The organism is Actomonas aquatica (assembly GCF_019679435.2).
In the GTDB taxonomy this organism is placed as follows: Bacteria; Verrucomicrobiota; Verrucomicrobiia; order Opitutales; family Opitutaceae; genus Actomonas; species Actomonas aquatica.
The window spans coordinates 2,882,122-2,997,464 of record NZ_CP139781.1; the positions used below are offsets into that span (position 1 = coordinate 2,882,122).

At 63.5% G+C, this 115,343-nt stretch carries 75 protein-coding genes (2 of these 75 only partly in view); 31 read left to right on the forward strand and 44 right to left on the reverse strand.

The features are described from left to right. The 7 genes from drt3b to K1X11_RS11315 all read right to left on the reverse strand — a co-directional run. Positions 1 to 913, reverse strand: partial view of an antiviral reverse transcriptase Drt3b gene (gene drt3b / locus K1X11_RS11285; protein ID WP_305082556.1) — the beginning only. Its footprint begins 1,019 nt before the window's first position; 913 of the gene's 1,932 nt are visible here — the first part of the coding sequence; its start codon is at positions 911 to 913; its stop codon lies off the left edge, out of view. Next, entirely contained in the window at positions 906 to 2,090 is a 1,185-nt protein-coding gene (gene drt3a, locus K1X11_RS11290) for an antiviral reverse transcriptase Drt3a (RefSeq protein WP_305082555.1), read from the reverse strand. Before drt3a ends, drt3b begins: the two co-directional genes overlap by 8 nt. A gap of 636 nt (positions 2,091 to 2,726) precedes the next feature. Continuing rightward, on the reverse strand, positions 2,727 to 6,458 hold the full coding sequence (locus K1X11_RS11295; RefSeq protein WP_221032082.1) for a TonB-dependent receptor plug domain-containing protein: 3,732 nt from the start codon (positions 6,456 to 6,458) through the stop codon (positions 2,727 to 2,729). A 783-nt stretch (positions 6,459 to 7,241) separates the two neighbouring features. After that, on the reverse strand, positions 7,242 to 8,924 hold the full coding sequence (locus K1X11_RS11300; RefSeq protein ID WP_324726164.1) for a glycosyl hydrolase family 28-related protein: 1,683 nt from the start codon (positions 8,922 to 8,924) through the stop codon (positions 7,242 to 7,244). A gap of 95 nt (positions 8,925 to 9,019) precedes the next feature. Then, positions 9,020 to 11,314 carry a glycoside hydrolase family 65 protein gene (locus K1X11_RS11305; protein ID WP_221032080.1) on the reverse strand — a complete coding sequence of 765 codons (2,295 nt, stop codon included), beginning with the start codon at positions 11,312 to 11,314 and terminating at the stop codon, positions 9,020 to 9,022. 13 nt (positions 11,315 to 11,327) lie between these two features. Then, a complete protein-coding gene (locus K1X11_RS11310) occupies positions 11,328 to 12,836 on the reverse strand; it encodes an MFS transporter (RefSeq protein WP_221032079.1) in 1,509 nt (502 codons plus the stop codon). Between the two features lie 18 nt (positions 12,837 to 12,854). Then, a complete protein-coding gene (locus K1X11_RS11315) occupies positions 12,855 to 13,676 on the reverse strand; it encodes an HAD family hydrolase (RefSeq protein ID WP_221032078.1) in 822 nt (273 codons plus the stop codon). A 172-nt stretch (positions 13,677 to 13,848) separates the two neighbouring features. Between K1X11_RS11315 and K1X11_RS11320 the strand changes: the two genes are divergently transcribed. Continuing rightward, on the forward strand, positions 13,849 to 14,955 hold the full coding sequence (locus tag K1X11_RS11320) for a LacI family DNA-binding transcriptional regulator (protein ID WP_221032077.1): 1,107 nt from the start codon (positions 13,849 to 13,851) through the stop codon (positions 14,953 to 14,955). Positions 14,956 to 15,183: 228 nt separating this feature from the next. Then, a complete protein-coding gene (locus tag K1X11_RS11325) occupies positions 15,184 to 15,870 on the forward strand; it encodes a TorF family putative porin (RefSeq protein ID WP_221032076.1) in 687 nt (228 codons plus the stop codon). 90 nt (positions 15,871 to 15,960) lie between these two features. Here K1X11_RS11325 and K1X11_RS11330 read toward each other — a convergent pair whose 3' ends face one another. Then, positions 15,961 to 16,530: a hypothetical protein gene (locus tag K1X11_RS11330; protein ID WP_221032075.1), complete on the reverse strand. Its 570-nt coding sequence runs from the start codon at positions 16,528 to 16,530 to the stop codon at positions 15,961 to 15,963. Positions 16,531 to 16,734: 204 nt separating this feature from the next. Here K1X11_RS11330 and K1X11_RS11335 point away from each other — a divergent pair, with 204 nt between their 5' ends. Beyond that, entirely contained in the window at positions 16,735 to 17,700 is a 966-nt protein-coding gene (locus tag K1X11_RS11335) for a hypothetical protein (RefSeq protein ID WP_221032074.1), read from the forward strand. Positions 17,701 to 17,805: 105 nt separating this feature from the next. Then, positions 17,806 to 19,458, forward strand: coding sequence for a hypothetical protein (locus K1X11_RS11340; RefSeq protein ID WP_221032073.1), 1,653 nt, complete (start codon positions 17,806 to 17,808; stop codon positions 19,456 to 19,458). Positions 19,459 to 19,506: 48 nt separating this feature from the next. Here K1X11_RS11340 and K1X11_RS11345 read toward each other — a convergent pair whose 3' ends face one another. Beyond that, on the reverse strand, positions 19,507 to 20,766 hold the full coding sequence (locus tag K1X11_RS11345) for a tetratricopeptide repeat protein (RefSeq protein ID WP_221032072.1): 1,260 nt from the start codon (positions 20,764 to 20,766) through the stop codon (positions 19,507 to 19,509). A gap of 20 nt (positions 20,767 to 20,786) precedes the next feature. Continuing rightward, positions 20,787 to 22,577, reverse strand: a complete 1,791-nt coding sequence (locus tag K1X11_RS11350) for a hypothetical protein (RefSeq protein WP_221032071.1) — start codon at positions 22,575 to 22,577, stop codon at positions 20,787 to 20,789. Positions 22,578 to 22,767: 190 nt separating this feature from the next. Here K1X11_RS11350 and K1X11_RS11355 point away from each other — a divergent pair, with 190 nt between their 5' ends. From K1X11_RS11355 to K1X11_RS11365, 3 genes are all read left to right on the forward strand, one after another. Further along, positions 22,768 to 23,616, forward strand: a complete 849-nt coding sequence (locus K1X11_RS11355) for a sugar phosphate isomerase/epimerase family protein (RefSeq protein WP_221032070.1) — start codon at positions 22,768 to 22,770, stop codon at positions 23,614 to 23,616. After that, positions 23,616 to 25,583, forward strand: coding sequence for a lactonase family protein (locus K1X11_RS11360; RefSeq protein WP_221032069.1), 1,968 nt, complete (start codon positions 23,616 to 23,618; stop codon positions 25,581 to 25,583). The genes K1X11_RS11355 and K1X11_RS11360 overlap by 1 nt, the downstream gene beginning before the upstream one ends. Positions 25,584 to 25,862: 279 nt before the next feature. Then, positions 25,863 to 26,852 carry a hypothetical protein gene (locus K1X11_RS11365; protein WP_221032068.1) on the forward strand — a complete coding sequence of 330 codons (990 nt, stop codon included), beginning with the start codon at positions 25,863 to 25,865 and terminating at the stop codon, positions 26,850 to 26,852. Between the two features lie 12 nt (positions 26,853 to 26,864). On the opposite strand, the gene K1X11_RS11370 is transcribed toward K1X11_RS11365, so the two are convergent. The 3 genes from K1X11_RS11370 to K1X11_RS11380 form a co-directional block, all read right to left on the reverse strand. Continuing rightward, positions 26,865 to 27,653, reverse strand: a complete 789-nt coding sequence (locus K1X11_RS11370; protein ID WP_221032067.1) for a 3-keto-disaccharide hydrolase — start codon at positions 27,651 to 27,653, stop codon at positions 26,865 to 26,867. Positions 27,654 to 27,752: 99 nt separating this feature from the next. Next, entirely contained in the window at positions 27,753 to 28,544 is a 792-nt protein-coding gene (locus K1X11_RS11375; protein ID WP_221032066.1) for a hypothetical protein, read from the reverse strand. A gap of 112 nt (positions 28,545 to 28,656) precedes the next feature. Beyond that, on the reverse strand, positions 28,657 to 30,633 hold the full coding sequence (locus K1X11_RS11380; RefSeq protein ID WP_221032065.1) for an alpha-L-arabinofuranosidase C-terminal domain-containing protein: 1,977 nt from the start codon (positions 30,631 to 30,633) through the stop codon (positions 28,657 to 28,659). Between the two features lie 99 nt (positions 30,634 to 30,732). Here K1X11_RS11380 and K1X11_RS11385 point away from each other — a divergent pair, with 99 nt between their 5' ends. From K1X11_RS11385 to yjfF, 6 genes are all read left to right on the forward strand, one after another. Further along, complete coding sequence (locus tag K1X11_RS11385; protein ID WP_221032064.1) at positions 30,733 to 31,596, forward strand: helix-turn-helix transcriptional regulator; 864 nt, start codon at positions 30,733 to 30,735, stop codon at positions 31,594 to 31,596. A 17-nt stretch (positions 31,597 to 31,613) separates the two neighbouring features. Then, the gene (locus K1X11_RS11390) at positions 31,614 to 31,964 is read left to right on the forward strand and encodes a hypothetical protein (protein WP_221032063.1); all 351 of its coding nucleotides are present in this window, start codon (positions 31,614 to 31,616) and stop codon (positions 31,962 to 31,964) included. A 57-nt stretch (positions 31,965 to 32,021) separates the two neighbouring features. Beyond that, positions 32,022 to 33,008 (forward strand): ABC transporter substrate-binding protein, encoded by a 987-nt coding sequence (locus K1X11_RS11395; protein ID WP_225919576.1) that lies wholly within the window; start codon positions 32,022 to 32,024, stop codon positions 33,006 to 33,008. 296 nt (positions 33,009 to 33,304) lie between these two features. After that, positions 33,305 to 34,822, forward strand: a complete 1,518-nt coding sequence (locus K1X11_RS11400; RefSeq protein WP_221032062.1) for a sugar ABC transporter ATP-binding protein — start codon at positions 33,305 to 33,307, stop codon at positions 34,820 to 34,822. Beyond that, entirely contained in the window at positions 34,819 to 35,814 is a 996-nt protein-coding gene (locus K1X11_RS11405; RefSeq protein ID WP_221032061.1) for an ABC transporter permease, read from the forward strand. The genes K1X11_RS11400 and K1X11_RS11405 overlap by 4 nt, the downstream gene beginning before the upstream one ends. Then, entirely contained in the window at positions 35,811 to 36,773 is a 963-nt protein-coding gene (gene yjfF, locus K1X11_RS11410; protein WP_221032060.1) for a galactofuranose ABC transporter, permease protein YjfF, read from the forward strand. The genes K1X11_RS11405 and yjfF overlap by 4 nt, the downstream gene beginning before the upstream one ends. 593 nt (positions 36,774 to 37,366) lie before the next feature. Here yjfF and K1X11_RS11415 read toward each other — a convergent pair. Together K1X11_RS11415 and K1X11_RS11420 are read right to left on the reverse strand one after the other, a co-directional pair. Continuing rightward, positions 37,367 to 42,013, reverse strand: a complete 4,647-nt coding sequence (locus K1X11_RS11415) for an immunoglobulin domain-containing protein (RefSeq protein WP_221032059.1) — start codon at positions 42,011 to 42,013, stop codon at positions 37,367 to 37,369. A 1,030-nt stretch (positions 42,014 to 43,043) separates the two neighbouring features. Further along, positions 43,044 to 43,550, reverse strand: a complete 507-nt coding sequence (locus tag K1X11_RS11420) for a TlpA family protein disulfide reductase (protein WP_221032058.1) — start codon at positions 43,548 to 43,550, stop codon at positions 43,044 to 43,046. Between the two features lie 202 nt (positions 43,551 to 43,752). Between K1X11_RS11420 and K1X11_RS11425 the strand changes: the two genes are divergently transcribed. Then, positions 43,753 to 49,839 (forward strand): immunoglobulin domain-containing protein, encoded by a 6,087-nt coding sequence (locus tag K1X11_RS11425; protein WP_221032057.1) that lies wholly within the window; start codon positions 43,753 to 43,755, stop codon positions 49,837 to 49,839. Positions 49,840 to 49,926: 87 nt separating this feature from the next. On the opposite strand, the gene K1X11_RS11430 is transcribed toward K1X11_RS11425, so the two are convergent. From K1X11_RS11430 to K1X11_RS11465, 8 genes are all read right to left on the reverse strand, one after another. Further along, positions 49,927 to 54,264, reverse strand: a complete 4,338-nt coding sequence (locus tag K1X11_RS11430; RefSeq protein ID WP_221032056.1) for a hypothetical protein — start codon at positions 54,262 to 54,264, stop codon at positions 49,927 to 49,929. 103 nt (positions 54,265 to 54,367) lie between these two features. Then, positions 54,368 to 58,744 (reverse strand): immunoglobulin domain-containing protein, encoded by a 4,377-nt coding sequence (locus tag K1X11_RS11435; protein WP_221032055.1) that lies wholly within the window; start codon positions 58,742 to 58,744, stop codon positions 54,368 to 54,370. A 21-nt stretch (positions 58,745 to 58,765) separates the two neighbouring features. Continuing rightward, complete coding sequence (locus tag K1X11_RS11440; RefSeq protein ID WP_221032054.1) at positions 58,766 to 64,384, reverse strand: matrixin family metalloprotease; 5,619 nt, start codon at positions 64,382 to 64,384, stop codon at positions 58,766 to 58,768. Continuing rightward, the gene (locus tag K1X11_RS11445) at positions 64,381 to 64,962 is read right to left on the reverse strand and encodes a hypothetical protein (protein ID WP_221032053.1); all 582 of its coding nucleotides are present in this window, start codon (positions 64,960 to 64,962) and stop codon (positions 64,381 to 64,383) included. Before K1X11_RS11445 ends, K1X11_RS11440 begins: the two co-directional genes overlap by 4 nt. 180 nt (positions 64,963 to 65,142) lie before the next feature. Further along, positions 65,143 to 65,814: a nitroreductase family protein gene (locus tag K1X11_RS11450; protein WP_221032052.1), complete on the reverse strand. Its 672-nt coding sequence runs from the start codon at positions 65,812 to 65,814 to the stop codon at positions 65,143 to 65,145. A gap of 40 nt (positions 65,815 to 65,854) precedes the next feature. Beyond that, on the reverse strand, positions 65,855 to 66,061 hold the full coding sequence (locus K1X11_RS11455; protein WP_221032051.1) for a hypothetical protein: 207 nt from the start codon (positions 66,059 to 66,061) through the stop codon (positions 65,855 to 65,857). A 230-nt stretch (positions 66,062 to 66,291) separates the two neighbouring features. Next, the gene (locus K1X11_RS11460) at positions 66,292 to 67,818 is read right to left on the reverse strand and encodes a sensor histidine kinase (RefSeq protein ID WP_221032050.1); all 1,527 of its coding nucleotides are present in this window, start codon (positions 67,816 to 67,818) and stop codon (positions 66,292 to 66,294) included. Between the two features lie 56 nt (positions 67,819 to 67,874). Beyond that, positions 67,875 to 68,624, reverse strand: coding sequence for a response regulator transcription factor (locus tag K1X11_RS11465; RefSeq protein WP_221032049.1), 750 nt, complete (start codon positions 68,622 to 68,624; stop codon positions 67,875 to 67,877). Between the two features lie 196 nt (positions 68,625 to 68,820). On the opposite strand from K1X11_RS11465, the gene K1X11_RS11470 reads away from it, so the two are divergent. Next, the gene (locus K1X11_RS11470) at positions 68,821 to 69,060 is read left to right on the forward strand and encodes a YgaP family membrane protein (protein ID WP_221032048.1); all 240 of its coding nucleotides are present in this window, start codon (positions 68,821 to 68,823) and stop codon (positions 69,058 to 69,060) included. A 4-nt stretch (positions 69,061 to 69,064) separates the two neighbouring features. Here the strand turns inward: K1X11_RS11470 and K1X11_RS11475 are convergent, their stop codons facing one another. Then, positions 69,065 to 70,672 carry a TIR domain-containing protein gene (locus tag K1X11_RS11475; RefSeq protein WP_221032047.1) on the reverse strand — a complete coding sequence of 536 codons (1,608 nt, stop codon included), beginning with the start codon at positions 70,670 to 70,672 and terminating at the stop codon, positions 69,065 to 69,067. Between the two features lie 264 nt (positions 70,673 to 70,936). Continuing rightward, entirely contained in the window at positions 70,937 to 72,328 is a 1,392-nt protein-coding gene (asnS, locus tag K1X11_RS11480; RefSeq protein WP_221032046.1) for an asparagine--tRNA ligase, read from the reverse strand. A 133-nt stretch (positions 72,329 to 72,461) separates the two neighbouring features. Between asnS and K1X11_RS11485 the strand changes: the two genes are divergently transcribed. Then, entirely contained in the window at positions 72,462 to 73,622 is a 1,161-nt protein-coding gene (locus tag K1X11_RS11485; RefSeq protein WP_221032045.1) for an iron-containing alcohol dehydrogenase, read from the forward strand. 85 nt (positions 73,623 to 73,707) lie between these two features. On the opposite strand, the gene K1X11_RS11490 is transcribed toward K1X11_RS11485, so the two are convergent. Both K1X11_RS11490 and K1X11_RS11495 read right to left on the reverse strand, forming a co-directional pair. Then, positions 73,708 to 74,967 (reverse strand): hypothetical protein, encoded by a 1,260-nt coding sequence (locus tag K1X11_RS11490; RefSeq protein WP_221032044.1) that lies wholly within the window; start codon positions 74,965 to 74,967, stop codon positions 73,708 to 73,710. A 189-nt stretch (positions 74,968 to 75,156) separates the two neighbouring features. Beyond that, positions 75,157 to 76,635, reverse strand: a complete 1,479-nt coding sequence (locus K1X11_RS11495) for a hypothetical protein (protein ID WP_221032043.1) — start codon at positions 76,633 to 76,635, stop codon at positions 75,157 to 75,159. 142 nt (positions 76,636 to 76,777) lie between these two features. Here K1X11_RS11495 and rarD point away from each other — a divergent pair, with 142 nt between their 5' ends. After that, entirely contained in the window at positions 76,778 to 77,752 is a 975-nt protein-coding gene (gene rarD, locus K1X11_RS11500; RefSeq protein ID WP_221032042.1) for an EamA family transporter RarD, read from the forward strand. Here the strand turns inward: rarD and K1X11_RS11505 are convergent. The 3 genes from K1X11_RS11505 to K1X11_RS11515 form a co-directional block, all read right to left on the reverse strand. Then, on the reverse strand, positions 77,697 to 78,173 hold the full coding sequence (locus K1X11_RS11505; protein ID WP_221032041.1) for an FKBP-type peptidyl-prolyl cis-trans isomerase: 477 nt from the start codon (positions 78,171 to 78,173) through the stop codon (positions 77,697 to 77,699). The two genes, rarD and K1X11_RS11505, sit on opposite strands and share 56 nt — an antisense overlap. Before the next feature lie 56 nt (positions 78,174 to 78,229). Continuing rightward, the gene (locus K1X11_RS11510) at positions 78,230 to 78,865 is read right to left on the reverse strand and encodes a uracil-DNA glycosylase family protein (protein ID WP_221032040.1); all 636 of its coding nucleotides are present in this window, start codon (positions 78,863 to 78,865) and stop codon (positions 78,230 to 78,232) included. A 133-nt stretch (positions 78,866 to 78,998) separates the two neighbouring features. After that, positions 78,999 to 79,433: an RNA recognition motif domain-containing protein gene (locus K1X11_RS11515; protein WP_221032039.1), complete on the reverse strand. Its 435-nt coding sequence runs from the start codon at positions 79,431 to 79,433 to the stop codon at positions 78,999 to 79,001. Positions 79,434 to 79,736: 303 nt separating this feature from the next. Between K1X11_RS11515 and K1X11_RS11520 the strand changes: the two genes are divergently transcribed. Both K1X11_RS11520 and K1X11_RS11525 read left to right on the forward strand, forming a co-directional pair. Then, positions 79,737 to 80,039, forward strand: coding sequence for a hypothetical protein (locus K1X11_RS11520; RefSeq protein WP_221032038.1), 303 nt, complete (start codon positions 79,737 to 79,739; stop codon positions 80,037 to 80,039). Between the two features lie 111 nt (positions 80,040 to 80,150). Beyond that, positions 80,151 to 80,789, forward strand: coding sequence for a response regulator transcription factor (locus K1X11_RS11525; RefSeq protein ID WP_221032037.1), 639 nt, complete (start codon positions 80,151 to 80,153; stop codon positions 80,787 to 80,789). Positions 80,790 to 80,813: 24 nt separating this feature from the next. Here the strand turns inward: K1X11_RS11525 and K1X11_RS11530 are convergent, their stop codons facing one another. Continuing rightward, entirely contained in the window at positions 80,814 to 82,925 is a 2,112-nt protein-coding gene (locus K1X11_RS11530; RefSeq protein WP_221032036.1) for a sensor histidine kinase, read from the reverse strand. After that, positions 82,922 to 84,988 (reverse strand): sensor histidine kinase, encoded by a 2,067-nt coding sequence (locus K1X11_RS11535; protein WP_221032035.1) that lies wholly within the window; start codon positions 84,986 to 84,988, stop codon positions 82,922 to 82,924. The genes K1X11_RS11530 and K1X11_RS11535 overlap by 4 nt, the downstream gene beginning before the upstream one ends. A 165-nt stretch (positions 84,989 to 85,153) precedes the next feature. Between K1X11_RS11535 and K1X11_RS11540 the strand changes: the two genes are divergently transcribed. Next, positions 85,154 to 87,571: an ABC transporter permease gene (locus K1X11_RS11540; RefSeq protein WP_221032034.1), complete on the forward strand. Its 2,418-nt coding sequence runs from the start codon at positions 85,154 to 85,156 to the stop codon at positions 87,569 to 87,571. Positions 87,572 to 87,587: 16 nt separating this feature from the next. On the opposite strand, the gene K1X11_RS11545 is transcribed toward K1X11_RS11540, so the two are convergent. Together K1X11_RS11545 and K1X11_RS11550 are read right to left on the reverse strand one after the other, a co-directional pair. After that, on the reverse strand, positions 87,588 to 89,048 hold the full coding sequence (locus K1X11_RS11545; RefSeq protein ID WP_221032033.1) for an ATP-binding protein: 1,461 nt from the start codon (positions 89,046 to 89,048) through the stop codon (positions 87,588 to 87,590). Between the two features lie 28 nt (positions 89,049 to 89,076). Then, on the reverse strand, positions 89,077 to 90,303 hold the full coding sequence (locus K1X11_RS11550; RefSeq protein ID WP_221032032.1) for an LL-diaminopimelate aminotransferase: 1,227 nt from the start codon (positions 90,301 to 90,303) through the stop codon (positions 89,077 to 89,079). Between the two features lie 128 nt (positions 90,304 to 90,431). Here K1X11_RS11550 and panC point away from each other — a divergent pair, with 128 nt between their 5' ends. From panC to recD2, 8 genes are all read left to right on the forward strand, one after another. Beyond that, entirely contained in the window at positions 90,432 to 91,274 is an 843-nt protein-coding gene (gene panC / locus K1X11_RS11555; RefSeq protein WP_221032031.1) for a pantoate--beta-alanine ligase, read from the forward strand. 29 nt (positions 91,275 to 91,303) lie between these two features. Continuing rightward, positions 91,304 to 91,810, forward strand: coding sequence for a GNAT family N-acetyltransferase (locus tag K1X11_RS11560; protein ID WP_221032030.1), 507 nt, complete (start codon positions 91,304 to 91,306; stop codon positions 91,808 to 91,810). 45 nt (positions 91,811 to 91,855) lie between these two features. Further along, positions 91,856 to 93,433 (forward strand): L-aspartate oxidase, encoded by a 1,578-nt coding sequence (gene nadB / locus K1X11_RS11565; protein WP_221032029.1) that lies wholly within the window; start codon positions 91,856 to 91,858, stop codon positions 93,431 to 93,433. A 106-nt stretch (positions 93,434 to 93,539) separates the two neighbouring features. After that, the gene (locus K1X11_RS11570; protein WP_221032028.1) at positions 93,540 to 94,436 is read left to right on the forward strand and encodes a DMT family transporter; all 897 of its coding nucleotides are present in this window, start codon (positions 93,540 to 93,542) and stop codon (positions 94,434 to 94,436) included. Between the two features lie 152 nt (positions 94,437 to 94,588). Then, a complete protein-coding gene (locus K1X11_RS11575; protein ID WP_221032027.1) occupies positions 94,589 to 95,737 on the forward strand; it encodes an acyltransferase family protein in 1,149 nt (382 codons plus the stop codon). A 100-nt stretch (positions 95,738 to 95,837) separates the two neighbouring features. Continuing rightward, positions 95,838 to 96,083: an antitoxin gene (locus K1X11_RS11580; protein ID WP_221032026.1), complete on the forward strand. Its 246-nt coding sequence runs from the start codon at positions 95,838 to 95,840 to the stop codon at positions 96,081 to 96,083. A 3-nt stretch (positions 96,084 to 96,086) separates the two neighbouring features. Continuing rightward, a complete protein-coding gene (locus tag K1X11_RS11585; RefSeq protein WP_221032025.1) occupies positions 96,087 to 96,485 on the forward strand; it encodes a type II toxin-antitoxin system VapC family toxin in 399 nt (132 codons plus the stop codon). 94 nt (positions 96,486 to 96,579) lie between these two features. Continuing rightward, positions 96,580 to 98,781, forward strand: coding sequence for an SF1B family DNA helicase RecD2 (gene recD2 / locus K1X11_RS11590; RefSeq protein ID WP_221032024.1), 2,202 nt, complete (start codon positions 96,580 to 96,582; stop codon positions 98,779 to 98,781). 6 nt (positions 98,782 to 98,787) lie between these two features. On the opposite strand, the gene K1X11_RS11595 is transcribed toward recD2, so the two are convergent. The 7 genes from K1X11_RS11595 to K1X11_RS11625 all read right to left on the reverse strand — a co-directional run bounded on the left by K1X11_RS11595 (position 98,788) and on the right by K1X11_RS11625 (position 105,386). Then, positions 98,788 to 99,519, reverse strand: coding sequence for a class I SAM-dependent methyltransferase (locus K1X11_RS11595; protein ID WP_221032023.1), 732 nt, complete (start codon positions 99,517 to 99,519; stop codon positions 98,788 to 98,790). A 338-nt stretch (positions 99,520 to 99,857) separates the two neighbouring features. Next, entirely contained in the window at positions 99,858 to 100,982 is a 1,125-nt protein-coding gene (locus K1X11_RS11600) for a hypothetical protein (protein WP_221032022.1), read from the reverse strand. A 173-nt stretch (positions 100,983 to 101,155) separates the two neighbouring features. Next, the gene (locus K1X11_RS11605) at positions 101,156 to 102,385 is read right to left on the reverse strand and encodes an ABC transporter permease (RefSeq protein WP_221032021.1); all 1,230 of its coding nucleotides are present in this window, start codon (positions 102,383 to 102,385) and stop codon (positions 101,156 to 101,158) included. Between the two features lie 42 nt (positions 102,386 to 102,427). Then, positions 102,428 to 103,204: an ABC transporter ATP-binding protein gene (locus K1X11_RS11610; protein WP_221032020.1), complete on the reverse strand. Its 777-nt coding sequence runs from the start codon at positions 103,202 to 103,204 to the stop codon at positions 102,428 to 102,430. A 47-nt stretch (positions 103,205 to 103,251) separates the two neighbouring features. Further along, positions 103,252 to 103,413 (reverse strand): hypothetical protein, encoded by a 162-nt coding sequence (locus K1X11_RS11615; protein WP_221032019.1) that lies wholly within the window; start codon positions 103,411 to 103,413, stop codon positions 103,252 to 103,254. Between the two features lie 45 nt (positions 103,414 to 103,458). Further along, the gene (locus K1X11_RS11620; RefSeq protein ID WP_221032018.1) at positions 103,459 to 104,184 is read right to left on the reverse strand and encodes a LytR/AlgR family response regulator transcription factor; all 726 of its coding nucleotides are present in this window, start codon (positions 104,182 to 104,184) and stop codon (positions 103,459 to 103,461) included. Then, positions 104,181 to 105,386 (reverse strand): sensor histidine kinase, encoded by a 1,206-nt coding sequence (locus K1X11_RS11625; RefSeq protein ID WP_221032017.1) that lies wholly within the window; start codon positions 105,384 to 105,386, stop codon positions 104,181 to 104,183. The genes K1X11_RS11620 and K1X11_RS11625 overlap by 4 nt, the downstream gene beginning before the upstream one ends. Positions 105,387 to 105,542: 156 nt before the next feature. Here K1X11_RS11625 and K1X11_RS11630 point away from each other — a divergent pair, with 156 nt between their 5' ends. Together K1X11_RS11630 and K1X11_RS11635 are read left to right on the forward strand one after the other, a co-directional pair. Beyond that, positions 105,543 to 106,502 carry a ribokinase gene (locus K1X11_RS11630; protein WP_221032016.1) on the forward strand — a complete coding sequence of 320 codons (960 nt, stop codon included), beginning with the start codon at positions 105,543 to 105,545 and terminating at the stop codon, positions 106,500 to 106,502. A 93-nt stretch (positions 106,503 to 106,595) separates the two neighbouring features. Then, entirely contained in the window at positions 106,596 to 109,409 is a 2,814-nt protein-coding gene (locus K1X11_RS11635; RefSeq protein WP_221032015.1) for an insulinase family protein, read from the forward strand. Between the two features lie 57 nt (positions 109,410 to 109,466). Here K1X11_RS11635 and K1X11_RS11640 read toward each other — a convergent pair whose 3' ends face one another. Further along, positions 109,467 to 112,319, reverse strand: a complete 2,853-nt coding sequence (locus tag K1X11_RS11640) for an ATP-binding protein (protein ID WP_221032014.1) — start codon at positions 112,317 to 112,319, stop codon at positions 109,467 to 109,469. A gap of 83 nt (positions 112,320 to 112,402) precedes the next feature. Further along, positions 112,403 to 113,584 (reverse strand): WD40 repeat domain-containing protein, encoded by a 1,182-nt coding sequence (locus K1X11_RS11645; protein ID WP_221032013.1) that lies wholly within the window; start codon positions 113,582 to 113,584, stop codon positions 112,403 to 112,405. 150 nt (positions 113,585 to 113,734) lie between these two features. On the opposite strand from K1X11_RS11645, the gene K1X11_RS11650 reads away from it, so the two are divergent. Further along, a complete protein-coding gene (locus K1X11_RS11650) occupies positions 113,735 to 114,895 on the forward strand; it encodes a redoxin family protein (RefSeq protein WP_221032012.1) in 1,161 nt (386 codons plus the stop codon). A gap of 83 nt (positions 114,896 to 114,978) precedes the next feature. On the opposite strand, the gene K1X11_RS11655 is transcribed toward K1X11_RS11650, so the two are convergent. Further along, positions 114,979 to 115,343 carry the end of an alpha/beta hydrolase family protein gene (locus K1X11_RS11655; RefSeq protein WP_221032011.1) on the reverse strand. It continues 1,636 nt past the right edge of the window, so only the last 365 of its 2,001 coding nucleotides appear in the window; its start codon lies beyond the right edge, outside the window; it ends in the stop codon at positions 114,979 to 114,981.

Genomic DNA, 115,343 nt, shown 5'->3' on the forward strand with positions numbered 1-115,343 from the left:
CTTCATTCAAATGAAGCTTGAAAAACGCCAACTCCTCTTCAAGGGCCTGAATAAATCTACCGTAGACACCCTCACCATTAGTGAAGATAAAGTAATCATCTACATATCGCCGAAAATCATAGTCCCTATTCTGTTCTATTTTAGAACTTGATAGCTTTCGAATCACACGAACATCGACCTCCTGAAGAATAATTTCAGCAAAAATTCGAGACATTTCAGGGCCAATAATTATGCCGTTAGTTTCCCGATAGTTGCTGTTTTGCATCAGTTGGTCGAATCTTCGGTCAAATCCGCCCTTTTTAGCTTTGTCGCGCTTTGCGACCCTTCGGCTCTTTGTCGCCCAGCTGATCGAATGAGTGTAGATTCCGTTAAAGCACTTAGCAACGTCCACCTGGGACATCCTCCGGAATCGTTTCTCAAGAGTCTGGTATTCGTATGACTCGTAAAAACGAAAAAGAAAGGAATACCTACCGTAGGCGAAGTAGGAACTACATTGAATGCTGTCTCTCCCCTCCTCTTCTACTCCGAGTGGTGAATTCGATTCACCAGTGGGGTTCTTACTTTTGAAAGAGCTCGCGATCTTCGAGGGAAATCGAAGCGAACACTGCGACTTTCGGCAATAGAAGGTTATCAAGTCGCCAAAGGACTCGTAAAAATCACAAGCTTCGAGCTGTGCAACGGGATGCATGATCGACAAGGTTCTCAACCCAGAGTTGGTCCGCTTAATACGATAATCGAGTGGCTTGAGAGCTCCGAGGGATCCAGTGAACAACTTCTCTAAAAAGTTCCGATTTCTGGTTGCTCGTTGATGAATCAAGGTATTCGAGAACCAAAGCGGGATCTCGTAAGGAAGCACTTCGGTAAGCAAGGGACGAAGCGCATCATTCTTGTTAATTTGTTGAATGCTACTCATCTGACCATGCCTGCTTCAGCCGGTTGACCTTCCTCCTCGTGTAACTGACAACAGTTCCGTCTCGCGATGCGCGGTAAAATGAGATCCTTCGAAGGCGGTCTCTCTGATCGGCTGTCAACCTGCTTCCAAATCTCGTGCCACCGGAAAGTATCTTATTCATGAATCCATCGAAGACTTTCAGTTTCTCCAGCGAACTAATATAACGGTAATTGTATTTCAACCCCGACAGGACATCACCGGTATCGCTCTTCTTCACAATCTTTGAACACGAGAGATATCTGCACCGCGCAAGCAGGGTTGAGAAGTCGCCGTCATTTTCAAAAGCGATAAATGACTTGATAATCCTCCGCTTGACCTTATTGATTTTATTTTTCGAGATCGAAATGATGACTTTCGGCGCATTGCTTCCGGTAGAAACTGTTTTGAAGTGGTATCCTAGGTAGGAGAAATCTGCGCTTCTCACATCACAAACAAGACTCCGGGTTCCATCATTTCGCAGTTCAAGCTCAAGCTTCTGTAGCTCTTCGGCAATGAAATGCTTAACGTCGTTGACGGACTCAGAATCGGTAAGGACTACGATGTCATCAACATATCGCGCAAAGTAGAAGGTGCACGGCATCGCTTGAATGGCTCGATCAAAGGGCTCCATGTAGAGCTCTGACAATGTCGCGCTTAGCGCAATTCCCCTTGGAAGTCCCGAATTGCCATTTTCGAGCAGTTTCCCATTAAGTGATTCAATCATTGATAGGCTGCGATTGCTAAGGAGCATGTCACTCCGTAGCTTCTCTATCAGCTTCTCGAACCTTATGCTTTCGTAGAAGGCTCTGACATCTTCTCTAATGATAGAAAGCTGCCCACCATCGCCAAGTAGCGCGCGAATCTCGCGGATGATACGATTCCGATCTGACTGAACAACTTTGTAGATTCTTCTCAGGTGCCGATCGATGAGCTTGAGACCAAAATGATCTTTAGCCTGGTTGAGCTTGATTGTGGTGTTCCCATTATGGGAACTCATAGATATGCCATCTATACGGAACGAGGATTTTTCGAGGGCAAGAAACATCGAACGCATCACTGAGTCGATCTCGCTGGACCGAGACCATAAATCCCAGCGTTGCACGTCATTCCTCGAAATGACCTTTAACAAACTATCAGGACCTAGAGTTTGTTGAAGCATAGATCATTAGCTTGATTGGAGGGCTGGCAAAGGGCTGATGCCGTCACTATCAACATAGCAGCCTAACTTGTAGTCCTCGCTTCTGCAGCATTTGTTTTGGGAGAGAGCTGAAACCCCTTGACCGAACTCAATGGTCAGAGGAGGGAACTGGCAGAGATGGTAGTGCGGATCGTGCATGGGAAAGCGTCATGCCGAGTCTAGTGTTGCGGACGCGGAGGCCAGTGAGCCTGCAACGGCAGCAGAAGCTGCTCGATTCGAACCGCTTTGGCGAGTCGGAATCAGGTAATTCCCCTACATTTGTAGCGCGAAGCCGGGGAGAGCCGGGAGGGGTCAGGATCAGCCGGGAGGGGTCAGGCTTTGTGGGGTTGTAGTTCAATGCTCCAATCCGACTCCAACTCGGGGCTCGGAAAGCGGCCCTGGTCTGCAGCGGCCGGACCAAGAGGCACGCCCACCTCGTTTTGAAATCCTCTCCGTGCGGCTCGGCTCGGTTCGTGGCGCGGTTTCCCCGTGGGCATCGCCGAACTATGGACGTCAGGCTCGGAACGCTTCGTTGCATGCCCTCCAAACGAAAACGCCGGGCGGCCTTGGGAGGCGCCCGGCGGGGGGGAGGATGATTCGCGGGGAATCGACCTGGGCTTAGAACTCGAAGGTGTTGGACAGGGTCCAGCTGCGCTTCGGGGCGATGCGGTAGGCGGCGAAGCTGCCGTCCGGCTGGGCCGAGATCGGGATGAGCTTATTGTCGCCGCTGAACGCGTTGTAGACATTCAGCTGCACGCGCCAGTCGATGCGGTCGGTCAGCTTGCGGCGGTAGCCGAGCCAGAGGTCGACGTTGGTTTCGGCCGGGCCCTTCACCGGAGCGGCGAGGTTATACTCCACCGTCGTCGGATCGGTCGGATCACCCATCGGCGGGTAGGCGATGATCACGCTGCTTTGGTAACGCAGGCCACCACCAACGTTGAAGCCTTTGAGGCGGCCTTCGGAGAAGCTGTAGTTGGTGATCAGGTTGGTGCGCCATTCGCGCAGTTCCGGCACCGTGGTGTTTTCCACGAGCTGAGCGAGGCGCCATTCGGAACCCGGCGCGCCGGCGAGGCCTTCGCCGTCGAACCAGTTCTTGCCCGCCGTGACGACGTCTTCGGTGCCCCAGAAGTGCTGGAGGCGGCCCACGCCGTTGCCGTCGGCGATGCGCAGTGAGTCGGCCACGAGGGTCATGAACTCGCGGATGTGCGCGTTGCCCACGTTGGTGCGACGGGCGTCGGTCTTGCTGGCGTTGAAGGCCACGCGCCAGTTGTCGGTCGGCTGGGCGGCGAGCTCGATCTCCCACCCCTTGGAGACGTTGTCTTCAATGATGGCGAAGCCGGTCGGCACGCTGTAGGTGACTTCGTGCGTGGAGGGCCCGAAGTCGCCGAAGGTGTCGATGCGCCAGGCATCCCAGAAGCGCGGATCCACGGCACGCTGGAAGGTGCGCACGGCGTTGATGACTTCGGCTTCGAGGGACGGCGACACGACCCAGGAGCCGTCGGCCGACACGATGTCACCGGGGCGCAGCGGACGGCCGTCGTTGAAGAGGTGGAAGTTGTAACGCATCGGTTCCCAGATGCCGGTGGCGCCATCGGTGATGTCTTCGTCGTTGGCCGTCTGACCGGCGATGGTGGCGTCGTAACCCCACGGACGAATGTTGTATTCGAAGACGTTGGCGTAGTTCTGCGTGAGCTGCATCCAGCTGCCGATGGCGGCGGCGTTGATCTGCGTGCTGGTGGCGTTGTAGTTGGAAGTTACATACCGATTTACGCGCAGGGAGTATTTGCCGTCCTTGGTCTCGATGCGGACACCGCGGTCGACGGTCTTGCCGGAAGGTGCGGGGTGCGACTCGCCGTAGATGTCGACGCGGGAGGAGTCCGGTTTGAAGTTGGTCGACTGGCTGTAATACAGGCTGAGGTTGAACGGCATGCGGTCCATCAGGCGGTCGAGCACCGGAAGGTCATCGACGTGGGCAACGATGCTGTAGGAACGCGACTGCACCTCGGCGCGGGCGCCGTTGGTCGGCAGGTGGTAGTAGCTGTCGCTCAGGTCCACCGCACCGCGATCCTGGCTGGGATCGAAGTCGTTGGGCGACATGTCGAAGGCCCAGGACTTGGCGATGTCCTTGCGCCAGCCGTAAGTGCCGACGATGGCGTTGTTGAGCATCTTGCCCTGCCACACGAGGGCCTGCGAATCGGTCGTGGCCTTGTTGAGGGTGGCGCGGGTGGTGAGACGGTCGCGGTTGGCCGCGGAGGCGTTGGCGTCGACGATGTTGAGGTTCGTCGTGGTCCAGCCGACGTAGTTGGCCGGGTTCTCCGCCTCGGTGGAGCTGTATTCGGCGCTGCCCGGCTGATAGAAGTTGTTGTTCCACGGCGTGCTCGGATCGATCGCGCTGTTCCAGGTGGAATCGAAGTAAGTGATCGGACCGCCGGTCATCACGACGTTGCCGGTGACGACGGGGAGATTGGCGGTGTCCATCGACTGCCCGAGCAGGGAGTCGCCGAGGTAAACGATCTGGGTTGGCGTGAGCGAACCGTTGAAGCGCTCGTTCGGGAGGCCGGCCAATTGATAGAAGGCGTCGTCGAAGATGCCGTAGCGCTGCCACTGGCGGCTGTCGGATTCGACCGTGTCTTCGGCGAGCAGGCCGGTGAAGGTATGCGAACCGAGCAGGTTGCTCAGCCAGGTGTCGCGGCCTTCGGTGAAGTCATACTTGGCAAAGGCGGTGGCGCGCAGCGACTCGCGGTCGGCGTCGTAGGAGCGGTTGGACCAGGCGTTGTTGGTCGAGACAAAGGCGCGACCGACATTGGGGTTGGGCGTGCCATCGGAGTAAGGCTCGGTGGCGCTCGGGCTGCCGTCGCCGTAAACCGCCATCGGGTCGACCTGCAGGCGCACGTCGCCGGGCAACAGGGCGTTCTGGCCGTTGGCGTAGTTTTCGTTCGAGTAGTCGAGCGAGATTCCGACGCGGTCGTTGAGGTAGGTCTGCGAGAGGCTGAGGTTGAGCACGTCGAAGTCCTGCCATTCGCGCTTCGTGTCACCGTCGATGAGATGGTGATAGAAATCGAAGAGACCGTCGTTGGTCATGAGGTTGTTCTTCCACAGACCGGCGGTGGAGTAATCGGCGCCGGAGTTGATCGCCCACTGCGCGGTGCCGTGCAGCGAAACCCAGCCATTGTCCGGCATGGCGGCGATACCGCCGTCGACCGCGCCATCGGAACCGATGCCACCGCTCACGAAGGCGCCGACCACATCGGTCACCATCATGGTTTGCACCCCGTCATTGAAGAACACGGCGGGCCCGGAGCGGGCGGACGGGAAACCGAAGGTGCCGATGTAGGGCTCGTAAGCCGGATTCGGCGAACCATCGGCGGCGAGGTTCACGCGGAACTGGCCGTGGTTGGCCCGACCGGAGAGATGGTCGAAGGCTTGGAACTGGTTGTAGGTCGCCTGCCCCAACTCGGTGAACCACGGCGTGATCGCATCGGAAGGCGGCAGGAAGCGCGGATTGTTGCTGTTCACTTCACCCGTCTCGTAGTTGGCCTTGAAGGTGGTGCGCAGGCCGTTCTGGTTGAGAAACTCCGGCTCGTAGCGCAGCGCGGCGTAGAGACGCTCGTCGCGCGAGAAGGCCTCTTCCTGACGGAAACCTTCGTCCTCGGTGAGCGCGTTGATGCGCACGGCCAGTTGGCCCGGCAGCAGCTCGCGGTTGAGGTCGAGCGTGGCGCGCATGGTGCCGTAGCTGCCGACGCGGAACTCGGCCTCGCCGAAGTTGCGGAACTGGGCGCTCTTGAGGCCCGTGTTGATGATACCGGCCGGACTGCCCTGACCGAAGAGAATGGAGTTGGCGCCGCGTTGCAGATCGACGCGATCAACGTTGTAGGCGTCCCACGGAATGTCGGAGCGGAAGAAGTCGCGGGTATTGTCGGCGGCGGCGAGACCACGCACGCGGTTGTTCTCGCTCGGGCGAATGGTGTCTTCGTTGAGCGCGGCGGCGTCGCCCACGCCGGCGAAGTTGCCGCGATAACCACTCACCTCGGTGCCGGTGGTGTATTGCAGCAGGGAGGCATTGTCGGTCGCGCCGACGTCCTGGAGGAACTCCTTGGTGACGACGGAAACCGCACTGCCGATATCGCGCAGCTCGGTGTTGAGGCGGTTGCCCGCGAGAGTCTGGGAGGCAGTGTAACCGACATCGGAGTCGGCCGTCACCTCAAACGGCGAAAGGACCACAATGGCCTCCTCATCGGACGACGCCGGATCCGGCGCATCCTGCGCGCGGAGCGCCAGTGGACTCAGCGCGGCGGTGAGGCCGACGGCGCCACTGATGATCCGGTGATAAAACGAACCTTTGGTTTTCATGGAGTATGCTGATTGGTGCTAGGAGTGCCACGATGCGTCCGATACCTGCTGGCGAAACGTCCGGAGATCCGACGGCCAAATCGGCGACCCGCTCCGGCGAAACAGTTGTCATCACAAACTGAATACGCCGGGCAGCGAGGCGGGATATGGGGTGCGGGGTGTCGGCCAATCACGAGGAGCGGCCGAGCAGAGGGGGACGGGTAACTAACCGGAAATCAAAACGACGATCAGAGGCGGGGGTTTAGGGATTTTTCCGGCCCGCACGCTGCCGATCCAGTGATCGAGTCAGCCCACGGGCCTGGGGTTAAGGTGGGGAGGAAATGAGACCTGAGTGCTCATGCATCCGCCGGCGGGAACCGGCAGGTTCTGCAGAATGCGAAGACTGTGGCGCGCCCCTCGCGCGGACTCAGCTCCATCTGCTGTTTACGTAAACTGCCGGGTAAACCGGCTGGTTCTAATTCGTTAGATGGAAAAAGGGGCCACGGATCACACCGATAAACACGGATTCGTGTCATCGAAACCGGAGAATGCCCAAAATGTGTCTGTGCCGGTGGGTGGGTCGGAGCTCAATAGTCTTGTGTCCGCAGGATGGTCGCACTCGGGCCACGCTTTCACCTCCGGCTCAAGCGCAGCTACTCTGGAGGAACAGGGCATATCCATCCGTGCATATCCGTGGAATCCGTGGCTGAAAAACGACGTAACTCAGTAGAACTAGGGGCACAAAAAGACCGGGCGCGGCGGCCCGGTCGGATGGTTTGGCAGGCGGCGTCGAGGCGCGCGCGACTACGGGCGATGCACCTCAAAATGCTCCGACTCGTTGTGCACCTCCACGGCGGTCGCGGTCTCCTCGAGTGTCAGGTCGCCGCGCGCATCAGCGCGCACGAATACCGCGTGACTCGAGTCAGTGCCGAGGCCTACGCCTTCCACCGATAGGGCCGAGATTTTGGTGTCGCTCAGGATGCCCTTGCCGTCGACGGAACCGGGGCCGACGACCGTGAGGCCATCGGAGAAGCTGTCGACGATCTTGATGCGTTCGATTTGCAGTCCCGCGATGTTTTGGTGGTGCATGCAAAGCTGCATCGAACCGCGCCACGCCCAGCCGTGATCGTAGCCGCCGCAGCGTTCGAGCACATTGTCGCGCACCACGGTGGTGCCGCTGAAGTTGTTGTTGATGCCGCGCTCCTCATCGACCGTGGGAAAGGTTGTGCTGATGAGAATACCGCAGCCGGTCCCGATGTCGGTGAAGTGGCAAAACTCCACGCGATTGTTGGCGCCGCCGTAAACGGACGCTCCATTCGCGAGGAAGGTCAGTTGGCCGGTGCAGTGCCGGATGACGTTGTTGCCGGGCACAATGTTTTCGTCGACGTAGCCCTGATCCGCCGGGGCCGGCCAAATCGCAAAACAATCGTCGCCAGTGCCCCGTGCGCTGCAGTTTTCGATGACGGAATCGGTCGTGGCCACGCAGAGGTTCACGCCGTCGGCAATCAGGTTGCGGAAGCGGCAGCCCGTGATGGTGAGCCGCGCGCCGTTGTAGATCCAAGCGCCCGCTTTGGTGTGCTCGATCCAAAGGCGCGCGATCGTGGCGTCAGCACAACCGGCTCCGACGACGCCGTCGTTTTCCTCCTGGTCGTTGCGGTAATTGAGCGCACCAGTGATGGCAAAGTCGGCCAGGGTCATGCCCTCCCCTTTGAGTTTAAACCGCACCCGCCGATCGGCCTGATCGTAGAGCGCCGGGGAACCTACAAACGTCGTATACCACATGCCGGCTCCCTGGATGGTGACGCCGGAGGGCACGTCCAAATCTCCGGTCACCAAATATTGCCCGGCCGGCACCCACAGCGGACGCCCGGTGGCGGCGGCTTCTGCAATAGCGTTGCGGAGCGCTCCGGTGTCATCGATCACGCCGTCCCCCACCGCGCCAAACTGACGTGCGTCAAGCGCCTGCTCCGGGGCGGACACGGGCGCGCCCATGGTTTCAATATCCACGAGGTCCAGCACGACCGGCACGTCATCCGCAACGATCGCCTTGGCCAGACGCACCGTATCGCCGGCCGCGATGACCACCCCCGGCACTCGCACCTCATCGTAGAAGTTGCGCGGCTTACCCTTCGCCGCGTCGTTGGAGAACGGATACGTGCCATAAAGCCAGACGTTGCGCGGGCTGAGCGGGATCGTGCGCACGATCTGGTCATTGACTGAAAGCACCAGCGTCGTGCGCTGCGGTTGGTCCGGCACATTGTAGCGCAGCACCAAGGCGTCACCGCTAACGGGAGCTTGGAACTCGACGAAGCTGCCAGCGGAGGACAAACGCACCGCCCATTGATGCGAGGATTCGGTTTCAATCGTGTGCGGCGCATAACCCGGCCCAATCTGTTCGCCATCGGTGGTCATCGCCTCCGCCTCAACCGTAGTCCACGGCAGGTAGGCGCCATAGGGCGGCAGATCGGCGGCGAAGAGGGAGCTCACTCCCGCGAACAGAACAGACAGAGCAACGGCTATGCGTCGCGGAAGGCGCAAAACGGACATGATGATACGAGCTAAGGGGTTTACGAAAAAAGGGGTTAGTAAGCCACGGTTACGGTCGTGCCCGGGGGGCAGGTCACCGCTTCCCCCGCGAGGTCGAGCGTATGGAAGCGCGCATTCGCGGGGTCGGCAGCCACGGTCAACTTGGACGGCGTGATGTCCACCTGGAAAGCGTCACCGCGATAACACAGCGAGAAGGCGAGACGTTGCCACTGCCGATACAGTCGCGGGCGAATATGGAGCCCATCGCGATCGGCTTGCACGCCGCCAAAGCCCATCACCGCCGTCATCCACGCACCACCGTTCGCGGCCGGGTGCGAGCCGCCGATGAACACCGTGCCGGCAAATACCTTGTAGGCGGCTTCGAGGTCGATCTTCGCGGTCTTGAGAAAGTAGCGGTAGGCGTAGTCGAGGTTGCCAAACTCCGCCGCCACCATCGCGTAGGCGCAGGCGCTGAGACTGGACCCGTGCTCGGTGCGCGGCTCGTAATACTCCCAGTTGCGTCGTTTCGTATCGGCGTCGTAGCGGTCCTTGAAGAGGTTCAGCATCATGACGACGTCGGCCTGCTTGATCACCTGCGTCGGCACCGCCAAACCCTGTCCGGCACCGAGGTATTCGTTGGGATGCACGCGCTTTCCCTTCACGGCGTCGACGGATACATCATCCAATTTGAAGTAGCCCTCAAACTGCTCAATGAGTCCGGTCTGTGGATCGGGTTCCGGCACGTGCAGATTCGCCGCCAGATCTTCTAGGCAGGCCAGTTCATCGGCCATGCCGAGGCGCTTGAGCAAAGCCTCCAATTCGGCCGGGTGGTGCTGACGAAAATGCGCCACCACCGCCAACGCGATGCGCACCGTTTCCCGCGCCACCTGACTGGTGAACGCGTTGTTGTTCACCCGCTCGTGGTATTCGTCGGGGCCGATCACATCGAGGATCTCGAAACGCTGCTTCTCGCGTTTGAAGTAGGCGTAGGAGTCGTAAAACCGCGCGCACTCCAGGATCACTTCCGCCCCACCCTCGCGCAGCAATGTATCGTCGCCGGTGTGCTCGAAGTGCTTCCAAATCGCGATGGCGACGTCGCCGCTGATATGCACCTGCTTGTCGCGAAAGTGCGTGCGCAAATCGCGTCCGGTGGTCGGGTCGCCGACGTTAAAATAACTGCACGCGTCGTCGCCGGTTTCCTGACTCTCCCAGGCGTAAAACGCCCCGCGGTAGCCGGGACCTTCCGTGCGCGCCTTGCGCCGAGCCCCATCCAAGGTGCGCACGCGGTAGCGCAGCAGTTCCGTCGCCGCCGCCGGGTGCGTGTGCAGGAAGAACGGAAACATGAACATCTCCGTGTCCCAAAACACGGCGCCTTTGTAGACCTGACCCGACAGCGCTCGCGCCGGGATGGACAAGCCACTGCCCGGCCATGGCGCCGTGATGAGAAGCTGGAAGATGCTGTAACGCAGCGCCTGCTGCGCCTCCGGATCACCATCGATCACCACATCGGACCGTGACCACTTTTCCCGCCACGCGGCCACGTGCGCCGCATGACATGCTTCGTATCCGGACTGCTGTGACGCGCGTGCCACTCGGCAGGCCTCTGCCACCACACGGTCGTTGGCGACATCGTTACCGGTGACCACCGCGAAGAACTTCGTAAACTGCAGCGGGCTCTCCGGCGTGAGCGCCTGTTCAACCTCCCGCAACGCGCTGACGGCTTCGTTCGCCAGCGTCGCCTCATCCCAAGCGGGAGCGATGCACTCCGCCACGGCCACGCGTTGCTGGTTTTCGTGCGTGAGGCCTTCGACCACGAGCGTGCCGTTCGGCGCGCTGGCGGAGAGCTCCGGCAGATGCGGACCGTTGATGTCCCAGATGCGACCATCGATGCCGGTGCGAATTTTCACGGTCATCGGCGCATCGACGGAGATCGTCAGCCGCACCACGCCGAGATGGCGTTCCTCCACGCTGATGAAACGTTCCGAACGCAGCGTCAGGGCGGAGTCCGCCGGACCGACGCGAAACACCGTCTCGCGGGTAAAGACCGCTTCGGCGAGGTTCAGCGATTGGATATGGGACAGCACGCGATCGCCGAGCTCGCTTAACAACACGCCATCGACGCTCAGCTCCGTGAAGCCACCGTTGGGGGCGTTGACCGGCTCGCGCCACGCCTCCCCCACCCGATCGTAAAGACCGGCGAGGGTGATCCCCACCGATTGCTCCGGACCGTATTCATCCAGCGTGCCACGGTAACCCATGTAACCGTTGGCGAGCTGATACAGGTTCCCGCGGCGCATGATGCTCTCCGCATCACCGCTCGCGTCACTTGTGCTGATAACCCAAGAATCCATGCAAAGTTTCCGCTCAGGTGCGACGACCCTCGTCCTTCACCCGCAGCATGAGCACCGCCGCGACCACCATGGACGCGCCGCCCAATACCAGGGCCAAAATCGCCTGACCGTGAAACACCGTGCGCACCAACAGGCCCAGCACCGCCGCGGCGAGGATCTGAGGGATCACGATGAAGAAATTAAACATGCCCATGTAGACGCCCATCTTCCGGTAGGGCACCACACTGCTGAGAATCGCATAAGGCAGCGTGAGCAGACTCGCCCAGGCCACACCGAGACCGACCATCGACACGATCAGAAGCTTGGGGTCGCGAAACACATACATGGACGCCAAACCGAGTCCGCCGATGACAAGACACACCACGTGCGTGAAAACACGACTGGTGCGCTTCGCCATCACCGGCAGGACAAAGGCGACCAAGGCGGCGACCCCGTTGTAAACCGACATGAGCACACCCACCCAGTTGGCGCCCTCGTTGTAGGCGGCCGACTGCGGGTCACTGCTGCCGAAGTGGTGACTCGTGACCGCGCCGGTGGCGTAGATGAAGAACGCGAAGAGCGCGAACCAGGTGAACACCTGCGCCAGCGCCAACTGCCGCATGGCCGACGGCATGTGCCCGAGGTCGTAAACGATCTCCACCAGCCCACCGCGGTTGCCCGCCCGGTAGCGCCACGCTGCCACCAGTTGCAGCACGCCGTAAGCGGCCACCCCGCAGGACAGGATGTAGAGGCCCTTGTCCCAACCGAGGGAGCGAATCAGGAAAGTGAATACAACACCGCCGACCAGCAGTCCTAGGCCAGCCAGCGTGTTGCGTCGCGCATCCAGTTCGAAGGACGGCTCCGCAGCGGGATCGGCCGCGCCCGTGTTCTCCTCACCGTGGAAGGCCTGCTGCTCCTCCGGCGAATACTCTTTCACGCGAAACACGGTCCACATGACGGTGAGGAAGTAGACGCCGCCACCGAGGATGAACGACCACTTCACCGAGTCAGGCACCACGCCGGCGGGCGCGGTGTTGGCGACTTGAAACACGTTGCTCAGCAGCCACGGCATGAGTGAACCCACCACCGAGCTCGCGCCGATAAAAAAGGTCTGCATGGCGAAACCCGCCGTGCGCTGCTCGTCCGGCAGCATGTCGCCCACAAAGGCGCGCATCGGCTCCATCGTGATGTTGATGGAGGCGTCGAGGATCCAGAGCATGCCCGCCGCAAACCACAGCGCCGGCGAGTTGGGCATGATGAAGAGCGCCAGCGAGGCGAGGATGGCGCCTGCGAGGAAGAAGGGTTTGCGTCGCCCGAGTCGGTTCCAGGTGCGATCGCTGTAGTAACCCACGATGGGTTGCACGATCAGGCCGGTCACCGGGCCGGCGATCCACAGAATCGGGATCTCGTCGATCGACGCGCCGAGCGTCTCGAAGATACGACTGACATTGGCATTCTGCAGCGCGAAGCCGAACTGAATGCCCACGTAGCCGAAGCTCATGTTCCAGAGCTGCCAAAAGTCCAAGCGGGGTTTTGCTTTCATGAGGCGGGAAGAAGGGGGTCAGGGTTGAAGTGCGCGACGAGCGAGCACCAAGCGGCGCAGGTCGGGCAATCTGATTTCCGCCAAGTCCGCCACCACCAGATCCGCCCCATGGTCGCGCAGGGCGGAGGCGTTGTCTTCCCGCGCCAGCCCGATGGTCAGCGCAAAGCCTCCGCGACGCCCGGCTTCCACCCCGGTCACCGCATCCTCGATGACCACACAACGGTCCGGCGACGCATCCAACCGCGCACAAGCCGTCGTGAAGATGTCCGGAGCTGGTTTGCCGCGGAGGCCCAGCGCTGCTGATACCAACCCATCCACTACTGTGGCAAAGAGCCGCGCGGTGCCGGAACGCTCCAACACCAGCGCCGAGTTGCGACTCGAGGTCGCCAGCCCCACCCGCACGCCGGCCTCCTGCAGGGCCTCGATCAACGCCACGGTCGAGGCGAAGACCGCCACCCCGTCGCGTTCGAGGATGCGGTTGAACTCAACGTTCTTCGCGTTGCCGAGCCCGCCCACGGTCGTATCGCCCGGCGCGTCCTCTGGTGACCCCATGGGCAACTCGATCCCGCGCGAAGCCAGAAAGGTCGCCACCCCTTCGTAGCGCGGACGCCCATCGATGCGGGCCAAATAATCTGCCGGAAATTCAAACGGCGCCAACGCCTCGCCCGTGGCCACCGCACGACGCGCCAGGAAGCCGTCGAACATGCGGCGCCACGCCTGCGCGTGCACCTCCGCCGTGCGCGTCACCACCCCGTCCATGTCGAACACCACCGCGTCGACCACCTCGGCCAGCAGGGCCGCGACGGCACGGGGTTCGGCGAAGTTGGTGGACTCCGACACAACAGGAGACGGATGAGAAATCATCGGCAGCAAAACGGGGGTTGGAAAGGGGTTGAGAACGGCGGCCACCGGTCACGGCAGCCGCGGAAACGCAGCATCGGTCATTGCGAACTCGACGCACATCGACTGCTCAATTTACGTAAACCCAGCCCTCGCCCCTTTCCCCTCCGCCATGCCCCGTTCCGGCCCCAGCCTGCAATCCATCGCCGACCGCGTCGGCGTCACCAAGATGACGGTCTCGCTCGCCCTACGTGACCACCCGCGCATCCCCGCCGCCACACGCGCCCGCATCAAACGCGAAGCTGAAGCGCAGGGTTATAAACCCAACCCGGAGGTCTCGCGCTTCCTCTCCGCGATCCGCAAATCCAAGCCCAGTGGCAACGGCCTGCCGCTCGCCTGTATAACGACCGGACCCGCGCCCGAGATCTGGCGCCAGCAATCTCCCACCGAAAACGCCTACTGGCACGGCGCGCAGGAACGCGCCAAACTTTACGGCTACTACGTCGAGGAATTCTGGCTGGAGGAGCCACGCATGAGCGCGCGCCGCCTGAGCGACATCCTGTGGAATCGCGGCATCAACGGCGTCATCATCCCGCCGGTGCTGCGGGTGTTTTCCGAGACCAACCGCGAGGTGAGTCTGCAGCTCAAATGGGAACGCTTCTGCGCCGTCACCATCGGTGATCCGCTCACCTCCCCCGAGCTTAACCGCGTCGTGCACGACCACTACACGTCCATGGTCACCGCGCTCAATCGCCTCATGCAGCTCGGCTACCGCCGCATCGGCCTCTGCTTGCCGGAACACATGGACCTCACCGTCAACCAGCGTTGGCAGGCCGGCTACCGCGTGTTTCGCGCCAACCACCAGATCGAGCGCATCGATCCACTCATTCAGCCCGAACTCACGGGCGATGTCGTGCGGCAATGGATCACCGCCAACCGCATCGACGCGGTGCTGTGCGCGGGCCACCACATGCCCAAATTCTTCCGCGATGCAGGCATTCGCATCGGCGAGGAGATTGGTTACGCCGACCTCGATCTCTACCCTTCCGATCCCGAATACGCCGGCATCAGCGGCATCACGCAGAACTCCGAGATGTTGGGCATGGCGGCGGTCGACATGATCGTCTCCGGCTTGCAACGCGATCAGGTCGGCATTCCCGAAGTGCCGTTCGTCACGCAGGTGCGCGGCAGTTGGTTTGACGGCAAATCCACCCCACCCGCCGACCAGCTCAAACCCCGTCGCCGCACTCCCACGCGCAAGCGCACGAAGTCTGACTGAGCCACCCCGGCGCCGCGCGCCAGCCAGACAGTTGCAAGAGCCGGCGGGTCGTCCCGGCCTGACCGGCTTTCGTCCCGCCGCACCCGCGATTGGTGTATTTGTTTTCTGGTGACGAAACTCCGCTGTCACTCCGCTCGTCGCATGAGGTTGACCACCCTCGAGCGAAAACAGCCGACAGGTCGTCGGCCACGTCCGCCCGTCCGGTCATTCAAACCGAAATCCATCCTCATGAAGTTCACCTCCCTCTTTTGTTCCACGCTGCTCGCCGCGCCGATGCTGCTCAGCGCCCAGTCTTCCTTCTCGATCACCAGCGATTTTGCCTACGCCTCCGACTACGTGTTTCGCGGCATCCACTACGCCGATGAATCACTGCAACCCTCGATCTCATTTTCCGCCGGCAACCTCTACGCCAGCGTGTGGACCAACCAGCCGATCACCGGCGGCACCGACAACGAATTCGATTTCACGCTCGGCTATGCGTTGCAGCTGAACGACACGTGGGCGCTCGACTTGGGCGCAACCTACTACGATTACCCGGAGACCACCGGCAACGTGGAGCAATTGGAGCCCTACCTCGGACTCACCGCCACGCTGGCGAACGGATTCAGTTCCTCGACCTACCTCTACTACGAATCCGAGTTTGAGGTCACGACCCTGAGCACCGTGCTGGGCTACAGCCAACAGCTCCAGGACACGCTGAGCCTGGACCTCGCGGCGGAGGTCGGTGGCGTGATGCCGGACGCCGACGACGACTACACGTATTGGGCCCTGTCGGCCCAACTCACCCACGCGCTCAACGACACGGCGTCCGCCTATCTTGGGGTGACCTACAGCAACACCGACCTCGACCACAGCGTGCGACCCGACGGCAAAGAACGTCTTTTTCTGACCACTGGCCTGCAGTTCGGATTCTGAGGCGCGCGCGCCACTGCATCCGATCCGCGTTTAAACCGCCCCTCCTCCTGGTCGCGCATCCAGCGAGGTGGGGCGTAAACCGCGGGGTGACTACCCGCGATCGAAGTCGTAGAGCAGTAGGTCGAAGATTTCCTGATACTCCGGCACCGTCATGTCGTTGCACCAGATTTGGAAATACATGACCGCCCCGCGGATGACCTTCACGCCGGTCACGACATGCATAAACCCGTCAGGCGGTAGTTCACTCACCTTCCGCGCCCGGGCGTCGGAGAACACACAATACACGCCGGAACCTTCTTCCGGCACCAAGGCCTGCCATCGGTAGTCCTGCTCCTTCGACTGCGACAAAAACATCGAGCTATTTTGCACGACCAGATTCCGCTGCCACTCGGTCTTGCTCGCCTCGGCCGGAACCTCACCGGAGATGTAAACGCGCAAGGAGATACGCCACACCGGGTTGAGCATTTCGATGAGCGTGACGCCTTGGGAATCCGTCTCCTGCTCAAAGGAATATCCCAACGGCACCCGAGTGCTGAGCTTCACCCGTTGCCCCGCTGTGAAGGATTCCGTGCGGGATTGCCCCTGCGCCGTTGTGGCCACCGCGGCCCCCAGCACCCACAGCACCACGCCCCACATCTGCGACGAACGTTTCCACTTCATCCTCATGGCTACTAGGATCTAACCAATCCGGCGTCGGGTCCAAGCCTCGACACCAATCGTTGCACAACCCCCGCAGGCATTCGCCGGGCGCCCTATTTTCACTCACCGACCGGCGGCTAAAAACGGACAGTCAATCGCGCGCGGAGTTGCGCAACCGAACCAAGGACGTTCGCTGAGGCCAGCTTACCCCTCCCCCCAACCTTCATGGACCGCCCCCTACTCCCCCCTTTCGCGGACCGGCGCGTGCGCACGTTGCTGGCCTACTTCGCCGGACTGACCTTGTTGTTGCCTCTCGCCCAAGCCAACCGCCGCGTCGCCGTCAAAGCCACTGCCGAAGACGACTACGTGGCCGAGCGCTACGACGCCAACGGCAACCGTATCGCCCAAACCTACGTCTTCCTTGAAGGCACCTTCCACGGCGGCGCGATTCGTGATCGCTCCCTCGAACGGGCCGAGATCCAAGAGATCGCCCGCACCCTCGCCCCCTATCTGGCCGAGAAAGATTTTCTTCCCACCGATGACGCGGGCAATGCCGACATCGTGATCGCCATTCACTGGGGCACCACCGTGTCCCTGAAGCACAACTCCGACTACGTCTCGGAGCTCATGATTCAGGCCCGCGACCGGCAAATGGAAGCGCAGGAGTTTTACCAGAACACCTATATGGAGGACGGCGAAGAGACCATTCCCACCGACTACGCTCAGGGCCTCCTGCAAGATTCCGCCCGTCAAGCCGCCGAAGCGCCCGACTACGAATGGGCACGCCTCGCGTCCACCCGCTCCGAGCGCGACTTCGAAAACCGCCCTACCGCCACCCTGCTCGGCTTTTCCGATGTGCTCAATCGCGACATGAGTCGCGCCGTCATGGGCGAAGACGCCCGCACCGTGAACGCCATGCTGGAGGAGGATCGATACTTCGTCGTGCTCGCCGCCTACGACCTCAAAAATCGCGGCGAGGACGGCACCCCGCAACGTCTCTGGGTCGCCCGTCTCAGCACGCGCTCCGCCGGCACCAACTTCACCGAAGCGCTCGATACTTTGGGCGAAGTCGGCAGCAACTATTTCGGTGAACACCACCCCGACCTCGCCATCGAGCGCAAGCCCGTGAAGGTGCAAAACGCCGAGGTCGAAGTCGGCGATCCCATCGTCGTCGAAGACCCACAAAACTAAAACGCCGGAGACAACAGAGCCAAATTGCCCTTGCCGTTTTGGGCATCGGAAAACTCTGTGGGGAACTGACGCGAACTGGCCCTTCGTTAACCCCTTCCCCCCGCCATGCCCTCCCGTTTTTCGGCCACTCGGATCGTCGCCCCGTTTCCTCTGATCGCAGTGCTGCTCGCGGCGAACGCGCGGGGCCAAGAGACGCCCTTCGAGCTGAATACGTCGACAGTGCAGCTCCGTGAGTTCGCCATCACCGAGCGCCGCGCCCCCGATGCCCCCGAGGAGGTGTGGGACTGGCGCAGCGGCACCGTCGATGACATCGAATTCATCAGCAGCGCCAGCGAAGAGCGCACCGAAAAGCTCGTCACGCACCTCGGTGAGTTCGCCAACCTGCTACACTGGCTGATTCCGCAGTGGCCGCGCCCCGCCGACCCACCTCTGCGCCTCATCATTTGTGGTTCCCGGGGCACGTTTGCCGAGCTGCGGCCCGTGACCACCGACGACGCTCGACCGGATACCCTCAGCGCCTACTACCACGGCTACCGGCACAGCTATGCCGTTATCGATGACAACGACGGATTGCAGGTCTGGGACTGGCAGCCCGTGACTTTTACAGCGACCCAGATTTCTGATCGGCCTTTCACCAACCGGGGCACCGGGCCCTTTCTGCGGTTTGCTCCGACCACCGATTTTGGGCAGATGGGATTCGGCACCAATACCACGGAGCTGCTCGAACGGGAATACGTCCGCCACCTGCTGCTGAGCCAAGGATGGAGCAGTCCCGCGTGGTTTACCGAGGGCATGGCTCGTCTCGTCGCCACCGCCAAAGTCGACGGCGATCGCGTGCGTATTGGTCGGCTGGATACGGTCCAGATGGGCGAATTCGGCCAAACCGCATCCGAGCTCAGTCTGCGCTTCCACCGCCAGGCCATGAAACCCCTCATGGAGCTGTTCACCGTCAACTACGACAGCCCCGACTATCTCAACGCGCGCGGCAGCAAGTTCTCGGACCAGTCGCTGGCTTTCGTGCACTACAGTCTCTACGGCGCGAAAGGACGTTATCAGGCCGCGCTGCTCAACTGGCTGGGACGCCTGCAGATCGATGCTCCGAGCGAAGCCGCGTTCCGCGAGTGTTTTGGCACGAGCACGAGTTCCTTCGGCGCCCAACTTCGCGGCTACTTCGATGGCGGACTCTACCGCTCACCCGTCACCTCGGCCGACGACCTCCCGACCGCCCCCGAGTTGGTCATCGGGCCCGCCGATCCCGCGCAGGTCGCCGTCTTCAAGGCCGAAACGCAGGCGCTGGCCGGTCGCGCTGTCGAGGCGTCCGCCCTGCTCGAATCCTCGCTCGCCAATGGTTTCGCGAACTTCGCCCTACACGTCGCTCGCGCCGAACTGGCGTTGGCCGCACGCGACTATGAGACTGCCGCCGCCGCGCTCGCGACTGCCAGCTCCCTCGACGAACCGCTCTCCGATGAATACCGCGCGGCGCGTCTGGAACTCGAAGTCAGAAGCGAACCCGCGCTCGACTCCGCGACAGCCAAACGCCTCCTCATCGATGCCCTGCAACTGCAGCAGCAACTCCCGGGGCAGAATCTCCGCTTCACCACCTTGTTGGCGGAAATTTTCCTCCGCTCGCCTCTCAAGCCCGACGAAGCATTCGTGAATCTGCTGGAGACGCGCGCCGCCAACCTTCCGCCCAACGCCGAGCTCACTGCAGTGATTCAACAGGTGCGCGCCAAAGCAGGCGGCAGCTTCTCGCCCTGAGATAGGGTCGTGGGGCGAGATTGGTCATCACGGGTGCATGCCGCCCACTCAGCGGTCGTCGCCGCTACCACGCAGGCGTCGCACAGATTCCAGCGCAAGCTCGTTGCCCTCGTCGGCAGCGAGCTCATACCAGCGCAGTGCTTCCGCCACGTCGGCCTCAGCACCAATGCCCCGCTCCAACAGGAAACCCATGTTGCTCATCGCCACCACGTGCCCCTTCTCCGCCGCCCGGCGCGTCCACTCCAGGCAAGCCTCTTCATCATGCTCCACGCCTTGCCCCTTAAAATACATCAGGCCCAAGGCACTCATCGCTGACGCGTGTCCCCACTCGGCGGCAGAGTTCAGCAGCGTGAAGGCCTGGGCGAGGTCATCCTCCGACGGGTCGTCGCTCATCATCAGTTCGTTGGCTCGCTGGAAACGAGTCGCCGCCACGTAGTCGCGCGCCTCGTGCAACCGTTGCATCAGGTTCTCGGCCAAGGATTGCAAGGTCCCCACTTTCTCGGCCGCGGCCGCCAGCAGGAGCGCATCCTGCCTCGTCGTGGCTTCCTCCACTTCGAGCTGGAAGTTCTCCTGTTCAATCAGCGCATCCACCACTTCTTTGCGATGGAGCAGCGTGACCTGACGCGAGACTTCCTCGTCCGCCTCGATTGCGCCAAACGCATTGGGGATCAATCCAAAGGCCGCCCACAACGCTTGCTGTGACTTGGGCGTCAGCCGCTCGGCAAACGGCCCCGAGATGAAATGCAGCTCCTCCATCCGCGCATGCACGGTGAACGGATAGGATTGGTCGTCCGATTGAAACGAGCCTTCGAGCAGCCCCACGTCATAGCGGCCCTGCAGCGGAAACTTGCCGCCTTGGAAAAAGATCATGCCCGACACCGCCGAAGTATCCGGGGCCTGACTCAGCAACAGCTGCACGCCCTTGCCTTCCCAATGTCCCCAGATGTTGTCCGGCACCGCCACCCGCTGCAGGCGAATGTCGCCGCTGTCCCGCGCGATGATCAGCGTTTTTCCATCAGCCGAGACCCGACACACAAACGGCGCCGCCGCTCCCGCCTCATCGTAAAACTCCCCTTCCAACTGCTGCGGTGTGGGCGTCGCCTGCAGGGTGTAGTCACGTGGACCAATACGCAGCGTGCCGGTGTAGCGCTCATCGTCGGCCAGCAGACGCAAGGCCACCTCGACCTGCGCGTGTTTACCGGCGTAAACGCCCTTGTAGGGCGCACTCGCGGCGAAGGGGTTTTGCGCGGCGAGCGGCACCGCGCCCAGCAGGGCGGATAAAAGAGCAAGAGCGAGACGTCGGGTCATGGGCGTGAAGGGGCTGAAAGCTACAGCCGCAAATGCGACGGCAGAGGCTTGGTGGTTTTGTCCGCAAGAAAGGCCAGAGCCTCGGCTCGCGTGTGGAAATAATGCGTCTTGATCGAGACGCCATCGCTGTGGAACTCCGCGGTCACGGGCACCCGCGTCAGCAAACTCGACTGCACCAACGCCTGCCATTCCCGCATCGCGACCTCCTCCTCCGCGCTCAAGGTAAAGGGCTCGCGCGGGCGCTCGGACACCGGCAACTCCTGCATTTCGCTGTAGACCGGGAAATCCCCGCGCGCCTGCAACCGCGCCCACAGCTCGGTCCGCTCCGCGTCGCGCACCGACTGCGCCTGCCGATTGCGTTCCGCCCGCTCGCGCGCCTCGCGTTCGCGTCGCGCCTCGACCTGCGCCCGAAACGCCGGGTCGTTGCGCATGCGGTCCCGGAATTTGTCGGTGGAGAGCCGCAGGCCGCGGATCTCCGGCAGGAAGGGATCGTCGAGGTTGAGGTGGCGGTTCGCTTCGAGCACCACATAAACCAGCGTCGTCACCCCGCGCGAAATCTCGTCCGCCTCGCGCTCGGCCGCGGCCTTTGCCTGCCGGGTGGCCAACGCATCCTCCGCCGCCGCGAAGGGGTCGCGAACCGGAGCCGATCGCTGACCACTTTCCGGCTCCTCGATCTCGGAAGCGGTCGAAGCGACCTGCTCCTGCTCCGCCACCGCAAAAGGATCGAAGGTCGGCGCGGATCCAGCGACCGCACCTGCGGCCTCGCCCGCTGCGTCTTCGGCATTGTCCTCCGCCAGTTCCGTCGCCTCCGGCACGTCCTCGATCAGTTGATCCGTCATCAACCGCTCGGCGCGCGCCGACACAAACGACGCCGGACTCCGCCCGGGCATGAGCGGTGCCTCCAGGAGCGTCACCCACGTCTCCCCTTCCCGCAGTTTGGTCGTGAAAGCGCGCTCCTCATTCAAAAACGGGTAGTCGACCGTGAGCTCCACGGCGGCCACATCCCGCGGCACCTGCTCCGCGGGGATGCCCGCGGGCAGAAACTCCATCGTCAGCCGCACCGCCTCGTAACTTTTGCCCATCACCCGCACCTGCAGTTTCTCCACCCGGCCCCGGCCTCCCTGCGTCCAGCGTATCGCTTTTTCGAATACCCAGCCGCTGTGCTCAAACTCCGGCGCGGGGATGTCGGCGTCACCCACCAGCTTGTCGATCGCCGCCTGAATGCGGTCGACCGCCAAGGCCTCCTCCAAATCGGACCGCCCGTCTTGCGGACGCTTGATCGAGTCACCGACAAACGAATCGAACGGCATGCCCGGTTTCCACCCGAGCAATGCCCGCGCCGAGATGACCTCGAGATTCGTCAACGCGAAGCCCGCTTTAAAAATCGCCTTGGCTTCCTGCTCGCTCAGATGGCCGCCCGCACCATCGAGGAAAAACTCATCCCAATCGGGCGAACCGGGAAAATCCGAGCTGAACCCTTTGTGCGCTGCCGGCACCATCGGTTCACATTCGATCCACGCCGCGATCGCTCGGCCGCCCTGCGCCACTTGGGCGCGAAATTTCACCACCCCCAGATCCTGCGTCAAATCCACCGGTTCCCACGCCATCACATACATCTGGATCGGCTCGCCCAGAAAGGTGTCGAATTTGTAGCGCAATCGCAGTGTGCCGAGGTTGTGTCCCCGATCGGATTGCGCCTGCTCGATGGCCAACTCTCCCTTGTAAGTGTGGGGTCCGGCCCGTCCGACCGACGTCCCCCACCCCGCGAGCAGCACCCACGCCCCGATCAACCAGCTGACTCGTCGGACCATGTGAGCGGGGTCTAGCCACCCCCTCCGCGTGAGACAACCCCTTAGGCCCTATCGCCCCGTGGAGGGGGAGTAACGCCGGCAACTTTCATAAATATTCATCGCGACCCTGCCCGGCTATTCGACGCAATAATGAGCAGGCGATGCGTCTTCCGGCGTATCCACGCTTTCACTTCACCCCTCCTCGCGACGTATGAAACTCGGTATTCACGCCTACGCTTGGTGTTCGCAATGGACCAATGACACCCTCGACCTCATCGACCGGGTCGCGGGTCTGGGTCTCGACTTCATCGAGATCCCGTTGATGTGCCTCGACACCTTTGACGCTCCCGCCATCAAAGCCCGCCTCGACGCCGTCGGACTCGGAGCCGTCACCTCCACAGTGCTGCTGGCCGACACCGACATCACCAGCGACGACCCCGCCGTGCGCGAACGCGGTCGCGCCTACCTCGAAGATTGTGTGCGCGCCACCGCCGCCATCGGCGCCAGCAGCTTCTCCGGCGTCATCTACTCCCGCCACCCCGGCAGCCTACGCGCCCGCCCCACCGAGGAGCATTGGCAACGCTCCGCCGACGGCCTCCGCCCCGCCGCCAAACTCGCGGGCGAGCTCGGCGTGCTCGTCGGAATCGAGCCGGTGAACCGCTACGAGAGTTATCTCATCAACACCTGCGCCCAAGCCCGCGAACTCATGGCACGCATCGATGCGCCGGCCATGCGCATCCACCTCGATACCTACCACATGAACATCGAGGAAAAGAGTTTCGCCGATGCCACCCTCCTCGCCGGCTCCGATCTCATTCACTACCACCTCTGCGAAAATGACCGCGGGATTCCCGGCACCGGCCAGGTCGATTGGGACGGCATCTTCCGCTCCCTCGCCGCCTTGAACTACCAGGGCAACGCCGCCCTCGAGAGCTTCGTCGACAACACCGACAACATGAACACGTGGGTGTGGCGCCAACTCGCCCCCGACGGCGACACCTTGCTGCGCGAAGGCGTGGACTTCATCCGCCGCAAACAACGCGAACACGGGCTGCTTTGATGCGACGCTCCACCATTCTGGTCGGCTGGATTCTGGCTGCGGTCGCCGCCTGCGCGGCTCCGCGCATCGAAGAACTCGGCGTGCCCGTGCGCGGCGTGGGTTGGGTGCGCCTGCACCCCGGCACCGGCCCCGACGGCGAACCTTCCCTGCTCATTACCATGGCCCAACACAAGGACGGCGCGTTTGTCCTCGATGTGGATATGGAGACCGGCCACTGCCGCCAGTTCAACATCGGCCGCGACGAAGCGGCGCTCGCGCCCTCCAGCTATCGCAGCCCGCGCACCGGCGTGCTCTGGCTCGGCTCCGCTTATACCGGCCATCTTCACCGCTACGACCCGGCGCATCCGGAAAAGGGTTTCGAGGACCTCGGGCCGGTCGACACCGACTACGCCACCTTCCCCACCGGCATCGCCGAGGGCCCCGACGGCCGCATCTACGTCGGCGCTTACCCGGGAGCCTGCCTCTCCGTCTACGATCCGGCTTCCGGCGAATGGACGCGCCACGGCCGCATGGATCCAGTCGACAAATACTACTACCCGCTCGTCGGCGACGACGGCACGGTCGCCGGTCAAATCAAGAGCACGCATTGGCGTATCGTCGCGTTTGACCCCGCCACCGGCCAACCGCACCGCGTGGGTCCACACATCGTCGAACCCACCGCCAACAAACAGCGTTACCATTTCTACAAGGGCACCGACGGCCTGCTCTATCTCGACAGCTTCGCCGGCGCCTTCCGTATCCAAGGAACGGATGCGCTGCCGGTGGAACGCTCCGCCCTCCCGCCCGAACGACCGGCCGTGGAGGCCGCCTACGGCCACGGTTACCAACAGCTGCCCGCGCTGCCCGACGGACGCGTCGTGGAATGGGCCGATCCCTACGACATCGACTTTCGCCGACTCCGCCTGCGCGATCCGGCCGACCCCAGTCGCGACACTGTGCTCGAGCTCGATTGGCAAGGCAGTGGCTCGGAACTCTGGACGCTGCACTTCGGCCCCGACGACCGCCTCTACGGCAGCAGCATGCTACCCGAGCGTTTCTTCGCCACCGAAGCGGACGGCGCCGACATGATCGACTACGGCAGGGTGAGCCACTCCCTCGGCGAGGCCTACTCGATGATCAATCTCGACGACGGCACCATGGCGATCGCGTCCTACCCCAAGGGCCGCCTTTCGCTCTACGATCCGCGCCTGCCTTATCGCTTCGGCACCGGTCCCGGCGCCAACCCGCTCGACATCGGACCCACCGACAAAATCGGCGACCGGCCTCACGCGATGGCCACGACGCCCGATGGCCGCCTCTGGATCGCCTCCGCGCCGCAATACGGACTGATCGGCGGCACCTTGGCGTGGCGAAACCTGCAGACGCTCGAGCACGGCAGTCACCGCCACATCATCGAGAACTGTTCACCCTTCAGCCTACTGTGGTTGCCCGAACTCGAACGCTTGTTGGTCGGGTTCATCGTCGAGCCCGGCACCGGCCGCGCGGCCGAAGTCGAGCGTGGTGGCTACGCCCTCTGGGACCCGGTCACCGACTCCGCCACCTACATCGGCGACTTCGGTGATGACGCATTGGTCGGCGTAACCTCGCTCGCGCCCGGTCCCGACGGACTCGTTTACGCGATCAGTGCGCGCAATCCCCGCCTCGTCACGCACTACGATGCTCAACCCGCGCCCAGTCGCCTGCTGCTACTCGACCCGGCCCAACAACGTGTCGTCGCGGCGGCGCCCATACCGGAGTCATTCGGTCCCATGCCGTTTGAAACGGCGAACACCCTGCGCTTCGACAGCGACGGCACGCTCTACGGCACGACAGCCCAAACCGTCTTCCGCATCCAACCCGGCACCGTCGAAATCGAAGAAGTCGCCCGCTTCACCGACGGTGATGCCACCGTGATCGGCCCCATTCGCGACGGTTGGCTCTACTTCGCCAGCATCTACCGGCTGCGCCGCCTGCAACTCGCGCCGTGAGACTCGCGGCGCTCAAATGCCATGCTCGAGGACGATCGTTATTTCGTCGTGCTCGACGCCTACGACCTCAAAGATCGCGGGCTCAAGCCCGGCAAATAGGTCGCATAAATGGGGCTCAGTTTCTGAACTCGACCGGCGGGAACCTTCGCCGAGACTCGACCTCGGGAGTCGCCCTGTCGGCGCTGCTGATCGAACGGTCAACCGCGCAGGGCACTTGCCACGCGTTCGGCTCCGCCATTCGGTCGCCGCCGCTCGGTTCGCAACCCATCTACCCCTCAAATGGATTCAGCACTCCGAAAAACGCGGTGTCATCTGCTTGGCGCCATTGTCGGTTTGGTGGCGGTATTCTCCACCGTCGGCCATGCCGCCAAACCCGTGGCGCTCAAAGCCACCGCCGATGAGGATTATGTTGCCGGCCGTCTCGACGAATCCGGTCAACCACGCATCCAAAAATACGTCTTTCTGGAAGGTAAGTTCTACGGCGGCGCCGTCCGCGACCGCACCCTCGAAAAAACCGAAGTCGCCGAGGTCGCCCGCGCCCTCGCCCCCTATCTGGCCCGCAAAAACTTCTTCCCCACCAACGATGAGCGAGAAGCCGATATCGTTATCGCCGTGCACTGGGGAGTGAGCGTAGCGCTGAGCTACAACTACGACTACATCAACAACCTCATGGAACAGGCCAGGGAGCAGCAGCGCCTCGAGGCCGACTCCTATTTCAACAACTACACTGCCGCCGACAGTATCGCCGCCGGCAGTCCGGTGGACATCAGTGCCGATTCGGGCAACGTTCCCGACTACGCCCAGCAGCTGTTGAAGGAAGCCTCCGCCGAGCGCGCGGCTGCGCCGGACTATGATTGGGCCCGCATGGCCATTGCCCGCACCGAGCACGAGGTGTCGCTCAGCACCACCGCGACGCTGCTGGGATTCTCCGATACCCTCAACCTGGACTCGGAACGCGCCTTCACCGGCGAAGATGCCCGCACCGTCTACGCCATGCTCGACGAGGATCGGTATTTTGTCGTGCTCGCGGCCTACGACCTGAAGGCGATCCGCAACGGCGAATCCAAGAACCGCCTCTGGATCGCCCGCATCAGCATCCCGTCGGCCGGCACCAATTTTACCGACGCGTTGCAACGCCTCGGCGACGTGGGTTCCGACTTCTTCGGCGAAAACAGCGACATCCTCACCATCCGCCGACCGCCACCGAAGAAACAAAAGGCCGAGGTTGAAGTGGGCGAACCGGTCGTGGTGGAAAACCCCGACAACTGAAGCGCCGAACAGCTACCGCTGCAGCGGCCGAATCTCGATGTTGCGAAACCACACGGTCTGCCCTTCGGCCTGTAGGGCGATGTGACCGAAGCTGATCTCCGGTGGCGCTCCAGCTGCGAGCAAGCGTCGCGCATCGGGATCGCGTTCATCGAGCGTCGGGCGTTCGTAACGCAGCACCTCCACGCCGTTGACGCGGTGAATCACGCGCTCGTGTCCGTGCACCTCCACCTCAATGTGGATCCATTCGTCCATCGGATACAGTCGCGAGGTCGCCTCGATGATGTGATCGGTCGAAAAAGTCCCGTTGAACACCAGGTTGGTGCCCGGCGTGCAGGCGTTGCCGGTCTGCCGTCCGGCCGAAGTGCCTTCGGCGAGAAACTGACACTCCAGACTCACCGGCCAGTCTTGATCCAACCGCATGCTCAGCGGCGACTGCGAGTGCACCATCACTCCGCTGTTGCGATGAATCCAGGGCGGCGCACCGGCCATCGAGTCTCCCGTCAGCTTGTAGTCGAGCCGCAACACGTAGTGCGAATACGGGCTGTCGCTGTAGAGGTGCCCGAAACGTCCGTCGAAGGACTCGTAACCACTGTAGTCGACCTTGAGGATGCCATCCTCCACCCGAAACGTATCGCGGTAATTGTCGCCCAGTTCGTGCCCGGTGATCTTCACCGTCCAGCCAGCGAGATCGCGCCCGTTAAAGAGCGAGTGCCACTCGGCGTCGGCGGAGCGCGCCGCCGCTGCCCCGAACAGACAAGTGACCAACAGAGAAATGAAACGGCGGTTTACGGGGAGCATCATTTACAGGAAGGGGTAAGCAAATAGGCGAAACAACACCGGGAGCCTCCGGGCTGCCTCCCGCGACTTCAACCGCGCAATCCCAAGCTGTCGGCTCGATGCTCAATCAAACCGCGCTGAGCCATGATCATGCACGACCAAGGCCCGCAGCGCAGCAGTCGACAGGAGCGGTGAGTCCTCACCGTCCCAGTCGGCTGCGTCGAATTCCTGAGAGAGCGGCAACGTCGCATCCGTTCGCAACAGCGGCCCCGACGCATCGATCAATCCGTGCAGCACCGGCGCGGCAAACTGACCGCTCGCCTTTGCCATCGCCCGAACCTGCCAAAACGGCACCTCCACGCCACGCGAGGCGTTCCCATAATCATAAGCCGTAATCGAGAGCACATATACCGCGTCCACCAGGGTCGCGCCCACCCCTCGCTTCAAATCAGCCGGCATCTCGTGCCATTCCGCATCGTAGGGCGCTTCATAGCCGAGCTGTGGACGCCACTTCATCCGCACAACCGGAGCGTGCAAAAACTCGGCCTTGGCTTCCTGTCGTCCCAGAATGGATCCCCATACGACACCGATCACCAAACGCGGTGGATGTGCTTCATCCGCGGGGACCATTCCGCGCTCTCCCAGCATTGCCACCACATGCTGCAGAAGGGCCTCTCGGTCGGGCGCGGCGTCTCCGGGCACGCCTCGCCCAAACGGCACATAACCGTGGGTGATCAGCCGATAGTGTAGAGGATTCAGTTCCGGATCGGGCGCCGCCTGGCGACTGCCCACGTCCGTCACGGTGCAACGAAATAAGGCCCGATCTGCCTCACCCGCGGTCGCCGCGAGCGCAATGGTGCCAAGGAAACAAACCGCTCTCATCAAGCGGAGCGGCGAAGGAAAGGAAGTAGCCATGGGGATAGGGGTAAGCGACTCAGCATCCGACCGCGCCCGAGTCGCTGAGTTCCGGCTCAAAAAAAGGGGCGGCTGCAGCCGCCCCTACGCTATGAGATTCTGGATACGCCAATCACTTCACCGGGATGGTGAAGAGCGCAACGCCCAGCGCCGGAACCTCGAGGGGCTGGGTGGCGTCGACGCCATTCGTTTCGACGATATCGATCACCCGCGGTTCGCCCGGGGTGTTGTGGTCGTGGCGATGCTCACCCGCGATGACGTAGCGGGTCGCATCGCCCGTGGCCGAACCGGCGACCAGGTCGATCGGCACGGCGACGGCGTCCGTAGTGGGATTTACAATACCAACGGTGAGCGTCTTGCCGTCGGCCGTGAGGGCGGCGACCACGTCGAGGGGCTCCGCAATCTGCGCGGCATCGAGTTCGATGGGCTGCGTGCCGTAGTGCTCGCGGTAGAGCTGCAGCACCAGACCGGTGGTCTCCATTTCGGCGGCCGTCTTGGAGGTCTTGATCGCCCCGATCACGTTCACCGTCTGCGCATAGAAAGCGAGGTGGATGATGTCGGTATTGCGGTAGTATTCGTGCAAACCGGCGGCGATGCCGAGGCCGTCGTCGACGCGATAGGTGCAGCCGAGTTCACCGTAGTCGTAATCGCGGTGCCAGTAGTTCCACTCGTCCATCGAGATCGGGATGATGCGGCCGTTGAGCTCGGGGATCTTGGCCTGCAGCTCGCGGTGACCCTGCGCCTTGGTGCGGATGGCTGCCTTCACGAGACCGACGTGCTCAACGAGGCCGACTTCTTGGTTTTCGGTCCACGGCGTGCGGCCCGAATAAAAGTGCTCGGAGATCTCCGTCATGTAGTCGGCACTGGCTTCCATGATGCGGTGCGACCAGCCCTTGCCGACGCGCACCTGCTCGGGGTCGTTGGCTTCATTGATGCCACCGAGTTCGCCCACGGCCACGAGGTGCAGGGACGGGTCCTTGGCCCACATGGCGGCGGCGACTTGGTTGTGCTTCAGCACATATTGCGAGATCTGCATGAAACCGAGCTGCCAGGTGCCAAACATCTCATTGCCGACACACCAATACTTCACGTCGTAGGGCTCGGCGGTGGCGTTCTGCGCCCGCCAAGTGCCGGCGGTCGTATCAGCAGATCCATTACAATACTCCACCCATTGCGCGGCCGAGTAGGCGTCACCAAACCCGGTGTTGGCGGCGATGGAGGGCTCGGCGCCGATCTCGCGGCAGAAGGCGATGAACTCGTCGGTGCCGAAGTCGTTGTGCTCGACGCCGGTCCAGGCCGGATTTTTGCGCGGCGGGCGACGATCGCGGTCACCGATGCCGTCACGCCAATCGTAGCCGGACACGAAGTTGCCGCCCGGCCAACGATAGATCGTGCCGTTGAGATCCTTGAGCAGCTCGAGGGTGTCGGCGCGCATGCCATTCACGTTGTCGGCCGGCATGATCGACGCGGTGCCCACCATGATGTCGCCGGCGTCGGCGTGGATGGTGAAGCTCGCTTTCTCGGTCGCGACCGGAGAATTGAAACGGAAGGTGCGCTTCATGTAACCCGCGTTGGCCGGCACATCGACGGTCACGCTGTCGGCGCCACCGTCCCAACTGAGGCTCACGGTGACCGTGGCCGGCTGGTCGCCGAGCGCCTCGATCCAGACGTAGCCCGGGTAATCCATGCCCGGCTTGAGGGCGAGGTCGTGCTGGCGGATACCGTGACCGGCCGCGACGCGCGGCGTATGGTCACCCACAAAGGAATCGGCCGCGACCATGGTCACACCGGCCGGATCGCCGACGATTTCCCACGGCGAGGCGCCGACGACCGGAAAGTCGGTGTCGACGAGGTCTTTGTAGGGATCGTAATCGGCAGTGATCGGGAAATAGAACTTACGGTCCTCCAGCATCTCGGCCCAAATGCCGCCGTAGATACAGCGACCCAGGTGCTCGATAAACTGGCCGTAGATGTAGGGGTTGATGTCGTCTTCGGCCTTGGCCTGCAGATCGATCTTCACGGGAGCGGCGGAGACGAGGGGAGCAGACATGGCGCAGACGGCGGCGATCAGGGGAACGAGACGCTTCATGAGGCTGGGGGTTGGAGGGAGGGGAAACGCGACCAACGGCTGCCTTTGACGTTGCCGCGCGGGGAAGAGGCAGGATAGCCCAAAGCCGTCGTGAGCGCCATGCTTCCACCCCTCCTGCCCTTACGTGAAACCCACATCGTGGGTCCGCACTGCGTTGAATGGGTGCTGTCGCCGGAACGTTTCCCCCAGCTGCGCCGGGGTCGTTTTGCGTGGATCGGTCACAGTGAGCTGCGCCCGCCTTACCGCATGGTGCGCATCCCCTCGGCCTTTGCCCACATCGTGGTCTGCACCGCCGGCGAGGGCCGCTGCGTGATCGACGGCAAAGTGGTGCCCTGGCGGGCCGGTCAGGCCCTGCTCGCCCCGAGTGGACGCGACCATGGCTTCGAGGCGGTGAGCGAGGAGCCCTGGCATCTGGCCTGGGTGTTCGCCCACGACCGGGAGGGGCCGCCCTTGGTGGACGCCGCCGGGCCGCAGTTGATTGATGCCGAGGTGGGCGACTTCGCCGACACCGTGCGGCTCATGGTGCGCGAGGCCTACGGTGAAGCCGATCCGGCGACGATGCAGGCCTGGGTAAGTTTGCTCCAAACCCACACCCTGCGCCTGACCGGCGGACCGCGCCGTGACCCCCGCTTGATCCGGCTTTGGCGGGAGGTGGAGGCCGATCTCGCTCGGCCCTGGGATGTGACTCAACTCGCCCAACTCGCGGCCGTGAGTGAGGAACATCTGCGGCGCTTGTGCCGCCGCTACCACCGCCGCACGCCCGCCGCCTACCTGACTCGCCTGCGCATGCATCGCGCGGGTGTGCTGCTGCGCGCGACCAATGTGACGGTCGAGGCGGTGGCCGAGCAGATCGGGTTTGGCTCCGTGCATGCCTTTTCCACTGCCTTCAAACGCTGGAGCGGCGTGCCGCCCTCAACCTATCGCCAGCTCGGTGACCGTGTGCTGCCGTCGCAGGCGGACTGACCTCACGAACCGCAACCATGCTTGCCCGCCCGAACCGCGCCGCCTTTGCTGCTTCTGTGCTGACGAAGCTCAAGCAGTGGCTGTTTCCGCCCAGCGACGATACCCTCGATGCGCTCACCACCCTCCTGACTGCCGCCCGGGACGACCGCTCGTTGCGCGCTCAGGTCCTCATGTTGGTGCGGCTGCCCGACGGCCAGCGCGAGGCCATCGTCAACTCCGCCGTCGAAGAGATGCGCCTCAAAGGCGAACCTGCCGACATTCGCGCCGCGTTTGCCTTGCTCGGTCCCGCCGACGGAGCCCAACGCGCGGCCGATTTTTTGGGCGGCACCTTTGCCCGGCCAAACGGTCAACCCGAGAAAGCATCGTAAGCCCACCTCCCCTCCCACGAACCTCTCCCTTCAACCCCCTCTCCCCCTCCCATCCCCATGATGAAACGTCGCCCCTTCCTCACTTCCCTCGCCGCCTCGGCCGCGCTGCTTCTCGGCTTCACCGCCTGCAGCAAGTCCGGCTCCGATGCCGCCGCCGGCAACTCCGGTGACAGTCAGCTCACCGTTGGCTTCGCCCAGACCGGTGCCGAATCCGCCTGGCGCACGGCCAACACCAATTCCCTCCGCAATGAGGCCGAAAAGCGCGGCATCGAACTCAAGTTCGCCGACGGCCAGTCCAAGCAGGAGAACCAGATCCGCGCCGTGCGTTCCTTCATCGCCCAAGGCGTCGACGCCATCGTGATCGCGCCCATCGTTGAGACCGGTTGGGATCCCGTGCTGCGTGAAGCCAAGCGCGCCAACATCCCGGTGGTCGTGATGGACCGCACCGTCGCCACGTCCGACGAATCCCTCTACGCCGCCTTCGTCGGTTCCGACTTCTATGAAGAAGGTCGCATGGCCGCCGACTGGTTGGCCGAAAACGCCGGCGACCGCACCAACATCGTTGAGCTCCAAGGCGAGCCCGGTTCCGCCGCCGCCAACGAGCGCCGCAAGGCCTTCGCCGACGCCCTCGCCAAGCACCCGAACCTCAAGATCATCGATTCGCAGACCGGCAACTTCCGCCGCGCCGAAGGCAAGACGGTCATGGAGGCCATGCTCAAGACCCACGGCGACGCCATCCAGATCGTCTACGCCCACAACGACGACATGGCCCTCGGCGCCATCCAGGCCATCGAGGAAGCCGGCAAAACGCCGGGCGAGGACATCATGATCGTCTCCATCGACGCCATTAAGGAAGCCGTGCAAGCGGTCGCCGACGGCAAGATGAACTGCACCGTCGAGTGCAACCCGCTCTTCGGCCCGAAAATCTACGACACCATCGAGGCCATCCTCGCCGGTAAGCCGGTCGAGAAGAAGTCCTACAACAAGGACGAGTTGTTCGACCAGACCAACGCCGCCGCCGCCCTGCCCTCACGCCAATACTGAGCGCCGGTCAGGTCGACCTCCTTCCGATACAACATCTCAGCCCCGCCCACCCGGCGGGGCTTTTTTGCGCCCGCGTCGCGACTCCCGCACGCCGGGCGCACGGAAATTCCGCACCGTCAGATTTTGCGCGGGGATGACCTTGCGCTGTCCGGTGGCTAACGGTTTGGCTTTTCACGGTCGCCCGCTTCGGTCCCCAAGATTGACGCTCAAAGCGCCCCCCACGTTTGATCTTACTTCCCGCCGAGCGTTCCGCGCTTCGGCCCCGTCCGCCCCCCCGTCCGTCCGTTCCCTCAACCATGCCCCCCGCATCACCCCCTCCCCCGTTGCTGGCCCTGCGCGGCATCGGCAAACGCTTCCCCGGCGTCATCGCGCTGGATGGGGTGGATTTTACGGTGCAGCGTGGCCAGATCCACGCCCTCCTGGGCGAAAACGGCGCCGGTAAATCGACCCTCATCAAGGTGCTCACCGGCGTGCATCGCTCCGACGGCGGCACCTTCGCCCTCGACGGCCAACCGCTCCACGCCGAGTCGCCGCGCGACGCCGAAAACGCCGGCATCAGCACCGTCTACCAAGAGGTGAACCTCGTGCCCTCGCTCAGCGTGGCCGAAAACATCGCCCTCGGTCGGCAGCCCGGAAAATTTGGCTTCATCAACTGGAAGGCCGTGCGCGCCCGCGCTCGCGCCGCCCTCGCCCGCCTCGGCATCACCTGCGATGTCGACGCCGAGCTCGGCAGCCTGTCCGTCGCCCTGCAGCAGATGGTCGCCATCGCCCGCGCCCTCGATATCGACGCCAAGGTCCTCATCCTCGATGAGCCGACCGCCTCGCTGGACGAGCAGGAGGTCGAGGAACTGTTCCGCATCATGCGCCAGCTCCGCGACGAAGGTATGGGCATCGTCTTCGTCACCCACTTTCTCGATCAGGTCTACGCGGTCACCGACCGCATCACGGTCCTGCGCAACGGCACCTTGGTGGGCGAATACGCCACCGCCGAGCTGCCCCGGCTCGAACTCGTCGGCCACATGCTGGGCCGCGAGGTAAAGGCCGAGGACCACGCGCCGACGACCGCGGCGGGCGAACTGCCCGAAGACTTGCTCAAAGCCGACGGCCTCCAACGCGCCGCCGCGCTCGGCCCCGTCACCATCGCCGCCGCTCCCGGCGAAGTCACCGGACTCGCGGGTCTCCTCGGCTCCGGCCGCACCGAAACCGCTCGCGTGCTCTTCGGCGTCGATCCCGCCGAAGCCGGCCACATCAGTCTCGGCGGCGAGCCGCTGAGCAAACTCGACCCGCGCAAGGCCATCCGCCAAGGCATCGGTTTTTGCTCCGAGGACCGCAAGGTCGAGGGCATCCTGCCGCACCTCACCGTGCGCGAGAACCTGATCCTTGCCCTGCAAGCGCGCCGCGGTGCCGCCAAACCGCTCTCGCGCGCCGAACAGGACGAGTTATGTGACCGCTTCATCAAGGCGCTGCGCATCAAAACGACCGACGCCGAAGTGCCCATCGGCACCCTCTCCGGCGGCAATCAGCAAAAGGTCCTGCTCGCCCGCTGGCTCGCCACCCAGCCACGCCTGCTCATCCTCGACGAACCCACCCGCGGCATCGACATCGGCGCCAAGCAGGAGATCGAGAACCTCATCGCCAAGCTTCGCGCCGAGGGCCTCGCCGTCATTTTCATCTCCTCGGAAATCGAGGAAGTCGTGCGCAACTGTCACCGCGTCTTCGTGCTGCGCGAACGTGAAACCGTCGCGGAGTTTCGCGGCGACGACATCACCATGCCCAACCTGCTGCAGCACATGGCCGGAGGATCCTCGTCATGAACAAACGCTCCCCGGTGTGGTGGCCCGCCATCGGGCTCGTGCTCCTGATCGCCGTCAACGCGGTCTTCGATCCGGGCTTCCTCAAGCTCTCCTTCGTCGACGGCCACCTCTACGGCACGCCCGTCGACATCTTCAACCAGGGCTCGCGCGTCATGTTGCTCGCTCTGGGCATGACCCTCGTCATCGCCACCGGCGGCGTGGACCTCTCGGTCGGCTCAGTCGTCGCGGTGAGTGCCGCGGTCTGCGCCCAGCTCATCGTGCGCGAAACCGCGTTGCCGCTGGTCATCGCCGCCGCCATCGGCACCGGACTCGTCGCGGGCGGCCTCAACGCCCTCTTGGTCGCGCGGCTCGGCATTCAGCCCATCGTGGCCACGCTCATTCTGATGGTGGCCGGGCGTGGCGTCGCCCAGCTCATCACCGACGGCAACGTTATCCTCTTCAGCCACGACGGCTTCGAATTTCTCGCCAAAGGCCACCTCTTCGGCCTGCCCTTTGCCGCCCTGCTGGTGCTGGCGCTCTTCGGCCTCACCCACCTCGCGCTGCGCAAGACCGCGGCGGGCCTCTTCCTCGAGGCCGTGGGCGACAACGCCACGGCCAGTCATTTCGCCGGCGTCGCCGCGGCCCGCACCAAGGCTCTTGCCTACCTCGCCTGCGGCGCCTGTGCCGGCATGACGGGGGCCTTGGCTGCGTCACACATCGCGGCGGCCGACGCCTATCAGGCCGGCATCAACATGGAGTTGGACGCCATCTTCGCGGTGGTGATCGGCGGCACGGCGCTCACCGGTGGCCGCTTCTACCTGCTCGGTTCGCTGATCGGCGCGCTCTTCCTGCAAACGCTCACGCTGAGCATGTTCTATTTTGGTGTGCCGCCGGCGGTGGCGCCGGTGCCCAAGGCTGTGCTCATCATCGTGGTGGCACTGCTGCAGGTCCCGGCGCTGCGTCGGCGATTCCTGCAGCTCTTCAAGGGCCGCGCCAAGGAGGCCACGGCATGAAGTCGCTTTTCCGCAGCAACCTGCCGGTCTGCATGACCGCGATCGTGCTTCTCGCCCTCTACCTGACGGGAGGCTTCCTTTACGACGGCTTTTTCAGCGGTCGGGTCGTGGCCAATCTTTTTGCCGACAACGCCTTCCTCGGCATCGCTGCGCTGGGCATGACCCTGGTGATCTTCACCGGCGGTATCGACCTGTCGGTCGGATCGGTCATCGGCTTCACCTCCATTTTGACCGCCACCCTCATCGGCACGCATGGCTGGGCCCCCTTCCCGGCGTGGATCGTCGCCCTAGCCGCTGGCACAGCTCTCGGCCTCTTGATGGGCGCGCTGGTGGAACGCTGCGAGTTGCCGCCCTTCCTGGTGACGCTGGCCGGCATGTTCTTCGCCCGCGGACTCGGTTTTGCCATCAGCACCGAATCGGTGCCGATCGAGCACGAACTCTACCGAAGCCTGAGCGACATCTACGTGCCGCTCGGCTTCATGAACCTGCCCTTCGGCGGCTTGGTCTTCGTGGTTATGGTGGGGCTGATTTATGTGGTCGCTCACCACACGCGCTTCGGCCGCAACCTGCTCGCCATCGGTAGTAACGAAGCCTCCGCCCGCCTGATGGGTCTCCCGGTTTCGCGCACCAAGATTGCGGCTTACGCCCTCAACGGCGGACTCGCCGCCGCGGCGGGTATCGTGGCCACCCTCTACACCGGCTCCGGCAACCCCGCCACCGGCGTAGGCCTCGAGTTGGACGCCATCGCCGTGGTGGTGATCGGCGGCACCTTGCTCGCCGGTGGTCGTGGGCACATTTTGGGAACGCTCTTGGGCGTCCTGATCTTCAGCGTCATCCAAACCGGCATCCTCTTCGACGGTCGCCTTAACTCCTCCTGGATGCGCATCGTCGTCGGTCTGCTGTTGCTCGTATTTATCCTCCTCCAACGCCTGCTCCTCGCGAAGCGTAAGACGGGTTGAGCGGACCGCGATGATCGGCGAGTCGGGTTGCGGAGGGAAGGGCCGCGCCCTGCGCCTATTTTCTGTCGGCACGACGCCACGACCGCGGGCGGCGCAAGCACCGGCACTACCTCTTCCCACGAACGCGGGCGACACGCTCGCGGCTACATTGGCCATCCGAGTGTAGCAGCGGCCGTCTCGGCCGCTCCGCGCTGCCTCTCCACGGATCATCCGCTCGATGGTAGGGCTGCTGCGGGCGGCACGCCACCACGACCGCCGCCGACGCAAGCACCAGCACTACTCACACGAACGCGGGCGACACGCCCGCGGCTACATTGTCCATCCAGGTGTAGCAGCGGCCGTCTCGGCCGCTCCGCGCTGCCTCTCCGCGGGTCATCCGCTCATCTGGTAGAGGCTGCCCCTCCGCGGCCGGCGCAAGCACCGGCCCTACACCACGAACGTAGGCGGAAACACCCGGGGGATCGTTCAGGCACAAATGCGTCGTCGACGACCGCGTCCCCCCCCCCGCCCAACAAAAAGCCCCGGCACGCGGATCGCGTGACGGGGCTTTGTTTTGAGGAGGAATCAGATCCTCAACTCAGCGGCCGGAGCCCTTAGGGGACTTCGTAAACCTCGATGAGGCCGATGCCGGTGGCACCGTCGACGCCCGTGAGCTGGAGGGTGTAAACACCTGGCTCGAGGCTGATGACCATCGCAGCGTCCTTGCTGCCTGCGGCGAGTTCGAACGCACCGGCTGTGGAGGAAGCCTCGGCCACCGCAGCGGCGTTGGTGCCCCAGTCGTCGTTGGTAGCGACCACTTCTTCACCCTTGAGGAGGGTGATGTAGGAGTCGGTCAGCGCCCCCGGGACATTGAAGCCAGCCAAGGCCGGACCAATACCACGGAGGAGGACGCGCTTCGGCACCGAGCCGCTCACCACGAAACCGGCCACCGCGGTGCGGTCACCCGCGCCCACGACCGCACGGGTCGAGATGTTGAACAGCTTCTGGCCTGCAACCGGACTGGAGAGGTCGTAGATCTCGATGAGCACCACACCGGTGCCACCGTCGGCGCCACTGGCCTGGGCGGTGTAGACACCCGGGGCGAGGGTTTCGAGGATGGCGGAGTCAGCGTTGGCCGTGTCGAGGGCGAAGGCGCCCGCGAGGTTGGCGACCGCGGCGATTTCATCGGCGTCGGCCGAGCTGGACCAGCCGGTGTTGGTCGCGATGACGGTCTGACCCTCGAGGAGATCGAGCTTCGGAGCGGCGATCGCGCCGGAGACGTTGAAGGCCCCCAGACCCGGACCGACGGCGCGGATAAGCACCGGCTTGGAGTCCTCACCGGTGATGACCAGACCGGCGACGGTCTGTTCGATTCCGGTGCCCACATAAGCGCGGGTGGAGATGTTGGTCAGGCGCTGGGTCGCGAGGACGTCGTCATTACCACCAACAAACTCGGTGGTGTTACCTTCGGAGTCGGTGACCGCCGCTTCGATGGTGGCCGAGGTGGCGGAGACCGTAGCGGTGACGGTGTTGTTCTTCACCGTGGTGACCGAGATGGCACCATCCTCGGTGGCGGTGCCCACACCGGCGTCGGCGCCAGCGGCGGTCTTGGTGAGGAGCAGCACCTTACCGGACGGGGCGATGATGGTAAGGGTCACGGCATCGCTGCCGCCGGAGCTGGCCTCGTAGAAGCCGGCCACCTGATCACGCGGATCGTTCTCGTTCTCCACTTCGCGAGTGGCGTCCATCGAGAGACCCGGGACACCGGTAACCGTGCCGGTGAGGGAACCGGATTCGCTGATCGTGCCGGAGAAGGTCACGTCTTCGCGAGCCGTGGCGCCCTTGCCGATGACGGCGATCGGACCGGATTGGTCGGCACCGACGCTACGATCACTGCTCGATCCAGCGGCGGTCTCGGAGGTGACCGTGAGGCTGAACGAACCGTCCGCAGCCACGGTGACGGTGCCGCTGACGTAGAGTTCAGCGATCTCGTCGAAACCGAGGAAGGTGCCGGTGTTGTCGTCCTTGATCACGATAGCGAAGCTACCACGGCCTTCACCGAAGGAACCGAAGTAGGTGCCTCCGTAGACCTTTTCGAGGACGCGCAACTGGGCATTGCGGGAGGTGACCGACCCTGCCGAGTTGGTGACGACCACGGAATAGGCACCGGAGTCGGCCACCACCGGAGAGGCGATGGTGTAGCTCGCGCTGGTGGCACCAGCGATGGCAGCGCCATTCTTGCGCCACTGATAGGTGGGCGCCGGAACACCGGTCGCGGCCACGGTGAACGTGGTTGCCGTGCCTTGACCGATGGTCTTGTCGCGCGGCTGGGAGGTGATCACTGGAGCGGTGTCAGCGGAGGTGACGGTCAGCTTCACCAAGCTGGAGGAGATCGAGCCTTGGCTGTTGGTGATCACCACGTCGTAGCGACCGGCATCGGCGTCGGCGGCAGCGGCGATCGTTAGCGTGGCGCTAGTGGCACCGGAGATGGCGACACCGTTCTTACGCCACTGGTAGGTGGGCAGCGGGTTGCCTTCGGCGACGACCGTGAAGGACGCGGCAGAACCGGCGCGCACGCTGGTGTCGCGCGGCTGGGTGGTGATGGTCGGAGCCTTGAGCTGGCGGTTGACCGTGAGCGTCGCAGTCGAGGAGGTCGCCGAACCGAGGCGGTTGGAAACCACGACCGAGTAGTCGCCGGCATTGTCGAGCGTGAGCGGGCTCAGGGTGAGCGTCGCACCGGTCGCGCCACTGATATTGGCACCGCCCTTGCGCCACTGGTAGGTGAGCGGCTGCGCACCCGTAGCGGTCACGCGGAAGGTATGGCTACCACCCACAACCTTGGTGCCACCGGCCGGTTGGCCCGTGATCACCGGCGGGGTGTTGACCACCACAACGGCGCCGCTGGAGATCACCGTGCCCTGCGGGTTGGTGACGGCGGCGGTGTAGGTGCCAGCGGAAGCGGCGGAGGCGCTTTCGATGGTGTAGCTCACATCGGTCGCGCCAGCGATGGCGGAGCCGTTGCGGCGCCACTGAATCGTCGGGACCGGATCACCTTCGACCTCGATGGTCATGGTGTGGGACTGCCCCTGGTCGAGGGTCGCGCCTTCCGGCTGCAACGTGATGGAGGCAGGCAGCTGGACGGTGAGGGTCACGGTGGCGGACTGGACTGGTTCGCCCACACCATTGGAAGCGATGACATAATACATCGTGCCAGAGTCGGACAACTGGACGTTCTCAAGAACGAGTTCCCTGGAAGTCGCTCCGGAGATAGGTTCACCCGTGCTACCTTCCGGCAGAATGCGATACCATTGGGCGGTAGGCTCAGGATTACCGACTCCATCAACGGCGAGGGTCACATCAGCTCCCACCGCAGCGATCACATCGGTGATGTCCTGCGTGATCTCGACCGCAAACTGCACGTCGATAATGGCGGCTGCGGAGGTGTCGGAGCCAAACGAATTGGTCGCAACAACGGTATAGCTACCGGAGTCAGTGCGGCTGAGCGACGTGAACTCGAGGGAGGAATCCGTCGCACCACTGATCGCCACACCGTCCTTGAACCACTGGAACGTGGGGGTCGGATTGCCGGTGAAGGAGATACTGAGCGTCGTGCTGTCACCTTCCTCGAAGATATCACCGATCGGGTCGGAGGTCACCACCGCCTTCTCGTTGACCGTGAGGGTGGCCGTGCGGGACTGCACGTCGTCACCGATACCGTTGTTGGCTACGACGAAGAACTTAGCGCCATTGTCGTCGAGCGTGAGACCTTCGACAACATATTCAATGGCGGTGGCGCCGTCAATCGGCTGAGGGGTCGAGCCCCCCGGAGGAATGAGATACCATTGATAGGTCGGCTCAGGATTAGCCACGCCCTCAATGGTGAGGGTGACGGCCTCACCAACGCCGCCGACCGGGTCGGCCAGATCGGTGGTGATTTCTGGAGCGTATTGCACGTCGAGGAAGGCCTCGTCGCTCTCAGCCGTGCCGAACTCATTGGTCGCCACCAGCTGGTAGTAACCGGCTTGGGCGCGGGTCACCCCGGTAAGATCGAGCGAAATGTCGGTCGCGCCCGGAATGTCAGCCATCGGCGTGGTTTGGTCGGGGCTGTATTGCCACTGGAGGGTCGGAGCCGGGTTACCGGTCACCGTGGCGGTGAAGGACGCGTCCAAACCTTCCGTCACGGTCACGTCCACGGGATGCGCGGTGAAAGCCGCTTGCTCGTTGACCGTGAGGGTCACCGTCGTCGAGTCGGTGGTGCCGGTCGTGTTGGTGATCCGAACGAAGTAAGAGTTGCCATTGTCAGTCGACTGCACGCCAACCAGGGACAGGGTGGCATCCGTGGCTCCCGACATCGGTTCCGGCGTGCTGCCACCGGCCGGGATGCGGAACCATTGGTAGCCGCTGATGGCCGGCACCGCATTGGCGACCACTTCAAAGCTGACCGTGCCTCCGACACCGGAGGTTTTGTTGGTCGGTTGCGTGGTGATGATCGGCGCGTAGTTTACCGTGAGCACCGCCACTTCGCTGGTATCCGAACCAGCCGAGTTGGTGATGCGGACCGAGTAGTTGCCTGCGTCGGTCGGAGAAACCGGCGAGACCGTGTAGCTGACGTCGGTGGCAATGCCTCCCGGGATATCAACACCGTCTTTCATCCAACGGAACTCAACGGGATCGGTGCCGGTATAGGTGACCGTGAAGGTCGCCTCGGCAGTCTCTCCGGCGGTCACGGTCAGGGAACCCGGATTCGAGGTAATGTCAGGAGCTTCCACAACGGTGATGACGGCGTCTGCGCTGGTGACGGAGCTCACCGAGTTGGTGACCACCACCGTGTAGGTGCCGGCGTCGGACGGGGTGATCCCGGTGAATTCGAGCGAAGCATTGGTGGCTCCGGCGATGTCGGCCCCATCCTTCCGCCATTGGTAAGTGAGCGGAGTGGCCCCCGTAGCGACTACGGAAAGCGTGTAGCCTGCGCCCTCATTGACGGAGCCGCCCTGCGGCTGAGTGGAGATCGAGGGGGCTGCGTTAATGGTCAGCGTTGCACCGGAGCTGGTTACCGAACCTTGGCTGTTGGTCGCTACCACGGTGTAGCTGCCGGCATCGCTGGGAATCACACTCGGGATCGTAAGGGTGGAGCTGGTAGCCCCAGAAATTGGGGCGCCGTCCTTACGCCACTGATAGGTCGGAGCGGGGAAGCCGCTAGCTTCGGCCGTGAACTCCGCCTGAGAGCCTTCGTCGGCTACAACAGCAGATGGCTGAGTCACAAAGGCTGGAATAGACGGCTGAGGGTCAATTGTGACCGTGGGAAAATCTTCAGTCGAGGCAGTGCCACCATCTGGAGTATAGAGAACGTGACCCGTAATGCTCTGTGATGAACTGAGTCCAGATCCATAGCTCAGCACAATTGAGTAGTCGTAAGAATTGGCAGGCGGTCGGCCCAAAAAACCGAATTCAAGCCGTGAGGTGGTAACACCGGTAGGGGCGATCACCGGGGTGTCTAAGTTTAGATCCGGATCGTAGGACCATCCGTCCGGGATATTGATAATGAATCCCGAGGTAGTAAGACTAACCCCGGTGTAAGTGAACGACACATCGACGGTCACGTTGCCACCGGCGGAATCGTAGTTGGTAGCAACCGAGGTCATGGACGCTGTTTGCGCCATCAAACCGGCGCCACTGAATATCGCTAGCGTCGCCGCAGCGAACCATCTGAGTTTTGGCAGTAGTTTCATGTGATTAGGATGATAACGGGTAAGTTCCGGGTTGTCGGAGGGGTTATAAACTTGGGCCTGTCACACTTGGGCCAGACAGGTGCAAACGCTCGCACTCCCCGGATTCGCTACGCGAACCAGTGGCAAAAAACCTGCCACGGAACCCTTCCAACGCAGACGCGCCAAGGGCTGGGATGGGGAGAAAGCCGACAACACGGACGCCACCTTCGGTGAGGCGGAGGAAGTCGGCAAGGAATATTGCTGGGGTTGAGACATGCTAAACCGGTCGAGTCTCGAAGCGGGCATTTTGCAGCATCGGACGAAGTCGCGGCAGGCGGATTGATTGAAAGTAACCACCTTGCAACAAGGCCCTGTCCCCATCCGCAATCTCGGATTCAAAACGGGAGCCTGTTCGCGGCGATTTAGGAGCCTTACCTATCGCTCGTATTAGTGCCAGTCCGGGAAAGCAGCCAGATCACCGAGTTCCCTGATAGAACTCCTTTCGGAGGAACTTACGTGCAAGGCTCGAGCTTCTGTCGAGCGGCGACGGAAAGCCCTACCGTCCGCCTCCTTACAAACCGGCTTACCACTGCCCGGGCCGACTGTCGTCCACCATCTGCTGCAGCATGTCGAAGCGCACTTCGCCGTAGTTGATCGCGAAACGCTGCTTGCCCTCGCGATACACCCAAGTGGTCGGGATCCACGTCACCTCTTTGCCGAGCAAGGTCACCATGCGCTCCGAGCCTCGTCGCGCCTGATTGGGATGCCGCCAGATCTCGAGGTTCGACTGTTCCCCCAGGTCATACTTCGCCAACTCTGCGTGGTCGTGCTCTTTGCTGCCCCAGATCGAGACGAAGATCACTTTCACCTCCGGATTGGCTTCGATGAAGTTCTTCCAGCCGTTGTCATCGTGCTCATTCCAGCAGTTGGGGCACCATGTCGCCCAGAGGTGCACCACCGTGACCCCCTTGCCGCTCACGGCCTCACTCAGGCGCTGCTCAAAGGCAGCAACGTTCTCCTCTTCAGCGTGCACCACCGACATGGAGGCACAAACCAGCAAAACAGCGGCGAGGATTCGAGCGATTTTCATAAAGGAAGGGAGCGGCAAGGTGAGCATCGGATTCCGCTAAAAAGCACATTTTGCTCCAATTCACCAACCCTCCCAGCGACCGCGCCTCCTCCACCGCTCGACAAATCGCCACTGGCCTGCAGCATAGCGTCCCCCCTTTTCCTGTTTGCCACGTGCTCCGCCCCTTCACGTTGCGCTCCCAACACCCCCTACCGCCCTTTCCATGAAGTCGAACCGCTACCTTGCATTTGGTGCCTTGGCCGCTCTCGCCTGCATCATCCTCACCGTCACGTTCTTCTGGGTCGACGGCTCTTCCTCCAACCCTCCCACCACCACCGCTGCCTCCAACGCCACGCCGCCGCCCACCACAGCCGAGCGCGAGTCCGACGTCGCGCCTCTGCCCTCCTCATCGCCATCGGCAACGGCCCCAGCCTCGGCTCCGGCCGCCACTGCCACCGACGAGGAGCCACAGCCCCCGCGTGCTCTTTCCGCTCCACTTGCCGCCGTGCTGGCTGGGCTCCCTGACGTTCCCCTTCGCACGCAAATCAAGGCGCTCCCCGTCACCGCCCAGCGCCGCGCCCTGCGCAAGCTTGAGCGCCTCACCATCCCCGCGGAAGACTTCAACAGCCTGCGGGTCACCGCCGACGGCTCAATCTACTACAGCAACGATGCCCCTCCGCCCAGTCCGGCCGCCATCGTCCGCCTGAGCCAATCGAGCGGCACCTCCCCGGAACCGACCCGCCAACTCACCGGAGCCGCCGCCGTGCCCATCGCCAGCCCGCCCGTCTACCACTCCCGCCCCGGATCGACCAACGTCCTCTACCTGGACTTCAGCGGCCACACCGTCACCGGCACCAGTTGGAACAGCGGCACCGGCGCCGCCGCCACCTACGTCGGTGTGCCCTATGATATCGACGACGATCCCACCACCTTCAGCGACGCCGAGCAGGCCGATATCTTTGCCATCTGGGAACGCGTCGCCGAGGACTACGCGCCCTTCGACATCGATGTCACCACCGAAGAACCCGCGACCTTCACCAGCACCACCGGCCGCGTGCTCATCACCCGCAGCACCGACGCCAACGACGTCAACATGCCCTCCTCCAACGCGGGCGGTGTCGCCCAACTCGACGTCTTCGGCGACTCCGATTACGTGACGCGCAGCTCCCCGGCCTTTGTTTACTACGACAACTTCTACGGTTCGGCCCCCAACATCGCCGAAGCCGCCTCCCATGAATTTGGTCACAACCTCGGCCTCACCCACGACGGCCAACCCGGCGTCGAATACTACGGCGGCCACGGTTCCGGCGCCACCTCTTGGGGGCCCATCATGGGCACCGGCTACGGCCGCAACGTCAGCCAGTTCACCAAGGGCGACTACTTCAACGCCAACAACCCGCAGGACGATTTCGTCCAAATCACCAGCCACATCGCCTACGCCACCGACGAAGCTGGCAGCACCACCGGCACCGCCGCCGCTGCGCCCGTGACGGACAGCGCGATCGCTCTCACCGGCGTCATTTCTTCCGCGTCCGACCTCGACGTCTTTGCCGTGACCACCGCCGCCGGCGACATCAGCTTCGCCGTCGATGCGATCACCGCCGCCAGCGGCACCCGCGGCGCCAACCTCGATCTCAAACTCGAGCTGCTCGACAGCTCCGGCCAGGTTGTTGCCAGCCACGCGCCCAACGGTGCCCTCGACGCTGCCCTCACCTATTCCGCCACCGCGGGCGACTACTTCATTCGCATCAGCGGCGACGGCGACGGCTCCCCTCTCTCCGATCCGCCCACCGGTTACACCGCCTACGGCAGCGCCGGCCAATACACCCTCACCGGCACCATCGTTGCCGCCGCCCCCGGGATCACCAGCGAAACCACCGCCAGCGTCGATGCCGGTGCGCTCTTCGCCTACACCATCGTCGCCACCAATTCCCCCTCCTCCTACAACGCTACCGGCCTGCCCGCCGGCCTCAGCATCAATGCTTCCACCGGCGTGATCGGCGGCCGCCCCACCGAAACCGGCACCTTCAGCGTCTCCCTCTCCGCCACCAACAGCCTCGGCACCGGCACCGGCTCGCTCACCCTCACGGTCAACGACGCCGCCCCCGCCATCACCACCCAATCCACCGCCCGCCAGCTCTTCACGCCCGGCAGTGACCAAACCCTCAGTGTCACCCCCCTCAGCGCCAACGGCACCGCCACTTACCAATGGGAACACAACGGCTTCGACCTCACCGGTGCCACGTCGGCCACCCTCGACCTCACCAGCGTCACCGGTGCGACCAGCGGCTACTACCGCGTCCGTGTGACCAACACCATCGGCACCACGGTCAGTGACCCGATTTTTGTCCACGTGATGCCGGAGTTTACCCGTGTGGTCACGTGGGGCGCTGATGGCCAGGGCGTCACCTCGGTTCCGTCCGAGTTGGACGATGCCGTGCAACTCTCCCTCGGCTATGAATTCGCTGCCGCTGTCCGCCGCGATGGCACCCTGATCGCCTGGGGCTCCGACTCGTCGGGCCAGGCCACCGCCCCCACCTCGGTCACCACCGCCGTCGCGGTCGATACCGGCAACTTCCATGCCGTCGCGCTGCAGGCCGATGGCACGGTTGTCGCGTGGGGCAACGACTTCTATGATCAAGCCTCTCCTCCCTCCGGTCTCACCGATGTGCTGGCGGTCGCCGCCGGCGGAGACTTCTCCCTTGCCCTCAAAGCCGACGGGACCGTCGTTGCATGGGGTCGCAACCACTATGGCCAAACCGATGTGCCGGCGGAGCTGAATGACGTCGTGGCCATCGCCGCCGGTGACTTTCATGGGCTTGCGCTCAAGTCCGACGGATCGCTGGTGGGCTGGGGACGAAATACCGACACCCAAATCACGATCCCGACCGCCGCCACCAGTGACGTCGTCGCCATCGATGCCGGCTACGCCTACTCCTTGGCGCTGAAATCGGACGGATCGATCGTCGCGTGGGGCAACGAAGACTTCGGACAGCTCACCCTGCCCAACGAACTCGCCCCGTTCGTAACGTTTGCCGCCGGCGATTACCACGGGGTGGCCTTGGATGACCAAGGAGCACTCGCCATTTGGGGCTACAACGGCGACGGCCAGAGGGTCGAACCGCTCGACCTAGGCCCCGCTCTCGACGTCGCAGCCGGTCGTTTCAACACCGGTGTGCTGCAAGACGGGACCGTGGGCTTGGCTCCCGAAATCACTGACCAAAGCCCGCTGCGCCAAACCTTCGCGACGGGTGACCAGATCGACCTCGCCGTCACTGTCACCGGCTACGGTGCACGCTCCTACCAGTGGTATCAGAACAGCCGACCCATAATCGGAGCGACCTCCTCCTCCCTCACGCTCAATGACGCCCAGTTTTCCGCCGCCGGCGTGTATTGGGTCGCGGTCACCGACGACTACGGCACCTCTCGCAGCCGCCCGATGCACGTGCTTTTCGCTCCGCCCCGCTCTCAAGTGGTCCTGTGGGGAAGCGCGGTGGAAGGATCCAGTAGCCTCGGCACGCCTCCCTCCGACTTGGTGGATGCGATCGATATCGCCGCCGGCCCCACCCACATCGTCGCACTCAAAGCCGATGGCACGGTCGTCGCCTGGGGCTCCAACAACTCGGGCGAAACCACGGTTCCCTCCTCCCTTTCCGATGTCGTCAGCGTTGCCGCCGGCTATCACGTCTCTTACGCACTCAAAAGCGATGGCACCGTGGTCGCCTGGGGAGCCAACGACTACGGCGAAGGTTCGCCCCCGACCGGCCTCACCGACGTCATCGAACTCGACATCGAATATCTCCACGTCGTCGCCCTGCGCGCCGACAGCTCGGTCGTAGCCTGGGGTAATACCGGCAGCGGCCAGACCGATGTCCCGGTATCCCTCTCCCCCGCCACGGCAGTCGCCGCCAGCGCGTTCGCGTCCTACGCGCTCCACGCCGACGGCTCCGTCTCCGCCTGGGGCAACGAAGGCAATGGCGAACTTAATGTCCCCACTGGCGTCACCGTCACCGCCGTCGCCGGCGGTTATTACCACAATATCGCCCTTCTGGCCGATGGCTCGGCTACCGGATGGGGATTCAGCGCACTCAACAACCTGCCAAGCGGACTCGACAACCTCGTGGAGATCTCGGCCAGCGTGCATCTGAGCCTTGCCCTCCGCGCCGACCGCACTGTCACCGCATGGGGCTTCGCCGACGCCAATGCCGGCCGCACTCCCCCCACCGGCCTCAATGACGTCTTCGGCATCAGCGCCGGCGACAGATATGGCGCGGCCTTGCAACAAGTCCCTCTGCCCACCGTTCCGGAAATCACAACTCAGCCTGCGGACCTCACCGTCGACACGGGCGAATCCGCCACCTTCACCGTCGTCGCCTCCGGTTATCCCGAGCCGACCTACCGCTGGTATCGCGACGGCGTTGTCCTCACCGGCGAAACCAACGCCACCCTCCAGTTGGAAGGCGTCACCCGCAGCGACACCGCCGACTACCTCGTCGAGGTCACCAACAGCGAAGGCACGGTGATTTCCACGGCCGCAACGCTCACGGTAAACTACGCTCCCGAGATTACGTCCCAACCCGCCTCCGTTTCCGCCGTGGTCGGTGCAGGCGCCACGCTTTCCGTCAGTGCCGACAGTCAGCCCTCCGCTTCGTTTCAATGGCGCAAGGACGGCATCAGCATTGTCGACGCCACCGGAGCTTCACTGGCCTTCTCCTCGCTGACCCTCGCCGACGCCGGCGACTACGACGTGCTGGTGACCAACGCGCTCGGCAGCGTCATCTCCGCGACTGCGACGATCACCGTGAGCGCTCCGCCCACCATCTCCGCCCAACCGATCAGCGAAACCGTAAATGTCGGCGAACCCACGACACTCAGCGTGACCGCCTCCGGCCTGCCTTCCCCAAGCTACCAGTGGCGCCGGAACGGATCGAATATCGCCGGCGCCACCAGCGCGACGCTCGACCTCGGCTTGGCGACCTTGGCCGACGCCGGAGACTACGACGTCGTTATCAGCAACAGCTTGGACACCATCGTATCCGCCACCGCGACCCTCACCGTCCAACAGCCGCCGCAAATCAACACCCAGCCGGTATCAGCCGCGGTTCTCCGCAACAGCCCCGTGGAACTTTCCGTCTCCGCCTTCGGCACCCCGACGCCCACGTATCAGTGGCGCAAGGACGGCGTCGATATCTCCGGCGCCACCGGCACGACCCTCAACCTCGGCAACGTGGACCTCGATGACGACGGAGACTACGACGTCGTCATCACCAACGCGGCCGGCACGACGACCTCAACCTTGGCAACCGTGACGGTCCAAGTCCTGCCGGAGATCACCGCCCACCCCGTCCCCCAAACCACCGTGCTCGCAGGCGCCGATGTCACGCTCACCGTCGCCGCCACCGGCACGCCCACGCCGACGTATCAGTGGCGCAAGGACGGCATCGACATCACCGGAGCCACCGCCGCCGAACTCACGCTGAGCGCGGTCACCCTTGCCGACGCCGGCACCTACTCCGTCGTCGTCACCAACGCCGCCGGTTCCGTGACCTCCGACAACGCCGTGCTCAGCGTCGTTGAACTCAGCGGAACCCAAAGCACCGATGGCTACGCCGCCGGCGAAACCATCACCATCACCAACATCGTCACTTTCGCCGGCCCGGTCGACTCGCTCACGTGGTCCGTCATCCCACCGGCCGCGATCGAGGGTTCTCCTTGGAGCTTCGTCAGCACCACCGGCGACGTCGGCAGCGTTGTGCCACAGGCCGGCGACGAAGACCTCTTCGAATGGACTTGGAGCACGCTCCCCGTGAGTCCCTTCAGTTTTTCCTACGAGCTTAACGTGCCGGCCGCCGCCATTGGAGGCTACGATCTCAGCGCCATGGTCAGCGTCGTCGCCAACGGCACCACCCTGCAGGGTCTGGTCGCGCCCGAGCCGCTCACCCTCGCCGAGCCGGTGACCAGTCACAGCGCCGACTACAACCAGGATGGAGCCATCGACCTCAGTGAACTGCTGCGGGTGATCGAACTCTACAACACCCGCAACGGCACCACCCGCACCGGCGCCTACCAACTCGATGGCTCCACCGAAGATGGCTTCGCCCCCGACGCCAGCCGCGCCGCCGACGCTCCGGCCTCCCTCACGAGGTATCACAGCGCGGACTACGACCAAGACAGCTACGTGAACCTCAGCGAACTCCTCCGTGTGATCGAACTCTATAACTACCGCAGCGGCACCACCCGCACCGGCGAATACCACCTCAATGCTTCCACTGAGGACGGCTTCGCCCCCGGCCCCGAACCGACGGAGTAAGACACGAAAAATCTGAGCCTTCGCGCGAAGGCTCAGATTCAATTCTCCAGCAGGGCAGAACCCTGCCGGCCAAAGCGCCGGCCGGGGTCAGTTGCTCGGTGGAACAGGCGAATCGCCAACTGCCGGGACCCCCAAATCGTCCGAACCTGTGCTGGAGTCCGTGCTGCTGCCAGTGCTGCCGGTGCTGCCTTCGACCGAAGCGGGCGAGCCCGGGACCCGTGCGGGATCCGATTCAAACCCGTCATCGGTCGTCTCGGCCAGTCGGTAGGCGCCCGTGCGAGCCGTGCCGTTACGGGTATTGTAGAGCTCGATCACCCGCAGCAGCTCCGAAAGGGAGATGTGACCATCTTGATCGAAATCGGCCGAGTGGAAATCGGGCAGCTCCATCACCACGTCATCCGCCACCGCCGGAGCCGTCGCATAACGATCCGCCGTGACCTCACTGGTTTGGTAGCGACCAGTGCGAGCGGTGCCGTAACGGGTGTTGTAGAGCTCGATCACCCGCAGCAGTTCACTCAAGCCGATGGCGCCGTCGTGGTCGGTATCCGCACTGTGGTGCCACGGAATCTCAGGTGCCATCAGCGGGTCGGGCTGCAAGAGCGACTGCAACGCGATGTTGTTCTTGGTGCCGAGCACCAAGCCCGCAAACTCGGCCTCGATCGCGGCGTCGGCCGGCACGGCAAGCGTGTAGGTGAAGGAGCCACCACTCGGGGGAGCATCAAACCACGCCCACTCCAGATAGCCGGTCTGTCCTGTCTGCGGACTCACATCTGCCCCGGACCCGGACTCCGTTGACACGTAAGACCAACCATCGGGCAAGAGCACCTGCCAGCCGAGGCTCGAAACCGCACCGAGGTAGTTGAAGGTGCTGCGAATCCGCATCAATCCGCCCGCCTCGAAACCGTGGCGCAGATAATTGTGGCTACCCGTCAGGGGATTGGCCGCCGCATTCACGGTGAGCTCCATGTCATTGCTGCGGAAGTTACCGGTGGAGTTGCTCAGCTCGTAGTGATAGGTGCCAGCCTGCAGGATATCGATGTTGGTCAGCGCCAAACGCGCTTCCGTCTGCTCAGGCAGGAGTATGCCATTGTGATACCAACGAATGGTCGGGTAGGGGTTGCCATAGATCGACACCCACCAGGTTTGCGAAGCGCCCTCGTTGACGTAATAACTCTCATAGAGGCTTCCACCGCTGGGTGCACTCAGACTGGGGATATTGACATAGGACTCCCAGCTGTAACTCGAGACCTGCCCCGCCCGGATCGTTTGGATCCGGTAGTAATAGTAGGCATCGTTCATCTTGGACTCCGTATCGGTGAACCGCGCCTCCGCGGGCGCGTCCAGTGTCGCAATCACCCCGAATTCGCTCTCGTTCGGCCCACGGCGTTCGATCACCACCTGATCCACCTCTCCATATGCATTCCAACGGAGCAGGATGTTATTATCCTCGATCCGCGAAAGCTCCGTGATGGAGGGGCGCGACGGCGGAGCCGGCGGAGTGGTGACGCTCACGACGTTACTCCAATCACTGGCATCCGAACCGGTATTGGCCCGGATGCGATATTCGTAGCCCGTCTCCGCGCTCAAACCGGAATGGGTGAACGTAACTACATTGCCATCCAGGGTCTGCAGCACCGTCCATTCGTCCTGACCCGCCCGCCTCGTCTGCAAGGTCAACGAGGTCTCGAGTGAGCGATCCGTCCAAGTCAGCTGGACCTGCGAATACGACAACGCCACGGCACTGAGTTCCGGCGCAACCAACGGCACCCCGGCAGAAAGGTCATAGAATGCCAGAGACCCGTTTTGCGGCACGATCAACTTCCCACTGGTGTTGTTGAAGGTGCTGACCGTCGTCGACGCCGGCATCGCGTAAGCGACGGTTTTGTTTTCGACGTCAAAGACCAAGTCGCGACCAAAAGCCAAACTGCCGTCGGCGTTGGTCGAATAAACCTCAGCATCCAAGGCCCACTCCTCCTCCAAACTGGCCGTAAACACGGCACCATTCCAAAAGATCCGACTGCCATCGTCGGAACCGACCACGTTGCGAGACCCGTAGTAACTCACGTAGGCCACGCGCTTGCTCACCAACTGGGTGAAATTGTCGCCCAAAAGATCATAGCGCTGCAGCGTCGCGCCGCTGCTGTTACTGTCACCGTGGTAATAGTAACGCCCCCCGGCTGTGCTCACCCCGCCACCCTGGCGCACGTTTCTCTCGACCAACGTTTCGCCCGTGAGGGTATCGACCAGGAACATGTCCACCCACTGGTCATAAGCTTCGACGATGATGCGGCCGGCACCACCTGCGGCCACCCGGTAGGGATCGCCATCACCGTAGCCGACACTCGTCCACGCATTGAACCCGTAGGACCGCACCTGCCGCATGGTCGCCTTGTCCACGGCGACGATGAAGCCGGGATCCCAGTTGGTCACATAGATGCGTCCTTCCAAATTATGCAGCTCGAAGTCCGTCACCGACTGCCCCACCCGCACCGCGCGCAAGATCGTCTCCGCCTCCGAATCGATTTCCAAAAGATAGGCCCGCGGCACCGTCTGGGTGTCGTCTTCACTGATCGCATAAGATAGCGCGCTCGCTGGATCCGACCTCAGGTGTGTGACCACCATCTCATCCACGGTAAAATAAATCGGCAGGGACACCTCTCCATCGTCGTGCGTCAACACGACCGTAGATTCATGCGTGCCGGCGGCCAGCTGCGAGGCGTCCAAATGCACTTCGAGCGTGGCCGGGGTCACCCCACTGGTCGCCGTGAAGCTGACCCACCCGTCGGGACTGGATGCACTCCACGCCAAACCGGTGTTCACGCCGTCCAAATCGATCGCCACGACGTAGTCCGCATGCGCCTGCACCGTCTCTGCATCGATCCGCCGCACGGCCGGTGCCACCTGGGAAACCAGGAAACTGCGCTGCGTTCCTCGAATGATTTCGTCGCCCACCACCGCATCCACGCGCCAATAATAAGTCTGATTGGACGCCAGGGTTTCACCGAGCACCAAACGGCTCTCCGTGGCGGTTCCGATAAACACCGCATCCTCCGGCGTTCCTTCATCCACCTCGGCAGCACTCGTGCCCAGATAAACCTGATACTGATCCACTCCCGGCAACCCGATCCAGGTCAACGCTGCCGGAGGCGTCACCGCCGAGCGATCCGCTGGCGATATCTCCTGCCCCTCCAGGTCCACCGACCAAAGCGCATCCAACAGCTCCACCACCCGCAACTCCCGCTGACTGTCGAATAGCACCAACCGTGTATAGTCGGCCGTGATGGCCTGAACCGAACTCTCCGTTGGCAAGGTGACCAGTTCGTTGCCGGTCGCGGCATCAAACACCCCACTGGAGGTGGCCACCACCTCGCCATTGGCGCTGGCAGCATAAATCGGCCCGGCGAAGGTGGCGATCGGCACACTCAGGTCGTCGACTGCATAAGCATGTTGTTTGAGAAAAACTGTGCTGCCATCGCGAGTCAGAATCGCCGGCGTGTTCTGGGGATCGCGCGACATGTTGTTCGACGCGCTCACCTTGGTGCCGAGCAGGCCCTGCGCATTGATTGGCACCGAAAACGCACTGGAGACACTCAATCCCGCCGTCCAACCATACTGAAACCAACCAACCACGGCCGAACCATCCGGCAACATCGCCGCATCGCCCACACCTACAGCCACGGTTTGCAAAACCCCTCCGGTCGTCCGATCGAGGACGTGCAGATTGGACTCCCACGCGCCGTCCGAGTAGTAGATCAGATTCCCCGGCCCATAAAACACGCTCCCCGCGCTGTCTTCGATTCCCCACTCCGAATAGCTCGGCAAATTGATCACCTCGGCGACTGTTCGATTCACCAGATCAATCACGTAGATTTGCTGGCTGGCGCTGCACAAAACGATCGCTTCGGCCGCATCTGCCGAAATGGCCATATCGGTCGGTTTTTCGCCCACCGTCAGAAAACCGATTCCCGCTTCCGCCACCGGGTCAAAGATCAGGAAACCGCCCGTGTCCTCCTGGTCCTGCTGCAGGCCGTAAACCACCGGCCGCACCGGATCGGCCTGCAAAACCACCAAGTCCAGCAGCGAGGTGATCACCTCCACCGCAATGTTCGCCTCCTGGCCGCCGCCGCTCAAGGTAACCGTGCCCGAGCTGGTCCGTGCCACCAAACCCTGCGTGGCAAACGTCAACTCCACCGCACCGGCTGCCGGAATCACCTCAACACTTACCCAATTCACATCCGAGCTCGCCGACAGATTGGCCAAATCAAAGCCGCCGCTGGTCGTGACCGCGATCCGCACCGGGAGCGGACTGGCGATCGGATTACTCACCACCTCCAGCCGCGTCTGCGCGGGGCTGAAGGACTGAGCGTGGAGCGAGAGGACGAGAACGAGGGAGAGCCAAAGGCCCAGGCCAAAACGGAGTTTCATGACGGGGAATCGATGAGAGAGGTAGATTCATCCCCGGAGACGAAGGCCAGGTCGCACCCGAAGGACCGAGGATAAAACCCGGTCCCTCCGAACCTCGCAAGCCTCAACCCGCCCCCGGCTCAAACCCATCGTCCGTCGACTCCGTCGGTCGATACGCTCCCGTGCGTTCCGTGCCACTGCGGGTATTGTAGAGCTCGATCACCCGCAGCAGCTCGCTCAGCGAAACCGTGCCGTCGGCGTCCGCGTCCGCGGAGTGATGCCGCGCGAGCGCAACCGGATCGCTCCCGACCGGATCCGAAGCGTAGCCATCATCGGTTTCATCATCGATCTGATACCGGCCCGTGCGCGTTGTGCCCGACCGCGTGTTGTAGAGTTCAATCACCCGCAGAAGCTCGCTGAGACTCAGCGCCTGATCGCCATCCACATCCGCATCATGCAACCGCGAGCGATTGCGCACCCGCAGCGGATCCGGCGTCACCAAACTCTGGATACTTCCAGCCCCGCGATCCACTTCCAGCAACGAAGCGAGCTCCAGTCGATTTTCCGCCGTAGCTGGCGGGACCAAGCCGTAGGTCAGCACGAAGGGACTGGCGGGCACGCTCGACCACGACCACTCCAGCAAATCGGTCTGGCCTTCACTCGGAGCCACTGTCGCCGTCGCTTCGGCCCCCACCACCGCGGCGGGCGCGAAGGACCACCCTTCCGGCAGGAGCGTCGACCACGTGACGGACGTAAGCGTATCCGAGTAAGTCACCACGTTGCGGACAAGCACTTGCCCCCCCTGCTTAAAACCACGACCGACCTGCGCCTGCTCGCCAACGGCAAAATCCGCCCCGGCTGCCGCAACCGCCACCACCGCCGTCCCGCTGATCGTGGACCCCAAGGCGTTGGTGATAACGACATCATAAAACCCAGCGTCGGCGGTCGTCGCCGCCGCGATCTCATAGCTGCTCGCGGTGGCCCCATCAATCTCCACCCCATTGCGCCGCCACTGGTAACTCAGCTCGCCGCCACTTGCTTCCACGGAAAGCACAATGCTTCCACCGGCTTCGGCCTGAACCGATTCGGGCATGGTCGCGATCGACGGCAAGCCATACTCCAGCGGCTGCAGAAACCCGGTCGGAAACGGCCGCCACCCTCCCACGAAGATACGACCGTCGTCGCGCATGCCAAACGTGGTCATCCCACTGGTGAGCCCGAGGACTACGAAGGATTCGTCGAGGGCGCCATCCGGCATCAGTCGGATAAGATAAGCATCGTCCCGATCTGTCCGTAGACTCTCCGAGGTGGACCACGCGTAAATGTAGCCATCGTGGCGGATCTCAATCCCGGTGACCGTTCCTGCGACTCGCGGGTCGAGAACAAAGACATCATCGAGAGTTCCAATGGAACGATACCTTGCAAGCGCCCGCCGCGATTCTTCGCCCTCGATTGCAAAATCTCCGGCAAGGAGCAGACGACCGTTATTATCGAGGGTCAGATCATTCACGTAACCCGTGAGCCCTAAGTCCGGGAAACTGGTATCTGGATTTCCAGAGTCATCCAAACGCTGTAAGACCACTTCGCGCGGAGTGGTTTCGGTGGTGCTTTGCGCGGCAAAATAGAGGCGTTGTTGCTCGTCGAGGGCCAACGACGCATTATACGGAGTGCCCGACTCGAGGCCCGCCTGGAATCCCGTGTCCAATGCCCCCTCTGCCGTGTAGCGCGCTATACTCCGGTAGCGTAGCTGACCTTCATCGTGCGTGAACCCGCCGGATATCGTCAGCTTCCCATCGGGATACTCCACCCAGTCTTTGAAGATATAATAAACGAAGGGATTTGTGGATGTCCCCGTATTGATCGTCGCGTTGGCAAAACTTGGATCGGGCCGCCCGTCAGCCAACCGTCGCACCAAACCGCCGCCCACCCCGGGTTCGTCGGAGGTCGGGAATATCGCGCCACCCACCACCGTGCTGCCGTCGGCCTGCACCACCAGCGCACTCACCCGACCGCGCTGATGTGTTCCAAGCGGCACGACCGTGTCAGTCAGCTTCGCTGCTGGTCCGGTAAAGACTCCCGATGTGTAGTCAAAATCGCCTCCCACCAACAACGCGTTGTCTGGTGCCGGCACGGCCGTGTGCACAACCTGTTTGGTGCGTAAAGCCGGGGTCGGCAGATCGACCAATGCATCGGACTCCAAGTCATACAAAACCAATGAAGGTTCCGGGCTATTGGGAGCCATCCACAAACGACCGCCTCCAATCTCGAACAGCCCGGTCACCGCAGGCCCGACATCATCTGCCGTCACGCTCAGCGAATGCACGATCGCACCCGTAGATTCGATCTTCACCACTGATGGGTAACCGCTATTCTGGTCGACGCTCACCCACAAAGAGCCGTCGGGTGCGAAGGATGCATACCGGCCAAAATACCCCGGATCGGCAAATTCGACTGCAAAATCCTCGTCCAGAATACCGTTCTCATCGAGCCGGATCAACGGACTCACCGCCACTCCTGCAAACGTCGAGAAGGGGCCTCCGAGGATAATATCGCCACCAGAGGCCTGCAGAATCACCGGCAAGTAAGGCGGTCTCTCAAAGGCCCCGTCGGCCGCAAAGGTCGCATCGCGAGTGCCATCCGCAGCGAGTCGCATGAACCCCTGCACCGGCTGACCATCAGCCGAGCCAAAGTCTCCCCAAACCAATAACCCGCCGTCCCGGAGTCCAACGACATCGCGTGTCGGCATATCGACGAATGGAGCCTCGAACGTCTCATCGATCGAACCATCCGCATGAAACGCGACGGCGGCTCGGCTCGTGCCCGATTCCGGGTCCAATTCGAGTTCGCCACCCACTACAATGCGGCCGTTCGAAAGCAGGTCCAGGCACCGAGGGCTTCCGCCTAATTTTGGAGCTTCGAAAGCTGCGTCCCTCCTGCCGTCAGCATCGAGCCGGAGAAGCTGATGATAGCCAAAGTCCTGCACCAACACCACGATCTGCCCCTCCCCCGTCACGGCGTAATCGTTGACGATTCCCGACGGTGAAATGTCTGGCTGAAAATTCGTATCCAATTTTCCATCACTCAATAGACGGATGAGGTTGGGACTGCGTTGACCATCGACCGAATCGAAGGGCCCGCTGGCATAGACGGAGTTGTTGGGCCCAGGCGTGAAGTGGGGAATGAATCCCGTTCCTCGCTCCAACAACACCTCTTCCTCGCCCTGAGGGGCTCGCCACCGTCCTTGCACCAGCGGCGCCTCGACCTTGAGCTGCACAGGGTCCGTCACCAACGCCAATTCACCGTTGTTGAACACTTCGACCGTGTAACTGCCGGCGTGGGCTTGGGAGGCCCCCGCAATCTCGAGCGTCGCCGACTCCGCCCCGGGGATCGCCATCCCGTTGCGTCGCCATACGTAACTCACTTCGCCGCCCACGATCACGTCGATTGCAAACGTCGCCGTTTCTCCGGTCGCGACAGTGGTCGACTCCGGCAGCGCCAACACCTCCGGTGGCCCCGTCACCTCCACGGTGATGGGATCGCCCACCGCCGTGCCTTCGCTATTGCTGACGACCAGATGGTAAACCCCGGCGTCCGCATACGTCACGCCCGTGAGCTCCAACTGACTGGTGATATTGTCGGGAGTCTCTAAAACCTCCCCGTCCTTATACCATGTGAACTCACTGAACGCGGATGTCGTCACCAGATAATTCAGCCTCACCGAGCGCCCCAGTTCTCCCACGACCGTTTCGCCGCCCCCGCTGATTTCCGGCGGAATCACCACCGTCAACCATGCCCGTTCGCTCAACTCCCGGCCACCAGGGCCATCCACCTCGACCCAATATTGCCCACTATCCCAGGGGTAAGCTGGTTCCACATTGAATGTCGCCGCTGTCTCCCCCGTGAGCAGTCTGCCGTTAAAATACCACTGGTAAGACACCCAGTAGGGACTATCGACCTCCACCGAGAACGTAGCCGCCTCCCCGCGACGCACGAACACGTCCTGCGGCTGAGTGACGATCAAGGAGACTTCATCTTCATTCGTCAGTGCGAACGGCGCGATCGCGACTGAGCGCGGCGTCGGATCTCCCGCCACCTTATAGTGGACCGTGCCCACGAAGTTCTGCGGCCCACTCAGCGCCGCCGGGTAATTCATCCACATGCGAAACTCAGCCGAGTTTGCCGGAATGGAGGTGTAGGCAAACGAGATCGTGCCGCCGGCTCCCACCGCCGGTTCCTGTTCCGGGATCGACTCCGCCGCGGTGTAAGCCGTGCTGGAAACATAAGTGAAGCTGGTCGGCAGTTGCACCTCCAGCATCAGCTCGTCCAACGTCAGCCCCGCGTAGTCCAAATCCCAATACAACGACTGCGTGTTCCCAGCCGGATCATACAGGTAATAGCCCGGCGCCAGCGAGGCGGTAAGCGACTGCGCATGGACCGCGGTCAACGGTGCCAGCAGGAAAAAGAGGCCGGTAAGCCAACGGGGGTATTTCATGGAAAGCATATTGGGTGTTTAAAATCGTGGCTAAGGCGCCGGTTCGTATCCGTCCTCGGAGCCGTCCGCCGACCGATACGCGCCCGTGCGCGCCGTGCCACTGCGCGTATTGTAGAGCTCGATCACCCGCAGCAGTTCACTCAGGGACAGCATCCCGTTCTGGTCAGTATCCGCAGAATGGTGACGATCAAGAGCCTGCCCCGCCGAAGTATCCGGACCAAACCCGTCTTCGCTATCGGGGTTTAGATGATAACGACCAGTCCGCGTCGTGCCACTTCTCGTGTTGTAGAGCTCAATAACCCGCAGCAACTCGCTCAGACTCAGGCGCCAGTTGCTATCGGAGTCGGCGCTATGAAACCGTCGTCGAATGGACAAAACCAAGGGATCTGGGGAAGCCAAGACTGCCCCGGGATTCCCGGCACTTAGCGTCTCGATGTAGGCCACCAGATCTGTTTGGTAGGGTTCCGCTTCGGGGGCGATCAGGGTGTAAAAGAAGGCGATGCTTTCATCTGGTGGCAGGGTCCACTCCCATTCTGCCAGGGCCGTGGCACCAACCTCCGGTTTTACGACCGCCGACTCGTCACCGCGACGCCCCCCCAGGGTCCACCCATCGGGTAGCAATACGGTCCAACGCAGCCGCGACAGACCGGAGGGAAAGGTGACCGTGTTCGCAATCTCCTGCCCCTCACCCGCTAATGGCGAGGCACCTTCAGCACGGTGTTGCGCGTCCACGGATCCACTCGAATCGAACAGTGTCAGCTCCGCCGCGAGGCTCGTGGCAGAGCCGAGATCATTGATCGCGACCAAGGTGTAGACCCCTTCATCCGCTTCGCTCACCTCCGTCAAGGCGAGCGTTGGCATGACTTCGCCCGTCACCGCCACGCCGTCTTTATACCACTGAAGTGCTGGGCGCGGGAGCCCCAGGATCGCGGATTTAAATGCAACGTCTGCTCCGGCTTCCACGATCACCGATTCCGGCTGGCGCACAAACTCGGGCCCCTGGGTCTGGTTGGCGTCTTGGGTAAGAGTGAGCGTTTGATCGTTGATGGTGACATTCGCCACCCGCACCGAATCGGTGTCGTTGTAGTCAATCGTTACCGCAACTTCGGCGCTGCTTACGCCCGCCTCGATCGAGAAACCGAGCCACGGGGAATCACTAGTGATCGACCAAGCGACATCGGCTTCGAGCCGAAGTGTCACCACATCGCCCGTTGCAGCCACAACGTCTCTCGAAAACGACGCCTCCAAGGCGAATTGCGACAAACGATTCCCCACAATCGGCGCCGAACGCCGGGTGCTCCCGTCCAACTTCGCAGCCGTAACCCAATAGTGGTAGGCCACTCCGCCGACCGCACTGGTATCGTAGAAGACCCGTCCCCGCCAATCGGCATGCAACAACGTTGCCGACTCGAAGTTTTCGTCCAACGAACGCCATACCGCATAACTCACGTCACCTACGGTCGGCCGCCAGCTCAGACGCACCGCATCCGTCGATTCATCCACCGATGCCTGCGGCTGCGGGGCGACGGTCAGCTCCGCGGGTTCCCCACCGGCGATATGCACCGGTAGCGGATACTGCTCCTCCCCACCAAATGATAGGATGTTGTGCGTGTTCCACCCCATCCCCCACAAACGGCCAGTATCGTCGATCAACAGACTTCGGAAATCCCCGGCCATGAATCGGGTCGCCTGAATTCCCAGCACCGTCGGTGGCGTAAATCCACTCCGCCCCGGGCCCAGTAAACCAAAGTTCCCACTACCATACCCACCGATGTCTCCGGCTCGGTTCCGGTAGAGCAAGTGTGCTTTTCCGACGGATACGTGGTCGACCTCGGCCACAATCTTTGACGGCTTCGTGCTCAGCCCTCCTGCGTCGCCCGACGAGAAGAATGGCAACGGAGCCCCTGCCCCCCACAGCTCCCCGTTGGCCTTCACGAAAAAGACTTGTTCGCGGCTCAAGGCCACGTTTTGCACCGCCGACGCCAACAAGATCGGCCCATCGCTGTAATCGTCGCTCAACACCTCATTTCCCAGCCGTCCAAACTGCTGGGAACCGCCGACCCACAGGTTGCCATCTGGCGTCACGTAAGCGCCGTGATACTGCGACGCCGCAAAATCGATGACGCGTTCGGCCACCACTCGTGGCTCCGCCAAGGTCACGGCGTCGGCTCCGGCCGCAAAAACATCGTTCCCCACGATCCACAACTGGCCCGCCTCATCCTGATAAAGGACAAAACTGGCACCGATCTCCATTCGCACCACCCCTTCCGCAATTCGGAAGGGGAGCAACGCGGTGGCGGTGGGTCCGCCCAGCGCCAAATCCTCCGGATCCCGACTCCGCATCCAGAGCGTGCCATCCGCACGCAGGAAGAGCGCCTCCGAGCCTGACACCTCCACATCCACCACGTCGTCCATGACCTTCACCGGCAGGGCACGTCGCGCCTGCGTCCCATCACCGAGTTGCCCATTGGCGTTGTCCCCTCTCGCCCAGGCCGCACCGTCTGCAGTCACGTAAAATGCCACCCGGCTACCACTGGCGGCATCAATCACTGCTCGTAATGGTTCGATCTGCACGGTCGCCGCGAGAGACTCCGTGACTCCGGCCACGTTGGTCGCCACACAACGAAACTGCGCATCGTCCCATTCCGCTCCCGGTTCGAAAATCGCCAGCTCCGCCGTCTGAGCTCCAGCAAACCTTTCCCCGTCAACGATATCGCTCCAGGCGGTCTGTGCGGCCTGCTTGACCTGCCACTGCAGAGTTGGGGCCGGCACGGCACTTGCCTCGGCCGACAACCATACCTGTCCCCCGGCCTCGGTTTCAACGTCTGCGGGATGAACGACGAACGACGGTAGCTGCACTTCGGTGAAGCCAACATCCACCACACTGAAAGGCCCCCCACCCGCCTGATTCACCCCCCGGACCCAATAGTAATACTCCTCCGTCCCCACCGCCGAGGAATCAAAGGTCATCATTCCGGAAACGCGATCGACGACCAACTCGGCAGTCGCCACGTCGTCGGACTCGCTGCGCCAAATTTGGTAATAGGTCGCCCCCACACAGCCCCCCCAAGCAAGACGAACCCAAGCTTCATGTTCACCCTTCGATGCGACAAAATCGCTTGGCGCGGTGGGCAGCGTGATCGGTCCTTCCGAGACCAGCACCGGCACCAGACTGTCCGCCCGCTCCCCATTCCCAAAGGGGGCCGCCAAACCACGCCCCATCGCCCACACGCTACCATCCGTCTTGGCGAAAACGCTTATTTCATCACCGGCCGATATCGTCCAGACACCATCAGCTACCTTGACCGGCTGGGAGCGAAACTCCGTTGTGCCGTCGCCCAGTTGGCCATACTGATTCTCCCCCTCCGCCCAAAGCTCCCCGTCAGCGGTCAGGAAAAGCGCGTGAAACGAGCCGCCATCCACTGCCACCACGTTCTGCAGCGCCACGCTACCTAGACTGACGGAGACGGAGCTCCCACTGCCCACGGTGCGCACATACCCCGCGGTGCCATCACCGCGCACGAACACCGCCTTATTGGACATTCTGGATACCGCGATCACGTCCGTTGAAACCCGCACCGATCGGGAGAACCAGTCGCCCTGCCGCCACAAAGTCCGGTTCGCATCGATCACATAGAGCTCATCTGCGATCGCCAAATCCTGCAGACCCGACGAGACCTCTTGGGCGCCATAACTCAAGCTGTGGGAATAGAGCCGTCCGTCTCGCTCAATGTAATAAAGGTAGGAAGCATGAGTATCGGCCACCGCCACATCCGCTGAGATGGTCCTGAGATAGGGCGCATTGCTTTCTCTCGTATCCACCAATTCACCACTGCTGAAAAGGATCAGAGAGATCCCCCGTCGCGCGACGATCTGCGCAACGTCTTCCCAGAGGGGCACGGGGTCGATCACAGCCCCGTTCATTCCTTGGGCTGCGCCGAGCGAGTGGGATACATTTATGCCAGCCCCCATGACCCAACCGCTTGAGCGCAAGTGCAGTGAATGCTCGACACCCGCAGCTACCCGCACGACCCCGGTGGTCACGGCCGGCAGCACGCGCACATTCACCCAATCCGAATACTTTGTCCCCAGACCACCGGTCACCCCCAGCCGATAGAGGCCGTTGTCGCCGACCGTGACGTTTTCAATGCGCAGGGTGGGTAAATCCGCCCCCGGGATAGGACCGCTAAGACGATGCCATTGATAGGTTAGACGGGTTTCGCCTGTGATCGTAGCGGTTATCTCCAGCGTGTCGCCTTCGAGCAGATCAATCACCGAGGGTAAGTCGCTGATCTGCGGAACACTCGCAATCATCTGCACCGACACGTCCTGAGAGTAGATGGTATCCAGCTCATTAGAAACCCTCAGACGGTAACGGGGAAAGGGATCCGTCGCCGCTTCGCCGGTAAGCGTGAGGGACGCCGTTTGCGTCCCAACATACTGCTCACTTTCCACCAGATCCGACCACCCGGCTCGGTTACGCATCATCCATTGGAGATGGAGCGGCGCTTGCCCCGCAACTTCCGCCGTAAACGTGGCATCGTCCAGATAGTAGATATGAGCATTCCGGGGCTGCGAAAGAATCCGAGGGATTCCAGCCCGGATGACTTCGCCAAAATTCAACCGGATACGTCCCTCCACCCCGTCGAAACCATCCACCGCGATAGCGTAGGTTTCTCCTGCAGACACCTCCAAGATCAACTCGCTGGTCCGGATTTCACCCGCCACCACATCCTCGCTGCTTGCGACCCACTGCAACTGGTTCACCGAACCTCCCGTGTAAACAGCTAGGATAGTGTCAAAATTGCTGCCCTGCGTGTTGATCAACACACTGCCGTCGACGGGCGCGACCCACGTCCACCAAACCGATTTCCCGCCCGTGACGCCGGCGTGAAGGGGCTCACCGGCCTCAAGCGAGGCTCCGATGTTGGTCCCGTCCACCGAAAAGCCGGTGAGCTCCGAGTGGTCCAGCGCCTCCGCTTGAGCAAAATCGTCATTCGCCGCCGAAAACCCCGGCGCTCCGTAGAGCCACTGCGCTCCGGCAATATCATCGGGCTGCAACCCATCCAGATCTGACACCACGGAATTCATCAACGCCGTCACCGACTGCGGTGGTTGGGCTTGATCGGGATGCAGCAGACCCAAGGTATGCCCCAGTTCATGTAGCGCCACCCGCCGCATGTCTTCCCGCCCTTCCTGCAGCGGTCCGCGATAGGAATCCCACGTCCACGCCGTGTTAAAAATGAGATCCGACTCCACGCGATCATCCCCTTCATCACGCGAGATGGTGACGGCCAACGTGTAAGGACCAAACTCACTGCCACTGATGGTGTCAGACTGAATGATCTCGTTGGTGTTGTTGTCGTAGACCTGCGGCCCGGGAGACACCACCTCGGCCGAAAACTGCACCTGCCCCAAATATCCATTCCATATCTCCATCGACTCGGTGATGACGGCACTGGGCGTGGCCCCGTCGGAGAAGACCGGCGAGGTCGGCATCATGACTTGCATGTGAATCGTGCCGGGTCGCCAAGCCGCACGGTAAACTCCGTCGTCATCCACCGCATCGATGTGGTAGCCCCACAAGGTTGCGACAGCACCAATCAGGAATAAAAAAGCCGCCAATCTCGGCAGCGCCCTCTTCCTCACGGTGTGCCCTTCTTTGCGTTGCTCCGGATTTGCTCCTGAAACTGTTGCAACGTCAGCGGCGGTAAGGCGGCGGCCAGATCTTCCCGCTCGCCGGTCACATGTCCCATCGGTTTGGCTACATCCTTCGTGCTGCGCAGGAGCTCACCATTCGCCCGAGCCACCATGGCCTCCCCCTGATCCCCGTGCCGAACGATTGGATACATGCCGTGCATCATCGCAACCAGCGGAAAAAACTGCCGCTCATTCCCTCGCACAAACAAGATATACTCTCCTCCTATTTGCAGCTCCGGCATGCCTTCAATACGGACGCGTTTACCTCCCACTCGTCCTCCGAGCGTTCGCAAAACCAACGGTTCTGGCGGAGCTCCACTCAAGACCTCCTCCACCTCCAAAGTGAAGTAAGTGAAGATCTGTCGCTGGCCATCGCCCCCCTCCCACACGCTCTCACCGTCAGTGACCTTGGCGCGCACCACATAGTCTGCCGCATTCACTAATTCCTCGAAGGGCGGCGGTCGCACTTCCACCGCTTGTCCGGAAGGCACCGCAACCAGAAGACCGCCCCAACACAGGATAGACATCAGCCAGAAGGAAATACCTCGGGCTACAGGCCGAAAAAATAACACGCAAAAAATCATCACAGGGATAGTGGAGATGCCCTGCCTCCCCGCCGGCCAGTGCGGAAAACAGGCGGTGGAGTCTCGAACGAGAACCGAGATTCAAACAAGCCTTCTTAATCGAAAACTCCGTTCATTCCGACCTCACCTCCACGTAACGATCTGCCCAATAGTTTTTTTGCCAATCGATGGCACCCGTGCGCCTTCCGCTGGGTGACCGACCACGAGGAGCAGAAACGGTTTCTCCGTCGCCGGTCGTTGCAGGATCTCATTGAGAAATCCCATCGGACTCGGCGTGTGCGTGAGCGTCGCCAGACCCGCTTCGTGCAACGCCGCAATCAACATGCCCGTCGCGATGCCGACCGACTCCTTAGGGTAATAGGTCTGCCGCCGCTCTCCCGTCGCCGGATCCTCAAACGCATTCACCGCAAAGATCGCGATCAACCATGGCGCGGTCTCCAAGAACGGTTTCTCCGCATTCGTGCCGAGCGGCGCCAGGGTGCGCTTCCACTCCGCACTCGCCCGCCGCTCGTAAAACTCCCGTTCCTCCGCCTCCGCCGCCTCCCGAATCCGCCGCTTCACCGTCACGTCGTTCACCGCCACAAAATGCCATGGCTGCAGGTTTGCCCCGCTGGGCGCTGTGCCCGCTGTTTGGATACAGGCTTCGATCACCGCTCGCGGCACCGGATCAGCGGAAAACTCCCGCACTGTGCGCCGCGTGCGCAGGCGTTCGTAAGTCGCCTGCGCCACCGTCACCATCGCCGCATCGCTGCGACGTTCCCACGCCAAAGGCTCCATCGACGTCTTGCTGTCCATGGAGCCACTTTGGCCGAACCGACCGAGCGTGTCGGTCCATTTATCGATGCCGTGGTGGACGCGGCGGTGGCAGCACCGCCATGAGTTCTTCCTCAACCAAAAGGCCGTCGTGATCGGTATCGAGCCCCTGCAGGACGGAGGGAGCCGCCGCGATCTCGACCGCCGACAGGATGCCATCACCATCGGCATCAAAGACCAACATCAGCGGGTGCCCGCGGTGCGGCGGGGGCGGCGGGGGCGGCGGCATATCCCGAACATCCGGAGCAAAGTCCCCCGCCGATTCCGGCGAGGGCGGAGGCGGCCCCGGCGTGCGAGGTTCAGCCACCAGCCAAGTGGTGGTTGCCACGAGCCCCAAAAGGAGCGCGACGGTGCAAAAACGGATCAGGTGAAGAGAACGATTTCGGAGAAGAGCAGACATAGCGCCCCCACTCTCCCACGTCTGCGTTAACGCCGTATGAAGCCGGGTAACTCTTTTTGTTAAGCCTCGGTAAAGCCCGGTGCCTGATCACTCAGCCAAAGCTCCACTTCGAACCCGCCCCCACTCCGATTGCGCAGCGTCATCCGCCCGCCCATCGCTTCCACCGCCGTGCGCACGATCGACAGCCCGAGCCCCGTGCCTCCCGTCTCGCGTTGCCGCGCCGCATCCGGTCGGAAAAACGGTTCGCTCAGCCGAGCCAGCGCCGCCTCCGGCACTCCCGGTCCATCGTCGCGCACCCACAGGGTCACGCCCCCTTCTCGACTGCGCTCTGCCTTCAATTCGATCGTCACGGCCGCCCCTCCATGCCGCACCGCGTTACGCACCAGGTTACCCAAAGCCCGATTCAACAAGCGCTCGTGCGCACACACGTCGAGCCCCTCCGGCACGGTCACCGTCACCTTGGCACCGCCCGCCTCGCGAGCGATGACCTCTTGCACCACCGACGCCAAAGTCACCGCCTCCAACGCTACTGCTTCGCCGCCCAACTCTGCCTGGGTAAAGTCCAACAACTCCGCCACCAGCGCGCCCATTTGCTCCACTTCCTCGCGCACGTCCTCCACTTGCGCCCGCAGTCCCTCCGGCACCCGTTCCTCCAAAATCGTCGTGCCCAACTGCAACCGCGCAATCGGCGACCCGAGCTCATGCGCCACATCCGCCAGGAACTTCTTCTGCCCGTCCACCAGCGCCTGTAGTCGCGCAGCCATTACATTCACGCTGTCGCCGAGCCGGCCGATCTCATCGCCCCGCGTAGCCGGCACCCGCGTGTCAAACTTCCCTTCCGCGATCCGCCCGGTCGCCCGCTCCAGCGCCCGCAGGTCCCGCGTGATGCCCATCACCAGCGGCAGCCAAAACAAAGCCGAAATCACCAGCGCTGCGCCCACTGCCACGACCAGCGGCCGCAGGTCAAACAAGGCCCCAAACGCCCAAACCGAATCCGAAATCGCAAACAGCGTCCCCGGGCGCGGCGGCATCCCTTGGCGCACCGAGACCGGCACCCGCGCGCCCATCCACCAGCCCGCCGGTTCGTCCACCTCCACCAGGATACGGCCGTCCCGCCCCTGCTCGGCCGGACGCGGCCGTTGCGGCGGTGGAGGCTGAGGCCGCGGTGCCTGCGACTGCGGTCGCGCCATGTCATCCGGCGGCAAAATCGGCGGCGGTAGACGCTCCCCGACTCGACCAGCCCCTTCCCCACCCGCCGGCGGCCGCAGATGCTTGGCCACCTCATCCGGCACCACCACCTCCGGCCCGGCCACCCGCGTGCCGTTATTCAACATCACCACAAAAGTCAGTCCGTAGTCCGCCGCGTAACCCGCCAACAGACGTTCCCGCCCAGCCTCATCCTCGCCGTTCAACTCCGCCATCAACACATCGGCCACGCCGCGAAAACGATCCCCCACCGCCCGCTCCACCCAGCCGTGCAACCCGCCGCTGAGCACCAGCAAACTCCCCGCCACCACCAACAGCAGCAGGATATTGAGACCGAGCCACAGCCCGATTTTAGCCGCCAAAGACAGACGCAGTTTCACCACGCAGTCCTCCCTATCACGGCATACCCCGGTCGTGCTCGTTTCTTTACCACGGCTTAACCTTTATGCGCCTGACCGGCGGCGTTGTCCGGCTCCGTCGCCGGATCGATCATCATGTAACCCGCCGACCGCAGCGTGCGGATGTAACGCGGCGCGCGCGCATCGTCGCCCAGCTTTTTTCGCAGCGCCGAGATGTGCACATCGATCGAGCGATCAAACACGTCGTAGTGCCGCTCCCGCACCTCGTCCAACAACGCCTCCCGACTGCGCACCCGCCCTTTCGCCCGCACCAGACTCCACAGCAAATCAAACTCCACCGGCGTAAGCTCCAACTCCCGCTCCGCCAACAACGCCCGACGCGCCTCCGGTATCAGCCGCAGCTCCCGCACCACCAGCTCCTCGATCGTCGCCGATTCCCCCGCCCCCGCCGCCTCCGCCGCGGCCGCCTCCCGTGCCGCCGATCGGCGCAACACCGCCCGCAACCGCGCCAGCAGTTCCCGACTGGAAAAGGTCTTCGGCACGTAATCATCGGCCCCCACCTCCAGCCCTACGATCCGATCCATTTCATCACCCCGCGCCGTCAACATCAGCACCGGCACTTCGCTGTGACGCCGTATCCGCTTGAGGACCTCAAAACCATCCAACCCCGGCAGCATCACATCGAGCAACACGACATCCCACGCTGCCGCCGCGTCCACCGCTCGTTCCACCCCACTCGGCCCGTCATGGACGGCCGTCACCGCGAAACCCAGCGGACTCAAATAATCGCTCACGAGGCGGCACATCTTGCGATCGTCATCGATCATCAAGACACGCGTCGCGGTCGCGTCGGTCGGGGCTGCACCGGGGAAAGTCACGCCCAAGCCTCTGCCCGGCCACCGCGCTCCCTGCAACCCTTTCGCGTTGGCGCGATGCCCAAATCAATATCCGCACATCTTGCGCCAAGCCCTGCGGCGCGCAACCGCCCCGACCGGCGTATCGTCTACGCAACCCCTCCCCGCCATGAAGAAAAACGTTGGATCATTCGATGCCGGTGCTCGCTTCATCCTGGGCTGCATTTTGCTGTTCCTCGGTGTGCAAACGATCGGTTGGTGGGGCCTCATTGGATTCGTTTTCTGGCTGACCGGCGGACTCGGTTTCTGCCCGCTCTACTGTGTGCTGCGCCTCGACACCGCCGCCTGGGAAGAGCGGTGGGAGAAACGCCATCCGCACAACCCGCCGGATTTCCACCACTCCAACTGAGACCCTATTCCCGCCGCAGCGCCATCTGCTCCCGCCACGCCGCCAATCGCGGATCGTAGCGGAGCCAATCCTGCACCTGCGCCCAGCGCTCGCGCCCCTCGCGATAGCGATCGACCAGCGCGTCCATCATCGCCGCGTAGTCACCCATCGTCGCCCAGACAATGAGGTGCTCCCGTTGCGGTCCCGCCGCCCGCCCGACCTCCGAATCATCAAACTCACGCAGCGCCGCCAACGCCGCCACTTCCTGGCCCAGCAGCACGCGCACCTGCGCCTCTACCAGCGCCAACGCCACCTCGTCCGGCCTCGCCTGCCGCCGCGCCATCACCGTGCCCAAAGCCTGTTGCCACGCCGCCCGCGCATGCTCCCGGGCCTCCCAACCCAGCTCCGCAATCTGAGCCGCCCATTGCACGCCCTGCAGGAGCGAAAGCGGCCCGGTGAACACGTCGCTCTCGATCCACACGTCGCCCTCTCCCTCGTCCGCCAACGTGTCGATCGCCTGTTGCGCAGCCGCCCAATCCCCCGCACCAAGCGCTCGCAACGCGACCTCGGCCTCACCGCCCCCACCGCGTGCGCCCTCCGCTCCCGCCTCGCTCAGTGGTTCTACAAATTCGTTTCCCGTCTTCGGCGCATCCTCGCTCGCCAGTGGAGCCACCATGGCATCCCGCACCGCGGCACTCGCCTCCTCTCGCGTCATCGTCGTCTGCTGCGCGGTGAAGGGTCGCGGCATTCCATCCACGCCCCGCGCCCGCGGCTGCGCCTGCCACTCCCGCAGCGCGCCGCCATCCCGATCAAACCGACCGCTGATGGGCGTCGTGTCCCCCCGCGTCTCGGGATTGCTGTCACTATAATCTGAATACGCCGGCGGCGATGTCACCGGCGCCCCCCCTCGCCGAGCCTCAGGCATTGACGAATCACGTTCCTCTCGGCCGCGAATCGGCGGAGCAGGATCAGCCTCGCTCGAGGCCTCCACCGGAATAACCGGCACCGTTGGCACCGCCTCGTCCGCCACCTGCGGCGACGGCGACCGGGCCGACTGCACCCGCCACGCGATCACGCCGCCCGGCAACACCACCACGGTGAAAACCCAGACCAACCGCAACCGGCGCACCCACGGCGGCAGTCGCTTGATCCAGCGCCTCACCCACGACCGCGCAAACGCCTCCGCCTCCGCGCGCCGCTCCTCCGCCGCCTGCGCTCGCATCCGGGCCCGCCGTTCCAGCATCGCCTCCACCCGCGCCACCACCGGCGTGACCGAACCCCACACTTCAAAATGCAACCACGCCCGTCCCTTAAAAATCGGCGGCACCTTCGCGTCCCGCTGCGCCGTATTGTCGACCACGACCGGCAGCAGAAACGACGTATCGTCGCCCATCGCCGCCGCCCGCTGCGCAGCCCGTTGCCACTCGTTGCGAAAACGCCCCGACGACTGCGTTTGCGTGTTGTCCGAGACGATCGGAATAAACAGGTCACAGCCATCGACCAACCCGGCCTCATCCGCATCGGTGAGGACCACCTCAATGCCCGCTTCCCGCAAGCCCGCCGCCAAGCGCTCCGCCGCCGCTTTATCGCGCGGGGTATAGCTGATGCAAACAGACGGCGGGTCTTCAGTCACTTAGCCCTCATCGGTCCAAAACCGCCCCACTAAAGCCCCCTTCCCCTCCACCATCAACTCTCCCCCTCCAGCCGCCACCATCACATGTTCGTAATACGAACATTCTCTGCTTACCCGCTCCCCATAAACAGTTAGCCCGCGAATGTTCGTAATACGAACATTCGCGGGCCAGCGGATTGCCGAGTGGATCCCAAGGGATCGGTGCGCAGTGCTGCGGCGGGTGAAACCGAAGCCGCGGCCGCGCGCCGGACCGTGTGCGCGGCCTTAGAACGCCGCGTTGCCCGGGGTGCGGGCAAAGGGGATCACGTCGCGAATGTTGGCCATGCCGGTCACAAACATCAGCATGCGCTCAAAGCCGAGACCGAAGCCACTGTGCGGCACCGAGCCGTAGCGACGCAGGTCGAGATACCAACTGTAGTCCTCTTTGTTGAGGCCGTGGTGATCCATGTTGGCTTCGAGCACGTCGAGACGCTCTTCACGCTGACTGCCGCCCACGATCTCACCGATGCCGGGCACCAGCACGTCCATCGCCGTGACCGTTTTGCCGTCGTCATTCAGGCGCATGTAGAAGGGCTTAATCTCCTTCGGGTAATTGTAGACCGTGACCGGGCACTTGAAGTGTTCCTCCGCGAGGTAACGCTCGTGCTCCGACTGCAGGTTGTCGCCCCACTTCACCGGGTGCTCCCACTTCTTGCCGCTCGCGGTGAGGATGTCCATGGCCTCGGTGTAACTCACCCGCTGGAACGGACGCTCGAGCACGAAGTCGAGGCGCGCCTTCAGGCCCTTGTCGACGAACTTGCCGAAGATCTCGAGATCGTCGGCGCAGTGCTCCTGCACGTCGCGGATGAGGTATTTCACGAAGTCCTCAGCGACGTCCATGTTGCCGGCCAGATCCACGAAAGCCATCTCCGGCTCGATCATCCAAAACTCGCTGGCGTGACGCGAGGTGTTGGAGTTTTCCGCCCGGAAGGTCGGCCCAAAGGTGTAGACCTTGCCCAGCGCGCAGGCGAAGACCTCGGCCTCCAACTGACCCGACACCGTCAGGTAAGTCGGACGCGCAAAAAAGTCCTGCTCGTAGTCGACGCCGCCCTCTTCGTTTTTCGGCGGGTTCATCGGGTCGAGCGTGCTCACGCGGAACAGCTCACCCGCACCTTCGCAGTCGCTGCCCGTGATGATCGGCGTGTGCACATAAACGTAGCCGCGGTCCTGGTAGTATTGGTGCACCGCATACGCCAGACGACTGCGCACGCGGAAGACCGCACCGAAGAGATTGGCGCGCGGCCGCAGGTGCGCGATCTCGCGCAGGAACTCCATCGAGTGGCCCTTCTTCTGCAGCGGATAGGTCGAGCCCGCCGCGCCCATCAGTTCCACTTGGGCCGCCTTCACTTCCCACGCCTGGCCCTGGCCCTTCGACGCGATGAGTTCGCCCTGCACGCGAATCGACGCACCGGTCGTCAGTTTCTGCACCACCTCGGCGTAGCCGGGCATGGTCGCATCGGCGATGACCTGGAGGTTCTTGAGACAGGAACCGTCGTTGAGCTCGATAAAGGAAAACGCCTTCGCGTCGCGCCGGGTGCGCACCCAGCCCTGCACGAGAATCGACTCGGCCGGAGCGGTCGCATGAAGCGCGTCTTTGACGGAGGTGGGATTTTGCATGTCCGCGAGCAAAGGCATCCGCGCGCCCGGCGCCAAATCGAATTCACGCCATTCGCCCCTTGCCCCGCCGCTAAACGAAAATCGGCGCGCCTCTTGCGCGCCCCGGACCTGCCCTCACCCTACTTCCCTCATCATGGACAACTTCACTTTCCACAACCCCACCCGCATCCATTTCGGTAAAGGCCAGATCGCCCGCATCGCCGACGAACTGCCCGCGGACGCCAAGGTCCTGCTCCTCGCCGGCGGCGGCTCCATCAAGGCCAATGGCGTCTACGACCAGGTGAAGTCCGCCCTCGGCGATCGCACCGTCTTTGAACACTGGGGCGTCGAGGCCAACCCCGACTTCGACACCCTCATGCCCGCCGTCGAACTCTGCAAAAAAGAGGGCGTCACCTGGGTGCTCGCCGTTGGCGGCGGGTCGGTGCTCGACGGCGCCAAGTTCATCTGCGCGGCCGTGCCTTACGCGGGCGACGACCCGTGGCAGATCCTCGTCGATGCCGGCGCCTCCGTGAAATCCGCCCTGCCCCTCGGCACCGTGCTCACCCTGCCCGCCACCGGCTCCGAAGCCAACATGGCTTCCGTCATCAGCCGCCGCGCTATTCAGGAGAAACTGCACTTCCTCTCGCCGCACGTCTTCCCGGTGTTCTCCGTGCTTGATCCCGAGACCACCTACAGTCTGCCGCCCCGCCAGGTGGCCAACGGCATCGGCGACGCCTTCTGCCACGTGCTTGAGCAATACCTCACCTTCCCGGCTCAGGCGGCCGTGCAGGACCAGTTTGCCGAGAGCGTGCTGCGCGTGCTGATCACCGAAGGCAAAAAATCCTTCGATAACCCGACCGACTACGACGCCCGCGCCAACCTCGTCTGGGCCGCCACGTGCGCGCTCAACGGCTTCATCGGCAGCGGCGTGCCGCAGGATTGGTCGACCCACACGATCGGCCACGAGCTCACCGCCCTGCACGGCATCGATCACGCCCGCACCCTCGCCATCGTGCTGCCGGCCCTGCTCGAAGCGCAAAAACCCACCAAACTCGCCAAACTCGTCCAATTCGCCGAACGCGTTTGGGGCGTCACCACCGGCACCGACGAAGAACGCGCCACCGCCGCGATCGCGCACACCCGTGCCTTCTACGAATCCATCGGCATCGCCACGCATCTAGCCGACTATGACGTGACCGCCGAGGTCGCGCCGCTCGTCGCGAAACGTCTCGCCGACCGCGGCCTCACCGCCATCGGCGAACACGGCGACCTCACACCCGAGCGCATCGAGGCCCTCCTACGCGCAGCCGCCTGATCAGGCCGCCTGTCCCCACCCCTCCAAAACAAAGAGGACCGGCGATGCAGCCGGTCCTTTTTTGTGCCCTTTCCGCCGGAAACACTCAGTAGCGCTTCGCCAGCACCGCCCCCGAGTCGTCCTCGAAGTAAAGGAGCCGCCCCTGCTCATCGATCTGCGAAAGGTGAATGCCCAGACGGTGATCCACCTTCATCCCTGGCCGCACCAAACGACCGGCGATAAACGCCCGCGGATCGCTGCCCACGCGCACGCCACTCACGGTGACGCGACCCACCCACTCCCGAAACGCCGTGGTCGGTTCAGCCGTCGAGCGCTCGGCGTCGTGAATCGTCACACTGGCCGCCGCCGTCGCACCGCTGCCATCCCGGCTCGCCGTTGACATCGGGCCCGCAAAATTGGTGAGCGCCTGCTCCGCTTGGGACGGCGTGTGAGTGGTCACTCGTCCACTCCCGGTGGCTTCGGTGATCAAGCCTTTGCCGCTCGGCGCATCATCGAAGGCCAACTTCACCTTCGGCTCGGGAATCGGAGCCGGTGCCCCGGCCTTGGACGCCAGCATCGCCGCATCCAAATCATCCAACGTCGCCGCGATCTGATCCAGATTGTCCGGACTCTCCGCCAGCGCGTTGGCCGCATGCACATTCTGGTCGTGGGCCGCGATCGAGTCCTTGGCCTGCTTCAAAACGAGTTCGGCCCGGCTCATCGACTCGCCCCCCGTCGTGTTGATCAGGTTGGGGTTGGCGGCGTGCAGAGCGGCCATTTCCTCATCGGACATCTTGCCGAAGAACTGTTTGTAGCCGTAGTAACCCCCGCCGAGCACCATCGCTGCCGGCATGAGCTTCACCATGAGAATGAAGAGTCGGAGGAAAACGCTCCGATCTTTGCCGCGCTTCGCCGAATAAGTCGGGGCCTTGTTATACCACGCGTCGGCGTCATCCTTGTCGTCGGCGGAACTCGCCGCGGGACTGGCCGCTGGCACCGGCGGGACACTGGCCCCAAACGGCGCCGCCGAGTGTCCGACCTGCGGACCGTTGCCAAACGGCGCCATCGTCTGGCCCGCCGTCGCCGGGGTTTCGCTGCCCGCAAACGGCGAAACCGAATCGGCGCCCTGCACGTAACAGGGACCGGAGTGTAAACTCGCGCCCGGGGCCGGCTCGGAGACCATCCACGGCGGTCGCGTCGTGTAAGCCACCGGACCATCGGTAAACGGATCCCGGGAATCGCTCGACGTCGAAGAGCGCGGCGGCGGCTCAGTCGCTTCTTCGCGACCACCAAAAGCAAAGGGCGCCGCCGTGACCGAAGTGGAAATGCGCGGAGCACCGATGCCGCTGCCATTACCTGTCCCCAAATAGGTCGATCCGGGAGTCGAACCGGGAGGCCGGGATCCGGAATCTGGGGTAGGTGACGAACTCATGGTGGTTATGTGACTCTCTAATCGCGGTTTCGACGATTACATTTCTTTAGCAATTTCTACGCACTCCCCGTGCGCGAAAACCCCGCCATTAGGGCCACCACCCCAGACAAAAATACTCCAGGCTCAGTATTTTTTGCCCACCACTGCGCCGGAGTCGTCTTTGAAGATGAGCAGATTCCGCCGTGCATCCACACCGTCAAAAACGATGCCGAGCGGCACATCGATCGTGTCACCTCGCCGCACCAAAATGCCGTTGATGAACGCGCGCGGGCTGTCGCCCTCACGCACCCCGCTCACGCGGGCTTCGCTCACCCAGGTAAGAAACTCCGGGCTGGGCTGCACCGCCTCGGGCGCTGCGGCCACCGGAGTGTCAGCAATCGTAACCCGGGGACGAGCGGCGGCCGCGTTCTCCACTGGCAGGTCGGCCGTCGGCTGCCCGGCCGTAGCGTCATCGAGAGCGGCGGTGAGCTCATCATGCGTCCCGGCGGCTTGTCGGGCGCGATCAATCAATTGTCCGGCCGTGGACCGCGGTCCCTCCGCCGGCGGCGTTGCCACCGTCTGCGTGGGGGCCGGAGTCGGAGTGGGCGCCGGAGTGGACGCCACCGGAGCCGGTTCCTCGGCCCCAAAAAACATCTGGTAACCCATCCAACCGCCGTAACCCAAGCCCGCCAAAACCAAGACCATGACCAGGATCACGCCCCCCTTGAACGCGAGACTTTGATCGAGCCGCTTGCGCGCCGGGGCCTCCTCGGTCGCCATCTCTGCAGCGGTGTTGGCCCCGCCTGCCATGGCCGGAGGCGGCGGGAACGAGGGCGAAGCGCTGGCGCCATCGCCCGCCATGCTCGGCGGCGGAGGCGGATAATCGGGCCCCGCGTCACCCGCCGGGGCAAAAGCGGGAGGAGGCGGCACAGGCGGGTTCGACGCAGCGCCGTCCGTCATCAAGAAGGGCGGCATGGTCGATGACGCGCCATCGAGATTGGACTCGATGGGTGTGACGTCTGGCAAAATCATCGGCGGCGCCGAGGGCGGCTTTGCCGACGGAGACGGCGGAGGCGTGGGCGAAGGCGGCAGCGGCGGCGGGGCATCGTCGGCCGGAGTCTCCGCCGGTTTATTGGCCCAGGAGAGTTTGAGCTTCGGCTTTTCCGGTTTGACCCGCGGCAAATCCACCGGCGGCAGCGAATCGGACACCGGAGGCAACGCGGCCTCGTCGGCAGTCTCGGGAGTCGGCTCTTCGGCGCTATCCGTCTTGAGGGAAAGGCGCGGTTTGGCACCGGACTTGGGCTCCGTGGGCGGGAGCGATGTTTTCGGCTCTTCCGCCGAGGCCGGTGCAGCCGATTCATCCTTGTCGAGCTTGAGCGACAGACGCGGTTTGGCGCGCTCCTTGGCGACCGGAGCTTCGGGGTTGGCGGGCGCGGCGGGATTGGCGGGCGTCGCTTCGCCGGTCGACTGCGGGCGCAGCTTCAGCTTGGGCGACTCGGTGGTTTCGTCGGCTTTCGCAGCAGGCGACGGATCCGGCTTGGCGGTATCGGCCGGCGCCGAATCGGCCGCCGGTTTTTTCCTCGGTCGCAAACGCAGGGCTGGCGGCTCGGGCTCGTCGCTCATGCGCGCCATCTCAAGGCAGACTGCCGAAGGGTTGCGATTAATTTTTTACGACCCTTGACCAGCACAGCTCCTCAAACCGTGAAGCCGTGCAACCGGTCGTCGGTTTGACGCTCGCCGGGCGGGCCCGAACCTTGCCGCACCGTTGTCCACCTCCGCCACCACCACCGCTGTAACTCGCTCCGCGCCTCCGCCTTCCTCTGGCGGAGGGCTCGCGGCGTTTGCCAGCTACTTTCTATGGGGCGTTCTGCCGATCTACTGGAAACAACTCGATGGACAGTCACCGCTGGAGCTCACGTTGCATCGTATGGTGTGGACGCTGGCGGCGGTGCTGCTCTTTCAGATCGTCCGCGGGCGGGCTCGTGAAGTGTGGGCGGCGTGGAGCGATCCGGCCAACCGCCGCGCCCACGCGCTGAACAGCGCCCTCCTCGCAGCCAATTGGGGCATCTACGTCTGGGCCGTCGCCAACGACCACATCATCGAAGCGAGCCTCGGCTACTTTTTGGTGCCCCTCCTCAATGTGCTGCTCGGCCGGCTGGTCTTCACCGAAATCCTCACCCGCTGGCAGGGCCTCGCGGTCGGCCTGGCCGCCGGCGGCGTGCTGTGGCTGGTCGTGTTGGTGGGCACCGTGCCGTGGGTGGCGCTCGGGCTCGCCGGCTCGTGGGCCGGCTACGGATTGGTGCGCAAACGCTCACACGCCAGCGCGCTCAACGGCCTGCTGCTTGAAACCAGTTTCGCCACGCCGTTCGCGCTGGTCGGGCTGGGGTGGCTCGCCTTTCGCGGCGAGGCCATGATCCTCCACGCTGGCGCCACCACCCTCGGACTGACGCTCGGCACCGGCGTCATCAGCATGGTCCCGCTGGTGTTGTTTGGTTACGGGGCCAAGCGGCTGCGTTTCACCACACTCGGCCTGCTGCAATATGTCGCACCGACCTGCCAGTTTCTCATCGGCTGGCTCATTTACCGCGAAGCGTTCTCGTGGGAACGCGCCGGCGCCTTCGCTCTCATCTGGCTCGGGCTGGCCTGCTATAGTTTTGATACGTGGCAGCGCAGTAGCGCCGCGCTTACTGCCCGGGCACCGAGCGCGGGATCACCTTCAGGAGTTCGACTTCAAAAATGAGCGTGGCCATGCGCGGGATATCCGGCGAGCGACCGCGCGTGCCGTAGCCCAGTTCATAGGGCACGATGAGGGTGCGCTTCTCGCCCTCACGCATCATCAGCAAACCATACTCCCAACCGTCGATGACCTGCCCGCGGTCGAGCTGGAAGGTGAACGGCTTTTCCGGATCGATCCGTTGGTCAAACATCGTGCCGTCGAGCAGCGTGCCCTTGTAGAGCACCTCCACGGTATCCCCACGCTCCGGCTTCGCACCGGTGCCGGGCTGCATCAGCACGGTGCGCAGACCGGTCGAGTTGACCTCGGCGTTGGGGTAACGCTCCTCCACGATGATCAAGTCGCGCGGCGGCAGCTTCTCCCGCTGGGCCGAGGCGGCGGCAGTGGTCAGCAACAGGGTCACGAGCAGAAAGAGAAATCGACGCATCTGCCGAAGCTAGGACAGGAAAGCCGACGGGCGGAAGCCCCATTTCCACCTCACGCTTACTTCGCCTCAGCTCGCACCGCCGGGTGCGCTGCCAGCAGCGCGAGCGCCGTTTCCAGCAAGCCCAGCCCCGGCTCGGTGCGATGCCAGGTCGACGCGCCCGATGGATGCGGCAGGGGCAGGAAGTCCGCCGCGTGCCCGCCGTAATTCAGCCGGTGCACCCGCCCGATCACATCAACCAGTGCCGGCACCTCAATGAACTGCTGGATCGCCAGCTTGCCTACCGGCAGCACCAACTGCGGTCGCAGCAGCGCAAACTCCGCCCGCAACCACCCCGCGCAGCGCTCGATTTCATCCGGCGCCGGCACCCGGTCGCCCCCACGAGGCCGTTTGCCCGGGAAACACCGACACACCGCCGCAAAATACACCCGGTCGCGCACGGTGTCCTCATCCCAACCGAGCGTTGTCTCGAACCACTTGAACAAGGTCTTACCCGCCGTCCACGCGAAGGGCCGTTGCAGTTTCGGTTCCTTGTCCCCCGGAGCCTGCCCCACCAACAGGATCCGCCCTGAAGTCGCACGCCCCACCACAGCCGGCCGGTGCATCGCCGGACACTGGGTGCAGGCCCGCAGGCGGGCGAGGTGCTGCTCGACCGCGGCCAAATCGGCGGGGAAAAACTCGGGGACGGCGTCCATCGCACCGCACGATGGGAGGCCGATCGCTGGGACGGGAGCACAAAAAAGCGGAGCCCGGAAAGGGCTCCGCCGAAAAGGAGTTGAAGGTCAGTCGGGGCGCACCAATGCGCCGACCGGAGACCCGCAGCGCGGATTAGTAACGGCTCTCGCTGTCACCGCGACGGTCGCCGCGATAACCACCACCGCCGCCACGACGGTCACCGTAGCCACCGCCACCGCCACGGCGGTCACCGTAGCCACCGCCACCGCCACGGCGGTCACCACCGCCGAAGCCACCGCGGCCACCGCCACCGAAACCACCGCCACGCGGACGGTCTTCCTTCGGGCGGGCCTCGTTGACGGTCAGGGAGCGACCACCGAGGTCTTGGCCATTCATACCCTCAGCGGCCTTGGCGGCTTCTTCCGGGGTGCTCATGGTGACGAACGCGAAGCCACGCGGGCGGCCGGTCATCTTGTCGAGGGCGACGTAAACGTCGGTCACGGAACCGTATTCAGAGAACGCATCGCGCAGCTCATCTTCGGTGGTTTTGAAGGACATGTTGCCCACGTAGAGTTTTCCAGTGCTCATGTTATTTGATGATTTTCGTAGATTCCCGTCTGCCTGCAGTCCGTTCCCGACCATCGGGTTTCAAATCATCACTAGAGCCTGTCTCCACCTGACGATCCACCAGTTCCTGTTGCCTAACGACTTTCCAACGAACGCGCCGAGCACACGCCCGCGATTTGCAAACGCAACAACATTCGCAGAGGGGTAAATCCACCAAACAGCAGGGAAACTACGTAGTGCCCGCACGCATAAAGCGGGGTGATATCCCTATGTTTTCCACGAATCCAGATTGCATCGTTCCCGCTTTTCGCAATCGTTGCGGCCATGAGTGAAACGGGTAAAAGCACCAGTGGTTTTCGAGTCCTGCAATTCACCTTGCAGCGCAACGCCGCCGGCCACCCGACCCAAAGCCGTCACGACTTGGGCCACTTCGAGGAGATCGTAGAGGCCTTCAACGCCGCCCGCCTCGCCGCCCTGCAGTCCTACACCCGCCGCCTGCGCACGCCCGACGGCAAGGCCGGCATCCTCCGCTTCATCGATACCGAATGGGGCTACGACATCCGTCGCGAGGGTCTGGTGGTCGAACGCTTCTGGGTTCACGACCGCGCCGCCGCCGTGCTCGTGTGATCGCGGAAGAGCTGCGCCAGTAATTGGCAATTAGCTCATTCTGTTCGTTTTACGGCGAACAGGACGGAACCTTGCTGTGATCGGCCACTCTTAAAGCATCTCCACTGCCCCATGGCCCAGATAGCGATCGTAGAAGACCAATCTCTCCTCCTCAATCTACTGCAGGACCTCTGTGAACGTGATTTTGGCCACGAGGTCGTGCTGACCGCGCAGAGCCAGGCTGAACTCTTCGACAAACTGCCCGCGCCCACCCCGCGCGTGATCCTGCTCGACCTCAATCTACCCGATTGCAGCGGGATCGATTTGGCCAAGAAGCTGCAGGAGTGCCTCCCCGGCTGCGGCATCATCGCGGTGTCCGGCGAGACCACGCCCTATATCCTGCACCAGGTGCTGGAGGCGCGCTTCCAAGGCTTCGTCGATAAAAACGCCGACCCACGTAAAATCGGCGAGGCAATCGACGCCGTGCTGTCCGGCCGCCCCTACTACACCGACTTCATTACCCAGGCCCGTCGCGACCTTTTCCGCGCCACCGACTCCTTTACCAAGGTCCTCAGCAACACCGAAATGGCCCTGCTCCCGTTCTTCGGCCAAGGTTTGCACAACGAAGACATCGCCCGCGAGCGCGGTCTGAGCGCGGCCACCGTGCAAACCCACCGCCGCAACATCATGGCCAAGCTCGGCCTGCATTCCTCGCTCGACCTGATGAACTACGCGATCAAATCGGGCTTCGTGATGGTGCGCGTCGGCTGACCCGTCGCCGCCGCACGCGACCAGCTACCTCGCCCCGGTCTCCCCCCCCGCATCGGTGCCGGGCAAAAACAACAGGAACTTCGCCCCGTGCGGGTGATTGTGCTCATACCGCATGCTGCCGCCCGCCCGCGTCACCGCGTCCCACGCCTCGTAAAGGCCCAAACCACCGCCAGACGTCGCCGCGCGCGCCACGAAGGGGTCGAACAAACGCATCTCTACTTTTCGGGGTAAACCAGGACCGGAATCGGAGACCGCAATCACGCCGTCCTGCCCCCTGCGGCGAACTTCAAATTCGACCGCACGCCCCCCCATCGAAGCTGACCCGACGTCAGCCGTATCCGCCATTGCGCGGATCGCATTCCACCCCATATGAGCCAGCGCCTTTTCGAGGCGCCCCCGGTTCATCACGGTGCGCACGTCCGGATGCGCTATTGAAACCGTGAGGCTCACATGCGCCGCGCTCGCCTCCGGCGCCAGCTCCGCCACCACCGTGCGGACAACTTCCGTGAGCAAAATGCTCTCTTTGGGCCCCACGTCCTGCTTCTGCGCCAACTGAGTAAGTCGACGTGAAAATGCCCCCATTTCGTCCAGTTCGCGATTGATCTGCCTCAACCGCTCTTCCGCCACGTCAGCTGTCAGCGATCGATCCGCCAGACGGCGGGCCAACATCCGCACGGCCATCAAGTGCTGTTTAAAATCATGCCCGATCGAAGCCGCGAGCATTTGCAAAGCCTCCACCCGACCGAGCAGTCGCCCCCGGCGCCCCGCCTCCGCCGACTCTGCAGCGCCGCTGACCGCTTCCACCAATGCGACCAGATTGGAAACCTCCTGAGCGGAGAAAACTTCGCCGTTGGTTTTGGGCCCCAAGATCAACAGCACCGCCGGTCCCACCCCATCGACCGACGATCGCACCGCCACCTCGCCGCCCAAACGCACCAACGTGCCCTTCGCCCCCTCCACCGCCGGGCGCTGCCACATTCGCGCCAACGCATGACGGGTTATCCAACACTCCGACGATTCCAACACCTGCAGGAGCGGGTCATCCCAGCGCAGCGACACCTCCTGCCCCACCCAACGATCCCCCTGCCGCACCAACAGGTGCCCCTCTCCCACCCGGGCCTCATCCTGCAACTCTTCCAAGAGCCAGTGATGGATCGAGGCCGCTCCGCTCTCCGTGACCTGCTTCGAGCTCAACCGCTGAATCACGCGCTGCACCGCGGCGAGTCGGCGCCGTTCTGCCGTGTGCCGGCGCCGCCACTCCAGTCCCGCCCAGACCAGCATTGCCGCCGCCACCGCGCTGGCTTGAGGCACCAAAGACGGCACGACCCAAGTTCCGACCCACTTAAAAACCACTCCCGCCGCCCCAATCGCGCCCGCGAGCCCCCCCAGATAATAAAGCCCTGTCATCAGCACTGCCCGAGCGCGGAAGACCCTGCGCGTGAGCGTCGCAAAACCAAATACTCCGGCGATCGTAACCCCGATCACAGCATTGCTCAGCACCATCGATCCCGTGGGGAGGTAATAGCGCAGAATTGTTCGAGCCCCCACCAACAGTAAAATCACGCCCCCTACCCCACAGATCAGATTCGCCACGTAACGCCAACTGCCGCGCAGCCGTAGCGTCGTCCGCAGCGTCGCGATGCCCAAGTGCAGCCCCCCCAATATCTGCAGCAGACCAAAAGGCACCCACAGCATTCCCCGCAGCGGCCGAAGATAGGTCGACTCGTAAGGAATAACCCAAGGGCTGAAGGCCATTGCAAAAAACACCCCTCCCGTAACCCCATACCACCTCAGCTGGCGCAGGTGCGACCGCAAGGACCTCTCCGGCTCCACCAACGAGCGCAGAAGCAACAGGACCAAAACCCAGGCAATGCCCGGCCCCCCCATCGCCCCGCGAATGTAGATGCCCGCCGAGAGCGGATGCAGATACATCAGTCCGAGATCGAATTGCCAAAGCCCACACCATCCCAGGATCAGTCCCGCCGCCCAGTTGAAGCTCTGCCGCGGGTTCGATTTCACCAACACCATGGCCATAATCAGACACACCACGGCCACTCCAAAATACAGGGAAGACAGCGCCTTGGCGTCGTAATCGAGCGCACCGGGTAACAGCACTTTGGTCGCCGCCAGGATCACCGCGCGGCCTCCTCGATGGAACTCTCCCGCCCCATGCTCTCCGCCTTTTCCGCCATCGAGGCCAGCCGCAGCCACAGCACAAACCGAGCTCCGCTCGGCTTATTGGCCTCGTGCCGCACCATCCCGCCCAGACGGAAGGCCGCATCCCACACCAAATACAACCCCAGCCCCTCCCCTCGAGGCGTCTCGGCCGTCACAAAAGGCTCGAAGAGCGTCTTTCGCACCGCCTCCGGCACACCCGGCCCGTTGTCCACCACAGCCAACGCGACCCCATCGGATTCGGTCACCGCGCTGAACGACAACGTCCGGTTCGCCTCCGTCACACCTGATCGCTCGAACGCGTCGATCGCGTTGGTGCCCAGATTTACCAGCGCCTGATAAACCCGACTGGGATCGGCCCAGACCCCCGGCAACCCCGGCTCCACGCGCACGCTCAACTCGATCGCGTGCCGAGTCGCCCGCGCAGCCAAAAAATCCGCCACATCCTGCAGCAATACCGCCACGTCGACCGCCTGTGGCTCAATGCGCTCCGGCTCCTTCAGCTTCGACAGGCGCTGACTGAACTCCCCCATCTTCCCGACCTCGTTTTCCAACGTCTCCAAATAAGCGGCGGCCTCCGCCGGCTCCAATCGTCGGTCCGCCAAACGCAGCGCCAGTAAACGCACCGCAGCCAAGTGCTGTTTGAAGTCATGCCCCACCCCCGCTCCCAACAGCTGCAGTCCCTCCAGGCGCCCCCAGGCTCTCGCCCGACGCCCCACCTCCACCGAATCCACGGCACCGCCGATCGCTTTGGTCAGCCGGCGCAAGGTCGCCAGCTCCGGATAAGTATAGGCGTCCTTCCCTCGCTTGGGCCCCATCAACACCACCACGCTCGGGCCCTCTGCCAACCGGTCCGAACATGCGGCCACCGCGGCTCCCAAGCCCTCCAGCTCATCCCGCGCCCGCTGCACGGCCTCACTTTGCCACATCTGGCCCATCACATCCCGCGAGGCGACCTGATGCTCCCGCAGGAACAGGCCCAGTCCGCCCCCGCTGGCTACGCGTCCTCGGTCATCACTCCACCCATCCCCATCCCATTTCAGCACGCGCGCGAGATCCGCTCCGCTCCACTCCTGCAGTTCTTCCACGACGTCACGCCAGTGGAGCGCGTCGAACGGTGGGCGCGGCCGCATCAACTCCATCCGCCGAATCAACCGGTCCGCCTCTCGACGATTCATACGCAGCTTTCGTTCGCGCCATCCGCTCCAAAGTCCCCCCCACACGACCAAGGAGACCAAGGTGCCAACCACCAACTGTCCGCTGGAGTGCCAGCCCCACGCTTCCGCCCATCGTTGCACCAGGACCCCGAGAAACATCGTCGCTCCAGCCGCGCCCACCCAGAATCCCACTGCAAGGGAGACTGCTCTTGCTCGAAATATCCGCGTCGTGAAGAGCGCATAGGTGAAGGTTCCGACTACTACCAACCCGAGGACGGCACTCGTATAGGGGAGCACCCCTGCTGGCAAATACGCTCGCGACACCGTCCGGAGGCCCGCCACCACCAGCACCAACGCAATGGCCCCTCCCACCAGTTGCGCCACATAACGCTGCGTCCCCCCGATCCGCCAAATTGACAACCCTACAAGGCCCAGAATCACCAGTCCGCCCACCGCCTGGAGCACCCCCAACGGCAACCAAAGGGGCCCGAATAGCGGGTTCGCCGGGGTCGACTCATAAGGAATCACCCAAGGCCCCAAAGAAGGGATCGGATAAAGCCATCCTCCCACCCAAGCCCAACGAGTCCGCCGCATTAGTCGCCCAAATGAATCCTGCGGGAAACGCAGTGCCAACAATAGCGTGAACGTGGCCACCCAGCCAAGTCCGTAGAGCGCCAAAACACAGCGGATCCCCCAGACCACGAAGTCTTCAAAGCGATACAACATCCCGAGCAGCCCCATCCAGAGCGCAACAATCAGAATCACTATGGCCGCAGACTGGTTAAGCGCCCGTCGTGGATTCGCCCGCCAGACCACCAGCCCCAGTATCAACGAACCCAGCGCCACCACCGCATAGGTGACGGGCAAAGCGAGGGGAAATTCAGGCGCTGTATTCAAACCGGGAAAACGTCCCTCGATTGAAGGCGACCCTCTCCGCCCTCGGCAATCCCGCGCTCAACCTTCCTCCGCCATCCGCGCCTTTGCGTTGCCCGGTCCCTCGCCCACTCTACGCTGCCGCCACCCCGCCCCGCCATGCTTCCCCTGCGCTACGCCCTTCGCCAGCTCCGGCAATCTCCGGGCTTCACCGTCATCGCCCTCCTCATTCTCGCCCTCGGCATCGGCGTCAACTCCGCCATGTTCAGCCTGCTTGAGGCTCTGCTCTTCCGCGACGCCCCCTTCCCCGCCGCCGACCGCCTCACCATGCTGGTCAGCCGCACCGCCGCCGGCCCGCGCTTCGAGCACTCCGCCACCGAGGATCGCGAAATCCGCGAAGCCCAACCCGCCTTTGCCTCGCTCACGACCTTTGCCTTCGTCAGCTACGTCCTCGCTGAGCCCGATCGCCCCGCCGAACGTATCAACGCGGTCGACGCCTCGCCCGAAATCTGGTCGACCTTCGGAATGCAACCCGCCTTGGGGCGCGGCTTCACCGCCGACGAAGCAGAGCGCGGACGCAACCAGGTCGTCGTCCTCAGCCATCGCTTCTGGCAACAACGCTACGGCGGCGACCCGCAGGTGCTCGGGCGCACCCTGCGCCTCGACGGCGAAAGCGTCACCATCATCGGCGTCATGCCTGCCGCCTTCGATTATCAAAAGCTCTGGCAGCGCACGAGTTTCTGGCGCCCATTGGCCTACGACGATGAACAACTGCAGTGGCGCGACTACCGCATCTTCCGCCTAGCCGGTCGCCTCGCCAACCCCGCCAGCCCCGCCCGCATCAACACCACCCTCGCGACCGTGGCGACCAGCCAGGCGACGGCCTTCCCCGACCTGTATTCAGGCCTTCGATACGACACCCTCCCGCTTAACCAAGCCCTCAACAGCGAGCTCAACCGCCGCATCTCCTGGCTGCTCGTCAGCCTCGCCGGCTTTGTGCTGCTCATCGCCTGCGCCAACCTCGCCAATCTCCAGATCGCCCGCGCCGCCACCCGCACCCGCGAGCTCGCCGTGCGCAGCGCCCTCGGCGCGTCCCGCCTGCGCCTCATCGGTCAACAACTGGTGGAGTCGGTCATCGTTTCCCTGGGCGGCGGGCTGCTGGGTCTCGCCCTCGCCTGGGCCATCAATCGTCTCCTCGAAGCTCGACTCACCTTCGGCGGTGGCGCCGGCGCGCTCGATCTGCAGCTCAACGCCACCGTCGTCAACCTCACCTTCGCCGTTGCACTGGGCACTGGCATCCTCTTCGGCATCGTGCCGGCCTGGTGGAGCTCGCGGGTCAACACCAACGCCGTGCTCAAAACCCAGAGCCGCGGCTCAACCGCCGGTCGCGCTTCGCACCAGCTGCGCGCCGCCCTCATCGTCGCCGAGTTCACCCTCGCCCTCGTCCTCCTGGGTGGCGCCGCCACCATGCACCGGGCCTTCGGTCGCTTCCTCCAACAGGACGCCGGCTGGGACGTCGGCCCAGTCATCACCGCCGAGCTCTCGGTGCCCGGCATTCGCTACCCGGAATACGCCCAACGGCTGGAACTCTTCCGCACCCTCGAACGCGACTTGCGCGCCCTGCCCGGCGTCGAGTCAGCGGCTCTCGCCACTTCGTTGCCGATCTACGGTTATGGGAGTGACCGGCTCGTCCTGCTCGAAGGCCAGGAGGCCGTCGACGCCAGCACCCTGCCGCGCGCGTTTCACGTCATGGTGACGCACGATTACTTCCGCACCATGGGCATCCCGCTGGTCGCGGGGAGTCCATTCCGCGAAGACATCAAACCCGACGACCCCGCCGTCATCATCGTCAACCGCTCCCTCGCCGAAAAGCTCTGGCCCGACACCGACCCCATCGGTCAACGCCTCTGCAGCATGGATAGCGGCATCCCGTTTTGGGCCGAAGTCGTGGGCGTCGCCGAGGATGTCGATGCCGCCGCCGCCCTCGGCCCACCCACCACCCGCCACGTGGTCTATAAACCCACCGCCCAGGAGGCCTGGGGTTGGACCTATCTCGTCCTGCGCAGCCCCGCCCCCGCCACCCTGCGCGAAGCCCTGCGCCGCACCGTGCTGACCATCGACCCCGATCTGCCGCCCTCCAACATCGCCACCGCCCGCGAACAGATCGACTACAGCCAGCACAACCTGCGGTTGGTCGGGCACACCCTCACTGCCTTCGGCGCCCTCGGCCTCGTGCTTGCCGCCCTCGGCATCTATGCGGTCATTACCCAAGCCGTCACCCAACGCACCGGCGAATTTGGCATTCGCTTGGCGCTCGGTGCCCACCCGTCGGACATCCTCCGGCTCGTGCTGCGTCAAGGCATCACGCTCAGCCTGCTCGGCATCGCCATGGGGATCGGGGGCGCCGTGTTGCTGGGACGCTTTTTGCAAAACACCATGCCGCGCCTCGCGGGCATCGATCCTGTCGCCATCCTGCTCGTGGCCGCCGGCCTCGGACTCGTCGGCCTGTTGGCGTGCCTCGGCCCCGCCTGTCGCGCCACCCGCGTGGATCCCTTGGTCGCACTGCGCGACGAATGAGCCTCCGTTACCGCCCTTAGTTGTCGCGAACCGACTGACGTCGCCGCACCACGTCCGCCGAACTCTCCAACGCCAGCGGCAGGTAGAGGGTGACCGTCGTGCCCTCGCCTTCGGTCGACTCGATCTGCACCCCTCCATGATGGGCGTGTGCCACGCCCAGGATGGACGCCAAGCCCAGCCCCCGCCCAAACGATTTGCGGGTGAAGTAAGGATCAAAGACGTGATCGAGGTCGTAGCGCGAAATCCCCACTCCGGCATCGGCCACCTCCAGGGTGGCATATAGCCCGGCCGGCAGCGCCAAATGATAAGGCCCAGCCATCGGCTTCGGTTCGCCCAGCACGTCCTGATCGAGCGTCACGGTCACCCGACCCTGGCGCGCCGTCATCGCCTCGTAGGCATTGGCCACCAATCCCTCCAAAGCTTTGTGCAACAAATCGCCGTCCACTCGCGCCACGGTGTCCTCTTTGATGTCCACCTCCAGCGTCACCCCCGCTGGCGGCGCTGGCAACGCATCCATCGCGTCCCGTAGCCATCGCGCCAACCCGACTGGCCGGGGCTGCGGCTGCGCATTGCCCGAGTAGAGGAGCAGTTCCGCTACGATGTCGGCCGCGCGCTGGCATTGCTGCACCTGCGCTTCGGCAAAATCCATGCGCTGGCGATCCCCCTTCGACTCAATGCGAATCAGTTCCGCGTTCCCCATCACCGACGTCAGGATGTTGTTGAAATGATGCGCGATGCCCGCGCTCAGATGCCGCAGGCTGTCCAAACGTCCCGCCGTTTCCAGCCGCCTCCGCTCGAGCTCAACCAAGGTGCGCTGCAAACGTGCCACCGCCGGCCGGAACACCAACAACGCCTCAACCACCAACACCGCCAACGTCACCAATAACAGCCCCAGCTCCAGCTTCTGCAACCACGCCACCCGGCCCGCTACACTGAGCTCCAACTCACGCACCGTCGCATCCATCAGGGGCAAAAACACTTCCTGATTGTGCAGCACCGCCGCTGCCATCGCCGGCGTCAGTTCCTGCCCCTGCTCCAGCCTGTCCACTACCGTTGCGATCGCTTCGAGCGGATGGCCCACGCGCTCAAACATATCCTCGATTGAGGACCGCGCCGCGCGCCCAAACGCCAGCTCTCGCGAAGACTCGATCAAATCCAGATGCGCCTGCCTCCACTGGTCGCGCAGACGCACGATCTCCGCCAACTGCTCCGCCCGCTCTGCCTCCGCCCCCCGCTCCAACAGGGTCAGCTTCAGGCTCAGCCGCTGACTGAGCATGCGTTGGAAACCGGCCTCATTGACGACGCGACCGCTCCGACTCTGCGAGGCCAAGGCATACTGCACCAGCACCTGCCCACCGATCGCCAGGAGCGCGACCGTGCCCAACGCGAGGATGTAAAGCCGCCGGAAATGACGCGCCGTCCGCCGGCTCTCCGCGGAGTCGGTGTCAGCAGGCGAGGACTCGTCAGGGCGCGACACGGACCGCACCCTGACGCTTTTCAGTGCCTCAGGCAAGCGCCTCGGCGATCCGTTTCAGGGCATTTTCAACATTGGCGCGGGAGTTAAACGCGCTGATGCGCACGTGCCCTTCGCCACATTTGCCGAAGCCGGCGCCCGGCGTGCAGACCACGCCCGCCTTGTTCAGCAACAGGTCGAAGAACTCCCAGGAATCGCGGCCCGTGTTGATCCAGATGTAGGGTGCGTTGTCGCCGCCCACGCAGCTCAGACCGAGGTCCTGCATCGCGGTCCGGATGAGCGCAGCATTCTCCAAATAGAAATCGCTCAAGGCCTTCACCTGCGCCTGGCCTTCCGGCGTGTAGATCGCCGCGGCGGCCTTTTGCACCGGGTAGGAGACGCCGTTGAACTTGGTCGTGTGGCGGCGATTCCACATGCTGTGCAGCGAGTGCGCTTTGCCGGTGGAGTCGTAGGCCTGCAGCTTCTTCGGGATCACCGTGTAGGCGCAACGCGTGCCGGTGAACCCCGCCGTCTTGGAGAAGCTGCGCAGCTCGATCGCAACCTCGTCCGCCCCGGGGATCTCGTAGATGGAGTGCGGGATGGACTCGTCGCGGATGAAGGCCACGTAAGCGACATCGTAGAGAATGATCGCCTGGTTCGCCTTCGCATACTCCACCCACGCCGTCAGCTGCTCGCGGGTCGCGACCGCGCCGGTCGGGTTGTTGGGGAAGCACAGGTAAATGAGGTCAGTCGGCTCGCTCGGGATCGCCGGCACGTAGTTGTTCTCCGGCGTGCACTCGAGATAGGTCACACCTTCGTAGCGGCCGCCCACGTTGGCGCCCGTGCGGCCCGCCATCACGTTGGTGTCGATATAAACCGGATACACCGGATCCGGGATCGCCAGCTTCAAGCCCTCCTCAGCAAAGATTTCCTGGATGTTCGCGCTGTCGCACTTCGCACCGTCCGACACGAAGATTTCATCCGGCGCGATCGTGCAGCCGCGCGTGGCGTATTCACCCTGCGCGATCGCCTCGCGCAAAAACGCATAACCCTGCTCCGGGCCGTAGCCACGGAAGGTCTCGCGCTTGGCCAACTCGTCCGCGCCTTCATGCAGCGCCTTCACGCACACTTCCGGGAGAGGCTCGGTCACGTCGCCAATGCCGAGGCGAATGAGCGGCTTGTCGGGATTGGCCGCCGTGTAGGCGTTCACGCGCTTGGCGATGTCGGCAAAGAGATACGAAGCCTTCAGCTTCAGGTAGTTTTCGTTGATGCGGATCATGGGTAAAAGGGACGAACTGCGGTGAAGATCGCCAGGCGTTTGCCGGGCAAAAACTTGAATAAGTGGAGCCGCCGGAATTTGATCAAGCCCGCTTCGGATAGCACCCGCTCCTCCTTTTCCGCCGGCCCATGCAAACTCTCCGCACCGTCTCCGAGATGCAAAACGTCGCCCGCGAGCTCCGCTCCGCTGGTCGCACCATCGCTTTTGTGCCCACCATGGGCGCCCTCCATGAGGGCCACCTCGACCTCGTCCGCCTCGCCGCCACCAAGGCCGATGTCGTGGTCGTCTCCATCTTCGTCAACCCGACCCAGTTTGGCCCCAACGAAGATTTCCAACGCTACCCGCGTGATCTCGAGGGCGACTCCGCCAAATGCGAGACGGCTGGCGCCCACTACATTTTTACGCCCACCAAGGACGAACTCTACCCCGCCGGTTACTCGACCTTCATCACCGAAGAATCCGTTGCCAAACCCCTCGAAGGCATCTCGCGCCCCGTCCACTTCCGCGGTGTCACCACCATCGTGGCCATGCTGTTCAACATCGTGCAGCCCACCTGCGCCATCTTCGGCCAAAAGGACGCCCAGCAGGTCGCCGTCATTCGCAAAATGGTCGCCGACCTTCACCTGCCCGTGGAGATCATCACCTGCCCGACCACCCGCGACCACGACGGCCTCGCCCTCAGTTCCCGCAACGCCTACCTCACCCCGACCCAGCGCCAGGCCGCCCTCGCCATTCCGCGCACCCTTCAGGCCATCAAAGCCATGGCCGAAAAAGGCGAGCGTCGCGTCGAACGCCTCACCGCCGAGGCCACCCACCTTCTCGCCGACCAACGGCAGATTCGCGTGATCTACGTCGCGCTCGTCGACCCGCAGACCATGCAACCCCTCCGCGAACTCGAGCCCGGCAACGCCCTGCTCGCGATCGCCGCCTGGGTCGACGAAACCCGCCTCATCGACAACATCCTCCTGTAAGTCGAGGCCCCGCCTTTTCTACCCCCTTCATGACCCCCAACATCCGCCCCGCCACGCTCGACGACGTCGAGTCCATCCAAGCTATCTACGCGCACCATGTCACTCACGGCACGGGCACGTTCGAGACCGAAGCCCCGACCTACGAGGCGATGCGAGGTCGTTTTATGGCGATCTCCGGCCGAGGTTACCCCTTCCTCGTCGCGACCATGGATGACACCGTCGTCGGCTACGGCTACGCCGGTCCCTTCCGCGAGCGCCGCGCCTACCAATACACCGTCGAGGACTCCATCTACCTGCATCCCGATCAACGGGGCCGCGGCTTCGGCCGCAAACTCCTCGCCGAACTCATTTCCGCTGCCACCACCGCCGGCTTCAAACAAATGATCGCCCTCATCGGCGACTCCGACAACCGCGCCTCCATTCGCCTGCACGCCAACGCCGGCTTCGCGTCCACCGGCACCATGCACCGCGTCGGCTACAAGTTCGATCGCTGGCTCGACGTGGTCATTATGCAGCGCGAACTCGGCGAGAGCTGAACCCCGTTTCAGTTTCCCTGCCCGCCGCGCACACCGACTTCCTTCATGCCACAATCCTTCGACGTCCTTGTGCTCGGCAGCGGTATCGCTGGCCTGAGCTTTGCCCTCAAAGCCGCCCAGTCGGGCCAGTCGGTCGCCATCCTCACCAAGAAGAACAAGGCCGACTCCAACACCAACTGGGCGCAGGGCGGCATCGCCGCCGTCACCGATCCGACCGACGACGTTGAAAAACACGTCGCCGACACCCTCATCGCCGGCGACGGCCTGTGCCGCGAATCCGTCGTGCGCGAGATCGTGCGTGACGGCCCCGCCCGCGTGCAGGAACTGGCCGAGCTCGGTCTCAAATTTTCCCGCGACGCCGCCGGCGCCTACGACCTCGGCCGCGAGGGCGGTCACAGCGAACGCCGCATCCTTCACGTGAAGGACATGACCGGCAAAGCCATCGAGGACGCCCTCCTGCGCGCCATTTCCAAGGAGCCCCGCGTCGCCCTCTACGAGCACGTCTTCGGCATCGACCTCATCACCACCGGCAAAGCCAAACAACGCCGCGTCCAGGGTCTCTACGCCCTCGATGTGAAAGACGGTCGCGTCATCACCTTTCGCGCCCCCGTCGTCATGCTCTCCACCGGCGGCGCCGGACGCGTTTACCAGTATTCGACCAACCCCGACATCGCCACCGGCGACGGCATCGCCATGGCCTACCGCGCCGGTGTCGAGATCCGGAACCTCGAGTTCATTCAGTTTCACCCCACCACCCTCTTCACCGCCGATAACAAACGCTTCCTCATCAGCGAAGCCGTCCGCGGCGAGGGCGCCATCCTGCGCAACCTCAAGGGCGAGGCCTTCATGCCCCGCTACCACGCGCAGGCCGACCTCGCCCCCCGCGACATCGTGGCCCGCGCCATCGATGCCGAGATGAAGGCCAGCGGCACGCCGCACGTCTGGCTCGATATCACCCATCGCAACGCGCCCTACCTGCGCCGCCGGTTCCCCAAGATTTACAAGACCTGCAAACAACTCGGCTTCGACCTCGCCACCGACTACCTGCCGGTCGTCCCCGCCGCCCACTACACCTGCGGCGGCGTCGCCACCAACCTCGAAGGCGAAACCAGTTTACCCGGCCTCTACGCCTGCGGCGAAGTCGCTTGCACCGGCCTGCACGGCGCCAACCGCCTCGCCTCCAATTCGCTGCTCGAAGCCGTGGTCGTCGCCCACCGCGCCGCCGGCTCCGTCGAGCGCTACCTGGAGCGCCTGCCCAAAACCCGCAAGACCCCCATCCCGGCATGGGTCGACCTCGGCGGCCACGACGCCGACGAACGCGTTGTCATCAGCCACAACTGGGACGAATTGCGCCGCACCATGTGGGACTACGTCGGCATCATGCGCACGACCAAGCGCCTCGAACGCGCCCGCACCCGCATCGCCAACCTCGAACGCGAAATCCAGGACTACTACTGGAACTTCTCGGTCGACCCCGAGCTGCTCGAACTGCGCAACCTCACCACCATCGCGCGCCTCATCGTCGCCTGCGCCCTGCAACGCAAGGAAAGCCGCGGCCTGCACGCCATCGCCGACTACCCCAAACCCCGCAAACGCCCCCTCGACTCCAAGGTCCGGCTCTAGCACCAAAATGTAGCAGCGGCCGTGTCGGCCGCTCCCCCTGCCTCTCGGCCCCCCACCCGCGTTTCACCATTGCGAAATCCGCCCGTCTCGCGGTCTGTGACCGCGCATGACCTTTCCGCTCCACCTCCTGCTGCCGCTGGCCAGTAGCTTCGGCTACGTCGCCGGCGTGTTGCTGCTCAAACGCAGCGCGGCGTTCGGCGTGGGGCTGTGGCGCACCACCTTCGTCGCCAATGTCATGCATGCGGTGTGCATCGCACCGTTTTGGGCCCTCGGTCCCGGCCCGGGCACCGGCGCTTGGTGGCAACCGCTCGTCACCGCCCTGCTGTTTTTCGCCGGGCAGATCTTTACCTTCCTCGCCATCGAACGCGGCGACGTCTCCATCGCAACACCCGTCCTCGGCGCCAAGATCATCCTCGTCGCCTTCCTGAGCGCCGTGTTTTTGCCCGACCCTATTCCACTGAAATGGTGGATCGCCGCCGTGCTCAGCGTCGCTGCCATCGCGTTGCTCAACCGCCGTCCGCGCCACACCGACGCGCCCACCGCTCGCGCCACCAACATCGGAGGCACCGTCGCGGCCGCCTTGGGCGCCGCGCTCACCTTCGCGGCCAGCGACATCACCGTGCAGGCTTGGGCCCCGCTTTGGGGCGTGGGCCGCTATCTGCCGATCATGTTCGGCCTGCTGGCGCTGTTGTCCTTTGCCCTTTTCCCGGTTTTCAGCGCGCCGCTGCGCAGCATCGCCCGCCCCGCCCGACCGTGGCTGCTCGGCGGCGCCACCTTGCTCGGCGTGCAGGCGGCCGGCATGGGCATCGCCATCGGCGCCTTCGGTGACGCCACCGCCGTGAACATCGTCTATAGCTCCCGCGGACTCTGGGCCGTGCTCGCGGTCTGGTGGATCGGTCACTGGTTCAAAAACGAAGAACAACACCTCGGCCCCGCCACCCTGCGCCTCCGCCTCTGGGGCGCCGCCCTCATGCTCGCCGCCATCGGTCTCGTGTTGGTGTAGGCTCGGCCGTTCGGACCCCCTCGAGCATGCCGCAATTTCATGGCGACTGCGGAGTTGAAGGCTTGCCAATCCCGATCGGCATCCCGCAACTACCGCCCAACGCGTCGCCCTAATGACTCTACGGAGCGCGGACACTTTTTCCGTGAAGAGTCATGCTACCACGCCTGCATAGCCTTACCCTGCTGCGCCTATTTGCCGCCAGCTGGGTTGTGGTTTTTCATTTTCATCACAAGTTTCCGCCGGCTCCCGGCGGAGTTTGGGAGCGCTTTTGTGGCAACGGTCACTTCGCCATGCCGTTATTTTTCGTCCTATCGGGATTGGTGCTCGCTTACTGCTATCCCCGGATTCCGGACGCATCCGCAATTCAGCGCTTCTACTGGGCGCGCTTCGCCCGAGTTTTTCCAGCCTATGCGGTGATGCACCTGCTGGCGTTGCTCCTGATGGTCGAACTCTGGCACAGCGATCCGGTCAGGTGGATCTACAGCAACGTGCTCTCCGCCCTCGGGCTGCAGGCGTGGTTTCACTACACCTTTCCCATCGGCCTCAACGGGGCCACTTGGTCCGTTTCCGTCGAGGCCTTTTTCTACCTCCTCTTTCCCGCCTTGTTGCCCGTTTGTCAGTATTTCGAACAACGCTGGGGGCCACTCCGCCCGCTGGTTTTATGCATCTTGTTCAGCACATTTATCGGCTTCTCCGACATCGCTTTCGAGACCGGTTATGATTCGGGTTACTACATCCTCCCCATCCTGCGGCTACCCGATTTCATCTTGGGCGTGTTTCTTGGTGTCCAATTGCGCCGGGAATCGAAGCTGGGCCCACGTGCCTGGCTGGGGCTCATCACCGCACTGGTCTTGTTTTCGGTTGTAACCACTCTGCCAAATTCGTGGCTGGGCAGCACCCAAATGAACTTCCGCGCCCGGGGCTTGGTCTCTCTCGCTGTCTGTGGCCTACTGTTCTTTTGCGCCCGCGTTGAACAATACCACCGCCCCGCGTGGCAGTCCTTGCCGCTGCGCATCCTCATCTACCTCGGCGAGGCTTCCTACGCACTGTTCCTCGTGCACGTCCTGCTCGTGCGCATAATGGAATTCCCCGTCTTTCGCCCCACTGTAATGGTCCTCAAGGTCAAGGGGCTTCACTCCGAAGCGTGGATCGTGTTCTGCACGATCAGCCTGGTTGCTGCCATCGCGCTGCATGAACTTGTCGAGAAACCTGCCCGTCGCTGGCTCAAACGCCGCCATACCCGATCCGCTCCGGCCTCCCCCGCACTACCACCCGTTGAAGCGTTCACCGTCCGCTCGTAGTCACCGCCCCCCATTCCCCCGCCGGCAACGGGGCGGCTGCAGCGGCCAAACGGCTCACGTCATTGACACCCCCATTGTATATACATCCTGTCTATACACCATGACCAAGACGGCCAAGCTCTTCACCAACGGTGGCTCCCAAGCCATTCGCCTGCCCAAGGAGTTTCGCTTCCCCGGCAAGGAGGTCCGCATCCGCAAAACCAAGAACGGCATCTCGATCACCCCCATCGACGACGAAAAGGAAAAGCGCCGCCAAGCCTTCATCGCCCTCGCCGGCTCCTGCCCGGATTTCCCCGACATCCCGCCGCATACCGCTCCTGATCTTCCGCGCGACCTCGACTGGTAGACCATGATCTACCTGCCGGATACCAACGCCCTTTCCAAATACTTCCAAGGGCGCGACCCGTCCCTTCGCCATCAAATGGGTGCGGCATTCGAAGATCTGAGATTATCTTCCATTGTCTTGGCCGAACTCGAATACGGAGCGTCGAAAAGTGGAGTGGCCCGTCACCGCCAGAACGTCGACCAACTGGTGGCGCAACTCCCCCTCCTCGTGTTCAATGCCGAGGATGCCGCGATATATGGCCGCCTACGGGCTCACCTCGAAAAACGCGGCCAGATCATCGGTCCTATCGACACCCTCATCGCCGCCCAAGCCTTGCGCCTCGGGGCCACTGTCGTCACCCACAACCTCGCCGAATTTAAACGCGTCCCCAAACTCAAGGTCGTCGATTGGCAGGCAGCCTAATGATTCCTACCTTCTCCGAGTTTCAGTGCGTAGGCGGTAGCCGAAGCCCTTCGTGTCCATTCGTGGTTAAAAACCAAACCAGTTCCTCTCGTCCATGAGCGCCGAACAACTTACCGGCGTCCTCGAGCGCATCATTTTTTCCAACGAGGAAAACCACTACACCATCGCCGAGTTCCGCGCCGGCGACGGCAGCGAGAAGGTCACCATCGTCGGCACGCTCCCCGGCGTGCAATGCGGCGAAACCCTTCACCTCGACGGCGAATGGACCCGCCACAGCCAGCACGGCCTGCAGTTCAAAATCGCCGGCTTCCGCTCCACCCTGCCGTCCACCGTGTATGGGATCCGCAAATACCTCGGCAGCGGCCTCGTTCCTGGCATCGGCAAGGTCTACGCCAACAAGATCGTCGACGCCTTCGGCACTGACACCTTCCGCGTCCTTTCCGAAGAAAGCGCCCGCCTGCGCACCGTGCCGGGCATCGGCAAAAAGCGCGCCATCAACATCAAGGCCGCTTGGGACGACCAACGCGCCTTCCGCGAGCTCTACATCTTTCTCCAAACCTACGGTGTCACCACCAGCCAGTGCGTGAAACTCAACAAGGCCTACGGCGCCCAGGCCCAGACCGTGCTCACCACCGAGCCCTACCGCGTCGCCCGCGAGATCGACGGCATCGGCTTTAAGACCGCCGACAAAATCGCCATCAACCTAGGCTTCGCCAACGACGCCCCGCCCCGCCTCGACGCCGGTCTCATCTTCGCCCTCGAAACCCTGCAGGAGGAAGGCCACACCGCCCTGCGCGAAGCCGATCTCATCGCCCACGCCGCTGAGATGCTCGACACCTCGAAAGAGCGTCTTGAGGCCCGCGTCGCCGCCCTCATCGATCAACGCGCCCTCGCCCGTCACTGGCCCGCGCAAGAGGCCGATCCCCTGCCCGGTTCCGGCTTCATCCAACTCCCCGTGCTCGACCGCGCCGAGGAACGCATCGCCAAGGTCGTGCAACGCCTCGACGCCGTGCCCTCCGGCCTGCCGCCCATCAAGATCGAAGCCGCCATCACCTGGGCCCAACAAAAAGCCGAAATCCAATTCGCCGCCAAACAGGCCGAAGCCATCCGAACCGCCCTCGCCCACAAGACCAGCATCCTCACCGGCGGACCCGGAACCGGAAAAACCACGATTTTGCGCGCGCTCGTCGACATCCTGCGCGCGAAGAAGGTGCGCCTTCACCTCGCCGCGCCTACCGGTCGCGCCGCGCAACGCCTCGCCGAAACCACCGGCGGTTTCGCGTCCACCATCCACCGGCTGCTCAAATTCGACCCCGCCAAAGGTCACTTCACCACCAACGAGGATCACCCACTCGCGACCGACTTCCTCGTCGTCGACGAGGCCTCCATGCTCGACACCCGCCTCGCCGCCGCGCTCCTCCAAGCCGTGCCCTCCGCCGCGCACTTGCTTCTCGTCGGCGACACCGACCAGCTGCCTTCCGTCGGCGCCGGCAACGTCCTGCAGGATCTCATTGCCACCCAGCGTCTGGCGGTCACCCGCCTCGATGTCATCCATCGCCAGAAGGGGCAGAGTGGCATCGTCACCACCGCCCACGCCATCAACGACGGCGTCCCCACCCTGCCACCGACTATCCCCGAACTCGACGCCCTGCAGGCGTGGAGCGACCTCAATTTCATTCCCGCCGCCGACCAACAGGATTGCGTCAACAAGGTCCTGCGCCTCTGCCGCGAAACCCTGCCGCGCCTGCACCCGTGGATCAAACCCATCCAGGACATTCAGGTCCTCGCGCCCATGCACCGCGGCACCGCCGGTGTTGGAAATCTGAATACATCCCTCCAAGGTGCGCTCAACCCCACCCGCCAAGGGATCAAGTTTGCCGGCGGTGAATTCCGCGCCGGCGACAAGATCATCCAGCTGCGCAACAACTACGACAAAAACCTCTTCAACGGCGACATCGGCACCGTCGTTTCGACCGACGGCATCAACGGCACCCTCACCGCCCGCTTCGACGACAACGAACACACCTTCGAGCGCGGCGAGTTCAACGACCTCGCCCTCGCCTACGCCATCAGCATCCACAAGAGCCAAGGCTCCGAATACCCCATCGTCGTCATCCCGCTGCTCAAAGCCCACTTCATGATGCTGCAGCGCAACCTCCTCTACACCGCCATCACCCGCGGCAAAAAGAAGGTCTACCTCGTCGGCGAACCCGCCGCCTACGGCATGGCCGTGCGCAACCACGAAGCCAAAGTCCGCAGCACCCACCTGAAGCAAAAGATCACGCTCCTGCCCTAAAGCCTGTCAGCCGGGACGCAGCACCAGCATCGTCGTCGCGCCGGCGAAGAATTCGTAATCCACCGGGACCTCACGGGCTTCGACTCCGCTCTCGCCCAACTCTCCTATCAAGTCACCAAGCTGTGGATACGGCTGACCATCCGCCCCGCAGACCGGGTGAATCCGCACTTCGTCACGCGCCACCCGCATCAGCTCCCGGCAGGCCGCGAGATGGAAGGCAAAGTCGAAGAGCGCCGGATAAATGAAGAGCAGGTGGGCGCACAGCACCACATCGAACGCCCCGTCCAGAAACGGCAGCTTCGGCAGCGCCGCGCCAAAGTAACGCCCATGCTCTCGATGGGCCGCAAAATCCCCCAGGAAACGCTTCGCCGCGCGACGCCGATCGGCCTCGGCCTCATCGACCGACGCAAAACTCTTAAAGCGAAACCGCCCACTGTTCTGCCCGGTCCGCATGCGCTCAAACATATGCTCGTAGTCCTGTGCCACCTGCCGCTCAAGATCCGCGGGATTGCGCGCATAGAGCGGATCCACTGCGACCGCCTCGACGCCCCCCCGCCGCGCTTCCGCCGTGAACGAGGACGGCCCCGCCGCCACATCGAGCACCGACCGACCGCGCAACGCGTCGACATCGAGGTCAAAGAACTGGACATATTCAGCCAAGGAACGGCCAAAGAACGCGACCGCCGGCCGCTCAAACACCGGCGTCAACGACCGGCTCTTTTTATCATCAAAACTCATAAAATTACATAATGGCGTCACCTAATGGGTGACAGGTGGCGCCGCGCCTCGCCGGGCGCGGCCAAGGGAAAGGGAGGAAAAGCGGACAACAAAAAGCCCGATTCGCAGTGGTGCGGAATCGGGCTTGGCGGGAAGCGGATCGAGCGCGTCAGCCGCTCGCCGGGAGGTTCAGGGCAACCTCACCATCGCCAAGCCGATGAACGCCACCAACGACGCATTCCCGAGCAGGGCAACGGCGTCGCGATCGAAAGCTGAGTAAGCAGGTGGGAGTTCATAACGGCACCACCCATGGTCGGCATCGACCGGCGAATCAACTCCGATTCCGTCCGACGCAAAACCTACCGCCGGAAAATGCCGCGAATTCGACTGGTTCGTTTGAACGGCGCGGCCGTGCCGCCACTCGTCTTCTTCGGTTCAAAGACGTCTGGCGGCGGTGGCGGCAGGCCCCGACGCACGCGGTCCTTTTCCTGCAGCTGCCGCTCCAACTCGCGCAGACGTTCCTCCCGCTTGCGGATCTGTTGGTCCAGATCCCCCAACGCCATGCGCTCATCACGAAACACGTTTTTCTCCGCCTCAAACACTGCCCGCGCCTTCGCCAAATCCTCCCAGCCCTGCCCCGCCGTCGCGGGCGGGAAAGGCAGCTGTGTGTAACCCGTATCGACGCTCTTGATACTCGGCTTTCCCGGTAAGAGGGATTCACGTTGCCGCAACCGCGCCTCGTAGTCACGGAGGTTGCCCTCCCGGGTCTGTAAATCCTGCAGCGTCTGCTGCCACAAATCACATTCCGCGCGCAACTCCGCTCGCGCTCGCTCCAACCGTTTCGCCTCGTCGGCCATCTTCCGCCGCCGTTGGTCCAACGCCTGCCGCTCGTCCGCGAGCATGCGCGCCCGCTCATCCATCGCTGCCTGCGCCGCCTCCACCAAGTCGCGCTCCCCTTCGAGTTCCAACAACGCCCGCTTGAAACGCTCCCGCATTTCCACCGCTTCCGCATCCGTGTGCAACGAACGCAGCACCGGCTCCATTTCACGCAAGGTGCGTTCCACCTCGCTGAGCTCCACCGCCGGCGTCGTAGCCACCCCTTCCACCCGCTCCGGCGCGACCAACGCCAACACGCGTCGCACCACCGGCTGCACCTCTTCGTTCAACGGCCACACGTCGGTCAATCCCTCGCGAATTCCCTGCACCACCAGCGGCAGTTGTAGCTCCGGCAATAGCATGACGATCGGCGGCTCATCCCCCAGCTCATCCCGCAAACGGCCCGCCCACGCAAAGGCCTGCTCCCCCACCCCTTGATAACCGATCAGGATCAGATCGAAGCTCTCCGCGACCGCCTCTTCGACCGCGGACTCCGCAGCTTCCACCGCCTTCACCTTCATACCCGCCTCCACGAGAAGCACGGCCAATACCCGGCGGAGATGGGCATCGGCATGCATGATAAGAATGTGGGGAGTCGTGGCAGGCATGATGAATAAGTGGGTAAAACTACGCCCCAGCGATACCCAGACACCCCGCCCGCGCCACTCGAAAGCCTCTTTACGCCAACGATTTACCCAGGCTTTACGTTAGCTCGTTTTTTACAAGAAAGGGCGCCCACCGCAGTGAACGCCCTCGAAAACTATCCAGCCGATCGCGCTGCTCAGGAGCGGAAGATCACGTCCTCGCGGTTGAACATCTTCACGCACAACCACAAGGCGATGCCGGCATACACGGCCGACGAGCCGAAGATCAGCGCGATGTAATCCCAGTTCCACGTGCCGGAGAGCATCTCCTTGCACACGAGGCTCAGGTTCATGATCGGGATGAGCGCCGTCTTCGCACTCAACTCGATGCCGGGCAGCATGCCCATCGCCGTCGGGATGATGATCACGATCATCAACGGCGACACGAGACTCTGCGCTTCCTTAAAACTTTTCGCGAAGAGCGAGATGGCGAGTTCCGCCGCGGCAAACAGCACCGCCACCGGCACCACCATGGCAAACACGCCGAGCAGGCCGACCGGATCGATCAACATCGGCATGCCACCGCCGCCCGCCGCAGCGCCCGCACCGCCACCCGCGCCGGCGGCAAACACCATCGGCGCGACGAAAGCACTCACGCCCATCATTATCACCGTCAACGCGACCGTCGTGGCCGACGCCGTGAGCACCATGAAGAACTTGCCCATCACGATGTTGATGCGACCCAGCGGCGAGCAGAGCAGCGTTTCCATCGTGCCGCGTTCCTTTTCACCCGCGGTCAGATCCATCGCCGGATACATCGCGCCGGTGAAGCAGAGGATCACAATCATGTAGGGCACGAAGCCACCGATCGCGTTGCCGCCCACCTTCTCCGGCGGCGCGACGTTTTCCGTCTCCACCTTGAAGGGTTCGACCACACTGGCCGGAAGGTTGCGCGCCTCGAGCGCCGCCTGCACTCGGGCTTCGCGATAGTCGGTCAAAAAGCTGCGCAGCTCATCGCGGCCCATCTTCGACTTCAGCTCTCCCTGGTAGTGGTAGATCTTGACCGTCGGCACCTCGTCGCCTGCCAAGAGAGCGGCATCAAAGCCGGCCGGAATATCGACCGCCGCGCGTATCCGCTTCTCGGTTACGGCAGCCTTGAAGTCTTCGGTCGTCGTCACGACGCGAAACTCCTCGTGAGCCTTGAGCGCCGCGACCAGTTCCGGCGAATCCTCGCCGCCCACGATCATGATGGAGGACTGCTCCTGCTGCGCCTTCTTGATGACTTTCTGCATCACGAAGCCGGCGCCGAAGAACAGCAGCGGGATGACCACGGTGGGCACCACGAGGGTGGAAATGAGGGTGCGTTTGTCGCGCACCGTGTCGCGCAGTTCCTTGAAGTAGACGGTGCTGATGGCTTTCCAGTTCATTGGGTAAGTCTTTCGCTGGTTGGGTTGTGGGGTGGTCCGGCTTCAGCCTTGTTTTTCCGCCTGTTCGAGCGCGGCCTGCAGGGCGGCTTCACCGCCGACAGCTTTCACAAAAATCTCCTCCATGTCGTTCTCGCCAAACTGCTGCTGCAGCTCGGGCAAGGTGCCCTCGGCGACAAGTTTTCCGTCATGGATGATGCCGATCTTGTCGCAGAGTTTTTCGATCTCACTCATCACGTGCGACGAGTAGATCACCGTCTTGCCCCGATCGCGGCACTGGCGCACGAACCGCACGATGGCGCGCGCCGTCATCACATCGAGACCGAGCGTCGGCTCGTCGAAGATCATCACATCCGGATCATGCACCAGCGTGCGGGCGATCGACGTCTTCTGCTTCATGCCGGTGGAGAACTTTTCGCAGCGGCGGTCGAGGAAGTCGTGCATGTCGAGCTCGTCGGCGAGCTGCTTGATGCGGGCCTTGATCGCCTTGGTCTCCATGCCATTGAGCTCACCGAAGTAGGTGATCATCTCCCGCGCAGTGAGACGGCCGTAGAGCGCAGTCGAGGCGGCGAGAAAGCCGACCTTGGCTCGCACCAGCGCCGACTCTTTGACGACGTCGTGCCCGGCCACAATGGCCTGCCCCTCGACGGGTTTGAGCAGGGTGGCGATCATGCGCAGGGTGGTGGTTTTGCCCGCGCCATTGGCCCCCAGTAGGCCATAGATTTTGCCGGGTTCGCAGCTAAAGGACACATCGTCGACGGCGCGCACAACGCCCCGCTTCTTGTCCTTGAAGGTTTTGGTCAGGTGGGTGACTTCGATCATGGCTGGATGGGTAAGGAAGATTGGATAGCCGAAAACGCGCCAGCGGCTCAGTTTTCGCGGCGAGTGCTGAGCATGGTGACGGTGATGCCGCCGCCGATGGCGGCGCCCACGCCCCAGCCCAGTGATGCACTCATCGCCCACATGACACCGAGACCGGTGACGACAGCGGCGAACCAACGGGAGCGGCAAAACAGGGTAAGCGTTTTCATAACAAACAGGGAGGGGAGATGGGTAAGGGTGTAGTGAAGTTTTGATTACAAGCTCATGCGTTCACGGAACGCCTGGGCCTGGCGGCGGCTGAGCTCGACCTTGGCGCCGCCCTTGAGTTCAACCAGCAGGCCGCCGCTGAACCACGGCTCGATCTTTTCGATCCACTGCAGGTTGATCATCTGGCGACGGTTGGCGCGGAAGAAGGTCTTGGTGTCGAGCCGCGTCTCCATCGCATTGAGCGAGCGGAAGAGCTGCGGCTGAGCGTCGTCGAAATGCACGCGGGTGTAGTTGCCTTCGCTCTCGAGCAGGCGAATGCGCTTCACCTCGACGAACCAGCAGTGGTCGCCCTCCCGCACAAACACCTTGTCGTCGGGGCTGAGCACCTCGGGGCGATCCGCGCTCGGCGGCGGATTTGCGCCACTGCGCTCCCTCAGCCGCTCAATGGCCGCTTCGAGACGCACGGGATCGACGGGCTTGAGGAGGTAGTCGAGGGCGTTGAGCTCAAAGGCCTTCACCGCAAACTCGTCGTAGGCGGTGGTAAAAATCACCTGCGGCACCGGCGGCTCGAGCGACTCGAGAAACTCCAGGCCAGTCTCGCCGGGCATCTGCACATCCAGAAACAGCAGATCGGGATTCAGCTCTTTCAGCTTCTCGCGGGCCTGCTCGGCGTTGGCCGCCTCGCCGACAATTTCAATGCCGTCCACCTCGCCCAGCAGGCGACGCAGTTCGCCGCGCGCGAGGCGCTCATCATCAATCAACAACGCTTTCATGCAGATACTGTATCAGGGTTGGATTTGTTGCTCGCGCCGTCGCGACGACGGCGGCGTTCCCGCGGACCGGTGGTCGCTTCCGCCTCCTGCGGCACCACGACCGCGGCCGTGACCTGGTCGGGCGCACTCTGTTCGAGGGAGAGACGGGCGCTGTCGCCGAAGAGCAATTGCAGGCGATCGGACGCGTTGCGCAGGCCCACGCCCGTCGAGCGTTGCTGGGTGCGACCGGTGCCGGCCGAGCGCAGGTTGCCGGGGTTGCGCACCGCGATGTGCAGCTCGCCGTTTTCGATATGGGCGATGATTTCGATCTGCCCGCCGTTGGGTTGCTCGGCGATGCCGTATTTGACCGCGTTCTCCACCAGGGTCTGCAACAGCATCGGCGGCACGTGGCGGCGCAGGGTCTCCGGCGCGACATCGAGTTTGAGGCGCAGGCGCTCCTCGTGGCGGACCTGCTCCAGCGAAAGGTAGTCGTTCACGACCGTCAGCTCCTCCTCGAAGGAGACGGTCTGCTTGCGGCCCGCCTGCAGCGAGTAGCGCAGCATGTTGGCCAACTGCGTCACCGCTTCACGCGCCCGCCGCGGATCCTCGTCGATCAGAGCGCGAACGCTATTGAGCGAGTTGAACATGAAGTGCGGATTCACCTGCGACTTCAGCGCGCGCAGCTCGGCGTCCTTCACCACCGCGGTCAGGCGCAGTCGCTCGATCTCCGAGCGGTTGAAACGCGCATAGACATGATAGATGAAGTAGGCGCTCAACCACGCCGTATACATGATGGTGCCGTTGATGATGCTGATCAGGACCAGCAGGAAGGGGTTGATGCTGTCCGGCCACGGATGCCGCAGCACGCCATACACCCAGCCGAAGCCCACCACGCTCCACACCACCGACATGCCCAGCGCCAGGAACAGGCCCCGGGGCAACATCTTGACCCACGGCAACTCCCGCAGCTGCCAGCGATCGATGTAAATGCGCGCAAAGTGGGAAATCACCAGACCCAGCAGCACCGTGTGCACCAGCGTCATATAGTCGTCGACAGTCAGCGGCTCCTCCCGCGCACTCGACACCATCACGCTGATCACCAACTGCATGGCAAGAAACCCGCCCCAGCACAGCGCTTGGCAAATGACGTAGAGCCGCTCCTTCGCACGCTGGCGCTTGGCATCGGCTTGGGGGTCGGAAATGGGCACGGCGGAGTCGATCACGCCGCCACCCTACAGCAAGAACGCGCTTTCGGGGCAATCTTTGGACAAACGGCGATCCCCCATGACGAACGGCCCGCACGCGCGTCCCCTCCCACCTCTCCGCCCCCCCCCGACTTCAAACTTCCTACTTCCAACTTCATACTTAACCTCCCCCCCATGACTGCACCCCAAGTCGTTGTCGTCGGCAGCTACGTGACCGACCTCTGTTTCAACTGCGCCCACTTCCCCCGCCCGGGCGAGACCCTCGCCGGCACCTCTCGCACCGGCCCCGGTGGCAAGGGTTCCAACCAAGCCGTCGCTGCCGCCCGCGCCGGTGCCCCCACGCTCTACGTCGGCGCCATCGGCAATGACGCCTTCGGTCGCGAAGCCCAGGCCTTTTACGAGGCCGAGGGCATCCCCGCCCACTGGGCCATCAAACCCAAACAACCCACCGGCGCCGCCGCCATCCTCGTCAACGCCGAGGGCCAGAACCAGATCATCGTCGCCCTCGCCGCCAATCTCCACCTGCGCCGTGACGACCTGCCCATCGACGCCATCGACGGCGCCCGCATCGTCATCGCCCAACTCGAGGCCGATCTCCCCGCGACCACCCACGCGCTCAAACTGGGTCGCACCGCCGGCGCCCTCACCGTGCTCAACCCCGCCCCGCTCCGGCCCGACTTCCAGCCGGCCATGCTCAAGCACGTCGATATCCTCATCCCCAACGAGACCGAGTTCGTGGAGCTCATCAACCGCCTCGGCCACCAGCCCGGCCAGAAACCGCTCACCGCCAAAGCCCTGCTCAAACTCGCCCCTGCCAAACTGCACGCCCTCTGCGGCACCCTCGGCGTGCCCGTCGTCATCGTCACCCTCGGCCAACGCGGCTGCTTCATCTCCCGCGCCGACGGTTACCTCGAAATCCCCGCCTTCACCGTCGACGCCGTCGATACCACCGGCGCCGGCGACGCCTTTGTCGGCGGATTCGCCGCCGGTCTGCTCGAGCACGAGGGCGACCTCGCTGCCGCCGCCCGCCACGGTTGCGCCGTCGCCGCCCTCTCTGTCACCAAACCCGGCACCGCCCCCTCCATGCCCACCCGCACCGCCGTCAGCCGCTTCCTCAAAAAACACCCGGCCTGAGCCCCTCTCACCCGGCTGAACCGCCCATCTTACGATTTCCGCCGTTCATCCACGCAGACTGGCACTCGCGGCAAAACCGCTCACCGTGCCACCATGCTTACCCGTCTCCTCTGTCTATTGCTGATCGTTTCCGCGCCGGCGTTCGCCGCCACGGATTCAGCTCTGCCGCCGCGCGAGGTCGCTCCCACCGACAAGGCCGAGTTCCGTCGCCTCACCCTCGACAACGGCCTCAAGGTCCTCCTCGTCTCCGACGCCAACTTCAATAAGTCCGCCGCCTCGCTGGTCGTCTCCGTCGGCCAGATCGACGACCCGTTCGAGCACGCGGGCCTCGCTCACTTCCTCGAGCACATGCTCTTCCTCGGCACCGAGAAGTATCCCGACGTCTCCGAATACAGCGCCTACATCACGGCCAACGGCGGCTACAACAACGCCTACACCTCGACCGACCACACCAACTACCAATTTGAAGTCCGCCACGAGGCCCTCGAGGGCGCCCTCGACCGCTTCGCCCAGTTCTTCATCGCGCCGCTCTTCGTCGCCGACTACACCGAGCGTGAGGTCAACGCCGTGCACAACGAAGCCATGCGCCACGTGCAAAACGACCTACGCCGCATGCTCAATGTCCGCCGCGAGCTCTACAGCCCCGAGGCCGGCGAATCCAAGTTCTCCACCGGCAACAAGGACACCCTCGCCAACGCCACCCCCGCCATCGTCCGCGAGTTCTACGAAAACCACTACTCCGCCGATCGCATGGCCCTCGCCATCACCGGCACCGCCTCGCTCGACGAACTCGAGCGCATGGCCCGCGTCTCCTTCTCGCCCATCCCCGTGCGCGACCTGCCCGCCATCGAGCGCGAGCCGACCTTCCTGCCGCACAAGGAAGCCCTCCGCCTCGCCACCATCGAGCCCGTGCGCGAGCTGCGCCAACTCTGGATGGAGTTTGTCATCCCCTCCACCCGCCCGCACTTCGCGTCCAAAACCGACGCCTTCCTCCTCTCCTTGCTCAACTACGCGGGCAAGGGCGGCCTCGTCGAATACCTGAAGGACGCCGACCTCGCCACCAGCGTCGGCGGTTTCACCTGGACCCGCACCACCGGCTACGAGTCCCTCTTCATCTCCGCCGACCTCACCCCCAACGGGGCCGACAACATTCAGCAGGTCATGGAGACCTTCTTCGCCTACATCGAGCACCTGAAGGACTCTCCCTTCCCGGCCGACTTCTACGCCGACCAGGCCCGCATCGCCAACCTCCAGGAGACCTTCGAAGACCGCGGCGAAGGCGCCAACCTCGCCACCCGCCTCGCCAACAACGCCCTCTTCTTCCCGCTCGACGTCGCCGAACGAGCCGACATCGCCTGGGGTGAGCCCGACGAAGCCGCCTACCGCGAATTCCTCGGCGCCCTCACGCCCGACAACATGCTCGTGACCTTCCAGGCCAAGGGCGTGCCCACCGACCGGACCGAGGAAATCTACGGCACCGCCTACGGTTACAGCGAGACTGCCGGCGACGACTACAACCACCTGGTCAACCCGCCCGCCATCGACAGCTTTGCCCTGCCGTCCGCCAACCCCTTCCTGCCCGGCGAAACCAAACTCATCGCCGAGCGCCCGCTCTCCCTCATCGATGAAGCCGGGCTGCAACTCTACTACGCCCAGGACGTCGAGTTCGAGCGCCCGCAGGCCACCGTGCAGATGCGCTTCGTGCCCACCCGCGACATGGGCACGGCCGAGACCGACCTCCTGCTCCGCTTCTTCGAGACCTGCCTCTACGACGCCTTCGAAGCCGCCGCCGGCGACGCCAGTGTCGCGGGCCTTTCCTACTCCGTGGATATCGGCATGGAGGGCTTCGACCTCGCCGTCACCGGTTTCGCCGATTCCCCCGCGCGCTTCATCGAATACGTCACCGAGCGCCTCCTCGACTTCGAGATCACGCCCACCCGCTTCGCCTCTCTCCACGAGCGCGTGATGCGCAACCTACGCAGCTACGACCAGACCGAGGCCTACCAACTCGCCTCCCATCGTTCGTCCGCCGCCCTGCGCGAGTTCTACTTCCTGCCCAACCACTCCCTCGAGCGCGCCGAGTCCGTGACCTGGGACGAGGTGCACGACCTCGCCACCCGCTACTTCGCCACTGGCAAGGTCGAGGTGCTCGTGCACGGCCACCTCACCCCCGAGCGCGCCATCGAATCGGCCCGCGCCATCGCCGACGCTATCGGCGCCGAACCCGCCGCCGAACACGAGTTGCTGCGCCGCCGCCAACTTGAACTCGCCGCCGGCGAGCCCGTCATCGACACGGGTGCCATCGAAGGCGTGAACTCCACTTACCGCGCCAACTACCTCCTGCCCGACGCCACCCCGGCCGAACGCGCCGCCGCCGAGGTCATCGGCACCTTCATGAGTGAGCCCTTCTTCACCGAGCTGCGCACCAAACAACAGCTCGGCTACATCGTGGGCAGCGGTGCCGGATCCGCCGCCGAAGACATGCTTCTGCTCTACGTCATCCAATCGAGCACCCACGCCGCCGATGATCTGCGTCAGCGCGCCGAAACCTTCATCGCCACTCTGCCCGACCAGCTGGCCGCCCTCCCGACTGAGCAATGGGAAACGTTGCTCGCCGGCGCCCGCTCCTCCCTGGGCGAAAAGCCCAAGTCGATCGCCGACAAAACCGGTGTGCTCTTCGCCCGCGCTTACGACCACGGCGGCGATTGGGAACGCCAGCACGACACCCTCGCCGCCATCGATCAACTCGATCAGGCCGCGACCGCCGCGCTCTTCCGCCGTATCATCACTCCCGATACGGCCAAGTCGGTGATCGTGCTGCTCTCCAGCGGCGATCACGCCCCGAGCGAGGCCCCGGCCTCTTTCAGCGACCGCGAGGCCTGGAAGGCCGAACAGCAGTTCAACTGAGCGTCCGTCCCGGCGCCCTCCCTCATCTCGCCCGGCCCGCCAAGGCCGGGCGTTTTTTTAGGCCAACTCCCGCGCCTCCAGCACCTCCCGCAGACGCTCCCGTAGCGACGTGAAGGTAAAGGGCTTCGCCAGCACGCCCGCCGGATGAATCGATTGCGGCGGCAGGTTGGCGAGTTTTTGCGAGTAACCACTGATCAATACCACCGGCACCTCCGGGTTGATTTCGTTCATCATCGCATGCGCTTCGATGCCATCCATCCGTGGCATGGTGATATCGAGCAACACGCAGAAGAGCTCTGTCGAGCGCTCGCGAAAACGCTCCACGCCTTCCACGCCATCGATCGCGAGGATCACGTCGAAACCCATCTTGCGCAGCATCAGCTCGAGCACGCGCCGCAATGCGCCGTCATCGTCGACCAGCAGCACCGTGCCTTCGGCCAGCCAGGTGCCCGTTCGCGGTGTGGACGTTGGCGACGCGGCCTCCGCCTCTTCCGCGGCTCGCACCGGCAGCAACACCTGAAACGTCGCGCCTTGGCCCACCGCCGACTCCACGCGAATGCCGGCATGGTGGGCCCGCACGAACCCCTTCACCACCGCCAGCCCCAAACCGCTGCCAGTGAATTTCGTGGTATAGAACGGCTCAAAGATCCGCTGTCGCACCTCCCCGCTCATGCCGCATCCCGTATCCTTCACTTCGATACAAACGTAAGTGCCCGGCGCCAGTTTCGCTTCCCCCTCCAGTTGAAACACATCGAGCTCCGAAGCTCCAAAGCGCCGGGCAAACGTGCGCACGCACACGTCGCCGGACTGGTCCCCGATTGCCCCGGCGCCATTGAGCACCAGATTCAGCAACACCTGCTGTGCCTGCGTGGGCGCCACCAGCACCCGTGGCAAATCCTTCGCCAAGTCGGCCGCCAACTGCACCTTCGCGCTCACACTGGGCTTCACCAGCCGCAGCGTTTCCTCGACCACCTGATTTAAATCGACTTCGGCAAACTCAACCGGATTACGGCCGGCGTAGGTCAACATCTGCTGGCAAAGCGCCGAGGCGCGCACCGCGGTCTTTTCAATCGTATCGATGCACTTGCTCACCTCCGTGTTCTCCGGCAGATCCAGCCGCGCCAGGTTCGCGCTGCCCACCACCGACATCATGAGGTTGTTGAAGTCATGCGCGATACCGCCCGCCAGCACGCCCAGGCTCTCATTCTTCTGCACCCGCATCAGCTCCCGCTCGTGCTTCAGGCGATCCGCCTCGGCCTGACGCTGGGCGGACAGATCCCGCACAATGAACGAAAGGATATTTGTATCCATTTCGTCATCACGATGCCCCAGCACCAGCAACAGCGCCGGCAACTCCCGCCCGTCTGGCAGCGCGACGTTGCGTTCTGCCTGCCATAGGCCGGTCGTCACCACCTCCGGCACCACCTCCCGCCGCAATGAACCAGCCAGGTCGGCCCCCAGCACTTCCTCGAGCTTCCGCCCTTCCCATGAGCCGCCGCCGACAGGCTCGCCCCAGCGGCGCTGCATCGCGGCGTTGGCGTAGAGCACCTCCCCCTTCACATCGGTCGTGAACACGCTCTCGGGGGTGGCTTCAATAATGCGGAATAAGCGCGCAATCTCTGCTTCCGCGCGCTTGCGTTGGTTGATGTCCAGGGTGAGGCCGGAGAGCCGCACCGGTCGCCCCGCCGCATCCCACTGCGACACCGATCCCCGCGCCAAAATCCAATGCCACTGGCCGGCGCGCGTCCGCATGCGCATCTCCACCTCATACAACGGTGTATGGCCGGCCAGATGCTCCTGCAACTTCGCCTGCTCCGTGGCCAGGTCCTGAGGATGCGCCAACTCGCTCCACCGCTCCCGCAGCGGTCCTACCGCCTCTTCATCGTAGCCGAGCAAGCTCGTCAAACGGCTGTTGCTGGTAACTTGAGACGTTTGCGCGTCCCACTCCCACAAGCCTGCCTGAGCCCCATCGATGACGCGGTTCAACTGCGAGCGGCTGGTCGCCAATTCCGCCTCCGCCTGCTGCCGCCGCGTCACCAGCGCCCCCAGCCCCAACCCCACCCCGGCCACCGCGATCTCGAAGAGGAAAAAGACATAGGCATAGTCCGCCGAACTGCCCGTCAGGCGCAGCCCCACCAACCCGGTCATCGTTACCATCAATGTCGCCAACACCGCCCCCGGCATGCCATGGATCATGCAGATCCAAACGAGCGGCAGAAACCCCAGAAAAAACGCGTGGTGCTCCCGCAAAATCGGCACCAACAGCACGGCCGCCACCGACCCTACCAACAACACACAGCTCACCACCGTCACCACCCGTCGCGCCAGCGAACCCGCCGGAGGCCACGGCACCTTGCCCTGCCCATCCCACCACGGCGCGACAAACACCATGACTACGGGCACCACCGTGAGCAGGCCGCTCACATCTCCGATCCACCACCGCACCACCGCGATCAGGAAATCCCAGCCGGTTCCCGCCTCCGGCGTTCCTGCCCACGCCACCCCCGAACTCACCAAGGCGAGCAGCAGGGGGGACCCCAGGATAGCCCCGAAAAACACCACCGACTCGCGCAACGACCCGGGCAACAATCGGGTCCCCGACCACCGCCGCACCGCCCAAGCCGTCAACGCAAAGCCGCCCGTGATTAGACTCGGAAACACCCACGTTCCCCACGCCGCCGGCGACGCGCCGGTTGAAAGCGCGCCAAGCACATTGGCGAGCCACACTACTCCGGCATACCGGGGCCCCATAATCACCAACATCGCGAGCGCCAAACCCGCCGGGGCATACCAGATGGAAACCGCTACAGCCCCTCCCGATACCTCAAACCATGCCGCCAAATGATGGGTGAGCAGGTGCAGACCCACGTAAGCCAAACAAAGCAGCGTAGACCGTGACGACTTGGTCATAAGAGCAGGCCGAAGAATATCATAGCAAAGTATCCCCCATCGGGCGGAAACCGCTGCTCTTGAGCAATCTTGGACTCATTCTATCAGTTTGAAAAACAGGCCACCGCGCCGCCGCCCACATCCATGACGAGCACCCCCGCTTCGCGGGCGACCGCCAGCGCACTACTCCCGGATTCTGGCAACTCCCGCCGCCAGCCCGTCTGCCCTCCCGCCGTGGTCGCTTCGTTGACCGGCCAAGAGGCCACGGCCCCACCACCGCCTTCCACCGCCACGATCGATTCACTCGCCCCGTGCCAGATCAAGTTCTGCGGGGACCCCGCCAAGCGCCGCTCTGCCCGCGTCGCGACCGTCCCATCCGACTCTCCCGCCCAGCGCTGCACCGTCCCGCCCTCGCCCGCCTGCACCGCCACCACCACCTGCCCCATTGGCTCTGCGATCGCCAACGCCGCCACCTGCTCACCCTCCGCCACCCGACGTGCCCAGATCGGCTGGCCGGTGCGAAGAAACGCAGACGTCTCGAAGCACCGCACCCACCCCGCCGAACTCCCCACCACAAACTGCCCACCATCCGTCGCCACCGCCAGGACCCGAAACGACTCTCCATCCGGCAGATCGAATTCCTTGAGCGGCACCAGCATCCCTCCCGAATTACTCAGCACACCAACGCGCCCGTCCGCAGCCTGCCAAACAATCGTGGTGCCATCGTCCGCCAATCCCACCGCGTTGATCACTGCGCCCGCCCGCTCGTCCGGCGCGTAATCGCCCACCTTCGAAAACCCGTCGGTATCGAGCACACGACAAAACACCTCCACGCGTTCCGCCGCCGCCACCAGCCACAGGCCATCTCGCGAGAGCGCCACCTGATTCACGCGCCGCACCGTGCGGTGTTTCAACAAGACCGCTCCAGAGTCCGCATCATATGCCCGCACAAACCCCTGCGGCGCTTCCTCCTGATACTCCCCGCCTGCCGCCACAAAACGCCCGTTGCCCGACACCGCCACCGAGCACACCCCCGTCCACCCCGTCACCGCATCCCGCCACCGCACCCCGCCGTCTCCATTTAAACAATACACCGACTGCACCACCGGCATCGGCGGACGCGACTCCGCCTGCTCCGCCCACAGCCCCGGTTGCCCGCAATACGTCCCGGCGACCACCGTCCCGCCATCATCCGCCACCGCCAAGGTTTGGATACTACACACGGCGCCGCCCGGGGAACAGGTCCACAGCAGCGGCACCCCTGAGTCGAAAGCGGGATCAGTCATAAACGGGGAAGCCAGAAACCGCACGCTGGCGATACCGCCCCCGTAGCGCAAAACCAAACGTATCCACCCAAACGGCACCTGTTGAACTTGCACCAACACCCACCCCGCCGTCACTTGCGGCTCCCTTCGCCCGCCCCCAGCCTGCCTCTCATGCCCCGGACTCTACCCTCCCTTCTCACCGCCTTGTTGCTCTCCGCCGCGACCGCCTTCGCCGCCGATGGCAGCACTCCGCAACCCCAAGCCCTCGGCTCGCCGCTACCGGATTTTGAACTGCCCGGCATCGCGCCCGACGGCTCGGTGCAGACCTACACTCCGGCCGACTTCGCCTCCGCCAAGCTCCTCTGCATCATCTTCACCTGCAACCACTGCCCCACCGCGCAGCGCTACGAAGAGCGCATCAAACAACTCACCACCGACTACGCGCCCCAGGGCGTCGCCGTCGTCGCCATCAACCCCAACAACGCCGAGGCCGTGCGTCTCGATGAGATGGCCTGGACCGATGTGGGCGACAGTTTCGCCGACATGCAGATCCGCCACGCCCACAAAGAATTTAACTTCCCCTACCTCGACGACGGCGAGACCCAGGCCATCTCCCGCGTCTTCGGCCCCGTCGCCACCCCGCACGTCTTCATCTACGACCAGGACCGCAAGCTCGCCTTCCAGGGCCGCATCGACGACGCCGAGCTCCCGCAATACATCAAACACCACGACACCCGCGACGCCCTCGACGCCCTGCTCGCCGGCCACGCGCCGGAAGTGCAGACCACCCGCGTCTTCGGCTGCTCCGTCAAGTGGGCCGAGAAGGCCGAAGGCTACAACAAGCTCTGGGCCCAACGCCTGAAGGAAGAACCCGTCACCCTCGAGCACGCCACCGCCGCCGACTTCGTCGCCCTCCGCGAAAACCAGGACTCCGGCAAGATCCGCGTCATCAACGTCTGGGCCACCTGGTGCGGCCCCTGCGTCTCCGAGTTCCCCGATCTCGTCGACCTCAACGTCACCTTCCGCAACCGCGACTTCGAACTCGTCACCATCGCCGCCGAGTATCCCAAAATGGAAGCCAAGGCGCTCAAGTTCCTCCAGCAGCAGCACGCCTCCATGCAGAACTACATCTTCGGCGACACCGACAAATACGCCAACATCGAGGCCATCGATCCCGAGTGGAGCGGCGCCCTGCCCCACACTCTCGTGATCGACGAAAAGGGCGAAGTCATCTTCCGCCACACCGGCCCGATCGACTTCATCGAGCTCCGCCGCCTGCTCCTCCCCGCCCTCGAAGCCATCACTCCCTGGGGCGGCCTCGACGGCAACTGAGCGCTGGCGTATCCACGATTCCCCGACACCAAAAACGCCGCCCCACACCGGGGCGGCGTTTTTTCGTCGAACCTCTATTCGACTCAGAGGTGCTTCTGCAGGAAGGCCTCGATACCTTCGAAGAGTTGCAGGCGGGTCTGCAGCAGCGAGCCGCCCGTCAGCGTGAGCACCTCGAAGGGCTTCTGCTTCGCGCGCAGCTCGGCGACGAGCGCCTCGGCCTCCTTTTGCTCCACACTCTCACCACCGAGCTCGCGCACCACCAGCAGCGGCGCCTGGAGTTGCCCGATGCGCTCGGCCGGTGAGATGGCGTTGAACTGCGCCCGATCGGTCGCCGGGTCGCCGAGCAGCTTGAAGATCGCGCCGTAGCTCGGGTCGTCCTCGCGCTCGAGGCCGATCTCATTGGCCAGGCGAGTCCAATCGTAGATGCCGGAGAAGGTCACGCCGCAGG

Coding starts and splice junctions, on each gene's coding strand:
- K1X11_RS11340 (WP_221032073.1), top strand. CDS start 17,806: ATGCCCTCCCGTTTTTCGGCCACTCGGATCGTCGCCCCGTTTCCTCTG.
- K1X11_RS11640 (WP_221032014.1), bottom strand. CDS start 112,319: ATGACCAAGTCGTCACGGTCTACGCTGCTTTGTTTGGCTTACGTGGGT.
- K1X11_RS11365 (WP_221032068.1), top strand. CDS start 25,863: ATGGATTCAGCACTCCGAAAAACGCGGTGTCATCTGCTTGGCGCCATT.
- K1X11_RS11445 (WP_221032053.1), bottom strand. CDS start 64,962: ATGTCTATCCTGTGTTGGGGCGGTCTTCTGGTTGCGGTGCCTTCCGGA.
- K1X11_RS11570 (WP_221032028.1), top strand. CDS start 93,540: ATGACCTTTCCGCTCCACCTCCTGCTGCCGCTGGCCAGTAGCTTCGGC.
- K1X11_RS11430 (WP_221032056.1), bottom strand. CDS start 54,264: ATGAAACTCCGTTTTGGCCTGGGCCTTTGGCTCTCCCTCGTTCTCGTC.
- K1X11_RS11395 (WP_225919576.1), top strand. CDS start 32,022: ATGATGAAACGTCGCCCCTTCCTCACTTCCCTCGCCGCCTCGGCCGCG.
- K1X11_RS11370 (WP_221032067.1), bottom strand. CDS start 27,653: ATGATGCTCCCCGTAAACCGCCGTTTCATTTCTCTGTTGGTCACTTGT.
- K1X11_RS11540 (WP_221032034.1), top strand. CDS start 85,154: ATGCTTCCCCTGCGCTACGCCCTTCGCCAGCTCCGGCAATCTCCGGGC.
- K1X11_RS11505 (WP_221032041.1), bottom strand. CDS start 78,173: ATGCGTCGATTTCTCTTTCTGCTCGTGACCCTGTTGCTGACCACTGCC.
- K1X11_RS11650 (WP_221032012.1), top strand. CDS start 113,735: ATGCCCCGGACTCTACCCTCCCTTCTCACCGCCTTGTTGCTCTCCGCC.
- K1X11_RS11330 (WP_221032075.1), bottom strand. CDS start 16,530: ATGAAGTGGAAACGTTCGTCGCAGATGTGGGGCGTGGTGCTGTGGGTG.
- K1X11_RS11550 (WP_221032032.1), bottom strand. CDS start 90,303: ATGATCCGCATCAACGAAAACTACCTGAAGCTGAAGGCTTCGTATCTC.
- K1X11_RS11385 (WP_221032064.1), top strand. CDS start 30,733: ATGCTTCCACCCCTCCTGCCCTTACGTGAAACCCACATCGTGGGTCCG.
- K1X11_RS11610 (WP_221032020.1), bottom strand. CDS start 103,204: ATGATCGAAGTCACCCACCTGACCAAAACCTTCAAGGACAAGAAGCGG.
- K1X11_RS11485 (WP_221032045.1), top strand. CDS start 72,462: ATGGACAACTTCACTTTCCACAACCCCACCCGCATCCATTTCGGTAAA.
- K1X11_RS11310 (WP_221032079.1), bottom strand. CDS start 12,836: ATGAAAGCAAAACCCCGCTTGGACTTTTGGCAGCTCTGGAACATGAGC.
- K1X11_RS11355 (WP_221032070.1), top strand. CDS start 22,768: ATGAAACTCGGTATTCACGCCTACGCTTGGTGTTCGCAATGGACCAAT.
- K1X11_RS11305 (WP_221032080.1), bottom strand. CDS start 11,314: ATGGATTCTTGGGTTATCAGCACAAGTGACGCGAGCGGTGATGCGGAG.
- K1X11_RS11645 (WP_221032013.1), bottom strand. CDS start 113,584: ATGACTGATCCCGCTTTCGACTCAGGGGTGCCGCTGCTGTGGACCTGT.
- drt3a (WP_305082555.1), bottom strand. CDS start 2,090: ATGCTTCAACAAACTCTAGGTCCTGATAGTTTGTTAAAGGTCATTTCG.
- K1X11_RS11380 (WP_221032065.1), bottom strand. CDS start 30,633: ATGAAGCGTCTCGTTCCCCTGATCGCCGCCGTCTGCGCCATGTCTGCT.
- K1X11_RS11450 (WP_221032052.1), bottom strand. CDS start 65,814: ATGGACAGCAAGACGTCGATGGAGCCTTTGGCGTGGGAACGTCGCAGC.
- K1X11_RS11495 (WP_221032043.1), bottom strand. CDS start 76,635: ATGAGCGACGAGCCCGAGCCGCCAGCCCTGCGTTTGCGACCGAGGAAA.
- K1X11_RS11635 (WP_221032015.1), top strand. CDS start 106,596: ATGCTTACCCGTCTCCTCTGTCTATTGCTGATCGTTTCCGCGCCGGCG.
- panC (WP_221032031.1), top strand. CDS start 90,432: ATGCAAACTCTCCGCACCGTCTCCGAGATGCAAAACGTCGCCCGCGAG.
- K1X11_RS11295 (WP_221032082.1), bottom strand. CDS start 6,458: ATGAAAACCAAAGGTTCGTTTTATCACCGGATCATCAGTGGCGCCGTC.
- K1X11_RS11575 (WP_221032027.1), top strand. CDS start 94,589: ATGCTACCACGCCTGCATAGCCTTACCCTGCTGCGCCTATTTGCCGCC.
- K1X11_RS11335 (WP_221032074.1), top strand. CDS start 16,735: ATGGACCGCCCCCTACTCCCCCCTTTCGCGGACCGGCGCGTGCGCACG.
- K1X11_RS11560 (WP_221032030.1), top strand. CDS start 91,304: ATGACCCCCAACATCCGCCCCGCCACGCTCGACGACGTCGAGTCCATC.
- K1X11_RS11520 (WP_221032038.1), top strand. CDS start 79,737: ATGAGTGAAACGGGTAAAAGCACCAGTGGTTTTCGAGTCCTGCAATTC.
- K1X11_RS11390 (WP_221032063.1), top strand. CDS start 31,614: ATGCTTGCCCGCCCGAACCGCGCCGCCTTTGCTGCTTCTGTGCTGACG.
- K1X11_RS11515 (WP_221032039.1), bottom strand. CDS start 79,433: ATGAGCACTGGAAAACTCTACGTGGGCAACATGTCCTTCAAAACCACC.
- K1X11_RS11525 (WP_221032037.1), top strand. CDS start 80,151: ATGGCCCAGATAGCGATCGTAGAAGACCAATCTCTCCTCCTCAATCTA.
- K1X11_RS11405 (WP_221032061.1), top strand. CDS start 34,819: ATGAACAAACGCTCCCCGGTGTGGTGGCCCGCCATCGGGCTCGTGCTC.
- K1X11_RS11435 (WP_221032055.1), bottom strand. CDS start 58,744: ATGCTTTCCATGAAATACCCCCGTTGGCTTACCGGCCTCTTTTTCCTG.
- K1X11_RS11615 (WP_221032019.1), bottom strand. CDS start 103,413: ATGAAAACGCTTACCCTGTTTTGCCGCTCCCGTTGGTTCGCCGCTGTC.
- K1X11_RS11455 (WP_221032051.1), bottom strand. CDS start 66,061: ATGCCGCCGCCCCCGCCGCCCCCGCCGCACCGCGGGCACCCGCTGATG.
- K1X11_RS11470 (WP_221032048.1), top strand. CDS start 68,821: ATGAAGAAAAACGTTGGATCATTCGATGCCGGTGCTCGCTTCATCCTG.
- K1X11_RS11350 (WP_221032071.1), bottom strand. CDS start 22,577: ATGGTCCGACGAGTCAGCTGGTTGATCGGGGCGTGGGTGCTGCTCGCG.
- K1X11_RS11620 (WP_221032018.1), bottom strand. CDS start 104,184: ATGAAAGCGTTGTTGATTGATGATGAGCGCCTCGCGCGCGGCGAACTG.
- K1X11_RS11595 (WP_221032023.1), bottom strand. CDS start 99,519: ATGAGTTTTGATGATAAAAAGAGCCGGTCGTTGACGCCGGTGTTTGAG.
- K1X11_RS11345 (WP_221032072.1), bottom strand. CDS start 20,766: ATGACCCGACGTCTCGCTCTTGCTCTTTTATCCGCCCTGCTGGGCGCG.
- K1X11_RS11605 (WP_221032021.1), bottom strand. CDS start 102,385: ATGAACTGGAAAGCCATCAGCACCGTCTACTTCAAGGAACTGCGCGAC.
- K1X11_RS11400 (WP_221032062.1), top strand. CDS start 33,305: ATGCCCCCCGCATCACCCCCTCCCCCGTTGCTGGCCCTGCGCGGCATC.
- K1X11_RS11580 (WP_221032026.1), top strand. CDS start 95,838: ATGACCAAGACGGCCAAGCTCTTCACCAACGGTGGCTCCCAAGCCATT.
- K1X11_RS11630 (WP_221032016.1), top strand. CDS start 105,543: ATGACTGCACCCCAAGTCGTTGTCGTCGGCAGCTACGTGACCGACCTC.
- K1X11_RS11465 (WP_221032049.1), bottom strand. CDS start 68,624: ATGATCGATGACGATCGCAAGATGTGCCGCCTCGTGAGCGATTATTTG.
- nadB (WP_221032029.1), top strand. CDS start 91,856: ATGCCACAATCCTTCGACGTCCTTGTGCTCGGCAGCGGTATCGCTGGC.
- recD2 (WP_221032024.1), top strand. CDS start 96,580: ATGAGCGCCGAACAACTTACCGGCGTCCTCGAGCGCATCATTTTTTCC.
- K1X11_RS11600 (WP_221032022.1), bottom strand. CDS start 100,982: ATGCCTGCCACGACTCCCCACATTCTTATCATGCATGCCGATGCCCAT.
- K1X11_RS11325 (WP_221032076.1), top strand. CDS start 15,184: ATGAAGTTCACCTCCCTCTTTTGTTCCACGCTGCTCGCCGCGCCGATG.
- yjfF (WP_221032060.1), top strand. CDS start 35,811: ATGAAGTCGCTTTTCCGCAGCAACCTGCCGGTCTGCATGACCGCGATC.
- K1X11_RS11420 (WP_221032058.1), bottom strand. CDS start 43,550: ATGAAAATCGCTCGAATCCTCGCCGCTGTTTTGCTGGTTTGTGCCTCC.
- K1X11_RS11510 (WP_221032040.1), bottom strand. CDS start 78,865: ATGGACGCCGTCCCCGAGTTTTTCCCCGCCGATTTGGCCGCGGTCGAG.
- K1X11_RS11425 (WP_221032057.1), top strand. CDS start 43,753: ATGAAGTCGAACCGCTACCTTGCATTTGGTGCCTTGGCCGCTCTCGCC.
- K1X11_RS11360 (WP_221032069.1), top strand. CDS start 23,616: ATGCGACGCTCCACCATTCTGGTCGGCTGGATTCTGGCTGCGGTCGCC.
- K1X11_RS11375 (WP_221032066.1), bottom strand. CDS start 28,544: ATGGCTACTTCCTTTCCTTCGCCGCTCCGCTTGATGAGAGCGGTTTGT.
- K1X11_RS11320 (WP_221032077.1), top strand. CDS start 13,849: ATGCCCCGTTCCGGCCCCAGCCTGCAATCCATCGCCGACCGCGTCGGC.
- asnS (WP_221032046.1), bottom strand. CDS start 72,328: ATGCAAAATCCCACCTCCGTCAAAGACGCGCTTCATGCGACCGCTCCG.
- K1X11_RS11585 (WP_221032025.1), top strand. CDS start 96,087: ATGATCTACCTGCCGGATACCAACGCCCTTTCCAAATACTTCCAAGGG.